Below are 114,045 nucleotides of genomic sequence, written 5' to 3' on the forward strand. Positions count from 1 at the left end.
CCGGAAAGCGGAGACGACGATAGCACAACGCGCGCGATCATCGAAGCTCGGTGCAATCGAAGGCTTTGTGACAGCCGGGTGACGTGTCGAGCGCGCGCGCCACGCCTCAACCGCGTTCGGTCTTCTTCCTGATGAGGTCTTTACCGATCGGTCGCGCCGGCTCGCTCCGCAGCACGAGCGAGGTCGTCACAGCGCCGAAGCCGGCGATACGATCCACGATCGTCTCCAGATCTTCCGGCGCCGGAACCAGCACCTTGAGCACGAAGCAATCATCGCCGGTCACGCGATGGACTTCGACGATGTGCGGAATCTCGCCGAACCGTTTGAGGCAGGTCTTGATGTGCTCATGCGAGGTGCGCAGGCGGACCAGCGCCATCAGGCCGAGCCCTAGCGCGCGCGGATTGATGCGGGCGCCGTAGCCTTCGATAATCCCGGCTTCCTCGAGTCGCTTCACGCGCTCGGAGATGGCCGGCTGAGACAGCCCGACGGAACGGCCGAGCTCGGAGAGCGGCACGCGCGCATTGGCCTGCAATGCCTCCAGGATCTTCAGATCCTTGGTGTCAATGCTTCCGAAGCGATCCAAGGCAATTCTCCATTCCACCTTGAGATCATCGGCAGATGATCTCTTTCGCCGATGACTTGCCATGTGACGCAGCACCAAGACCGGCCACACTGCACGTGCATCTCAGATATCACGGGACGATCATGCACGACATCATCACCTTGCCCGGCCTCTGCGGCTCCGCAGAAACTCATTGGCAGACACTCTGGGAGCGCAACGATACACGTTTCACGCGGTTTCAGCCTGCGAGCTGGGACCGGCCGGAGCTCGCCGATTGGGAGCAATCCCTGGAGCAGGCGGTCGGGCGCTGCGCGAAGCCGCCGGTGCTGGTCGCACACAGCCTCGCTTGCCTGCTGGTGGCGCACTGGGCCACGCGCTTCCCATCCGCGATCGCGGGCGCTTTTCTGGTCGCGGTGCCCGATCCCGATGGCGCCAATTTTCCCGCGGAAGCAGCTGCGTTCAAGCCGGTGCCGGACCGCACGCTGCGCTTCCCCTCGCTCATCATCGCCAGCACCGACGATCCCTTTGGCGGGCTCGATAAGACGCAGCAGCGGGCGCGTGCCTGGAAGTCCGGTCTGATCGTGCTGGGCGCCCTTGGCCACATCAATGCGTCGAGCGGGCTCGGCGATTGGCCGCAGGGGCGCGCGCTGCTGGACGCCTTCAGTGCCGGCCTTTCGAGATGACGCGGGTACGGACGGCCTCCGTCACCGCAGCTTGCGTATCGCCCGGCTGGCGAAGGCGGCGAGCCTGGGATAGCGACGCAGGTTCTGCGCGGCATGGTCGCGCCATGCATAGGGAGCGCCGCGCCAGGACAGCGCGATGCTGACATCGGTCAGCGCGACCTTCGCGGCGCCGAAGCGGCGCTTGTAGTCCTGGTTGCCGATGCTGAGATCGAAACGGCGCACGCCCTCTGCATGCAGCGCCGCCATGGTCCGCTCGGTGACGAGCAGCCCCGGCGAGCAGTTCGACCATGAATCGCCGGCGTGGCTGATGCGCAGGAGGAAATAGCTCGCACCAGACCTGACGCCGAACGTGGTGGCGACGACGGCCTCGTCGCAGACCAGCGCCGAGATGACGGCATAGCCTTCCGCGACACCCTGACGGGCGATCTCGCGATAGAATCGGGCATGAGCGTCGTCGTTGAGGACGAAGCGCGAGCCGAGCTTTCGCATGCGGGCCTGCTGCTGGACATCCATCACGTCCAGCAGCGCGCGCGCACGCGCGACATCCGTGGCGATCTCGAACCGCGCGCCGGCATGACGGCCGAAGACCCGCCAGCAGCGCGGCATCTGCATGCGCTTGATCGAGGCCCGGTAGGCTTCATAGTCGTCGCCCATCAGCACGAGATTGCCGTTGAGCGAGCAGGATCCGATCCGTCCGAGCGACACCAGCGGGTTCGGCTTGCCGCCGACATGGGCCGGCATCTTCTTCAGCCGTAGCAGATCGAAGCGGTCGGGCAAGGCGCGCAACGCGTCGACCAGCGCCTTGCCGATCGCATCCGTCGCCGCAGCGTCCAACGCGGCATCGAGCGCCAGGATCGGCGCGTTGTTGTCGGAGACGCCGAGGTCGGCGAATTCGACGATGCGGATGCCGCGCCTGATGTGGCTGATCATCGGCACCACCGCGATGTCCTTGCCGGTCGCGGCATCGGAGATCAATGCGATCAGCGGCGCAAAGTCGTGAAACGCCTCGTACCATGCGCCAAGCCAGTAACCGTGCTGGAATGCGGTGCGATGCCCCGCGCTCAGGCGCGATGCGGCCTGCCGCCAGTCACGCACGAAATCGACAGCGATTCCCGACGTGCTGGACACAAGATCATCTGGTTGCTCGACGCTGAGAAACGTCATCCGCGGGACATGCGATTACTGAATGTTTCCAGATAGATTATGTTTGTCGCAGACCACAAGTGACGTAACGGCTTATCGTTAAGCCAACATCACTATCGCTCCGGCTGCGACAAGCTGTCAGCGCTCCGGTTCCGTCTGCTCGACGCACTGGAACCTGGCGAGGAAATGCAGGCCAGCCACTGCAAGCGCGAACATGAACCAGATCGGATTCTGCCGTTCGAGCAGGAAGGTCTCGGTGGCCCCGTAATACAAGCCGAACAGCCATACGGTGAGGAACAGTTTTGCCAGCGCGCGGCTACGGTTGTGAGCCTGGGCCGACTGGAAATTGCCGAGCGGTGCGAGCACGAAGACGAGGATCACCAGCAACAGCCCCGGCAAGCCGATGGTGACCGCGAGGTCGAGATAGCTGTTATGGCTGTGCGCGGCCGACGTCGCCCATTCGGACCCCTGAGCGGTCTGCCGCGCGGTCACGTCGTCCCAGAACGCCGCATAGCCGTGACCGATGATCGGCTTCTCGGCGACGGCCGCGAGCGCGAATTCCCAGATGGCGGAACGGCCGGTGAAGGTGGGATCGAGGGGAAGCAGCCGCGTCAGCGCCCCGAGCGCCGGGCTCAAGACGCTGCCGACCGTCAGCAGGTTCATCACGATCAGCGGCACGAAGCAGATGAGCCGCTTCAGCCACAGGCCTGGCGTGACATAGACCAGCGAGGCGAGCGCGTAGATCGCAAGGCACAGCACCGTCGACGTCTTGCCGCCGGTGAAGATCAGGAAGATGCCGGCCAGCGCCGCGATCGCCGGTCCCATCACGAACGACCCGACGCCGCAGAGGTAGATGCCGACATAGACCAGGATGGTCATCACCGGCGAAGCGATGTTCTTGTGGCCGAAGCTGCCGCGCCAGTCGCCGGCAAGCTGCGGCTCGGTGAGATCGAGCGCGGTGTGCATCGAATATTGCGGAGCGAGGAAGACACCGAGATAGCACAGCACCAGCAGCACGAGCGCGGCGCCGCCAAGGCACAGGTTGAAAGTCCGCTGCGTCGGCGGCAGCAATGGCAACAGCATGGCGAGCGACGTCACGCTGACCGCCAGCACGAAGCGCTGGATCGAAACGCCGCGACTCTCGGAGAAGACGATGTTGATCAACAGCCAGCCGACGAGGCAAAGATGCAGCGGCGTCACCAGGCTCTTCAGCGCGGGCGCATCGGTGCCGGCGACGAACAGCATCGCGACCGCAGCCAGCAGACCCCAGGAGATATAGGTGAGCGCCATGCGCCCGCCGACGACCGTGGTCACATCCTCGTTGCGAAGGTCAGGAAACGGATCGAGCGTGATCAGCACCAGCAGCAGCGCCGCAACCGCGACGAGGCAGCGCGCCGCCCGCGCGGCATTCAGCCCCGCGAGCCCATCGTGCAGGACGCGGCCCAGCGTTCGGGTCTCCACGTCGGTCATGTCAGCGGCGCTGCGATCCATGCTTCGATCCATGGCTCAAGGCAGGTGGTGAAGCCGGGGACGCTTTGGGTCTAGCCCATCCTTGTTAAGCATCCGTCAACCAATAGGCCCGAGGCCTGGGTTGCCGCCTGCGGCCGCACGATACTGCGCGCGATCTCGTAATATTGCAGCGCGCGCTGCTCCAGCGTGAGATTGTCGAGCACGAAGCCGCGCGGATCGAACGCATCAGCGGTGCACCCGGCCCAGAAACTATCCCAGCCCGCCTCGAACCCCGCGATGTCGATGAACTTGGCGCCGCAGCGGTCATCCCAATACGGCACCGACGACACCGGCGCGAACTGGACGCGGTGCGGATAATAATCCGGGTCACGCCACGGGCCGCCGGGATCCCAGGCGAACACCGGCACGCCGCAGGACAGAGCCTGCTGATAGGCGATGCCCTGGCTCTCGTTCTGGCACAGGAAGATCATCGCGCGCGAGCGCGCCAGCGCGGCCTGATAGTCTTCTTCCTTGTAGCTGCCGTAGCGCAATTCCGTGAACGAGCGGCCCTCCTTGAGGAGGCGCGCGCGAACGGGCTCGATCAGCTCCGGCGCATAGCGCTCGCGGTCCCAATGGACCTTGTCGTAGATCAGGACGTCGACGGTCTTTTGCGACGGCGCCGACGGCGCCCAGAGATCCGTGTCGATGCCGATTGGCCAGGCCTCCGTGTCGGGCCAGTACGGCCGGTACATGTCGACGTACCAAGGGCCGGGCACCACGACCTTCTTCACCGGCAGCCGCTTGAACAGATCAGGATCGTCCAGCGGATGATTGTGGGCGGCGACACCGAGCAGGATTGGATTCTTCCACGCGAACTTGTCGAGCAGGAAGGTGCGGCCGATGATGCAGGCAAGCTCGTTGGGATGCTGCGCGATGTAGCCGTAGTCGTTGACGCGGTAGCGGATACCGAGCCGGTCGAGCCCTGCGCAGAGATTGAGGAACACGCGAAGCTGCCCGCTCATGCGCGGCTCGCCGAGCAGCATCCGGCGCGCCATGCGCCGCAGATGCCGGTCGCCGGGAAACCAGCGATCATCCTTGTCCTCGTAGAAGAGGTTGAGGACCATGGCATCTGGGTCGTGTTCGAACGTCTTTGCGGGCACTAGATCCATCCGCGGCAAACAGGTCCGCATTCTCGCATGGGACCGGCTGTCGCACTCTTCCAAATTTGCGACAGGCTTAATGCCCGCGGCTTAACGCTAATCTACGAAACCAGAAACACGCAGGCCTTCGCAGCAACGATTTGGCCGTAATGCGAGTATCATTCGCGGCAGGCCAATGTTGCGATTGATCGCAATGCCAGTCGGCAGATGCGCCCTGGTTAACAGATCCTTAAAGGCGAGCCGTGACTCTGATCACCGCCGAAGATGTTCTCGATTTACCGGCTACTTCGCGCGTCGTTCCGGCGCCGCGTCTCCCGCTGCCGGCCGGCTCAACCACATCGGTGTCCGTCGTCATTCCCGCCAAGAACGTTGCGGCCTATATCGGCGAAACCCTCGCCAGCGCACTGGCGCAGGGCGAGATCACCGAAGTGATCGTCGTCGATGACGGCTCGAGCGACACCACCACGGCCATCGTCCGCGCCATTCGTGACCCGCGGCTGCGCCTGATGACCAACGACTCCGCCGGCGTATCCGCCGCGCGCAATCTCGGCGCACGATATGCGAACGGCGAATGGCTGCTCTTCCTCGATGCCGACGACCGCCTGCGCCCCGGCGCGGTGGCGGCGCTGCTGGCGGCGGCCCGCGCTGCTCCGCGCGCGGTTCTCGTCTACGGCGACTACAACACGATCGACAGCGAGGGACGGCAGATCGGCCGGCGGGGCCTGCTGAAGGGACGCCGCAAGCCGTCAGGCGACGTGCTGGCGCGGCTCGCGGCGGGCAATTTCATCGTCAATGGCGGCATCGCGCTCGCACGATCGGAGGCCTTCCGCGCCATCGGCGGCTTCGACACGTCCCTCAGATATTGCGAGGACTGGCATTGCTGGTGCCGCCTCGCCGCTATCGGCGAGTTCGAGTTCGCACCAAAGCTTCTGCTCGACTATCGCCTGCATACCGCCAACACCATGAATGCGGCGGTGCGGACGCCGAAGGACTTCTTCCCCGCGATCGCGCGGGTGTTCGACGATGGGCTGATCCTGGCGAGACTGCCCGAGGGCACGGCGGCCGGGCTGCGCCAGGCCGCCGAGGTCCATCTCGTCACCTATTCGGCGATGCAGGCCGTCCGCTTCGGCAGATATCGCGACGCCTTGGCTTATCTCGGGATGGTCGGCCGGCGCTCGCTCAAATCGCTGCCCCGCGCCGCGGTCCGGGTCGCCCTCGCCCGTTTGGGCATCTAACCCGCGTCACGACACGATTTTCGACGCTTCGTAGGGCTTCGGTGCGAAGCCGAATGCTGCGAGCATGGCGCCAAGCGCGACCAGCGCGGGATGCATGGCGACGACGGCCTTCGATGTCGCGAGAAGACGAGCGGAACGCGCCAGCGACAGCGGCAGCCGTCCGAGCATCTGCGCGAACACTCGCGCCCGCGCGCCCGCGCTTTGTGCGGCCTTGTACTGCACGCGATAATTGATAGCGCCAATACGCAGGCCGCGCTTGGCGATCCAGCCGAGGCTGGTGCGGCTTTGCGGCACGGTCTCGGTGATGACCGCCTCAGCCGTCCAGTGGAAGATCATGCCGGCATTGCGGCACCGCACGAAGAAATCGCAATCGCCGCCGCCGAGGAAATTGAAGCGCAGGTCGAAGGCGGGACGATCGAACCGCTCGAACGCCGCGCGCGTGATCAGGCAGTTGCCACAGCCATAGATCAGCGGCACCGCGCCGCTGTAATCATAGGCGGGGCAGAAGGCGGGATGATGTGCGAGCCAGGGCTTGCTGTCGTCGTCGAAGACCGGCAGCACCGGCCCGCCGACCACGTCGGCGCCGGTCGCCTCCGCGGTGCGAACCATCAGCTCGAGCCAGTCGGGCGAAGCGATCTCGTCGTCGTCGATCATCAGGAAGCGGGTCGCGGCGGGAAACAGCGCCTGGGCCGTCTCGAAGGCGGCGTTGATCGCCTGGCAATTGCCCTGCCGCTTCTCGACCAGGCAAACGCCCTGGAGCCGGCCGTCGGCCAGATACTCCGCGGCAACCGGCGCGCTTTCGCGCCCCGCCGCGTCGTTCTCGACCATGACCACCGCGAAGGAGCGCGGCGTGCGCTGGCTCACGAGCGAGTCCAGTGTCAGCCGCAGATGGTGGGGGCGACGGAAGCAGGGAATACAGACGACGATGCCGACCGACAGGTCGATGACGCAGGAGCTCGCCGCGATCTCCCGGTTGGGATCGCGCACGGCATCCGAAATCCGGCTGGCGGAAAGGTCTGTCGGGATCAGCGTCATGGCATCCTAGATGTCCGAGATGTATTGAAAAAGCCCTGCGTCAATCGCGCAGGAATCGGCGCTGTCCTGCGACGGCACATCGCCGCGGGACAGATCGGTCCCAAAATGAACGGCGGGCCCGAGGCTCGCGACGGCGCAACGCCGCCGATTTCCCGCCCTCCATACGCTTAACTGCTTTTGCGCGTTTCTCCTGTAGGTCCCTGCATACGTGATAGTGCAATTCGCAGTCCATCACGCGCACGACAGCGCAACATGGACAATGCCGTAGTTAACGCCTGCCCGCATTAACCCGACCGTAAGCACCGCGACCGGTGAAGCGGCGCGGCACCGGATTTGCTCTTCGGGCATGCGAGATTTTTCCTGTAAATTTAAGTCGAACAAGCGCGGTCAGAAAAAATGAACAAGCCAGCCTCGATCGATTTCGCGACAGCCACGGCGATCCAAATCCCAACGGCCAGTGAACGCACCCAGGCGCTGCACGATCTGGTCCCCGGCGAAGCCCGCGACAGCCTGCTCGCCGTCCACGACTTGCTGCGCCGCGAACTACCGCAAGGCCAGCTCGCCACCTATGAGGCCGGCGGCGGCTCGTGCAGCGTTCTGCCACCGGAGCTGCTCAACCGCAGCAAGGTCACCGTCGTCGACATCGACGAGGACCAGGTCCGCAACAACACTTACGCGGACGAGGCGATCCTCGGCGACGTGCAGACTTACAGCTTTGGACGCGAAACCTTCGATCTGGTGATCTGCTACAACGTGATCGAGCATCTGCCCCAAGTCGATGCCGCGCTCCTGAATTTCCGCGACGCGCTCAAGCCCGGCGGAATGATCCTGATCGGCGCACCCAATCCGCGCTCGCTGTCGGGCGTCGTCACCAAATACTCACCGCACTGGTTTCATGTCTGGTTCTACCGGAATATCCGCGGCATCAAGGATGCCGGCCGGCCCGGCGAGCCGCCGTTCCCGACCTTCTTCCATCCGCTGGTGACGCTGCCGCGGCTCGAAGCATTCGCCGCATCCAACGGCCTCGAGATGATCTACCGCCGCGAGGTCGAGAGTCCGCGCTACCCCGAGATGCGCCGGCGCAAGCCGCTGTTCGCCGCTCTGGTCGATGCCGCCGCCGCCGTGATGAACGCCGTGCTGCCGGGCGGGATCGACGTTCGCCGCGGTGATTACCACGTCATCCTGCGGAAGCGCTGACAATCATGGCACGCGCGCGGTCCATCGCAGGACGAGCGAAGCCGTGCGGCATCGCTGCGCGCGGTAACGAACCGTTAATCCCTCGGGGACCTCAGCGTCATCGCGACGCGTCGAAGAGTGGCATGCGCTTAAACGCTTTGTTTGCCATTTCGGTGAATAGTCCCTCAATGAGTATGGTTAATTTTCCCTGTTGCGTTGATTGGGCACCTATATCCCGGGTGCGTGGCGTAAAGCGAAGAGTAACCCCTCAGCCCGCGGTCGTTGGAATGAAAGCTGGGGACTATGCTTGACTACAACCAGCCGATAGATCGGGCCGGACCGGAGGCACCGCAGCAGAGGCCTCAGACCGGTTTCAACGTGCTGGAGCTCGTCAATCTGCTCTGGCGGCGGAAGATCGCGATTGCCGCTGCCGCGCTCCTCGGTGCGACGCTTGCCGTCACCGCGGGCAAGAGCGTGACGCCCCGCTACACCGCCACCGCCCAGCTCTATGTCGACCCGCGCGAGCTTCAGCTCGTCGATCGCGAGCTCACGCCGCGCGCGCAGGACGTCTCCGGCATGGCCATGGTGGTGGAGAGCCAGGCGCGCCTGATTACCTCGAACAGCGTGCTGCTCCAGGTGATCCAGCAGGCCAATCTGGACAAGGATCCCGAATTCGGCGGCGGCGGTGACGCCAGGAGCCTGATGTCGTCGCTGCTCGGCCTGATCGGCCTTCAGCCCCGCGCGCCCTCCGCCGCGGAGACGAAGGAAGTGCAGCTCGCGGCGCTCGACGCGCTGAACAGGCACATCACGGTCCGCAAGACCGAGAAGAGCTTCATCGTCGACATCGAGGTCTGGTCGACCGATCCGGCGAAGGCGGCGATGCTCGCCAACACGCTGACAAATGCCTACCTCGCTGAATCCCGCAACTCGCAGGCTTCGGCCGCGCGACGCGCCACCAACGATCTCTCCGGCCGCCTCAAGGAGCTGCGCGAGCGGCTGCGCAGTGCCGAGACCGCGCTCGCCACCTACAAGGCCCAGAACAATTTCGTCGGCACCCAGGACGCGCTGATCAGCGACCAGCAGCTCTCCGCCAGTAACCAGCGGCTTTCCGCGGCCCGCGCGGCGACGATGGACGCACAGGCGCGGCTCGACCAGATCGAAGCGAGCCGGCGCACCGCTGCCGATGCCGGCGCGAATTCGGAAGCGCTGCAATCGCCGACCATCGCAAACCTGCGCGCGCAATATGCCGACGCCCGCAAGAAATATGCGGAGCAGGCCGGCGAGCTCGGCCCGCGGCATCCGGCGCTGCGCCAGACCGAGAAGCAGGTCGAGGATCTCAAGCGCACCATCAACGAAGAGATCGATCGCTTCGCGCAGTCGGCCAAAAACGATCTGACGCGCGCCCGCGACTTTGAAGCCTCGCTCAACCGGGCGCTCGAAGCGCAGAAGCGGCAGAGCGTCCAGCTCAGCCAGGCCGCCGTGCGCCTGCGCGAGCTCGAACGCGAGGCCGATGCCAGCCGCGACGTCTATCAGTCCTTCCTCAAGCGCTCGCGCGAGACCGAGGAGCAGGAGACCCTGAACACCTCGGCGGCCCGCGTCATCGGCGAAGCCACCGTGCCGCAGCGGCGCTCGTTCCCGCCGGCGATGAGCATGTTCGCCATGATCGGCTTCATCTTCGGCGCGCTCGCTGCCGCAAGCTGGTTCGTCGCGGCCGAGCTGCTGTCCGCCGGTGCGACCGCGCCGGCAGCGCCCACACCGGCCCGTCGTGAGCGCACGCCGGCACCGCGGCCTCCGCGCGCGCCGGAGGTGTCGCAGGCACCGGAGGTAGCCCAGCCGCAGCCGGCTCCGCGAGCTCCGGAAATTGCGCAATCTCTACCGGAGCTCGCCGCGCCATCGCTGCAGCCGGAGATGGACGAAAATACGCTGATCGGAAAGCCGCTGATCGCGCGCCTCCAGGAGGCCGACGTCATTCACACGCTCGGCGCCATCCTCGCCACCGGCGGCGGCGTCGATCTGACCCGGCTTGGCTGGCCGACGCTGCGCCCCGGCTTTCCGCTGACGACGCTGCTCAACGCCTGGCGCGACATGCGCACTGCTGTGGCCCGGCGTGCCGGCGGCAAGGCCATGCCGGTCATCGCGCTGGTCGGCGCGGGCGAGACCACCGGGCGCAGCGTGACCGCGCTGAATTTCGCACTCGCGGCCGCGCGCGACGGCGCCCGCGTGCTGATGATCGATGCCGACCATCAGGCACACTCGCTCTCCAACAAGGTGAGCCGGCCCGGCAAGAGCGAGCCGAGCCGACTCGGCTGGCTCTCGATCGGCAGCAAGGCCTCGCGCGAGATCAAGACGGTCAACGGCATCTCGGTGCTGCCCGCCGCTGACGGCGATGCCGGCAAAGCGACTGAAGCCATGCGCAAGGCCATCGAGCAGGCGCGCGCCGCCGGCGGCTACGATCTCGTGATCCTCGACGGCCCCGTGACGCCGCTTGGTGCGGCCAGCCGCAAGCTGCTCGACGACGCCAACGCGCTGGTGGCGGTGCTGCCGACCAGCCTCGACATCAACGACGGCCTGGAAGAAATCCTGAACACGCTCGGTCGCGCCGAGCGCAAGCTCGTCGGCGTCGTGCTCGACGAGCTCACCCCCGCAACTCAGGCGCGCCAGCGAGGCAGACAATATGCTTGAGCGCCGCGTCAATCTGGACGGCCGGGCCGCAACCGCCGACGTGCCGCGGATCACTATCGGCGGCCTTCGCATGGCCGCGCTCGACCTGGAAGCAACTGCCGATTTCATGATCGAGGCCACCGATCCCAGACATCGCATCGGCCGTCCGCTGCACCTGACCTCGGCCAATGGCGAGGTGTTGGCGCGCTGCTCGACCGAACCGGAGACCGAACGCCTGTTCCGCGGCGCCGACCTCATCAACGCCGATGGCCAGCCGCTGGTCGCGGCGTCAAAGCTGCAATCCTGGTTTCCGCTGCCGGAGCGCGTCGCCACCACCGATTTGTTCCACGTGGTCGCGCGCAAGGCCGAAGCCGTCGGCCGCACTTTCTACATGTTCGGTGCCAGCGAGGAAGAGAACGCCGCGGCGGTCGCGAATGTCCAGCAACTGTATCCAAACCTCAAGATCGTCGGGTACAGCCACGGCTATCTGCGCGGCGACGCCCTGCGCGCGAAAGTCGAGGAGATCAACGCGCTCGCCCCGGATTATCTCTGGGTCGCGCTCGGCGTGCCCAATGAGCAGGCATTCGTCGAGCAATACACGCCGCTGCTGACCAATGTTGGCGTTATCAAGACATCCGGCGGCTTGTTCAACTTTTTATCGGGCAGCCGGTCCCGCGCGCCGCAATGGATGCAGAAGATCGGACTCGAATGGGCCTGGCGCACATGGCTCGAGCCGCGCCGCCTGCTCTGGCGCTATTTGACCACCAACCCTCGCGCGCTCTATCTTCTCTTCAGCCGCAAACGGCCTTCCAATCGCTGAGAGAAGAGTAGAAGACGACATGACCGACCGACCGACCGTCCTCGTCACAGGGGGCGCGGGCTATATTGGCTCGCATGCCTGCCGCGCACTGTCTGCCGCCGGCTATCAGCCCGTCGTTTATGACAATCTCTCGACAGGTCATCGCAGCTTCGTCGCGGGTCCGCTGGTGACGGGCGACCTGCTCGACGGCACCGCGCTGGCGCGCGCCTTCGCCGACCACAAGGTCACGGCGGTGATGCATTTCGCGGCGGCAAGCCTCGTCGGCGAGTCCATGACCGACCCGCAGAAATACTACATCAACAACGTCCAGGGCACGCTGTCGCTGCTGCAGGCGATGCGCAACGCAGGCTGCCAGCGCATCGTGTTCTCCTCGACCGGCGCCGTCTACGGTAACGCCGATTCCAAGGAGCTGCCGGAGGACTTCCCCTGCGCACCGATCAATCCCTACGGCGCGTCGAAATGGATGATCGAGCGCATGCTCGCCGATTATCGCGCAGCCTATGGCTTCGGCGCGTTCTGCCTGCGCTATTTCAACGCCAGCGGCGCCGACCCGGCCGGCGGCATCGGCGAATTGCGTGACAACGAAACGCATCTCATTCCGCGCGCCATGATGGCGCTCCAGGGCCATGTCGACTTCGCCGTGTTCGGCGACGATTACGACACGCCGGACGGCACCGCGATCCGCGACTACATCCACGTCACCGACCTCGCTGCGGCGCATGTCGCAGCACTGAAGCTCCTGGAAACGGGACATGCCGGCGGCAGCTTCAATCTGGGCACCGGCTCCGGCTTTTCGGTCCGCGAGATCCTGAACGCCATCAGGCAGGAGACTGGGCGCGAGGTGCCGCACACCATGAAGCCGCGTCGCGCCGGCGATCCCACTTATCTGGTCGCCGATGCCTCCGCCGCGCGAAAAGTGCTGAACTTCGTGCCGCGCCATTCCGATCTCAAGACGGTGATCCGAACTGCCTGGGCCTGGCACCAGACAGCGCATCCGCTCAGGACGCGCTAGACACCCGTATTACGGCTTGCCGGTCGGGCCCCCGAGCGGCTAAAGAGATGATCACAGCCGGCGGCGGCGCATGTCCCGACCGCCGCATGTTGCTCTTATGGCCGCCAATGGAAGCGGCATGTGAGGCTCCGCCAATAGCGCGAGCCTGTTCTTCACAGCGAAGGCCACGATCGAGTCCGGGCATCGGCCTGCTTTCAGGCGCGGCCCAGGGAGCACGGAGCGAATGCATCAGGCCGCAAGCCTGCAATTCGAGCGCGTGATGGACGAGCTCGTCCTATGGCACGCCGTGCCGGAGGACGAACGCTCGCCCGCACCGGCCTGGTGGTGGGGACCGGCGATGGCGGTGGTCGACGCGCACGAGCCGATGCGACAGGTTTGGTGTTGTGAGCTGGGCCTCGGCGACGGCTCAAGCTTTGCCGAAGGTGCGCATGCCCTCCTTGAGCTGTTCGCCGAGCAAACCTCGCAGCCCTGGCCGGATGATTTTCCGCGCAAAGCGGACATCAAGCAAGACAACGTCCGCGAACTGCACCCGCAGCCGTCAGATGACAGCGCGTTTCAGCCGTAACGCCGCGGCTTCGGTCGCAGCGAGGTCAGGCTCCGGCTGGAGCGGCGGCGCGACAGGCAGCTCCATCGGCCGCAGCAGCTCGGCCATCTGCCGCGCCGGCACCGGCTTGGAGATGAGGAAGCCCTGCATCTCGTCGCAGCCATGGGCGCGCAGGAACGCTTCCTGCTCGGCGTTCTCGACGCCTTCGGCGACCACGGTCATGCCGAGCGCCTTGCCCATGCTGATGATCGCCTGCGCGATCGCCTGGTCCTCCGAATCCTGCGGCAGGTCGCGCACGAAGGAGCGGTCGATCTTGATGGTGTCGATCGGAAAATGCTTCATCAGCGACATCGACGAATAGCCGGTGCCGAAATCGTCGATGGCGAGGCGGATGCCGCGGCTCTGGATGGCGTCGAGCACCTTCAGCGCACGACCGACATTGCGCATCATCATGCTCTCGGTGACCTCGAGCTGGAGCAGTACCGGCGACATGCCGGACGCCGCCAGCGCCTCGTCGACGTCCTGCAACAGATGTTCGTCGACAAACTGCCGCGGCGACAGGTTGACCGCCATCGACACCGGCAACAGGCCACGACGCTGCCAGGCCATGGCCTGCGCGCAGGCCTCTTTCACCACCCAGCGGCCGATCGGCACGATCAGCCCGGTCTCTTCCGCAAGCGGAATGAATTGGGCCGGCGAGATGCTGCCGAGATCCGGGTGCGTCCAGCGCAGCAGCGCTTCCACGCCGGTGATCTGGCCGGTCTCCATGTCCACCTTGGGCTGGTAGTTCAGCGAGAACTGCTCGCGCTCCAACGCCCGGCGCAACGCGCTCTCGAGCGACAGCCGCTCGATCGACTGCGTCTTCACCTCCTTGGAGAAGAAGCGATAGCCGTTCTTGCCGTCCTCCTTGGCGAGATACATCGCCATGTCGGCGTTCTTGGTCAGCGTCTGAACGTCGGAGCCGTTGGCCGGATACATCGCGATGCCGATCGAGGCCGTGGTGTGGCATTCGTGGCCGGCCAGCTCCATGGGCTCGGCGAGCGCCACGAGAAGCCCGGTCGCGATGCGCTGGACATCGTCGATCTCACCGCACTGGTCGAGGATCACCACGAACTCGTCGCCGCCAAGGCGTGCGACAACGTCGGTTTCCCACAGCGCGCCGCGCAGTCGGCTCCCCACTTCGAGCAGGAGCAGATCGCCGGCCTCATGGCCGAGCGAATCGTTGATGACCTTGAAGCGGTCGAGATCGATGAACAACACCGCGAAACGATGATCGTGGCGCTGAGCTTCGTCGATCGCCTCCCGCAACAGCCCGTTGAAGGTCTCGCGATTCGGCAGGTCGGTCAGGCTGTCATGCGAGGCGAGGTATTCGATCCGCTCGTCGGCCTCGTTCTTCTCGTCGGCGCGATCGAAATTCTCCATCGCGAAGGAGACGTTGTCGGCGAGGCGCTGCAACAGCTCGACGAACTCGGCCGTGAAGGTCTCCTGCTCGGTCGACATGTAGATCATGACGCCGACGGGCTGGCCGTGCGTGATCAGCGGGAACGCCGCGCCGGAGCGCGCGCCGTCGCCTTGCAGGACGGCGTGGAAGGCGCTCACACGGCTGTCGTTGACATAGTCGTTGCTGACACAGGGCTGCCGGGTGCGGAACGCGGTGCCGCTCATGCCGCGCCCCTCGGGCCGGTCGGCGTCGATGGAGAGGCGAACGTTCCTCGTGGTTTCGGCAGACGGCCCTGCGGCCGCGACGATCGCGAGCTGGTCGCTGTCGGCTTTGGCCAGCGCAATGGTCGTCGATGTGAACTTGCCGCCGGTGGACGCGGCCTGACACACCAGCTCGAACAGCTCGGTGCGCGACTTGGCCCGCACGATCGCCTCATTGGTGGCGCTCAGCGCGGCGAACATGCGCGTCAGGCGCTCCTTCTGCGCCTCGGCCCGTGACCGCTCCTCGGCCCGGGCGAAATTGTCGAGCGCAAAGGAGACGTTCTCCGCGAGGCGCCCCAGCAACTGGATGAGGTCAGGCGTGAAGGTGCCTTCGTCCGGCGAAAGGAACAGAAGGACGCCGACGGCATCGGTGCCGTTCTTCAGCAGCGGGAAGCAGCCGCCGGATTTCGTCCCTTGATCCCGCGCGATTCGACGCCAGTGCGTCGCACGAACGTCCGTGAGGAGCTCGTTCGCGACGCAGGGTGCCTTGGTGCGAAATGCGGTGCCGGCGAGCCCCCGTCCTTCGGGCTCATCGGCGGACGTCGCGAAACGCCAGTTCTCGACGTGACTGCGACACTCGCCCTTGGTGACGACGATGTCGAGAAAGCGCGCCGTCGGATCGACCAAGGCGATGGTGGCAGATGAGAACGTTCCGCCGAGCACGGCGGCCTCGCACACGGCTTCGAACAACTCGGCGCGGGATTTCACGCGCATGATCGCTTCGTTGGTCGCGCTCAGCGCCTCCAACATGCCCCGAAGACGGTTGCGCTGCATCTCGGCCTTCGCCTTCTCGTCGGCGCGATCGAAGTTCTCGAGCGCGAAGGCGACATTGGCCTGGAGCCGTTGCAGCAGCTCGACGAATTCTGGCGTGAACGTGCCGCGTTCCGGCGAGTTGAAGAGGAAGACGCCTTCGACCCTGTCGCCATTGAACAGCGGCAGCGCCGCGGAGGAGCCGATGCCGTTGCGGCGGGCATTGGCCTGCCAGGGCTTGATCCTGTCGTCGGACAGCACGTCGTTGCTGAGGCAGGGCTGGCGCGTGCGGAAAGCGGTTCCCGTCAACCCTCGGCCTTCAGGCACCTGGTCGGACGTGGAGAATTTGAAATTTCGGACCATATCCGCGTTCGGCCCGTAGCAAGCAACGACGCGAAGCAGCTCGGCATCGTGATCGACGAGCGCGATGTTGGCCGAGGTGAACTTGGCGCCTTTCGCCGTCGCTTCGCAAACGAGGTCGAAGAGCTCGGCCCGCGAGCGTGCGCGCAGAATCGCCTCATTGGTCGCGCTCAGCGCCGCGTACATGCGCGCCAGGCGGTCTTCCTCCTCGGCGATCCGCGCCTTCTCGGCCTCACGGTCGAAATTGTCGATCGCGAAGCAGACGTTCTCGGCGATGCGCAGCATGAGCGCGACGACCCCCTCGTCCTTCGCCCAGGACTGGCTGAGGAAGGACAGGATGACGCCGATGCTCTGGCCGTTCCGGATCAGGGGAGCAGCGATGCAGGCGGCAACACCCGTGTTGAGATTGGCCTGCTCCCACGGCGTTCCCCTGGTGCGACGCGCGAGATCGCGTTCGACTTGGGGCTTCTGCGTTCGAAACACCTCGCCGGAGATGCCGCGACCATAGGGATTCTCGGGGTCGACGGAGTAGTGGGTCCGGGCCACGATCTCCAGATTCTCGCCGGTGCCGGCGACAGGCTTCAACCAATGCGAGTCCTGCTCCTTCAGCAGAACGAAGGTCGCCAGCGACTTGCCGCCGTGCACCGAGGCATCGCACACGAGCTGATACAATTCCCGCTCGGTCTTCGCACGCAGGATGGCTTCGTTGGTCGCGCTGAGCGCGCCAAACATGCGGTTGAGCCGCCGCGTCGCGAGCTCACTGGTCTGCCGCGCGGTCTCGCGCGCAAAATTGTCCAGCGCATAGGAGATGTTGGCCGACATCCGCTCGAACAGCGACACCATCTGCTCGTTCAGCGAGCCGGCTTCCCTGCGGGTCACATACAGCACGCCGACGCTCTTGCCGTTGCAGAGCAGCGGCAGCGCAGCCGCCGCGCCGATGTGGGCCTTGGCTGCGCCCTCGCGCCACGCCAGCGAGCGAGGATCATTCAGGTAATCGTTGCTGATGCTCAGCTTCTGATTGCGAAAGGCTTCGCCGCCGACACCCGCTCCCTCGGGCGTGACGGAGTCAGTCGTGATCTCGAGCGAACGCAGCCGCGCAACGTCATCGCCGCAACCGGCCGCAAAGCACAGCCGCCGGCCATCCGGCCCCACCAGGAAAACCGCAACGGCCAAAAAGTCTCCGCTCGAAAACCCGGCGTCGCAGACCTTCTGGTACAGCTCGTCCGGCGATTTCGCGTAAAGGATCGCTTCGTTGATGGCGCTCAACGCTGCAAAGGTGCGCGCGAGGGTCGTCTGCACGGTCTCAGCTCCCGGGCATTTCTGCCTAATTCTCCCGGGTGCTTTATGAACGGCGACGGCCTAAGTGGTCGTTATTGCGCGCTGCAAACCCTCGATCAAAGTGAATGAGCTGCGAACGGCCGGCGCCAAACTGTCGGGAATGCCGCCGCACGGGAGGATTCTTCGACGAAAGGCGCGCTCTCTTTACGATTTTGCAGCCCTGTATTGGTTTACGGGAGATTGATATCGCTCCCACGCTTTGAGACGATGGCTCCCAACAAGCAGCCCGTTAAGGGCACAATGCCGAGGGAACGCCATGCCCGTCGTCAAGACCGACCGCCTCACGCTCATCAGCGCCGCGCTGCTCCGTGCCGCCGGAGCTTCCGACGAAGAGGCCGATGCGGTGGCCACAGGCTGCGTCAACGCCAACCTCGCCGGTCACGACTCCCACGGTGTGATCGCGGTTCCGACCTACATCGACCGCATCAAGGCCGGCCACATCGTGCCCGGCGCCAAATGGACCATCGTCCAGGAATCGCCGACCACGACCGTGATCGACGGCCAGTGGGGGTTCGGCTTCCACGTCAACGCCAAGGCGATGGCGCTGACGATCGAGAAGGCGAAGACGGCGAACGTCGCCGCCTGCACCGTGTTCCGGCAAAGCCATGTCGGCCGCCTCGCCGCCTATCCTCTGATGGCGATGCGCGAAGGCATGATCGGGATTGCGACGGCGGATTCCGGCCGCTCGCCGAAGCACGTGGCGCCGTTCGGGGGCAAGGAGGCGCGGCTCGGCACCAACCCGATCTCGATCGCGGTGCCGTCCGATCTCGACGCGCCGTTCTATCTGGACATGGCGACCTCGGCGGTTGCGGCCGGCAAGATCCAGCTCGCGGTCGCCCGCGGCGAGGAGATTCCGACGGGCTGGATCATCGATGCCGAGGGACGGCACACCACCGACCCCACGCAATATCGCAAGGGCGGCGCGCTGCTGCCGCTCGGCGGCACCGAGGGCTACAAGGGCAGCGGCCTCGCCGCGATGGTCGAGGTGCTGTGCGGCCTGCTCACCGGCCTCGGCTTTGGCGTCGAACCGACCGGACGTCACAATGACGGATGCTTCATGGCGGTGTTCAACGTCGCAGCGTTCCGCCCGCTGAAGGATTTCAAGCGCGAGGTCGCCGAATTCGCGCGCTATCTGAAATCGACGCCACCCTCCGAAGGGAGCAAGGGCGTGTACTATCCCGGCGAGATCGAGGGGTTGCGCGAGCAGCAACGCCTGCGCGACGGCATCGAGATCGAGGATGCGACCTGGGAAAAGCTGCGCGCGCTGGCGGGCGAGTACCGGCTCGACACGGTCCTCGATCTGGCCTGACGGAATTTGGGAGAACAGCATGACGCGGCAGATGGTATTGGTCGGCTTCCTCCAGGCGCAGAACTGCACGAATTTGCCGAGCTCGTGGCGACATCCGGACTCGCGCGACGATTCGATGTCAGCGGACTATTATCAAGAGATCGCCAAGATCCTCGAAGCCGGCAAATTCCACATGGCGTTCTTCGACGATCGGCTGGCGATGCCCGACCGTTACGGCAACGATCATGCCCACACCGTCGAATACGGCATCCGCTGCGTGAAGATGGATCCGCTGATCGTGCTGACCACGATGGGCATGGTCACCGACAAGCTCGGCCTCGGCGCCACTTGCTCGACGACCTATTACGAACCGTTCGACGTTGCGCGCCGGTTCGCAACCCTCGATTTGATGTCCGGCGGGCGCGCGGGCTGGAACGTCGTCACCTCGCTCAATGACGGCGAGGCGCTCAACATGGGCCGCGATTCCCATCCCGAACATGATTCGCGCTACGACCGCGCCGACGAATTCATGGAGGTCGTGCTCGGGCATTGGGACACCTGGGAAGACGGCGCGCTCATCATGGACAAGAAGAGCGGCCGTTTTGCCGATCCGGCCAAGGTGAAGCGGCTCGATCACAAGGGCGCGGCCTTCAAGTCCCGTGGTCCCTTCACGGTACCGCGCTCGGACCAGGGCCATCCCGTCATCATCCAGGCCGGCGCATCCGGCCGCGGCCAGCGCTTTGCCGGCCATTGGGGCGAGGTGATCTTCACGGCCGCGCGCAATCTCGCTGGTGCCAAGGAAGGTTACGCCGCCGTTCGAAACGAGGCAGCCAAGGCTGGCCGCGATCCCGATCAGATGCGCCTTTGCAATTTGACGACGCCGGTCTGCGCCGCGACCAAGGCCGAGGCTGAGGACAAGATGGCGCTGATCAACAAGCTGCCGCTCGAGATCGACGCGCTGTCGCTGCTTGCCGAAGCGCTCAATTACGATTTCGCCTCCAAGGACCTCGACGAGCCGTTGACGACGGACGAACTGAAGAGCATGCAGGGCATTCTGGGCCTCCGCGACGGCGTGCTGAAGAATTCCGGCAAGAGCAATCCGAGCGCGCGCGACTTCGTCACCTTCTCCGGCCGCGGCCAGGTCCACGACGCCATGGTCGGCGGTCCCAAGGAGATCGCAGACAGGCTGGAAGAGATGTTCGTCGAGCGTGGCTGTGATGGGTTCGTCATCGCCGCGACCTATGTGCCCGGTTCCTACGCCGATTTCGTGCAACATATCGTACCGGAATTGCAGCGCCGCGGCCTGTTCCAGAAGGACTATCGCGGCAAAACGCTGCGGGAAAATCTCGGGCTGAAGCGGCCCGTGGCCGGCGCCTGGAAGGTACAGCCGCGCGATGCCGCGGAATAACTGGAGGATCCGACATGCGCTGGCTGAAATTCACTGCCTCGGACAAGACCTCCTGGGGAATTGTCGAGGGCGACCAGGTGATCGCGGTCAACGGCGATCCCTTTGGCGAATGGCAGCGCACCTCGCGCACGCATCCGCTGGCGCAGGTTCGGATCGAGCTGCCGCTGATCCCGCGCACCTTCTATTGCGTCGGCTTGAACTATCTGAAGCACCTGAAGGAAGCCGCCGACAAGCGCGGCGAGGTGCCGGCCGTCCCTGATAGACCCGAGATCGGCTACCGCGCCCAGAACGCGCTGATCGCGCATGACGAGGACGTCGTGATCCCGTCCTTTGCGACGGACAAGATCCACTATGAAGGCGAGCTCGTCGTCGTGATCGGCAAGAAGGTGAAGCATCTCACCAAGCAGAATGCGATGGATTGCGTGTTCGGCTACACCATCGGCAACGACGTCAGCGAACGCAGCTGGCAGAAGGCCGACCGCAGCCTGTGGCGCTCGAAGAACGCCGACACGTTCAAGCCGATGGGCCCTTGGATCGAAACCGAGGCCAATCTGGCGAAAATGGAAACCGTCGTCCGGGTCAACGGCAAGGAGACCAACCGCTTCTACACCAACGACATGATCTTCGGCGTGGTGCCGTTCCTGGTCGAGCTGACGAAGTATTTCACGCTGTGGCCCGGCGATGTGATCTGGATGGGCACGGACGGCGCCTCGCCTGACATCGGGCACGGCGACGTGGTGGAGATCGACATCACGGGGGTGGGGACGTTGCGGAACAGGTTTGTTCGGGAGCAGCGGTAATCCTCATCCTGAGGAGCTTGCGAAGCAAGCGTCTCGAAGGATGAAGGCCCGGCTCTCGGCCTCGCCCTTCGAGACGGCCGCTGCGCGGCCTCCTCAGGGTGAGGAGATAGAGTTGTATACGCCGCGAAATCAACAGTGCCGTAGGGTGGGCAAAGCGAAGCGTGCCCACCGCATTCGTAATGGAGGCGAGATGGTGGGCACGGCGCAAGCGCGCCTTTGCCCACCCTACGGCACCACGGCACTTCCCGCGCAATCAAAACGGCAGCGCCACACTCGTCTTGATCTCCTTCAGCACCACGTTGCTGCGGACGTAGCGGATGCCGGGAATGCGGAACATGAACTCGTCGAGGAACCTGTTGTAGGCCACCATGTCCTGCACGACGACGCGCAAATGATAGTCGGCGTCGCCCGTGGTCGCGAAACACTCCAGCACTTCGCGCCGCGTGGTCACCCGCGCGACGAACTCGTCGACGAATTTGGCATCGTGCCGCTCCAGCGAGACATGCAGGATGGCCGACATCGCAAAGCCCGCCTGCTCGCGCGCGATCAGCGCGGCATAGCCCTGGATGACGCCGGCCTCCTCCAGCGCACGCACCCGGCGCCAGCACGCCGAGGTGGACATGCCGACCTCGTCGGCGAGCTGCTGGTTGGTGGCGCGGCCGTCCGTCTGGAGATGGGCGAGAATCCGCGCGTCCTGCTCTTCAATCATGGAAGCCCCCGATTCGGTAATTTCTACCGAATTATGCCATCTTCCGCAAAATTTTACCGAATTATCGATCAAGACAGGGTGAATAGGCAAGACCTACCAGCCTGCCCGGCATACCCTCCCGTCATCAGGCAGGATGCCGCGCGAGGTCCGCCATGGACGCCGTTCCATCACTCGACAGCTACGAGCTCTCAGACCGCTACGACCGCGAAGAGGGGCGCGTCTTCCTCACGGGCACGCAGGCCATCGTCCGCATCGCGCTCGACCAGGCGCGGCGCGACCGCGCCGCCGGGCTGAACACCGCCGGCTTCATCTCCGGCTATCGTGGCTCGCCGCTCGGCGGCGTCGATCTCGAGCTCTGGCGCATCCAGGAGCGGCTCAAGCGGGATCGCATCGAATTTCTCCCTGCGGTGAACGAGGACCTCGCGGCAACCGCGGTGCTCGGCTCGCAGCAGGTCGAGACGCAGGCAGATCGCGAAGTCGATGGCGTGTTCGGGCTCTGGTACGGCAAGGGCCCGGGCGTCGATCGCTCCGGCGATGCCCTCAAGCACGGCAACGCCTATGGCTCCTCGCCACGTGGCGGCGTGCTGGTCGTTGCCGGCGACGACCATGGCTGCGTCTCCTCCTCGATGCCGCACCAGTCCGACGTCGCCTTCATGAGCTGGTTCATGCCGACGCTGCACCCCGCAAGCGTCAGCGAATATCTCGAATTCGGCGAATTTGGCTACGCGCTGAGCCGCTTCTCCGGCATGTGGGTCGGCTTCAAGGCGATCTCGGAAATCGTGGAGTCGGGCGCATCCGTCGCGCTGCGCCCGCCGCGCGCCTTCCAGACGCCTGACTTCACGCCGCCGCCGGGCGGACTGCACTATCGTTGGCCCGACCTGCCGGGCCCCCAGATCGAGGAGCGGCTGGAGGCGAAGAAGCACGCGGTTTACGCCTTTGCAAAAGCCAATCCGATCGATCGCCACATCTACGATATTCCCAATGCCACTTACGGCATTGTCACGACGGGCAAGGCGCATCTCGACCTGATGGAGGCCCTGCGGCTGATGGGCCTCGATGAAGCGGCCTGCCGCAACATCGGCATCGACGTCTACAAGGTCGGCATGGTCTGGCCGCTGGCGCTGCATGACGCGATGGACTTCGTGAAAGGCAAGCGCGAGATCCTCGTGGTCGAGGAAAAGCGCGGCATCATCGAGAGCCAGTTCAAGGAATATTTTTACGACTATCCAGGCTCAAAGCCCGAGCGCATGGTCGGCAAGCACGACGAGCGAGGGGCGCGGCTGATCTCCTGGATCGGCGAATTGTCGCCGCGTGCGCTCGCTGGCGTGCTGGCGCGCCGGCTCGATCCGATGTTCCCAGGCCTCAATCTCGCCGCACGCGCGGCCGGCTTGATGCCTGAGGCCGCGCGCACGATCAACGTCAGCGGTGCGACGCGCACGCCGTATTTCTGCTCCGGATGTCCGCACAACACGTCGACGAAGGTGCCGGAAGGCTCCAAGGCACTGGCCGGCATCGGCTGCCATTTCATGGCGAGCTGGATGGACCGCGAGACCTCCTCGCTGATCCAGATGGGCGGCGAAGGCGTCAACTGGGCGGCGTCGTCTCGCTTCACCGGCCACAAGCACGTGTTCCAGAATCTCGGCGAAGGCACCTACTACCACTCCGGCTCGATGGCGATCCGGCAGGCGATCGCCGCCAGGGCCAACATCACCTACAAGATCCTGTTCAACGATGCCGTGGCGATGACCGGCGGCCAGCCGGTCGACGGTCCCATCAGCGTGCATGCCATCGCCCACAGCGTTCGCGCCGAAGGCGTGGGGCGCATCGCGCTGGTGTCGGACGATCCCGCGCAGTTCTTGCCGGCTGACCTGCCGATCGGCGTGACCATCCATCCGCGCGAGGAGATGGACGCCGTGCAGCGCGAGCTGCGAGACATTTCCGGCGTCTCTGTCCTGATCTATCAACAGACCTGCGCCACCGAGAAGCGTCGCCGGCGCAAACGCGGACAGATGGCCGACCCAAGGCGCTTTGCCTATATCAACGATCTCGTCTGCGAAGGCTGCGGCGACTGCTCGGTCGAATCCAACTGCCTCAGTGTCGAGCCAAGGGAGACGCCGTTCGGTCGCAAGCGCCAGATCAACCTCTCGTCCTGCAACAAGGATTTTTCCTGCCTCAACGGCTTCTGCCCGAGCTTTGTCACCGTCGAAGGCGCGACGCGCCGGAAGAAGAGTGCGAGCGAAATCGACGTAGTCGGTCGCGCGGCTACGCTTCCCCTACCTGCTCCCGCCGCGCTCGACCATCCCTACGACCTGCTGGTAACAGGCGTCGGCGGCACCGGCGTGATCACGGTCGGCGCGCTGATCGGCATGGCCGCGCATCTCGAGCGGCGTGGCGTCTCCGTGCTGGATTTCACGGGCTTTGCACAGAAATTTGGTCCCGTTCTGAGCTTCATCCGCCTTGCGTCAAGTCCAGACGAGCTGCACCAGGTCCGCATCGACCAGGGCGCGGCCGACGCGCTGATCGGCTGCGACCTCGTCGTCAGTTCCTCACCTAAGGCGTCCGGCACCTATCACCGCGGCACACGCGCCGCCATCAACACTGCGGAGATGCCGACCGGCGACGTCGTCCGCTTCCGCGACGCCGATCTCGCCTCGCCTGCCCGCCTGCGCGCGATCCGACAAGTCATTGGCAACGACAATCTCGACACCATCAACGCCAACGCGCTCGCCGAGCGGCTGCTCGGCGATGCAGTCTATGCCAACATCATCATGCTCGGCTTTGCCTGGCAGCGCGGGCTTATTCCGGTCGCGCTGCCGGCGCTGCTGCGCGCGATCGAGCTCAACGGCGTCGCGGTCGAACGCAACAAGCAGGCCTTTGCCTGGGGCCGGATCGCCGCGGCCGATCCGGAATTTTTGCCGGGGAGTGACGAGGCGCCCGAAGCCGAGACGCTCGATCAGATCATCGATCGCCGCGCCGATTTCCTCGCCGCCTATCAAGACGCCGCCTATGCGATGCGCTATCGGGCGACCGTCGCGAGGGTCCGCCGGGCCGAAGCCGCTCTGAGCAGTGAGGTGCTGACCGAGGCGGTCGCGCGCGCCCTGTTCAAGCTGATGGCCTACAAGGACGAATACGAGGTGGCGCGTCTGCACATGCAGAGCGGTTTCCTCGGCGAGCTGAAGCGCGAGTTCGAGGACGGTTTTCGCGTCCAATATCACCTTGCGCCACCGTTCCTGCCGTCAAAACCTGACGCACGCGGCCGTCCGCGCAAGCGCGCTTTCGGCCAGTGGATCCAGATGCCGCTCGCGATGCTGGCGCGGTTGAAGGGATTACGCGGAACGCCGTTCGATCCGTTCGGCTACACGAATGAGCGGCGCACTGAACGGGAATTGATCGCCTGGTATGAAGGCCTGATCGAACGCATGCTCGGCCAGCTCGAGGCAGCACATCTTCCCGACCTCGTTGCCGTCGCAAAAGCGCCGATGGAGATCCGCGGCTACGGACCAGTGAAGGACACCGCGATCGCCAAGGTGAAGCCCGAGGTCGAGCGGCTGCTCACGAATTTGACGACGTCGGTAACGCAAAAGATGCACGCCCACGGTTGACGCGGCACCAGTGAGGCCTCAGCCTCCGGACTTTAGGCGGCCCCCTGTTGGCGCCCCTGCAATCGGATGACGCATCATGGATTTGGACCAGTTGACCCTGAGTCAGGCCGTCGCCGACCTGCGCGCCGGAAAAGTCACGAGCACCGCACTTACGACGGAAGCACTGAGCCGCGCCAAAGCCCATGCCGAGCTCAATGCCTTCGTCACGCTGGACGAGGCCGGCGCCCTGAAAGCCGCTGCCGCATTCGACGCGACGGGCGACAGGACAAAGCCGCTCGGCGGCGTGCCCATCGTGATCAAGGACAACATCGAGGTCGCGGGACTGCCCTGCAGCGCCGGCACACGGGCACTGAAGGACTACGTTCCGAAGGCCGATGCGCCCGTAGTCGCGAAGCTGCGGGCTGCAGGCGCCGTCATCATCGGCAAAACCAGTATGCACGAGCTCGCCTTCGGCATCTCCGGCTACAACACCGCGTTCAAGACCGGCGCGGAGTTTGGCGTGCGCAATGCCTATGACCGCACGCGGATCGCCGGCGGCTCCTCGTCCGGCACGGGCGCCGCGCTCGGCGCGCGGATCGTCGCGGGCGGGCTCGGAACCGACACCGGCGGATCGGTCCGTGTCCCCGCCGCGCTGAACGGATGCGCCGCGTTGCGCCCGACGGTCGGGCGCTATCCGCAAGCTGGCATCGCGCCGATCTCGCACACCCGCGACACCGCGGGGCCCATGGCCACGACGATGGCGGATGTCGCGCTGCTCGATCGCGTGATCGCAGGCGGCGACGCGATTGCGCCGGCTGATCTGAAGCAGGTGCGGATCGGCATCGCGAGATCGATGCTGACCAATCTCGACACCGATACGGAAGCCGCGTTCCACGCGGCGATCGCAAAAGCGAAGGCGCAGGGCGTCACGGTCGTCGAGATCGAGATGCCTGAGCTCGCCGAGCTCAACGGCCAGGTCAGCTTTCCCGTCGCGCTGTATGAGGCCTATGACGACATGGTCGCCTATCTCAAGCACACCGGGACCGGCCTCAGCATCGAGGCGCTGGCTGAGAAGATCTCCAGCGCCGACGTGAAAGGCATCTATGATAGCATGGTGATCCCGCGAAAACTGCCCGGCCCCGACAACGTGCTGTTCGATGCGAGGCCGATCTATGACGCCGCAATCAAGACCGCACGCCCCGCGCTCCAGGCGCTCTACGGCAATACGTTTGCCAGCAACAAGCTCGACGCCGTCGCCTTCCCGACCACGCCGCGCGTTGCAATTGCCTCCAATCCGGACGCCAGCAGTCTCGAGAATTTCGGCCTGAGCATCCAGAACACCGATCCCGGCAGCAATGCCGGCATTCCCGGTGTCCAGATCCCGATCGCGCTTGGCGCGACAAGCAAATTGCCGATCGGACTTGAGTTGGATGGTCCTGCGGGAAGCGATCGCCGCTTGCTCGCGATCGGCGTGGCGCTCGACAGCGTGTTCGGACGACTGCCCGCACCGCGTTGACGCTCTCGTAGGGTGGGCAAAGCGAAGCGTGCCCACCACCTATCATTGATGGGTGGTGGGCACGGCGCTTCGCGCCTTTGCCCACCCTACGGCTCTGCCGCTTGAGGCGAACATATATCTATCTCCTCACCCTGAGGAGCTTGCGAAGCAAGCGTCTCGAAGGGCGAGGCCACCAGCAGGGCCTTCATCCTTCGAGACGCGCGTTCCGCGCTCCTCAGGATGAGGAACGACGACGTCTCACGCATACGGATTGATCAGCTTCTGCTGCTCGGCGCTGTGCTGGACGAGCATGTCGATGAAGGTCCTGACCTTCGCCGACAGATGATGCCGATGCGGATAGACCGCGTTCATCGACATCTCGACCGGCCGGTACTCCGGCAGGAGGCGCACCAGCCGGCCCGCATCAAGGTCATCCCCCACCAGAAAGCCGGCCGCAAGACTGATGCCGGCGCCCTGTAGCGCCGCCTCACGGAGCGCTTCGCCGCTGTTGGTGACGAGATTGCCGGAGACGCGCACCGAGGCCGGCGTGCCCTTACGATCGAAGAAGCGCCACTCGTCGAAGGGATAATTGATGTGGCGCACGCAATTGTGGCCGGCAAGCTCTTCGAGCGTCTGCACGCGGCCATGCGCCTCGATATAGCCGTGCGAGCAGCACAGCACGTGCCGCCAGGTCGCCAGGCTCCGCACGATCAGGCTGGAGTCCGGCGGCGCGACCATGCGCAGCGCGAGATCAAAGCCCTCCTCGATCAGATCGACATTGGTCTCGCCCATGCGCAGATCGACCTTGACCTCCGGATAGGTCGCGAGGAATTCGGCCATTACGGGCGCGACGAACGGCACCATGTGGGTGGCGGTGTGAATGCGCAGCGTGCCGCGCGGCGTCGATTGCAGCGCGCCGGCGATGTCATCGGCCTGTTCGAGATCGGCGAGGATCTGCGTCGAGCGGTCGTAATAGGCCTTGCCGATTTCGGTGAGGCTCACTTTTCGCGTGGTGCGGTTCAGCAGACGGACCCCGAGCCGGTCCTCCAGCGCCTGGACGTGGTTGCTCACCATGGTCGTGGACATGTTGAGCCGGCGGGCGGCGGCTGAAAAGCCGCCATTTTCGACCACCCGGACGAAGGCGGTGAGACTGGTGAAGCGGTCCATCGGTCTGGCTCCGGATTATCCGCTATGGGTGGATAATGCTTCCATTTCTTCCGGGATTATCACAAGCGGGAAGACAGCGCATCTTGCCGGCATCAACGGCGCACCGTTCGGACCGGGGCGGTTGGGAATTCCGAGGATGCCATGTCGAACGCTTCTTATGCTACTGAAACCAATCAGAAAATCAGCTTTCGTCCATCCCGGCAGGCGATCAAGCGGGCGGCCATCGGCTTGGCACTGGCCCTCGGAATCGCCGCGGCCGGCGACTTCGGCTACAACTACCTGAGCACCGGCCGTTACCTCGAATCCACCGACGACGCCTATGTGAAGGCGGATTCCACCATCATCGCCCCCAAGGTTTCCGGCTACATCGCGAAGGTGCTGGTTGGCGACAACGAGAAGGTCCGGGCCGGCCAGCTCCTCGCCAAGATCGACGACCGCGACTTCAAAGCCGCGCTCGACCAAGCCCGCGCCGACGTCGCCGCCGGCGAAGCCTCGGTGCGCAACATCGACGCCCAGCTCGAGCTGCAGCAGCCGATCATCGAGCAGAGCATGGCCGACGTGGCCGCGGCCGACGCCAATCTGAAATTCGCGCAGGAAGAGCGAGCCCGTTACGACGACCTGATGAAGTCGGGCTCCGGCACGATCCAGCGTGCGCAACAGACCGATGCGGCACTGCGCGCCAGCAACGCCCAATTGCAGCACGCCAAGTCAGGCCTGGTGGCCGCACAGCGCAAGGTCGACGTGCTCACCACCCAGCGCGCCCAGGCCACGGCGCAACTCGAACGGGCGCGCGCGGTTGCACAGCAGGCAGAGCTGAACCTGTCCTATACCGAGATCACCGCACCGGTGGACGGCACGGTCGGCGCACGCTCATTACGCGTCGGCCAGTATGTGCAGGCTGGTACGCAATTGATGGCGGTGGTTCCGCTCGATGCGGTCTATGTCGTCGCGAACTTCAAGGAGACGCAGCTCACGCATGTGCGTGCGGGCCAGCCGGTCGAGCTGCAGGTCGACAGTTTTCGCAATCGCACGCTGCGCGGTCACGTCGACAGCCTTTCGCCGGCCAGCGGACTTGAATTCGCGCTGCTGCCACCCGATAACGCCACCGGAAATTTCACCAAGATCGTGCAACGCGTGCCGGTGAAGATCGTGCTCGACGACCACAGCCTGACCGGCCTGCTCAGGCCCGGCATGTCGGCGGTGCCGACCATCGACACCAAGGCGACGGTGCTGACCGAGCGCGAGACGGCCAAGCACCTAGCCGACAACGCCTCCCGCCCGAACGGCGGCTGAAGCCGGGAAGGCCGGCGGGATTATCAAATCCTGCCGGACGATCCTTCCCACGCTTCCTCGATTATCAAAACCAACCGCCTAATGCATCCTGTCTCCGTGACCGAGACGAGGCTTCCATGAGCACGCTCCAACCGACCGCCGACGCCGCCCGCGCTGCCAGCATTCCCGCCCCTGCTGCGCCCGCCACGCCGGCCGTTTCCGCAAAAACCTGGATCGCGGTGATCGGCGCGACCCTCGGCGCCTTCATGGCGGTGCTGAACATCCAGATCGTCAACGCTTCGCTCGCCGACATCCAGGGCGCGATCGGCGCCGGCATCGACGATGGCGGCTGGATCTCGACCTCCTATCTGATCGCCGAGATCGTGGTGATCCCGCTCTCCGGCTGGCTTGCGCAGGTGTTCTCGATCCGCATCTATCTGCTCACCAATGCGGTCCTGTTCCTGGTTCTATCCGCGGCCTGCGCGCTGGCGCAGGACCTGCCGCAAATGATCGTGCTGCGCGCGGTGCAAGGTTTCACCGGCGGCGTGCTGATCCCGATGGCCTTCACGCTCATCATCACGCTGTTGCCTCGCGCGAAGCAGCCCGTCGGCCTTGCGCTGTTCGCGCTATCGGCGACGTTCGCACCGGCGATCGGCCCGACCATCGGCGGCTATCTCACCGAGAATTTCGGCTGGCAGTACATCTTCTACGTCAACCTCGTGCCCGGCGCGATCATGGTCGGCATGCTCTGGTACGCGCTCGACGCCAAGCCCATGAAGCTTGCGCTGCTGCGCGAGGGCGACTGGGCCGGCATCATCACCATGGCGATCGGCCTGTCGGCGCTTCAGACCGTGCTGGAAGAGGGCAACAAGGACGATTGGTTCGGCTCACCCTTCATCGTCAAGCTGTCGGTCATCGCCGCCACCGCGCTGACCGCCTTCCTGATCATCGAGCTCACGGCGAAGAAGCCGCTGCTCAATCTGCGCCTGCTGGTGCGCCGCAATTTCGGCTTCGGCATGCTCGCGAACTTCCTGCTCGGTGTCGCGCTCTACGGTTCGGTGTTCATCCTGCCGCAATATCTGGCGCGCATCCAGGGCTACAATGCCGAGCAGATTGGCATGGTGCTGGCCTGGACCGGACTGCCGCAACTCGTGCTGATCCCGCTGGTGCCGCGCCTGATGCAGAAGTTCGACGCGCGGATCATCATCGGCGCCGGCTTCGTCCTGTTCGCGGCCTCGAACTTCCTGAACATTTATATGACCAACGATTACGCTGCCGACCAGCTGTTGTGGCCCAATGTCGTCCGTGCGATCGGCCAAGCGCTCGTGATGGCGCCGTTGTCGGCTGTGGCGACCGCTGGCATCGAAGCGGAGAATGCTGGCTCGGCCTCGGGCCTGTTCAACATGATGCGCAATCTCGGCGGCGCCGTCGGCATCGCGCTGCTTCAGACCTTGCTGACCAAGCGCGAGCAATATCACTCCAACGTGCTGATGCAGTCGGTCTCGGTGTTCGAGCAGGCGACGCGGACGCGGCTGGAGCAGCTCACCCAGTATTTCATCAATCACGGCGTGCTCGACCGCGCCGACGCCGCGCATCGCGCCTATGTCGCGATCGGCCACACCGTGCAGAAGCAGGCTTACATCTTCGCCTTCAGCGACACCTTCTATCTGCTCGGCATGGCACTGATCGTGGCCCTGATCGCCGTATTCTTCCTGAAGAAACCCGGCCAGACCTCGGCCGGTGGAGCTCACTGAGATCAACCCCAGCAAAGGAGAACGACCATGAAGCCCCGCATGAACTTCTACCAGGCCGCCCCCGACACGATGAAGGCGCTGATGGCGCTGGAGGAGCAGATCCAATCGACGGGACTCGAGAAATCGCTGATCGAGCTCGTCAAGATCCGGGCGTCGCAGATCAACGGCTGCGCTTTCTGCATCAACATGCACACCGAGGGCGCCCGCAAGCGCGGCGAGACCGAACAGCGCATCTATCTGCTCAACGCCTGGCGCGAATCCCCGCTTTATACCGATCGCGAGCGTGCCGCGCTGGCCTGGACGGAATCAGTGACGCTGATCTCCGAGACCCACGCGCCGGACGACGTCTACGAGCAGGTCCGCGCGCAATTCTCCGACGCGGAGACGGTGAACCTGACGATGCTGATCGGGGCGATCAATGCCTGGAACCGGATCGCGATCGCGTTCCGCGCGGTGCATCCGGTGAAGGTGAAGGCGTCGGTGGCGTAGGCCGCAACGCCGCCTCGCGCGCAAATCTCGTAGGGTGGGCAAAGGCGCACTTGCGCCGTGCCCACGTCTTCTGACGCCTCCGCTGAAGGAATGGTGGGCACGCTTCGCTTTGCCCACCCTACGATAGCTGAGCGTGTGGCTCAGACCGCCGTCGCCTTGGCGAACTCGATATAAATCTCCCGCAGCCGCGTGGCCATCGGGCCGGGCTTGCCGTCGGCGACCTTCTTGCCGTCGATCGCAACCACCGGCTGGACGAACAGCGACGCCGAGGTGGCGAAGGCTTCCTTGGCGGCGAGCGCCTCGGCGACCGTGAAGGAACGTTCCTCGACGCGGAGCTGACGCTCTTCGGCGAGCGCCACCACGGCCTTGCGGGTGCAGCCCGGCAGGATCGCGTTGGAGTTCTTGCGGGTCACGATGACGTCGTCCTTGGTCAGGATGAACGCCGAGGACGAACCGCCCTCGGTGACGTAGCCGTCTTCCAGCATCCAGGCCTCGCCGGCGCCGGCTTCGGCCGCAGCCTGCTTCGCCAGAACCTGCGCGAGCAGCGCCACGCTCTTGATGTCGCGCCGCTCCCAGCGGATGTCGGGCACGGTGATCACGTTGATGCCGGTCTTGGCCGAGGCGGCGTTGATGATGTCCTTCTCGGAGGTGAACATCACCAGGCTCGACTTGACGTCGCCCTTGGGGAAGGCGAAGTCGCGGCCCTTGTCGGCGCCACGCGTGACCTGGAGATAGACGAGGCCGTTCTCGACCTTGTTGCGCGCGATCAGCTCCTTCTGGAGCTCGGTGATGCGCTCGACCGTCTCCGGCAGCTTCAGCTTGATCTCGCCCACCGAGCGCTCCAGGCGCGTCAGATGCGAAGCGTTGTCGACCAGCTTGCCGTCGAGCACGGCCGAGACCTCGTAGATGCCGTCGGCGAACAGGAAGCCGCGATCAAGCACCGAGATCTTGGCGTCCGAGAGCGGGACGAATGAGCCGTTGACGTAGGCGATCGAGTCCAAGGCAGGTCTCCTGGCGGGAGTGGGGAATTTGCCAGTTCGTATACGGGATTTGTTTGGGCCACGAAACCCTCAACCCGTCATTCCGGGCCCGCGCCAAGAGGCGCGTCCCGGAATGACAGCAGAGGTTAGTGCGACAAAATCTTCGACAGGAACTTCTGCGCGCGGTCGCTGCGCGGCTTGCCGAAGAAGTCCTCCTTCGCCGCGTCCTCGACGATCTCGCCGCGGTCCATGAAGATGACGCGGTTGGCGACCTTGCGGGCAAAGCCCATCTCGTGGGTGACGACCATCATGGTCATGCCTTCGCGGGCGAGATCGACCATGACGTCGAGTACCTCGCTCACCATCTCGGGATCGAGCGCCGAGGTCGGCTCGTCGAACAGCATGACGATCGGGTCCATGGCAAGCGCGCGGGCGATCGCGACGCGCTGCTGCTGGCCGCCCGAGAGCTGCGCCGGAAATTTCTGCGCCTGCTCCTTCAAGCCGACGCGGTCCAGGAGCTGCATACCCTTTGCCACAGCCGTGTCGGACGACCGTCCTAGCACCTTCTGCTGCGCGAGGCAGAGGTTGTCGATGATCTTCAGATGCGGGAACAGCTCGAAATGCTGGAACACCATGCCGACGCGCGAACGCAGTTTCGGCAGATTGGTCTTGGGGTCATTGACCTTGGTGCCGTCGACGCTGATGTCGCCCTCCTGGAACGGCTCCAGCGCATTGACGCATTTGATCAGCGTCGACTTGCCCGAGCCCGAGGGGCCGCAGACCACGACGACCTCGCCCTTGGTCACGCTGGTGGTGCAGTCGGTCAGCACCTGGAAGGTCGGGGTGTACCATTTGTTGACGTGGCTGATTTCGATCATGACCGATGCGCTCTATCGAATGATGGCGATGCGCGACTGGAGGCGGCGAACGCCGAAAGACGCGATGCAGGAAATGGTGAAGTAGACGACGGCGGCAAACAGATACATCTCGACCAGACGGCCATCGCGCTGCGCGACCTTGCTGGCCGCGCCGAGGAAGTCCGGGATCGACAGCACATAGACCAGCGAGGTGTCCTGGAACAGCACGATGGTCTGCGTCAGCAACACCGGCAGCATGTTGCGGAACGCCTGCGGCAGCACGACGTAGCGCATGGTCTGCGCGTAAGTCAGGCCGAGCGCGTTGGCGGCGGCCGGCTGGCCGCGCGAGATCGACTGGATCCCGGCGCGCATGATCTCGGAGAAGTACGCCGCCTCGAACATGATGAAGGTGATGAGCGAGGATGCGAACGCGCCGACGCTGATCGGACGCGCCGCGCCGGTCACCCACTGCCCGATATAGGGCACCAGGAAATAGAACCAGAAGATCACCAGCACCAGCGGCAGCGAGCGCATGAAGTCGACATAGACACCCGCGATGCGCCCGAGTGTCTTGTAGCCGGACAGCCGCATCAGGGCGATCGCCGTGCCGAAGATCAGGCCGCCGAGGGCGGCGAGCGCCGTCAGCGTCACCGTGAAGGTCATGCCCTCGTAGAACAGATAGGGCAGCGAGCGGCGGATGACCTCGAAATCGAGATTGCTGAACATGGTGCTATTTCCCCGTGATGTAGCCGGGGATCGCGACCCAGCGCTCGAGGAAGCGCATCGCGGTCACGACAATGGCGTTGACAAGGAGATAGAGCAAGGTCGCGGCCGTGAAAGCCTCGAACACCTGGAACGAGAATTCCTGCATCGAGCGCGCCTGACCAGTCAATTCGATCAGGCCGATCGTGATGGCGACAGCGGTGTTCTTGATGGTGTTGAGGAACTCGGAGGTCAGCGGCGGCAGGATGATGCGGAACGCCATCGGCAGCAAAATGTAACGATAGGACTGCACGGTGGTGAGCCCGAGCGCGGTCGCCGCCATTTTTTGGCCGCGCGGCAGCGAGCCGATACCGGCCTGCAATTGTATCGCGACGCGGGCCGACATGAAGAAGCCGATGCCGATCGCAGCCGTCCAGAACGGCGCGTTCGGCAGCTGCTTCAGCCAGAGGCCGGCGGCCTTCGGCAGCAATTCCGGCAGCACGAAGAACCACAGGAACAGCTGCACCAGCAGCGGCATGTTGCGGAAGAACTCGACCCAGCAGAAGCCGAACCAGTAGGCGCCCTTGGACGGCAGCGTGCGCATGACGCCGACGAGCGAGCCGAAGATCAGCGCGATGATCCAGGCGAGCGCCGCCGTCTTGAGGGTCAACACCAGTCCCGACAGCAGCATATCGAGATAGGTGCCGGTCCCCATCGGGTTCGGCTCGAAGAAGATTCCCCAGTTCCAGTGGTAGTTCACGTGTCCCCCGCGCGAACGCGCCAGCTATGGATGTCCCGGCGCCTATGCAAATGTCCGGCCACTCTGGTGTCAAGAGTGGCCGGACATGATCCCGATCCGGAGACCGAGGTTATATCTTACTTGTAGTCGTCCGGGTTCGGCGAGTCCGAAGGTTTCGCGAACTCGTTCTTCAGCTCGGCCGAGATCGGGGTGTTGAGGTTGAGGCCCTTCGGCGGGATCTTGGCCGTGAACCACTTATCGTAGATTTTCAGGCCCTCGCCGGAGGTGTAGAGCGCAGCGGTTGCTGCATCGACCACCTTCTTGAACGGCGCGTCGTCCTTGCGCAGCATGATGCCGTAGGGCTCAGGCTTGGAGAACGCGTCCTTGGAGATGACATAGTCGTCCGGCGTCTTCGAGCCGGCAACGAGGCTCGCGAGCAGAACGTCGTCCATCACGAAGGCGACCGCGCGGTCGGTCTCGACCATCAGGAAGGCCTCGGCATGGTCTTTGGCCGGGATGATATTGGCGCCCAGGCTCTTCGCGACATTGGCCTCGGTGAGCTGCTTGATGTTGGTGGTGCCGGCGGTGGAGACCACCGTCTTGCCCTTGAGATCGTCGATCGACTTCAGGCCGCTCGACTTCTTGAAGACGTAGCGGCTGGCAGTCAGATAGTGCGTGTTGGTGAAGGCCACCTGCTTCTGGCGGTCGGCATTGTTGGTGGTCGAGCCGCATTCGAGGTCGATGGTGCCGTTGGCCATCAGCGGAATACGCGTCGCCGAAGTCACCGGATTGAGCTTGACCTCGAGCTTGTCGAGCTTGAGCTCCTTCTTCACGGCGTCGACGATCTTGTAGCAGATGTCCATCGCGAACCCGACGGGCTTCTGGTTGTCGTCGAGATAGGAGAACGGGATCGAGGAATCGCGGAAACCGAGCGTGATGGCGCCGGTGTCCTTGATGTTCTTCAACGTGCCGGTCAGCTCCTGGGCCCCGGCCTGGCTGACGGCGAAGGTCGCGGCGAGCGCGAGGCCGATGCTACGGAAATGTCTCACTTTTTTATTCCCCTTTCAGGATGATGCGGCCCGGATGCAAGCACAGATTGGGCCGGATTAGAATGTGACTTTCGGCTGGATTGCGGCTCAGGTTAATGGCTCAGCCGAGTGGCTTGGGCAATTCCCCGAGATCCCAGAACAGCCCGGCCATCACCGTCAAGGCCTCTTCGGTCAATGGCAGCAGGATGTGCTCATTGGGCGCATGCTGGGAGCAGCCGGGATAGGAGTGCGGGACCCAGATCGTCGGCAGGCCCAGGATCTCGGAAAACACGTCGTTGGGCAGCGAACCGCCGAAATTCGGCAAAACGGCCGGCGCCTTGCCGGTGGTCTCTTTCACCGAATCCGCCGCCCATGTGATCCAGGGGCTGTCGAAATCGGTGCGCGACGCCGCAAAGCTCTGGGCGGCCCGTACCTCGACCATCGGAAAGCCCTTTTGCACCAGATGCGCGCGGACCGCATCGATCAGGCCGTCGACCTTGGTGCCGACCACGAAACGCAGTTGCAGCACGGCATTGGCGTGGCCGGGGATGGCATTCGCGGGCTTCTCGATATTACCGGACGACATCGCCAGCACTTCGAGCGTGTTCCAGGCATAGAGCCGCTCGGCGGCCGACAGCCCTTCCTCGCCCCAGTTCTCCGCGAGCGCCGGCTCGTCCTCGGTCGGCACCACCTGTACGTCGGCGAGATAGCTGCGGATCTGGTTGGTAAGCCGCGGCGGCTTCAACGCGTCGAGCTGAAGCCGGCCATGGCCGTCGACCAGCGTCGAGATCGCGTTGACGAGAATTGTCGCGGGGTTGGCGAGCACGCCGCCCCAATTGCCGGAATGATGGCCGCCATCGCGCAGATTGACGTCGAGATGAATGCGGATGCCGCCACGGCAGCCCAGGAACAAGGTCGGCCGGTCGGCCGACAGGCGCGGTCCGTCGGAGGCCATGAACAGATCGGCCTTGAGCGCATCGCGATTGAGGTCGCAGACCTTGCCGAGATCGGGCGAGCCGATTTCCTCGCCCATTTCGACGATGAATTTTGCGTTGAAGCCGAGCTTGCCGCCGCGGGCCTCGCGCACCGCGCGGAGTGCCGCCATGTTGATGCTGTGCTGGCCCTTGTTGTCGGCGGTGCCACGGCCATAGAGCCGCGTGCCCGCAACCGTCGTGCGCCAGGGATCGCGGCCGTCGCGCCACTCCCCCTCCATGCCGTCGACGACGTCACCATGGCCGTAGATCAGCACGGTTGGCGCTGACGCGCTCTCATGATGCTCGGCGAACAGGAACGGCGCCTTGCCGCTCGGGGATTCGACGATGCGGCTGGTAAAGTCGAGCGCAGCAAAGGAGGGGATCATCTCCTGTTCCAGATAGGAACGCAGTTCGGCGCCGCGCGACGGATTCTGGCTCTCGGTCTTGAAGGCGACGCGGCGGTCGAGTTCAGCGAGGAACGCGCCGGATTTGAAATCCTCACGGGCGCGGGAGATGGCGTCGGCTCTGGTCATGATTTGCTTTTCGGACTTCGAGGCGAAGGACCCTACCCGAGACAGGGTGGCCTTCGAAAGTGGCGGGGACTTGGACAGTTCTTGTAGTTCTCTTGCGATTTCGTTCTTGCTCTCTTGAGATTGGCTTGCCAAGAGCGGGAGCGCCGCTGATTTTGGCCTTGCCAAGCGCAAGCCTTTCTATTCTTGGCCCTTGCCAAGGGCCAAGAATATGCAAGAACTTCGCCAAGTTGAGGCGCACGTTTATCATTCGAAGAGCGCTCGGTACAGGGCGCCGGGGGATCATCATGGCCAAGCAGATCAGGCTCAACGCCTTTGCGATGAATTGCGTCGCGCATCAATCACCCGGGCTGTGGACCCATCCGCGCGATCGCACCGCCGAATATAACCGCCTGCCCTACTGGATCGATCTCGCCAGGACGCTGGAACGCGGCCGTTTCGACGGGTTGTTCCTGGCCGACGTGCTCGGGGTCTATGACGTCTATGGCAACAGCCCTGACGCGGCCTTGCGCAATGCAGCGCAGACGCCGTCGAACGAGCCGCTGCTGCTGCTCTCGGCGATGGCGGCGGTGACGAAAAATCTCGGCTTCGGCGTCACCAGCAATCTGTCCTTCGAGCCGCCCTACCCGTTCGCACGGCGGATGTCGACGCTCGACCATCTCACCGAGGGACGGATCGGCTGGAATGTCGTCACCGGCTATCTCGACAGCGCCGCGCGCGGCGCCGGCAAGGACAAGCAGACCGGACACGACGATCGCTACGACATCGCCGACGAATATATGGAGGTGGTCTACAAGCTCTGGGAAGGCAGCTGGGAGGACGACGCCGTGCTGCGCGACCGGGCGCGCGGCATCTTCACCGATCCGAGCAAGGTTCATCGCATCAATCATGAGAGCGCGAATTACCGCATCAACAACACCATCCACCTGAGCGAGCCGTCGCCGCAGCGGACGCCGGTGCTGTACCAGGCCGGCACCTCGCCGCGCGGCCGGCAATTCGCGGCGAAGCATGCCGAATGCGTGTTCATGTCGGGACCGTCGGCCAAGATCATTGCGCCGCGCGTCTCCGCGATCCGCCAGGAAGCCGCCGCGCTCGGCCGCAATCCGGCGGAGATCCTGATGTTCAACATGATGACGATCATCCTCGGCAACACGGAAGCCGAAGCGGCGGCCAAGTATGCCGACTACCGGTCGCATATCAGTCCGGAAGGCGCGCTGGCCCTGATGTCGGGATGGACCGGCATCGACTTCTCCGGCTACGAGCTCGACCAGCAGGTGCGTCACGTCCAGAACGATGCCGGCCGCAGCGCACTCGACAACGTCACCCGCGGCGACCCTGACCGCGTCTGGACCGTCCGCGACGTCATCGAGCATGTCGGCATCGGCGGCGCCGGCCCGGTCGTGGTCGGCACGCCCGAGAGCGTCGCAGACAAGATCGAGGATTGGTTCGAGAAGACTGACGTCGACGGTCTCAACGTCGCCTTTGCGATCTCGCCCGGCGATTTCGAGGATATCGCCGACATGCTGGTGCCGGAGCTGACCAAACGCGGCCGCTACAAGCCGGAATACGCAAAGGGCACGCTGCGGGAGAAGCTGTTCGGCGACGGCCGTGCGAGGCTCGGTGCACCGCATCCGGCGGCGGGGTATCGGGTGGGGAAGAAGGGGTAGAAGCCGCTAGGTACGCTGTCATGCCCCGGCTTGCCGCCTTCGCCCAAAGGCTTCGGCGGCCGAGCACCCTTGTGGCCCCGGCGTAGCCTTGGCGGAGCCGGGACCGGGGCATCCAGTACGCCGCGGCCTATCGAGGAATCACAGCCGTCTCTGGAATACTGGATCGCCCGATCCGGTCGGGCGATGACAGCTGAGAACGTGGCGAGCACCGACGCGATGGCGCGCTGCCCTACACCTTTCCGTCCACCATCACCTCGATCAGCTTCGTTCCGGGGCGGTTGAACGCCGATGACAACGTCGCCTTCAACTCACGGGGATCGCTCACCTTGATCGCCTCGCAGCCGAGCGCCTTCGCAATCCCTGCGAAATCCACCGGCGGATCGACGAAATCCATGCCGACGTAATTGTCGTCGCCATGGAAGGCGAGCAGGCGCTGCTTGATGATGCGGTAGCCGCCATTGTTGGCGATGACGACGTTGAGCGGCAGCTTGTGATGTGCCGCCGTCCACAACGACTGGATCGAATACATCGCGCTGCCGTCGCCGGAGAAGCACACCACCGGGCGATCCGGATTGGCGATGCTGGCGCCGACGGAGGCCGGCAGGCCCCAGCCGATGCCGCCGGAGGCAAGCCCATGATAGCCGAAGCGGTCGCGGTGCGGACGCAGCGCCGTGATCTGGCGGCTCGAGGTGAGCCCTTCGTCGACGAGGATCGCATGATCGGGCATGGCCTCGACCATTTGCAGCACCAGGAAATCCGGATCGATCGGGCTGCGGCCGGCGCTCCTGCCGATCTGCTCGACCAGCGCGGCACGCCGCGCGGTCCAGTTCTTCGGCGCGAGCTCGGCGAGGCGCTGCTTTGCGCGGCTTGCCAGCGCAGCGCCGCCCATCTCCTTCAGCACCGGGATCAGCGCCCGCAGCGTTTCCTTCAGATCCGCCTTCAGCGCGATTTCGGCCCCGTAGTTCTTGGCGATCTCCCAATCGACGAGGCCGATCTGGACGATGCCGAGTCCGTCAGGTAGCGCGTCGACTTCGCTGTAGACGGACATGCGCAAGGGATCGCCGCCAAGCGCGATCAGCAGATCGTAAGGCGCAAGCGTGTCGCGCGCGGCCTTCTGCACGCGCGCCAGCGTGCCGACGAAGCTCGGGCTTTCCGAGAGGAAATGCGATCCGTAGGGCGTCGAGGACTGATAGGCGGCCGCGCCCAAAAGCTCGGCGAGTTCGGCGGCCTCCTTCAGTGCATCGCTCTTGACCACCTCGTCCATGGTGACGATGACGGGACGTTCGGCCTTGAGCAGCCGCGCGGCAAACGCCTTCAGCGCCTCGTCCGACGGTTTTGTGCGAGCGTCGATGCGGGTGGAGCGGCCGAGATTGATGCCGGCCTCGCTGTTGAGGATGTCGCCTGGCAGCGAGATAAACACCGGCCCCGTCGGCGGCGTCATCGCGACCTTGGCGGCGCGGCGCACGATGCGCGGCAGATCTTCCAGCCGCGTCACCTCGACCGCCCATTTCACCAGCGGCTCGGCCATACGCACCAGCGGGCCATAAAGCACCGGCTCCATCAGGCCGTGGCCCTGCTCCTGCTGGCCCGCGGTCAAAATCATCGGCGTGCCCGTGAACTGGGCGTTGTAGAGCGAACCCATCGCATTCCCGAGGCCGGGCGCGACATGGACGTTGCAGGCGACGAGCTTGCCGGAGGCGCGGCTGTAGCCATCCGCGATCGCGACCACCAGGCTCTCCTGCATTGCCATCACATAGGTGAGATCAGGATGGTCCTTCAGCGCATGCATGATCGGCAGCTCGGTGGTGCCGGGATTGCCGAACAGATGGGTGATGCCCTCGTCCTTGAGCAGCGCGAGAAAAGCGGAGCGGCCGGTAATCTTGTTCTTCATGTTTCCTCCAGGCCCCGCGGGCGCTGCCGCAAGGTGAGGCATGATGGCCGAACTTGGCCGAGGCACGCAAGGAAGCGCCGTCATGGCAGACTTGCGTCGGCGCGGGCAAGCTGGGAACATGCTCGCGCGTAAGCCTGCACGGGGAGACGCGATGGCCTATGACGAGAACACCACGGCGCGGGTGCGCAAATTGCTGGCGGGTCAGCGAGACGTCGCGGAAAAGAAGATGATGGGCGGCCTCTGCTTCATGGTGAACAACACCATGTGCTGCACCGTAAGCGGGCGCGGCGGCATGCTGATCCGCGTCGGCCCGGACGCGCATGCACGCATGCTGCAGGAGCCGCACACAAGCCCGATGGAAATGCGCGGGCGCATCATGACCGGCTTCGTGCGCGTCGCGCCGGACGGCTATCAGAGCGATGCCGAGCTGAAAAATTGGGTCAAGCGCGGGCTCGACTTCGTGGCGGCGACTACCGCGGGACGCAAAGCGGCGCCGCGGAAGGCTGTTGCGGCCAAGACCAAGGTCGCCGCCAAGGCTAAAGCACCTCCTCGCGACCGAGCTCGAAAGGGTCTTCGCCGCTAGCGCGCTTCTTCTTTTTCGAGCGCTGCCAGACCACGCCGGGAAAGCCCTTCAGCGGCACCAGCGGCTCGCCGGTATAGGCCCATTCCTGAAGCTCTTCGATCGCGATGTGATAGAGCGGCTGGCGGCCGGTACGCTCCTTGAACAGCGCGCGAGGGATGTTGACCATATGCGGCCCACGCGGACGCTCATAGGCGATCGGCGTGCCGCAATGGGCGCAGAAGCTGCGCGCAGTGCTGGTGGCCTTGTCCTCGTAGCGGGCCAGCGCGGTTTTCCCTGAGGTGATGCGAAAGCGCTTCTTCCAGCTCCCGACATAGGTCGCATAGGCCGCGCCGTGCGCGCGGCGGCTGGCGGCCGAATGATCATGCCAGGCCCAACGCGCGGGGACGTCGATCTCGAAGGTGACCTTGCCGCAGAGGCATTGGCCGGTGGCGGTTCCTGCGGCGACTGCGGCTTTGGCCATGGTCTCTCTCCGTCGTCATTGCGAGCGCAGCGAAACAATCCAGACTGCCCCTGCGGAAAGACTCTGGATTGCTTCGCTACGCTCGCAATGACGGAGTTTGTGGGCTCGTCGGAGCTACGAATATAGACCTGTAGCCCGGATGGAGCGAAGCGCAATCCGGGGAAGTCTATCGGCGAGGTGAGAAACCCGGATTTCGCTGCGCTCCATCCGGGCTACGAAGGTCTCTACGCCGTCGCGAGCTCGTCATACACCGGGTAATCCGTATACCCCTTCTCCTCGCCGCCATAGAACGTCGCACGGTTGTACGGCGTGATCGGATAGTCGTGCCGAAGGCGGCGCGGCAGATCGGGGTTGGAGATGAAGATGCGGCCGAAGGCGATGATGTCGGCATGACCGTCGGCGATCGCCGCATTCGCGGTCTCGCCGGTGAATCCGCCGGCAGTCATCAGCACACCACTGTAGAGCGGACGAAACAGCACCATCGCCGACGGCACGTTCTCCCAGTGGACGTCGGCACGGCCGGCGCCGCTGGAGCGCGGCTCGATGAAGTGAAGATAGGCAAGGCCGAGCTTGTCGATCGCCTTCACGACGTGCGTGTAAAGCGGCATCGGATCGGGCTCGCCGGAATCATTGGCGATGCCGTGGGGCGACAGCCGCACGCCGACTCGGTTCGCCCCCCAGACGTCGATCGCCGCTTGCGTGACTTCGAGCAGAAGCCGCGCGCGGTTCTCGATTCCGCCGCCATACTGATCGGTGCGCTGGTTGCTGCGCGACTGCAAAAACTGCTCGAGCAGGTAGCCGTTGGCGCCGTGGATCTCGACGCCGTCGAAGCCGGCGGCGAGCGCGTTCTTGGCGCCCTGCCGGAAGGCCTCGACGATGCCCTTGACCTCGTCGGTCTCCAGCGCGCGCGGGGTCTCGTAATCAGAAATCTTGCCGTCGGCGGTCATCGCCTTCATGCCTTCGGCCTTGATCGCAATCGCCGAAGCCGAGACCGGCGGCTCACCGCCGTGGAAGGACGAATGCGAGACGCGGCCGACATGCCAGAGCTGAAGGAAGATGATGCCGCCGTTGGCGTGCACGGCATCCGTCACCTTGCGCCAGCCGGCGATCTGCGCCTCCGAATAGATGCCGGGCGTCGCGGGGTTGCCGCGGCCATGCGAGAGCACGGGGGACGCTTCAGCGATGATCAAGCCGCCTTGCGTGGCGCGCTGACCGTAATATTCGGCGTTGAGCGGCCGCGGCGAGAAGCTCTCGCGCTCGGCGCGCATGCGCGTCAACGGCGCCAACGCGACGCGATGCGCCAGCTTGTACGGACCGACCTGCAACGGTTTGAACAACGCCTCGAATTTCATGTGGGCCTCAGACGGCTATGGAAGGATGCGGATCATATAGCGAGGGGCGGCCCCTGGAAAAGGCGCAGCCCCATTAAAAGCAGATATTCCCTCTCGCGGAACGCCGGAGAGAGCAGGCCCTACGCCGTCTTGATCCAGACGGCCTTCACGTTGAGATATTCCTCGACATGCTGCTTGCCGGACTCGCGGCCATAGCCGCTCATCTTGTAGCCGCCGAAGGGCACGGCCGGGTCCATCGCCTGGTAGCAGTTCACCCACACCGAGCCGGCGCGCAAGCTCTTCGCAACCGCATGCGCCTTGCTGACGTCGCGCGTCCACAGGCCCGAGCCGAGGCCGAACGTGGTGTTGTTGGCGCGCTTGACCAGCTCGTCCATGTCCTTGAACGCGATCGCGGAGATGACGGGACCAAAAATCTCCTCCTGCGCGATGCGCATGTTGTCCTGCACGCCCGCGAACACCGTCGGCGAGACGAAGAAGCCCTTCGACAGAGCGCCTTCGGTGACACGGCCACCGCCGGCGAGCGCACGCGCGCCTTCCTTTTGGCCGATGTCGAGATAGCCGGTGACGCGCTTGAGTTGCTCCTCGGACACGAGCGGGCCGATCTGCACATTGGGATCGAGGCCGTTGCCGACCTGCAGCTTCTTGCCGAACTCGGCGACGCGGCCGACGAACTCTTCGTAGACCGACTGCTCGACGAACAGGCGCGTGCCGGCGCTGCAGATCTGGCCGGAATTGGCGAACACCGCCATCGCGGCGCCGGGGACGGCGGCATCGAGATCGGCATCGGCGAACACGATGTCCGGCGACTTGCCGCCGAGCTCGAGCGAGACGCGCTTGAGGTTGCCGGCCGAGGCGCGGATGATCGATTGTCCCGTGACATGCGAGCCGGTGAAGGCGACCTTGTCGACATCATGATGCGAGGCAAGCGCAGCGCCCGCGGTCTCGCCATAGCCGGGCACGACGTTGATGACGCCCGGCGGCACGCCGGCCTCCATCGCGAGCTCGGCGATGCGCAGCGAGGTGAGCGGCGCCTCTTCGGCGGGCTTCAGCACCACGGTGCAGCCGGTCGCGATCGCCGGGCCGATCTTCCAGATGGTCGCGGTGAGCGGGCCGTTCCAGGGAATGATGGCGCCAACGACGCCGATCGGCTCCTTCAGCGTGTAGGAGAAGATTTCGCCGGGCAGCGAGTTCTCGATGGTCTCGCCATGGATCGCCGTGGTCTGGCCGGCGTAATAGCGCAACATGCCGACGGCGCGCAGGCGATAGGCGCGGGTGCGGCTGAGCGGCGCGCCCATGTCGAGCGTGTCGAGCTGCGACAATTCGTCGAAATTCTTCTCGACGAGGTCGGCGAGCTTGAGCAGCAGGTTCTGCCGCTCGAACGGTTTTACTTTGCTCCAGGGGCCTTCGAAGGCACGGCGAGCGGCCGCAACGGCACGGTCGATGTCTTCCTTGTCGCCCTCGGCGACCGTCGCCAGCAATTCGCCGGTGGCGGGGTTGTGGGTCTCGAAGCGCTTGCCTGAGGCAGCATCGACCCACTTCCCGTCGATCAGCATCTGCTTGTAGGACCCGTTGGCGAACGGATGGCGCGTGATCGGAATAGCCTGCGACACAGCCATGGCTGCACTCCCTGTCAAATGATTGATTGGTTCGATCTGGGCGGGATCGTTAGGTCGAGTAGAATACAGCGGTGGCGGAGAGGCGTAAAGGCGGCGTGGAACGAAGACCTCCCATGCCGACTTGTGCAGGGTCGCGCGAGTGCCATGTTATAGCTCGACCGAGCCCTTCCCCGGAGACCAACCATGCCACATTCCGCCATCGTCAAAGACAGTGTCGCCGTGATCACGGGCGGCGCATCCGGCATCGGATTGGCTGCCGCGCTGGCCTTCGCGCGCGCCGGCTTGAAGGTGTGCATCGCAGATGTGGATCAGGCGCGGCTGGCGGAAGCTGCAACAAAACTGTCATCCGTCACGCCTGCCACATATGTGATGACGTTCGCGGTCGATGTCAGCAAGGCCGAGAGCGTAACGGAACTGGAACGCGCCGTGCGCGAGCGCTTCGGCGGCACCGACATCCTCATGAACAATGCCGGCATCCAGCCCGGCAGCACGCTGTTCGCCGAGCCCGACAACTGGCAGCGGATCATCGGCGTCAACATGTGGGGCATCATCAACGGCTCGCGCATCTTCGCGCCCGGCATGATCGCGCGCGGCAGGCGCGGCCTAATCATCAACACCGGCTCGAAGCAGGGCATCACCACGCCGCCCGGCGATCCCGCCTACAACGTCTCCAAGGCCGGCGTGAAGGCGTTTACGGAAGCGCTCCAGCACGAGCTGCGCAACACGAAGGACTGCCGCATCACCGCGCATCTGCTGATCCCCGGCTTCGTCTTCACCGGCCTGACCGCAAAGGGCCGCATCGAGAAGCCGGCCGGAGCCTGGACGGCGGAGCAGACCGTGGATTTCATGCTGGCCCGGCTGGAGGCCGGCGACTTCTACATTCTGTGTCCAGACAACGACGTGCCGCGCGCGCTCGACGAGAAGCGGATGCTGTGGGCGGCAGGAGACATCGTCGAGAACCGCCCGCCGCTGTCGCGCTGGCACCCGGACTATGCCAACGCGTTCGCGAAGTTCGTGAAGGGGGAGTGACTATCAGACCCTCATGGTGAGGAGCGCGGAACGCGCGTCTCGAACCATGAAGGCCCGCTGCGACAGCTCGGCCTCTATCCTTCGAGACGCCCGCTTTCAGCGGGCTCCTCAGGATGAGGAGCTAGAGCCTCGCGGCGCGGCAATACCGCGCAAGCGCCCTACAGCGTCTCCTGCTGATGCCCGCAATTCTTGCACGCGAATTTGACCCGGCTCTGGCCCTTTTCCGCCTGCACCCGGTTCGGCGCACCGCACTTGCCGCAGACGGCCTCGATGCGGGTCGAGCCCTGCTTGACGACGATGGTCTTCTTTTCCATCGATTCGCGGATCAGGCGCTCGGCCTCCTCACGCAGGGATTGTTTCGACAAAGCTCATCTCCGCCTCTGGAAAGCGCGAGAGCCATAACGCACCTACGTTGGAATCTCAATCGGCAATGCCGGCTCAGACCTCGACAATCACATAGCTGTCTTCGACATGAACCGGAAACGTCTCGGCGACATACGGGCCCTTCTGCAACTCTTCGCCACGTTCCACCGCGACCGGATAGGACCGGATCTTGACCCGTTTCGGATCGAACCAGGACTGGCCGTTGCGCATGTCGAATTCCCAGCCGTGCCAGGGACAGCGCAGCATCTCGCCGACGCGCGAGCGCTCATAGATTCCGGGCTCGGGCGAGGTCAGCCGCGCTACGCAGGCCGCCTTCTCCAGCGGCGCGCCCTCATGAGGGCAGCGGTTCAGCAGTGCGAAGAACTCGCCGTTAACGTGGAACACGACGATGTCGCGGCCCGCGATATCGACGACCTTGTTGCCGCCGGGCGGGATCTCCGAGGTGGACGCGACGATGTGACGGGCCATATCCGTTCAGAACCTCTTTGCTCAGAACTTGTAGACCGCGCGGGCGTTGGTGCTGAAGATCTTCTTCCGCTCGGCTTCAGAGAGCGGCGTCTTGAAGGCGAAGCGCGGATCGTCGAAATCCCAGTGCGGATAGTCCGACGAAAACAGAAGACGGTCGATGCCGACCCATTCGATCAGCGAACGCAGATGCCGCGCCTCGTCGGGCTCGTCGATCGGCTGCGTCGTGAACCAGAAGTTTTCGCGCACATATTCCGACGGCTTGCGCCTGAGATGCGGCACCTCGCTGCGGAAGCGTTCGAAATGCTGGTCCATCCGCCACACCGCCGACGGGATCCAGCCGAAGCCGCCCTCGATGAAGACGATCTTCAGCTTTGGAAACCGTTCCGGCACGCCCTCGATGACGAGGCTCGCAAGCTGCGCCGCGATGGTGTGGGCGTTGGACTGGTGCTCCTCGACATAATAAGACGGCCAGCCGCCGCCGGTCGGCGCGTGTCCGCCATAGCCGCCGACATGGATGCCGAGCGGCAGATCGAGCGCCTGCGCGCGTTCGTAGATCGGCCAATAGCGGCGGCGGCCAAGCGGCTCGTTGGCGCGCGGCGAGACGTTGATCTGGATGTATTCGCCGCTTCTGGCACAGCGTTCGATCTCGGCAATGGCGAGGTCCACGCCATCCTGCCCGACCAGGATCGAGGCCTTCAGGCGGGGATCACGATGCGACCAGAACGCCAATTGCCAATCGTTGATGGCGCGCTGGATCGCCGCGCCGAATTCCAGGTTCTGCTGCGAAAAGATGAAGAGGTCGAGCACCTGCAGGATGCCGAACTCGACATCGAGCGGATCGAGATGCTGCTTCTGCATGAAGGCGAGATCCGAGCCCGGCACCCCACCCGTCGGCGGCCAGGCGTCGCGCCGTGCGATCAGCGGCGATGAGCGCGGATAGGGCGTGGTGAAGAGATAGGGCGTGCGCAGATGGCTGCCATATTCCTTCAGATGCTGCTGCCAGCGCTTTGGCAGAAACTCGTTGAGGTCGTCCGTGGAACGCAGGCTGGGATGCACATCGCAATCGACGATGCGCAGCCTTGAGGCGGCGGGCTTCTCGTCGTCGCGCAACGGGCGGTCGATGACGTCACTCATGCAAACCTCCAAACTTTTTGTTTGCGCATGATCTTATCGGAAAACCGGTACCCACTTTTCCGGATCATGCGTCAGTTGATCGACAACCGCGGAAACGTTTCCAGCGGATTGTCGACGCACATCTTCGCGATGATGCTCTTCGGCAGGTTCGGCGGGATCGGATCGTCGCCGTCGAACTGCCAGTGCGGATAGTCGGACGCGAACAAAAACATCTTTTCCGAGCCGATCTGGTCGATGATCTCCTCGACGCTTCTTGCATCAGTCGGCGCATCGAACGGCTGCATGGTGACGCGGAAATTGTCGCGGATGATCGCTGCCGGCTCGCGCTCGACCCAGGGAACCTCGACGCGCACGCCGCGCCAGGTCTTGTTGGCGCGCCACATGAAGGCCGGCAGCCAGCTCACGCCGGATTCCATCAGCACGACCTTCAGGTTCGGAAACTTGCCGAAAACGCCTTCATAAATGAGGCTCAGGATCTGCGCCTGAAACGCCTGCGCCTCGACGAAGTAATATTCGTAGCGGTGCGACGGCCAGCCGGCCGAGCTCGGCGCCTGGCGATATTGCGTGCCGGCATGGATCGCCAGCGGTAGCTGGTACTTCTCGGCGAGCCGGTAGACCGGCCAGAAATGCCGCCGGCCCAGCAGCGTCTCGCCCTGCGCCAACACCAGGATGGAGACGAAACGATTGTCGCCGGCGCGGCGCTCGATCTCCTCGATCGCGAGATCCGGGTCCTGCATCGGCACCACGATGGAGGCCCGCATGCGGGGATCGCGCGACAGCCATTCGGCGGCGATCCAGTCGTTGATCGCCTTGCAGAAGTCGGCGGCCATATAGGCGTCGAAGACGGCCTGCGCGCCATAGAGCACGTTGAGGATCGCGTGGCTGGCGCCCAATTGATCAAAGGCGCCCTTCTGCACCATGGCGAGGTCGGAGCCGGGCTTGACGCCATTGGCCGGCCGCCAGTCGGCGCGGCCGGTGAGCGGCATGCTTGGTGGATAGGAGGTGAGATCGAGCCCGTCGATGGCGCGGCTCACGACCTGCTCTTTCCAGTGATCGCTGAGATAGGGGAGCAGCGTCGTGCGCGTGCCACCAACCGCCGGGTGGATATCGCAGTCGATCCGCGTCACCGCCATGAAGCTTCCTCGCGCAATCTTATTGGCGGCGTTCTTGTGCGCCGCTTGCGCAGAGTGCCCCTGCCCGCGCTGGCGCGCAAGGTCGCCCGCCCGCGCGATCCGTCATGGCTCGGTTGCATTTCGCAGCAGCGATACGAAGCTCCGCGATCGCCGCTCGCGGCGACCGCTCGAGGATGGATGGTGTCACGGCGCGAGCGGCGGATGCTACGGCACCCACCGCTCCAGCTTCACGCTTCCACGCGCTCTCGCCTCAGGCCGCCTTGGACACTTCCATCAGCAGTCGCTCGGCCTTGGCATCCTCGATGCGATTCACCAGCCGGCTGCTCTCGTGATTGTCGCGGACCGTCTTGGTCAGGGTGATGCAGGTCTGGATCAGCATCACGATGCCCATGGTGAGATAGCCCTTCATCCAGAGATCGATCGGCAGGAAGAAAATGCCGATGGCGACGAGGAACGCGGAGGCTGCGAAGGACGCGTAAGTGAAGGTCACCCAGGCGCTGCTGTGGGGCTGGCCGTTCTGGTTCATGATGGTCTCCTGTCGGTTCGAATGATGATGGGATTTGGGGTCAGGCAGTCGGCATGCGCTTGGACTTCAACCGCGCCAGCACGTCGTCCGCGGTCGTCTTGAGCCGGGGGCCGAAGCCCTGCTCGGCGAGCCGTTCGGCGGTGGCGAGCGGGCCGGAGGCCGCATCGAGCTCGACCAGCGCGTCGTCGGCGGCCTGGGCTTCCATCTGTCGGTCGCGCAGGCGCCTCAAGGTGCTCTCCGCTTCCGGCAGCGTGGATTCGTAAGGGCGTGCCGCCTCGATGCCGCTGCGACGAAGCGAGCGCACCGCTTCCGAGGCACGGGCGACACGACGGCCGCGATCGAGCTCGGTGATGCGGGCTTGCGCGCTTGCGACATGGCGCTTCAGCCTGATGATCTCGGTCGCGAACAGTGCGCGTGCGGTCATCGCCGCATCGCGATCGGCCTCCAAGCCTGCGATGGCTTCGGCGGCATCCTTGGCGAGGTCCTCGCGGCCACCGTCGAGCGCTGCAACCGCGCGGGTCTCGAGATCGGCGATGCGGGCGACGGTCGCCTCGAGCTTGCGGCCTTCCTGCTGGTCCTGGGCGATCGCCAGCGCCAGCGTCCGCTTGCTGCGCTCGACGGCAGCGGCCGCGTCGCGCATCTGCTGGTCGAGGATCAGAAGGGCCGTACGGTCTTCCAGTTCCTCGCCCGCGGCCGCCACGCTGCCGCGGAAAAGTGTCACTACGGTCTTGAACATTTGCTGCTCCCTGTTATGAGCGTTGCTCACAGATGGTTTGTAGCAGAGACCTTGAACATCGTTCAATAAATATTTGAGCGCCGCTCAAGAATTTGATTAATAAATGACTAAAGCCTTGGAACGTCGAGAGAAATTGCGGGCCGACCTGATTCAGGCGGCCGAGCGGATGATCGCTGAGCGAGGGTTGGCGGGTCTCAAAACCCGCGATCTCGCCCGCGAGATCGGCTGCGCCAATGGCGCGGTCTACAATCTCGTCGCCGACGTGGACGAGCTGGTCCTGCGCGTCGGCTCGCGCACGCTGCTCCGGCTCGACGAGGCGCTCAGCGCGGCGGTGAGCGCGGGCAATCCGTCGCCGCAGGAGACGCTGGTCCGCATCGCGATCGCCTATTGCGATTTCGCCGCAGAAAATCTCGAGCTCTGGCGCGCAATGTTCGAGCATCGCATGGAGCCCGGCAAGGAAGTCCCCGACTGGTCCGTCGACGACCAGTTGCAGCTGTTCCGCCACATCTACGCGCCACTGGCAGCGTTGTTTCCGGACAGGGGGAGAGAGGAGCTCGGCATCACCGCACGCAGCCTGTTCTCGGCCGTGCATGGCATGGTGGCGCTGGGGCTCGAGCAGAGGCTGGTCGCCGTGCCGCTGCCGGCGCTGCGGAAGGAAATCGCGGGCCTGGTGCGGGCGATGATCGACGGCTTGATCGCGCGGGCGGCGTAGAAGCCGAGAGAGCGCAGCGAAACCGGCGGCGTCGCCTGACTAAAATTTCGCCTGTCGCATCGCTGGCAGCACGCTTAGCTTTCGCAGCGTCTCGTCCTCTCTCCGGAGTCTCCCATGCCCCTCCTCATCCGCGGCGGCACCGTCGTCAATCATGATCATTCGCGCCGTGCGGACGTGCTGATCGACGGCGAGACCATCGTCGCGATCGGAACATCGCTCGATGCACCGACGGGCGCGGAGATCCTCGATGCCGGCGGCGCCTATGTCATCCCGGGCGGGATCGATCCGCACACCCATCTCGAAATGCCGTTCATGGGCACGGTGACCGCCGACGATTTCGAATCCGGAACGAAGGCGGCGCTGACCGGCGGCACCACCATGGTGGTGGATTTCTGCCTGCCCGATCCCGGCCAGTCGATGCTCGCAGCCTATCAGGAGTGGCGGCACAAATCCGAGAAGGCGGCGACCGACTACGGCTTCCACATGGCGGTCACATCGTGGTCGAAGCAGATCTATGACGAGATGGAGACCGTGGTCAAAACCTACGGCATCAACACCTTCAAGCATTTCATGGCCTACAAGGGCGCGCTGATGGTGAACGACGACGAGCTCTACAACTCGTTCGCGCGCTGCGCCCATCTCGGCGCCATGCCTGTGGTCCATGCGGAAAACGGCGACGTCGTCGCCTTGATGCAGGAAGCGCTGATCGCGCGCGGCGTCACCGGCCCCGAAGGCCACGCCTACTCACGGCCTCCGGAGGTTGAGGGCGAAGCCACCAACCGCGCCATCATGATCGCCGACATGACGGGCACGCCGGTCTATATCGTGCACACGAGCTGCCGCGAAGCGCATGAAGCGATTGCCCGCGCACGGGCTGCTGGGAAACGCGTCTATGGCGAGCCGCTGATCCAGCATCTGTTGCTGGATGCCGGCGAGTACCAGAACAGGGACTGGGACCATTCCGCGCAGCGCGTGATGTCGCCGCCGTTCCGCGACAGATCGCATCAGGACAGTCTTTGGGCCGGCCTGCAATCAGGCTCGCTCCAGGTGGTCGCGACCGACCATTGCGCCTTCACCACCGAGCAGAAGCGGTTCGGGCTCGGCGATTTCAGGAAGATCCCGAACGGCACCGGCGGCCTCGAAGATCGGCTCGCACTGTTGTGGACCGCGGGCGTCGCCACGGGACGGCTCACTAAGGAAGAATTCGTCGCCGTGACCTCGGCGAACATCGCGCGCATCCTCAACATCTACCCGCGCAAGGGCGCCGTCGCCGTCGGTTCGGATGCCGATGTCGTGGTGTGGGACCCCAAGGCGAGCAAGACCATCAGCGCGAAGCGGCAGATGAGCCGGATCGATTACAACGTGTTCGAAGGCTTTGCCTGCACCGGCGGACCGGCCGCGACGCTGTCGCGTGGCCGCGTCGTCTGGAAGGATGGCGATCTCCGCGCCGAGGCCGGCGACGGCCACTACATCGAGCGGCCGGCGTTCTCGCCGGTGCACGTCGCCAACTCGACATGGAAACAACTGACCGCCCCGCGCGCGGTTTCGCGCGGAGCGGTCACGCCGTAGCGATCAGGCCGCCTTGCCGGCCCGCAACCGGTCGAGCACAGGCAGCAATTCGGATGGATCGGGGCGTTGCGTGTAGTCCGGGTTCACCTCCGCATAGGCGATGACGCCGTCGCGGCCGATGACGTAGCGCGCGGGCATCGGCAGCACCCAGGCCGGATTGTCGTTGAACGTCGGCAGGTCGTTCTTGAAGGACTTGTAGAGCGAGACGAGATCGGCCGGCAGCGCGAAGCGGATGCCGAAGGCGTCGGCGAGGCCGCTCGCGACGTCGCTCAGGATCGGGAACGACAGCTTGTTCTCGCGCTCCGACTTACGGCTGTTCGGCGCGGTCTGCGGCGAGATCGCAACCAGGCTCGCACCACGTGCGGCGATCTCCGGCAGCGCCTCCTGCAGCGCCTGGAGCTCGAGGTTGCAATACGGGCACCAGACGCCGCGATAGAACGACACGACCAGCGGTCCCTTCGCGAGCAGGTCGCGCGACGCGACCTGCTTGCCGTCGGGATCCCTGAGGATGAATTCCGGCGCGGCGTCGCCGGCCTTCTTGGCGCGCTGCGCCTGGCCGCTCGCGATCAGTTCGGCGGTGGCGCGTTGCATGGTGTCGAGCGCCTCCTGGTTGGGCTTGAGCGGGAAGCGGCCGGCTTCGAAGTCGGCTTTGAAGGCATCGAGTTTGTCTTGCAGGGCCATGGGTAGCTCCATCTCTTGCTGTTGGCCCGTCCTATCTGGATCATTCGAAAATGAAGGGGTATACGGTCGATACGGAGAACATTTATCTGGATTTCAAATGAGTGACCGGCTCCAGGAATTGGCCGTCTTCGTCCGCGCGGCCGAGAGCGGCAGCTTTTCGAAGGCCGCACGCGAGCTCGGCCTGTCGCAGCCCTCGGTGTCCCGCATCATCGGCGACTTGGAGACGCGGCTCGGCGTCAAGCTGCTGCTGCGGACCACGCGCAGCATCACGGTCACGGACGCCGGCGCACTGTTCCTGACGCGTGCGCGCGAAGTGCTGGCTGATATCGAGGATGCCGAGGACGCCGCGCGCGGCGTCGATTCCTTGCGTGGAACGCTGCGCATCACGATGCCGATCGTCTACGGCACGCGAAACATCATTCCGCGCCTGCCGAAATTCCTTAAGGCCCATCCCTTCTTGCGCGTCGAACTGTCCGTCGCAGACGAACGGCAAAACCTGGTTGTGGAGGGCACCGACGTCGCCATTCGCCTCGGCCCGCTCGACGATTCCGGCTTCGGCGCACGCAAGCTTGCGACCGTGTCGCGCTTTCTCGTCGCCGCGCCATCCTATCTTGCCGAGCGCGGGACCCCGAAGACGCCGGCCGATCTCGCCTCGCATGACTGCATCTTCGGTCCCGGCCTGTTCGGCCGTACCACCTGGTCGTTCACCCGCAACGGCGCAGAGACCTCGGTCGATGTCCGCGGCCGCATCACCACCGACTCCGGACCCGGCGTTTTCGCGAGTGTGCTGGCAGGCCTCGGCATCGCGATGACGTCGCCGGTGATGGCCGGCCCCGAGATCGAGGCAGGCGCGCTGGTGCCGGTGTTGAAGAGCTACAAGCTCGCGCCGGTCGAGGTGTACGCCGTGTTCCCGGCAGGTCCGCGGCCCTCGACCGAGGTGCGCGCGCTGGTCGACTTCCTGGCGGAGCAATTGAGATAGGCCCGGCTCGGATGCGACGCCTTGAAGCGCCGCTGATGGCATGCACCTTGCCTCTTTACATTGCAGATCTCCGGCAAAAGAGGCACCGATGAGCGCATCACCTTTCGACATCAACCGCCGCGATTTGGTGCTCGGCGGCCTTGGCGCGGCCGGACTGACGGCGATCACATCCTCCTTCGTCGGGGCGCAGGGGCGTAGCGAGACGCTGCTGGTGGTGCAGGAGCTTGGGCCGAACTCGCTCGACATGCAGGGCGTCGGCTCCAACCAGACCGTGAACGGCCTGTCCTGGAACTGCTACGACCGCCTGCTGACCTACGCCTCCAAGACGTTGCCCGACGGGACCGCGTCCTATGATCGCGAGAAGCTCGCGCCCGAACTCGCCGAGAGCTGGGAGGTCGCCGCCGACGGCATGTCCTGCACCTTCAAGCTTCGCAAGGACGCGAAATTCCACGACGGCACGCCTGTTACCGCCAAGGACGTCAAATGGTCGTTCGACCGCGCCGTGAAGGTCGGCGGCTTTCCGACCTTCCAGATGTCGGCGGGTTCGCTGGAGAAGCCCGAGCAGTTCGTGGTGGTCGACGACCACACCTTCCGCATCGACTATGTCCGCAAGGACAAGATGCTGCTGTTCAACGTCGCCGTCGTCGTCCCCTTCATCATCAATTCCGAACTCGCCAAGAAGAACGCGACGGCGGAGGATCCGTGGGCGCTGGCCTGGCTCAGAACCAACGAGGCCGGTGGCGGCGCCTACAGGATCGAAAGCTGGAAGCCAGGAAGCGAGACGGTGCTGGCCCGCTTCGACGACTGGAAGAGCGGACCGCTGCCGAAGATCAGGCGCGTGATCGCGCGCGACGTCCCCTCCGCCGGCACGCGCCGCGCGATGCTGGAGCGCGGCGATGCGGATATTTCAAGCGGCTTTGCGCCGCGCGATTTCGAGCAGATCATCAAGGAAGGAAAGATCAAGGTATCGGGCGTGCCGATCCCGAACGCGCTCTGGTACGTCGCGCTGAACACGGCGAAGCCGCCGTTCGACAATGTGAAGCTACGGCAGGCCATCGCCTGGGCGTTGCCCTATGAGCAGATCCAGAGCAGCGCGTTCTTCGGCCGCGCCGTTCCCATGTACGGCGGCGCCGCCGATGTCTCAAAGCCGGTCTGGCCGCAGCCGTTTCCCTACGTCACCGATCTCGACAAGGCCAAGGCGCTGATGAAGGAAGCAGGCTTTGAGTCCGGCCTGGAGACGACCCTGTCGCTCGACACAGGCACTGCGACCGTCGGCGAGCCGACGGCCATCCTGATCCAGGAAAGTCTCGCCAAGATTGGCATCAAGGCGTCGATTGAAAAAATCCCCGGCGCGAACTGGCGCACGACGCTGAACAAGAAGGAGCTGCCGCTCGCGCTCAATCGTTTCAGCGGCTGGCTCGATTATCCCGAGTACTATTTCTACTGGAATTTCCACGGCAACAATTCGATCTTCAACATCTCCTCATACCAGAACAAGGCGATGGACGCGCTGATCGACAAGGCGCGCTTCACGGCCGATGCGGCGGAATACGACCGGTGCGTGAAGGATTTCATCGCGCTCTGCATGCGCGACGTTCCCGTCGTTCCGCTCAACCAGCCGATCCACGACGTCGCCATGCAGAAGGCCATCACCGGCTACGAGTTCTGGTTTCACCGCGAACCCGACTACCGCCAGTTCGCGAAGGGCTGATGCCGCTCGACAACGCGGACGACGTCTGAAGCGGCCCGCGCCTGCTCGGTCGGAAAGCCCAGCGCCAACCGTGCCGCGCTGGTGCGCAGCATCGCGGCGTCGAGCTTGCCCTGCCGCGACCCATCCAGCGCGCAGGCGAAGACCCGATAGAATTGCGCGCCGTCATAGGCAACCAGCAGCAGATCGACGCCGGCGTTGATCGCCTCGACCACGGCTTTGCAGACGTCGTGCTGGTAGATCGCCCCCATCACGAGGTCGTCGGTCATCACCATGCCCTGGTAACCCCACTTTTCGCGGATGATCCCCTCGACGACGCGTTTCGAATGCGAGGCCGCGCGATCGGGATCGACGGTCGTGAGCGTCACATGCCCAACCATGAGCGCGCTGCGCGAATGCGACAGCACCTCGCGGAACGGCAGCCAGTCGGTGGCTTCGAGCTCTTTCACCGGCGTATCGAGATTGGCGCTGAAATGATGCGTATCGGAGCGGACGCGGCCGATGCCGGGAAAGTGCTTCAGCGTAGCGCTGACGCCTGACTCTTCCAGCCCGCGCACATAGGCGCTCGCGATCGTGCTGACGACGGCAGGGTCGGTCGCAATCGCGCGCTGACCGATCAGCGTGTGGAAGTCGAGGCGATTGCGCCGGACCGGCGGCTTGAGGTCGAGCACCGGCGCGAGGTTGAGGTTGAGGCCGAGCCCGGCGAGCTCGCGGCCGTGGATGCGGCCGAACTCTTCGGCCTTGGCCTGCTGTTCGTCGGGCGCGAGCCCGCTGAGCGTCGCCAGCGCCGGCAGCTTCGTCAGCGGCGGCGCGAGATGTCCGACGATGCCGCCCTCCTGGTCTGCCGCAACGACCAGCGGCGGCAGGCCGGCGGCGCGCCGCTTGTCCTGGAGCGCCGCGATCTCGGCCCGCAACGTCTCGACGGTCCGGCCGCGGATGTTGCGCCGGGTCACGTAGACGCCGCCGATCAAGCCCTGCTCGGCAAGGCGCGCAACCTCGGGAAAGGAGGAATAGCCCACCATGAAGTGAGGTCCGAGCTGACGCGCCTCGGTGGCGCTCGCGGCAAGCACGTCGTGCTTGCGCAGCTCGAACTTCAGATGCGCCGCCGACATCAGCACCGGCGGCAGGCACCAGAGCACCACGAGCAGCTTGCCCGCGACGGTACGCCAACGCCCTCTGCGGAGCAGGAGGATGACGATCGCGAGGCTTGCGACGACAAGCGCGAGGTTTCCCGCGCCACGCAGCGGGACCAGATAGGGATCGTTCTTGTTGGCGGCCGCGAATGCGACGAGCGGCGCGGCCAGCCAGAGCAGGACGAGACCGATACGACCGAGGAATTGCATGATGCGTCACACGCTATGAGTGGCGAATGCTTCGCACCTATCAAAGCGAATCACGCTGTGCGAGAGGCAAACGCGCGCCTGCACGAAAACTGCAGAAGACTCCTGAAACCGTGCAGACGATAGTCCCGCCTTCTGCACAAGCGCCGTTCAGACTTCGTGATGCCACCCATCACGAAAGGTCATTTGGACATGACGAGCCTGGCTTCGACGATAGCAGCGGAAATCCAGCCGATCAGGCATTCCTCGATCCCGGCCAAGGTCGGCCTCGCGCTGGTGCTGGCCGCGCTCGCCGACTGGCTGTTCTACGGCCAGCGGATCGGGCTGTCGCTGACGCTCTTTGCGATCGCGACGGCCTGCGTGTCGGTGCTCTTCAATCATGCGGCCCTGGATCTGCGGCGCACCGTGATCGGCGGGGCCATACTCGTCGCCGGCCTCGTTCCGGCCGTCGAGGAGCTCAACATGCTGTCCTTCCTGATCCTCACCATGGCGCTGACCATTGCGCTTCTGATCGCGACCAATCCTGAAACGACCGGGTTCGCTGAGCGTGCCCGCGCGCTGCGCAACTTTGTCCTGTTCGGTCCCTTCAGGTTCTTCCTCGAGGCGCTCCAGATCTTCAACATATCGGCGTTCACCCGCGGCCTCGCGCTCTGGCTGATGCCTGCCGTGCTGAGCACCGTCTTCGTCGCACTGTTCGCTGCGGCCAATCCGGTGATCGAGCAGTGGGTGTCGCTGCTCAATCCAAAGCTCATCCTCGAATATATCAGCATCCAGCGCCTGCTGTTCTGGGCCATGATGCTGGCGCTGGTTTGGCCGTTCATCCATGTGCGCTGGCGGCGCAGGACGATTGTCACCACCGCCGTTGCCGACGGCCCCGTGCCGCCCCCGCTCCCGCCCTTGGTCTCGGCCGAATTTCTGAACCCCTCCACCATTCTGCGCTCGCTGATCCTGTTCAACCTGCTGTTCGCCGCGCAGTCCATCCTCGACGGCATCTATCTCTGGGGCCATGTGGCGCTGCCCGACAATTTGAGCTATGCGGCCTACGCCCATCGCGGCGCCTATCCGCTGATAGCGACCGCGTTGCTCGCCGCCGCCTTCGTGCTGGTCGCGATGCGCCCGGGCGGCGCGGCCGAGAAATCGAAGGTGATCCGGCCGCTGGTCTATCTCTGGGTCGGGCAGAACGTTCTGCTCGTCGCCTCCTCCATCCTCCGCCTCGATCTCTATGTCGACATCTACATGCTGACCTATTGGCGCATCGCGGCCTTCATCTGGATGGGGCTGGTGGCGCTCGGGCTGGTCCTGATCGTGACGCGCATCGCGCTCAACCGGTCCAACCAATGGCTCGTCGGTGCCAATCTGATCGCGCTGACGATCGTGCTCTATAGCTGCTCGCTCGTGAACTTCGATGCGTTCATTGCCGACTACAATGTCGTCCACAGCCGGGAAGCATCGGGCAAGGGCGTGCAGATCGACATCAACTATCTCCTGACGCTCGGGCCGCAGGCGCTGCCTGCCATCGACAAGGCCATCTTGCTCCGGCCCGGCGCCCCCGAGAGCTGCCTTGTGTCGCGCCGCGACCGCCTTGTAGAACAGCAGCGCCAGGATCTGGCCTGGCGGAGCTGGGGCTTTCGGAGCTGGCGGCTCCAGCGCAGGCTGGACGCGCAGGCGAAGGATCAGCAGGCAGGCTGAGGAAGCGGAGAGGTTCTTGGCGCATCGCATTCTCATCGTCGACGACGAGGGCCACATCCGCGAGGTCATCCGCGTCGCCCTGAAGAAGGCCGGCATGGACGTGATCGAGGCGCGCGACGGCAAGGAGGCGCTCGCCCGCTTTGCCGCCGACAAGCCCGACCTGATCGTGCTCGACATCGGCATGCCCGAGTTTGACGGGCTCGATGTCTGCCGCGAGGTGCGCAAGGTGTCCGACGTGCCTATCCTGTTCCTGTCGGCGCGCGACGAGGAGATCGACCGCATCCTTGGCCTCGAGATCGGCGGCGACGATTACGTGACCAAGCCGTTCAGCCCGCGCGAGCTGGTAGCGCGGGTCAACGTCATCCTGCGCCGCCTCAGCCCGCGCAATGGCGAGGCCAAGGCCGGGCCGGGCGCGCTGTCGCAAGGCGGCCTGCTGATCGATCCCGAACAGCATGTCGCGACCTTCGCCGGCACGCCGCTAAAGCTGACCGCGATCGAGTTCGGCATCCTGCGCGCGTTCCTGACCCGGCCGACCTCGGTGTTCAACCGCGAGCAGCTGATGCGGGCGGCCTATCAGCTCAACATCCAGGTCTCCGATCGCACCATCGACAGCCACATCCGCAACATCCGCGCCAAGCTCGCGGCGTTGAATTGCGAGAACGTGATCGAGACCATCCACGGCGTCGGCTTCAAGCTCGGCCGCTGCGAGAATGAGGCATGAGCGCAGCGCCCGACAAATGGCGGCCGTCGCTCACCCTCGTGATTTTCACGGTGCTGGCGACCGTCGGCGTGCTGCCGCTGGTCGGCCTGTTCTTCTTCCGCCTCTACGACAACCAGCTGATCCGCCAGACCCAGGCCGAGCTGATCGCGCAGAGCCGCGTGCTCGCGACGATCTATGCGCAGGAGGTCACGGCGCGGCTCGACAGCGGCCTGACGCTCGGCGCCGAGGTGCCGCCCAACGTGCTGCCCGACCCCGGCGACCAGGTCACCCCGATCCGTCCCGCGCTCGACCTCACCGCCAACGATCTCTTGCGGCGGCGGCCGGATGCGCAAGCAGCGCCCCAGCCGGCGCAGCCAGCCTATGTCGAGATCGGCGCAAGACTGACGCCGATCATCCGCGAGACCCAGAAGGTGACGCTGGCGGGCTTTCGCATCCTCGATCCGCAGGGCGTGGTGATCGCCGGGCGCTACGAGGTCGGGCAGTCGCTCGCCCATATCGAGGAAGTCGCGGACGCGCTGCACGGGCAATACCGCGCCACGCTGCGCAACCGCGTCCCGGATCGGCCGCCGCCGCCAATCTATTCGTTCAGCCGCGGCCTCGGCGTGCACGTGTTCTCGGCAATGCCCGTCATCGTCAACAACCGCGTCGCCGGGGTGATCTACACCACGCGGACGCCGAGCAACATCTTTGACCATCTCTACCAGGAGCGGGCCAAGTTCGTGCTGGCGGGGCTCGCCGTGATCCTGGGCACCATCGCGATCGGCCTCGTATTCTCGCGCACCATCACGCTGCCGATGCGCGAGCTGATCGACCGCGCCGCGCGGATCGGCCGCGGCGATCGCGAGGCGTTCAGGCCGCTCCGGCATTACGGCACCCGCGAGTTCGCCCAGCTCTCGCACAGTTTTCTCGGCATGGCGGAACAGTTGGCGCGGCGCTCGGACTATATCGCGACGTTCTCGGCCCACCTCACCCACGAGCTGAAATCGCCGCTGACCTCGATCAAGGGCGCGGCCGAGCTGCTGCAGGATTCGTTTCAAGGAAAGCCGGAAGGCCTGACGCCCGCCGAACAGAAGACGTTCATCGCCAACATCCTGTCGGACACGCAGCGGCTTGAAGCGATGGCGCAGCGGCTGCGCGAGCTCGCCCGCGCCGAGAGCCTGCCGCAGAACGAACGCACCGAGCTTGCGCCCGTGATCGCCGACCTCCGGAGCCGGTTTCCGGCCGGCTCAATCGAGGCCAGCGGCCGCCTCGACCGGGCGATCGGCATGTCCGGCGAGAAGGCGCTGATCGTGCTGTCGCATCTCGCCGACAACGCGATGCGGCACAGGGCGAGGACCATCAGGCTGGAGGCGGTGGACGAGCGGACGACCTTGCTTGTGACGGTCAGCAATGACGGCGAGCCGATTTCGGCGCCGAACCGCGACAGGATCTTTGATGCGTTCTTCACCACCCGCCGCGACCAGGGCGGCACCGGGATGGGGCTGGCGATCGCGCGCGCGGTGATGGCGAGCCATGGCGGCTCGATCAGGCTCAAGCCGACCGACGAGGGCGCGGCCTTCGAGCTCCAGTTTCCGATAGCCTAGATCGCGAACACCCAGGCGGCGACGATGGTGCCGATGGTGACCAGACCGGCGATGGTCCAGCCGGCGGCATATTCCAGCTCAGGATGACCGGTCGCCCGCATGATCTCTGCCGGATCGGCGGTATGCTTCTCTGCCATGACAGCCTCGCACGTTTTTTTCCGTGTCCTATGTAAGTCGCATCAGCCGCCAATAGGTTCCATCACGGAAATGCGAGCAATGACGCAGCTTGGTCTATTCGCCGCCCCGCAAGCGGGCCCTGCCGGGCTTCGCTATACCGATGACTTCGTCGAGGCCGCCGTCGAGCAGGACTTGATCGGCCGCATCGCAGCATTGCCGCTCCAGCGCTTCCAGTTCGGCGCCTTCGAGGGCAACCGCCGGGTGGCGTCGTTCGGCTATCGCTATGACTATTCGCTGCAACGGCTGGCCGAGGCCGAGCCGATCCCGAACTGGGTCCTGCCCGTCGCGCGGCAGGTCGAGGCCTGGGCGGGCCTCGCCGACGGCAGCGTCCGGCAGGTGCTGTGCACCGAATATGACACCGGCGTCGGTATCGGCTGGCACCGCGACAAGCCGCATTTCAAGGAGATCCTCGGCCTGTCGCTGGGCTCGCCGTGCAAATTCCGCTTCCGCCGCCGCAGCGGCGACAAATGGCAGCGCCACGCGCTCGAAGCCCTGCCGCGCTCGCTCTACCTGATGGACGGCGAGGCGCGGTCGCAATGGGAGCACAGCATCCCACCGGTCGAGGCACGCCGCTATTCGATCACCTTCCGGACGATGAAGCAGGCGTGACCGGCCCCCCCAAAACTAAAACTGCGAAAACAACCCCATGCACAGTAGAACGCGCGGCTGGCATGCGGCCGCGGTCGCGCGCCCCAAATGTTTGACACGTCGGACCAAAACAGCCGCGCCGCGCAATCGTCGCGCGGTTCGCGGATTTTCCCTTCAATTGCCAGCCAGGGGCAAGATTTCGGGGGGAAGAGAAGCCGCCGCTCGACTCTCCGCAAGATTGTAAGTTAATCTCGCTTCTATCGGCCGGTCTATTTTTAACCGATGTTGCAGCATTTCAGGGCGCGGCACGGCGGCGTCCCGGCAGAAGACATTTTCAAGGGAAGCTCGCGATGCGTTCGCTGTTTGCGCGGCTGCACCGGCGTTACGGGCCCAGGATTTCGGGGGCGGAGCGCCAGCGGCGGGTCAAGGACAAGCTCGCCCTTCAACCCACCCCGCCCACAATCCGCTCACCCACCGCGCTCCGCGCGCTGGCGGTGCGACGCCCGAAAGTCGCGATCATCGGCGGCGGCTTCGCCGGCCTGATGGCGGCCTCCGAGCTCGTCGCGCATTGCGAGGTGACGCTGTTCGAGGCACGCGACCGCTTCGGCGGCCGTGTTCTCAGCAAGAAGAAGCCGAGCGGGATCGTCGAGGCCGGCGGCGAGCTGATCGGCTACAACCATCCGCTCTGGCTGAAATATGCCAAGCGGTTCGAGCTCGGCCTCTCCGTCATCACCTCGGACACCAATTTCGATGCGCTCGAGCTCGACATGCCGGTGTTTCTCGACGGCCACAAGCTCTCCGACGGCCAGATGAAGCGGGTCTATCACGAGATGGACGACGCTTTCGGCAAGCTCAGCCGGTGGGCCGGCCGGGTCAAGCCTGACAAGCCCTGGCGCGCCAAGGGTGCAAGGAAGCTCGACGCCAGGACGATTGCGGAGTGGATCGCCAGCCTCGACTGCTCGAAGCTCACCAAGCACGCCATGGAGGAGCAGTTCTCCAACGACGCCGGCCAGCCGACCACCAAGCAGAGCCTTCTCGCCAATCTGGCCGTCGTCGCGGGCGGACGGATGAAGAACCAGATCGACGCCTTCTTCACCCAGACCGAGACTTTGCGCTGCTCGGAAGGCAATCAGGAGCTCGCCAATCGTCTCGCGCATGACATCGAGGACAAGGGCGCCAGCACCCACCTGTCGACGCCGGTGCGCGCCATCCGCATCGAAAGCGAAGGCGTGACCCTAGAATTCAGCCCCTCCGGCGACGGAACGGCACGCGCGCCCTTCGCCGCCGATTATGCCGTGCTCGCGATACCCCCGAGCCTGTGGCCGGACTCACCCAACGCCAAGATCACGATCACACCCCACCTGCCGCACGACTACTACGTCACGATGGGGACGGCGGTGAAATATCTCAGCCCGCTCAAGAAGCGCTTCTGGATCGGCGAGGGCCTCGCCCCGACCGCCATCTCGAACCAGTTCGGTGTCACCTGGGAAGGGACGGACAACCAGATCGCCCCGCCGGAGCATCCGGTCGAGCTCAGCCTGTTCGCCGGCGCCGACGTCGCGGCGGAAGCTCTCAAGCACTACCGGCCCGGTGACCAGACGCAGGTCGACGCGTTCTACGCGCAACAGATCGGCAGCGTCTACAAGGGCTATGTCGCGCATCTGGCCGATCAGCCGGAGTTCATGGCCTGGCCGCGCGACGAATGGACCGCCGCCGGCTACTCCTGTCCCGCCCCCGGCGAGGTCTGCCGCGCCGGGCCGCTGCTGGCCAAGGGCTTCGAGGACCGCCTGTTCTTTGCCGGTGAGCACACCTGCTTTGCCTATTTCGGTTACATGGAAGGCGCTCTCCAGTCCGGTCAGACGGCGGCGGCCGCGATCATCAAGGCCATCGACCAGCAGCCGGAAGCGCATGGCTCTGCCCGGACTAGCAATTCTGTCATAGGCTCGGGGCGCCTTGCGGCGGCGAAGCCGTGACCGGAGAGGAAGCGACGCGAATGACATTCACGACAAGGGCTCGATCCAGGATTTGGGCTCGCATCGTCGCCGCGCTCGCTTTTGCCGGCGCCTTCAACGCCGCCGGAGCCTCGGCGGCAACGCCTGCAAAAGTCTCGGGCTCGACGGCGCTGGCGCTCGCGGGCGTGATCGCGCCGCTGTCGCCGAACCTGACCGGCGCCGAGAGGAAGGCGGTGGCGATGCTGTTCGCCGCCAATGCCGAGATTCCCTACAAGAAGCCGATCGTGGTGACCGTGGACAGAATCGTCTGCCGCACCGGCAATGTCGACATCACGCTACGCAATTGCGAGCTGACCTTCGGCAAGAAGAGCAGGACCGTGAACGGCTCGACGGCCAATGAAATTTTCGCGACCGAAGCGCTCGCCGGCATTCCGCCCGATGGTGCGGCGGGATCGAACTTCGAGAGCCTGAGCAAGCTGAGCTGCACGATCGACCCCAATGCCATCCGCCGGAAGGACGGGAGCGGGGCCGACTGCACGTTCCAGCCGGGGAATTGAACCGCGCATGGGCAAGAACATGGGCAAGAAACCGGGTGCCGTGAAATCGCCTCAAGACGAACTAACTAATAAGGCGAATTGAAAAGACGGGCCAAATGCGCGAGCCCATATCGGGCACGCAGGGCCGGCACCAACATACCAACATGAAGAATTATCTCGCTTTCTTCCTCATCCTGGGCATGACGGCAGCCTCCGCACACGGTCCGTTGCCCGCGCGGCTCACGGGGCCGTCCAATCTCGTCCGGGTGGGCCTCACCGACAACGACACGACCGCCGGTGGCACTGCGCGGCTGTGCGAGCAGATCTCCTTCTCGCGGGGGCTGCGCTACGGCGAGAGCGAGGCCAATGTGCTCGACGTCGCCACCAGCAGCGAGACCAAGGCGGATACGCCCCGGCCCGTGCTGGTGTTCGTGGGGGGCGACACCTTCACCGGCGATCGCGGCGCGCCGGACCTGTCCCGCGAGGTCCAGGACCAGGCGATGTGCTTTGCCGCGCGCAACGGCATGATCGGCGTGCGCGTCAACTATCGCTTTGCGCCTGCGGCGACCTGGCCGATGGGTGCAACCGACGTCGCGGCGGCGCTATCCTGGGTCCACGGCAATATCGACCTGTTCAATGGCGATGCCCGCGAGATCGTCGCGGTCGGCTACGGCGCCGGCGCCTTCCATGTCGCCACCTTGCTGGCGCATCCCGAGTTCCAGACCGACCGCGCCGATGTCGCCGCCGTCGTGCTGGTGTCCGGGATCTACCGCGCGGGCAAGGACGCGAGCGACAGCGAGAAGGCCTATCTCGGCACTGACCCCACCCAATATGACAAGCGGTCGGTCTTCCCCGGCATCCTCAACGTCGATGCGCCGATCGTGCTGGCCTGGGCCGCGAACGATCCCGCGAGCCTCGTGGCGCAGGGCGAGACCTTGAAGAAGACGCTGTGCGGCGCCGGCCACTGCCCGCGCAGCACGCTGCTGCGCAGCCGCGACGGCATCGCCGCCGCCTTCGGCCTCGACGGCTCCGGCGACAGCCTCGCCGAACCGACGCTGCTGCTGGTGCATCAGCTCGAGGCGCGGGAGCTGCCGTAGTGGGCGCGGGCACTCCAAGCTCCCGCAGCGTCATGGTCGGGCCCTACGAACCCGGCCGCGACAATGAGGCTAGCACCGTCACCCTGAGGTGGCCGCTTCTTCAGCGGCCCTCGAAGGGCGACGGCCCGGCCGTCTCCGCTCGGTTGTAGCGGGGGCCATTCATCCTTCGAGGCTCCGCCCGCGATGCGCTGCATCGTGGGCTTCGCACCTCAGGATGACGGAGCGACTGACCTCAACACGAACGGCGCGTCAGCACGCCTGTCGTTTGCTGAGCGCCCACGCAGCCACAGCTTTGACAAACGCTTGACGTAGATCAAGCGGACTTGGTGCGGATTGAGCCGACCTCTTGGAGGGGCCAATATCAAGGTATCGAGCATGCGCGTCATCGGCAGGATGCTGTTCGTTTCGATGATCGCTATCGCGTCGCTTGGCGCGATGTCCCAGCAACACGCCGAACAACCCGCGAGCGGCGATGAAATCCGCATCGGCAACGTGATGCCGTATTCGGGACCGCTCTCGGAGTTCGGCGCCATCGGCCAGGCGGAGGCCGCCTATTTCGACATGATCAACGCGCGCGGCGGCATCAACGGCCGCAAGATCCGCTTCATCACGCGCGACGACAATTCCGATCCGGCCACCGCGCTGGAGCTGACGCGCAATCTGGTCGAGAAGGACGACGTGCACCTGATGTTTGGCTCGTTCGGCACGCCCGGCAATATCGCCACGCGCTGGTACCTGAACGAGAAGAGAATCCCGCAGCTGTTCGTCGCATCCGGCGACGAGGAGCTGAGCCAGGCCAAGGCGTTTCCCTGGACCATGGGCTGGCAGCCCTCGTTCCGGTCGGAGGGGCGCATCTATGCCAACTATATCCAGGCCTATTACCCCAAGAAGAAGATCGTGGTGCTCTGGCAGAACGACCAGTTCGGACGCATGCTCTATAGGGGCATCCAGGAAGGTCTTGGCGACCTGAACCGCCTTGTCCTCGTCGACATCGCCTTCGACATTGCCGATGAGCATCTCGAAGGGCACGTCTCGATCCTCAAGCGCGCGGGCGCGGATATTTTCGTCTTCCTCGGCGTGCCATCGACCGCGTCCAAGGTGATCAAGCTGGCGGCGTCACTCAAATGGCGCCCGGTCATCATCGTCAACGACGCCTCCGCCTCGATCGCCAACGCGATGGCGCCCGCGGGCCTGGAGAATTCGTCCGGCGTGATCTCGGCGGCCTTCCTGAAGGATCCGAGCGACCCCGCATGGAAGAACGACCCCGCCATGAAGGACTGGTTCGCCTTCATGGACAAGTACCATCACGTCGAAAGCACCAACAACAGCGCCGCGGTCTACGGCTACGGCGCAGCCGAGGCGCTGACACAGGTGCTGAAGCAATGCGGCGACGACCTGTCGCGCGAGAACATCATGCGTCAGGCGGCTTCGCTGCGGGATCAGCAGCCCTCCGTTGCCTTGCCCAACATCAGGATGAGCACCTCGCCCAACAGCTACCTGCCGATCAAGCAGATGCGGCTTGTCCAGTTCGACGGCCGTTCCTGGCAACCTTTTGGCGACGTGATCGAGACCGCGTTCACGGAGGGGGCGGCGCGGTGAGTCTCGCGTCGACGCTGGTTGGTGCAGCGCGGCGTTCAGGCACGCACCTTCTGCTGGGCCACCCCTCTCCCCCGCCCTCCCCCGCAAGGGGGGAGGGAGCGCAGTGTGCCGCGCGGCGAAGGCTGGGCTCACAAGCTCAATGAGTTCACAGGACCAAAGCCAATTGTCGTCCCTTGACGTAGCCACACGCGCAACTGCGTTCCCTCCCCCCTTGCGGGGGAGGGTTAGGGAGAGGGGTCCACACGGGGACTCTCTCAATCAGAAACGCGGCTACGCAAGACTGCGCGCCCCCTCACGCCGGCTTCAGCGAAGCCAGCGCGTTTTCCAGCAGCGAGCGGACGCGCGCGGCATCGCCTGACTTCACCACGGCGGGGTCGAGATAGAGCTCGAGGCCGGGCGCGCGCTCGGTGATGACACCGCTCTTCTCCGCCGCCGCGTCGTTGAGTGCGTCGACCGAATAGGGAATGATTTCGCGGCTGATGCCCTTCATCGTGATCGCGGGCAATGCGTGCGCGCGGACGATGTCGCTGACCAGCGCAAAGGTCTCGTAGCTCAGCACGATGCCGCCGGGCTCGGCGATCGATTGCAGCCGCGCGGCGAGGTTCGCTTCGGCACCGATGATGGTGTAGTCCATGCGGTCGCTGCTGCCGAAATTGCCGACATTGCAATAGCCGGAATTGATACCCATGCGCGAGCGGAACGGCTGCTCGATGCCGGAGGCGCGCCACTTCGCATTGAGCTCGGCAAGACGCTGCTGCATGCGCCAGGCCATCTGGAGGCAGGCCTCAGCGTCGGCACGGTCGCCCCTGGTCTCGGGATCGCCGAAGAAGATCAGCATGGCATCGCCGATGAACTTGTCGATGGTGCCGCCATATTCATGGGCGATCGCCGACATCTCGGTGAAATATTCGTTGAGGAGCTGGGTCAACAATTCCGGCTGAAGCCGCTCGGCGGTCGCCGTGAAATTCTGGATATCGGAGAAGAAGATCGTGAGCTTCTTGCGCTCGGTGTGGATGGTGACGTCCTTCTGGCCGCTGAAGATGCTCTTGTAGACCTGCGGCGGGATGTAGCGCGAGATCTTCATCGACAACGAAGCCAGGAAGTCGTTGGCGGATTCGAGCTCCTTGTTCATGCCCTTGATGCGGCCGGCCTGGCGGCGCTGGAGCGAGAGGAACGACAGGCCGCAGCCCGCGGCGATCAGGAAATAGGCCAGCAGGAACTTGAACGAGAAGATGTTGGCGGCGATCGGCTGCGCAATGATCACCTCCTGGATGCCTCTGATGTCACCGACCTTCCAGTCCTTCTTCGGGCTCTCGGGGTGGCTGTTGTGGCAGCTGACGCAGGCCGGGCCCATCGTGACGGGCGCGACCAGGCGGACCTTGTCGGAGAACAGCGAGGTCTCGGTCTCGACGATCTTCTGCTCGGGATCCTTGCGAAGCGCGTCGAGCGCGTCCTTCTCGAACTTGTCGAGCTGGTGCGCGGCGCGGTTCTGGAACGGGAAATCCGAGACGAAGCGGTAGGCGATGTTCTCCTGCTGCGCGCCGATCACCCGTCCGAGCTCCAGCGACAGCGTTGCCGGGATCGGGATCGCACCGGGGACGGATTCGTAATTGTGCACGACCCTGGTGGTGCCACCAGGGTTGGCCAGGATGCGGCCGACCACGTTGGACGCATAGTAGCTGCGCACGCTCGTGATCACCGAGTTGAGGTCGGCGGCCTGCCGGCGCAGCGCGGTCTTGCTGAGGTCGGTCAGGTCCAGCCACACCGCGACCGGCAAAGCGAGCAGGAGCAAGGCGATCACGGCCCCCGTGAGGATACCGCTCTTGCGCTGTTCTTCGGAGATCTCTTGTTTCACCCTGTGGCTCCGTCGTGTGCGATCTTATCGCAAATCCCGGGAATTCGCGGCAAGAGCTTGCGGCGGCACAGAGCCCGCAAATGCGGGGCCGCGCAACCCCATTTCATGGTGGGTCGCAGCAAATGGCTTTTCGTTTCATGGCGAATGTTTAAGATCGGTGTTAACCTGCATTCACTCCGCCGGGAGATCCTCCATATGACCGAGACCATCCGCATCAGGCGCTTCAACGCGCGCCCCGTGATCGTGCCGATGAATTTGCCGCTCAAGACCTCGACCGGCGCGGTCGCAAAGGCGCCGCTGGTGCTGATCGACTGCGAGACCGACCAGGGCGCGGTGGGGCATGCCTATCTGTTCTCGATCACGCCTTCGGCCTTGAAGCCGCTGACGGCGATGGTCGCGGAAATGTCTGAGCTCGTCGCCGGCGACGAGCTGCTGCCGTTCGAGATCGAGCGCAAGCTGAACCAGCGCTTCACCCTGCTCGGCCTCGCCGGCCTGCAGCGGCTGGCGCAATCCGGCATCGACATGGCGGCATGGGATGCGCTGGCGCGCAGCAAAGGCTTGCCGCTGGCGCGCCTGCTCGGCGGCGCGCCGAAGCCGGTCAGGGCCTACAATTCGAAGGGACTCGGCATCATGCCGGCGGGCGCCGCGGTGGACGAAGCCCACAAGCTGCTGGCCGAAGGTTTTCACGCGGCAAAGATCCGCGTCGGCCGGCCCGATGCGCGGGAGGATCTCGCCGTGGTGCGCGCGGTGCGCAAGGCCGTCGGCGATCAGGTCACGCTGATGTGCGACTACAACCAGGCCCTGACGGTGACCGAGGCCATCCGCCGCGGCGAGATGCTCGACGACGAGGGGCTGACCTGGATCGAGGAGCCGATCCGCCACGACGATTACGCTGGTAACGCGCGCATTGCGGATGCGCTCCGCACGCCGGTCCAGATCGGCGAGAATTTTGACAGCGCCTTCTCGATGCAGGCGGCGCTGTCCGCTGAGGCCTGCGACTACGTGATGCCCGACGTGCAGCGCATCGGCGGCGTCACCGGGTGGCTCCGCGCCGCCTCGCTCGCACATGCCGCCGGCATCGAGATGTCGACGCACCTGTTCTCGGAGGTCAGCGCGCACCTGCTCTGCGTGACGCCGACCGCGCACTGGCTGGAATATGTCGACTGGGCCGACGCGGTGCTGGCGACACGGCTCGCGATCAAGGATGGCTTTGCGTTGCCGAGCGAGGAACCGGGCAACGGGATCGCGTGGGACGAGGCGGCGGTGAAGAAATATCTCGTCGGATAAGACCGCCTCTTACGACCGAACAGCGGCAATCATACTCAGCTCGACGGGAGCGCCCCGCGGCAACTCGGCGACGCCGACAGACGTGCGCGTGTGACGACCGCGATCGCCCAAGCGCTCGATCAGCCGGTCGGAGGCCCCATTCATGACTTGCGACTGCTGGGTAAATCCAGGCGCTGAAGCAATGTATCCAACGAGCTGCAGGACCTGGACGATCCTGTCCTCTCCGCCTGTTGCGTGGTTGATGGCCGAAATGCAGAGATCGGCGCAGAGAGCAGCGGCCTCCTGCGCGGCCGCGATATCGACATTTGCGCCGACCTTGCCCGCATACAGCAGGTCCTCACCGCGACGCGGCAGCTGACCACTGACATAGGCAATTCCACCATGGATGATCACCGGCAAATAGTTGCCGCCGGGCTTGTTCACGCTGTTCATCTCGAAAACCTGCCTTCTCGTCACGTCCGGCGAAGCGACACGTTTTGCCGAACGCCGCAAATTGTATCTCACCAGGCTCGTCGCCCTAATGGAGGACCAGACAATGGCAGGCGGCGAGTCACGGATCAAGGCTGCGAAGCATTTGCATGCCGAAGGCAGTGCGCATCCGGCCCGACAAGGTCTCGCCACCGCGCATTGCGTAGCGGCGGCGGGCACGATAACGATGCCCCCATGTCCACATGGCGGCCCCACCCTCACATCCGCGTCGTCGCGCTCGGCCTGCACTGGCGGGACGGGCGGCTGCTGGCGGCCGAGGTGCGTGACGATGCGGGGCGGATCAAGGGCGTGCGCCCGCTCGGCGGCGAGATCGAGTTCGGCGAGAGCTGGCGAGCGGCGCTCGTGCGGGAATTTTGCGAAGAGCTCGGCGTGGACATCACCATCACGGGCGAGCCGCTGGTGATGGAGAACATTTTTTTGCACGAGGGATCGACCGGGCATGAGGTGATGTTCATCGCCGAGGTCGCGCTTCCAGACGGCGCGTTCAGCGGCCAGGACCGCATCGACTTCCGCGAGGATAACGGGGAGCAGATCGTCGCGCGATGGTTCGACCTTGCCGATCTCGACGTGCAGGGCGGACCGAGCCTCTATCCGACAGGACTGAAGGACCTGCTGCTCCGGCGGAAGAGCCAGTCCACCTGACGGGCGCCTGCTACCACGCCTCCGCGCCGGGGATTTTCTTGCACACCGCCATGCGCTGGATCCAGATGCAACGACGGACGGACCTGTTGGAGCGGCCGACGGCGGATATCCCCTCGCCGGCCTGAAGCAGCGGCGCGATGTTCGCGCGCAGCGCCCGGCAGCGCTGGAGCTCGGCCTGCCAGTCGATCACCGCTGCATCCGCGCATGACGCCATCAGCGCCAGCACAGCCATTGCAAGACAGGTTGCCCGCATCGTTCGCATTCCTTTCACTGTGATCCCCCCGCGTCGCGCCGGTAGCGGAAGTCGCAATGGCTCGCGCGCCTTGCATGATGGTCTGCGCCCGCGTCAGCTTGACGTCGGGGCCGGCCCCTTCCGCAGTCGCAAAGTCGGAAGTGCAGACAAAGGAGAAAAGCCGAGCTCCGGCTCGCCCAGCTGTGGCGGCCCCAACAAGGCTGAGCCAACGCAGACGTGATTCAGCGGTTACCGCGGATCGCCAGATCCTGAAGAGTCGACGGCGCAGTCAGTGATATTATCCCCATCATACCAAATGCTGCGCGGGCTTCCCTAAGAACCAGCCAACGTCAAGGAGAACTCGAGTGCCGTTGTGGAAAGTCTATCACCCCGTCGGGGCCTACTCGGCTCATGACAAGAAGGAATTCGCAGAGAAGGTCACCGCAATGTATGCGAGGATTCCCATCCCGAAATTCTACGCCGTGATGATCTTCGAGGAAGTCGCCGCAGGTTCGGTCTATGTCGGCGGCGCTTCGCACGAGAAATTCGTCCGCTTCAAGATCGACCACATGGCGAGGACGATGCCCGGCCCCGTCATCAGGGAATGGTGGGTGAATGCAGTCGACAAGTTGATCGCGCCCTACGTCAAGGACCGGGGATACGACTGGGAGGTCACCATCGACGAGCTACCGGCCGACCTTTGGTCGATTCAGGGGCAAATTCCGCCGCCATTCGAATCCCACGCCGAAAAAAGATGGGTCAAGGAGAACCGGCCGAGTTCGTATGACCTCCAGGAAAAGCTGCCGGTCGGAGCCCTGTTCAAGCCGGGCGTGTCCGCCGGCTGAGGCGACGCCCGCAGGACTGTCGATCGACGCAAGACGCCGCTCCGCAGGGCGGACCGAGCCTCTATCCGACAGGACTGAAGGACCTGCTGCTCCGGCAGAAGAGCCAGTCCACCTGACGGGCGCCTGCTACCAAACCTCCGCGCCGGGGATCTTCTTTCGGACCGCCATGCGCTGGATCCAGATGCAGCGACGGACGGATCTGTTGGAGCGGCCGACGGCGGATATCCCCTCGCCGGCCTGAAGCAGCGGCGCCACGTTCTGCCGCAGCACGCGGCAGCGCTGGAGCTCGGCCTGCCAGTCGATGATCGCCGCATCGGCGCGTGATGCCATCAGCGCCAGCGCAGCCATGGCAAGGCAGCTTGCCCGCATCATTTGCATTCCCTTCACTGTGATCCCCCGGCGTCGCGCCGGTAGCGAAAATCGCAATGGCTGGCACCTTGCATGATGGTCTGCGTGCGCGTGAGCCTGACGTCGGGACCAAACCCTTCCGCGGTCGCGAAATCGGCGGTGCAGACCAGGAGGAAGCCTAGCTCCGGTTCGCCCAGTGCCTTGTAGAACTCGGCATAGGCGCACCGCGTCACGTCGAACGCGAAGGTGTCCGCCGTCTGCTCGACGATGTCATAGGCGAGCGCGTCGTCGCGGGCATAGGTCTTGAACGCCGACGAGACGGCCTTGCCGAGATCGGTCTTGTTCTCGGTCTCGTTCTTCGTTTTCCAGAACTCCTCGCCGAAGCCGCGATAGAGATCGCCGAGCGCCTTGCGCACCAGCGCGTTGGCGCGCGCCTCGCCGAGCTCGGCCTGCAATGCCTTGACCAGCGGCACCAGCACCTGCGCCTGGATTTTTGCTTGCTCGATGACGGAAACGCTCATGGGCAGCCTCGCTCGTTTCTCGTTGCTGCGACTCTTTGGCCTTGTGACCTGGACCACATTTGCGACCATCTTAAGGTTGTATGATAGTCCAGCATAACCGAAGCCGGCCAGGCGCCCGACATCCATTTCGATGATCTCATTTTCGAGCACGGAGAAGGAAGCAATGCTTCACTCAGTTCGCAGGGCTCGGCTATTTCCCGACCGCACATTTGCCCGAACCACAAGTTGAAAATCACGATCGATTCACGCAGATCCGTTCAGTATCCGGCCCGGCCAACAACGTAGGGCCGATCGATGTTCGAAGTCGGCACGCGCGCATGAGCGCGCGTGAACGATGTTGTCATGCCCGGCATCGGGCAGATCACGAGACGCGATCGGGATCACGAGGCGCAATAGCGCAGGACTCACCTGCCCGGACAGCCGGCCCGGGGAAATGCCGGCATCGACAGTTGCAGCACCGCGAGGGATCACCATGGACGAGCCCAAACCACTCACCAGTGCATTCACCAAGACCGCGAATTTCTCCATCCACGAGGTCGACGAGGTGTTCAGGGACGCCGCGCAGCCCGCCGCGGGGGCCGCCGCGCGAGCTGCGCGTCCGCCGGTCACCTTGCCGCCCATCCTCGGTCCGCTGTCGGCCTTCACGGGCACCTTCACAGGACAGGGATTCAATACGATCTTCCGGCCCGACAGCAAGATCACGCCGACGCCGATGCCGGGGCCGATCAGCACCACCGACCCCGACGACAACGTGCTGGAGCTGAATCTCACCGACGAGACGATGTCGTTCTCGAACAATCTTGGCTCGATCCCCAATCGCGGCTCGCTGCAGCAGGCGGATGCATTCCTCAACGGCGTGCCGTACCTCCAGACCATCAACGACATCACCACGGGAACGCCCGTGGGCATTCACTTCGAACCCGGCATCTGGCTGGCGGTGCCGGCCACCACCATTCCGCACGAGCCGTTCACCGTTGCGCGCATGGCGTCGATCCCGCACGGCACGACGATCGTCGCGCAAGGCACCGCGCTGCCTCCGGTCGCCGGCAAACCGACCATCGCAGCGATCGACATCACCCCGTTCATCGGCGGCAATCCGGGCAACAAGATCACCTTCCAAAATCAGACCGCGGCCAACAAGACGACCCGCAGGCTACCTCAGGATCTGACCGCACTGATGGCCTCCGGCAAGCTCACCCAGGCCATGATCACCGACCCGAACACGGTGCTGCGCAATCAGATCGCGCATCAGACCATCACGCAGACCATCGTCATCGAGACCTCGACGAAGCCCGGCACGCCGCTGTCCGGCGGCCCCTTGCCGGCCATCCCCTCGCCCGGCCCGCATCCGCAGGCGCCGAGCTTTGCCGGCGGCGCCGCGAACATCGCGTTCCTTCAGGGCTTGCCCGTTCCGACGCCGGGCGGCAATGGCTCGAACGCCAACGCCTTCCAGATGGACGCGGTGTTCTGGATCGAGACGGTGGTTTACGACATCGACGTGCCGGCCCTGCCGCCCGGAACGCCGCCGGTGATCCTGCAACCGCGCCAGAGGAGCAACGTGCCGCTGGTTCCGAGCTTCGTCGCCGCGATCCCGTTCGTGCCCAACAAGGGCTTCAAGGGCGGCCACGTCAGGGTGGCGACGACGCAGATCCAGTATTCACAGAAGGTCATGTTGGATTTCGCCGGGCTGACCTGGCCGCACGTCTCGGTCGCATCGCTGGTGCCGGCAGCACCCGTGCCGATCCCGGATCATCTGTTGCCGCTGACGTGAGGCGAATGGCGGTGTGACGACGATGCGCCACGTCCGCGGCATCGGACGTGGCGTGAACCAACGCATCCGTGATGCAACGGTGACCGCCGCTCGCGCGATCCTGAAAAGCCGGCGCCACGATCAATGGTATGATCATTGTCATCCAAAAGAGAGATGATCATGCCCCCTTCCAAGATGTCTCGAGACTCGATCAGGCTACGACCGTTTGCACGGCGCGGTCATGTTGCGGCAATTGCCGCAGCGCTGTTTCTCGCGGCGACCGCCTGGTCAGCCGGGCCGGCGCTGGCCGCGGCAGATGATGCGCAGGCACGGGCCATCTTCGAAAAATTCATTGCCGCGCAGAATGCGCACAACGCGGACGATGTGAGGGCCATGCTGTGGAATTCGCCCGGCGTGCTGTTGTTTGCGAGAGGCATCGAGACCAGAGGACGAGATGCGGTCGCGGACCGCTTCAAGGGCTACTACGAGGGCACCTGGCACCTCGAACCCGATATGTCGAAATTCCACGTCGCCGTGATCTCGAACGAGGTCATGCAGGTCCTCGTTCCCATCGTCTTCACGCGTGGCCTTCCCGGCAAGCCACCCCAACAGAATACGTTTCTGATCAGCCAGACCTACGTGCGGGATGCGAACGGCTGGTCCGTCGCCTCCGTCCTGCCGGTCGCGAACACGGAACTGAAATAGCTGCGATCGAGTATTGTCGGGGCGTGGCTCGCTGCAGAACCGGGGCAAATCCCGGATTGCGCTTCGCTCCATCCGGGCTACACGCACGCTTCGCAATCGCGGATTGTTTGGGCTTGCCTGGCCGAAGCTCGCGGCGGGCAACCCGCCTGCGCCCTTTGGGCTTCGGCGTGGCATCCTTCTCTCGCTATCGCGAGCGAAGGATGGTGGGCGCGACAGGGATCGAACCTGTGACCCCTACCATGTCAAGGTAGTGCTCTCCCGCTGAGCTACGCGCCCTAGATGTCTCTAGATCGGGTCGGGTCCCTATAACGGCTCAGGGGAGCCGGTGCAAGGACCGAAGGGGGCCGATTTAGGCCGCCAGCATCTTGTTCACTTCGCTGACCAATTCGCGCAGATGCACGGGCTTGGACAGCACCTTGGCGTTCTTGGGGGCGTCCGAATCCGAGTTCAGGGCAACCGCGGCGAAGCCGGTGATGAACATGATCTTGATGTCGGGGTCGAGTTCCGAGGCCCGGCGGGCGAGCTCGATGCCGTCCATCTCCGGCATCACGATGTCGGTCAGCAGCATCTCGAACGGCTCTTCCCGGAGCCGCTGATAGGCGGCCATGCCGTTGTCATGGGACGAGACCTGAAAACCAGCGTTTTCCAGCGCCTTGACCAGGAAACGGCGCATGTCGTTGTCGTCTTCGGCGAGCAGGATTTTGGGCATGGCAGGAAACGTCAAATCCCCAGAGGATATCAGCAGCGGTTACTAAGCCCGACAGAGGGTAAATTTGGGGTGAAAATCTTTACCCTGGGCTGGCTGCGCTGCCGGTCCCTTGTGAACCCGAATGCGGCACGAATCAATCGAGCCGCGCCGGCGCATCCCCGCTTCCCTGCCCACACGGTTAAGACATGTTCCAGCGCCGATCACATCTTTTCGCTTGGCAGAATGGTTGCGATTCCAGACAATGACGACACATAAGAGCCGCTCCACCGGCCGAATCAATTCGATCCGAGACCCGGATCCCGCGGCGCGAAGGGACGAAGCCTGAGAAGATGACCCGGTTTGACGGCGACGTGTCGCCCGCCTTCGAGATCGTGGAGCCCGCGCAATGGCGCGCGCCTGTCATCTTCAACTCGCCCCATTCCGGCTCGACCTATCCGGACGAATTCCTCAGCGCCTCCAGGATCGACCTGACGACGCTGCGGCGGTCCGAAGATTCCTTCATGGACGAGCTGATCGGCCATTTGAGCGAGCGCGGCTTTCCGACCGTGCGGGTCAACTTTCCCCGCTCCTATGTCGACGTCAATCGCGAGCCCTATGAGCTCGATCCCCGCATGTTCACCGGACGGCTGCCGAGCTTTGCCAATACCCGCTCGATGCGGGTTGCCGGCGGGTTAGGCACCATCCCGCGCGTGGTCGGCGACGGCCAGGAGATCTATCGCGAACGCATCCTGGTCGACGATGCGCTGGCGCGGATCGAGACGCTCTACAAGCCCTATCATCGCGCGCTGCGCCGGCTGATCAACAAGGTGCACCAGATGTTCGGCACCGTGGTGCTGGTCGATTGCCACTCGATGCCCTCGGTCGGCGTCAGCAGGGACGAGCCGCGGCGGCCCGACATCGTGATCGGCGATCGCTACGGCACGAGCTGCACGCCGCTGCTTCCGGACAGGGTCGAGGAGACCATGGGCGGGCTCGGTTATTCGATCGGCCGCAACAAGCCCTATGCCGGCGGCTTCATCACCGAGCATTACGGCAACCCCGCAAGCGGGCTGCACGCGGTGCAGCTCGAGCTCAACCGCGCGATCTACATGGACGAGCGGCGGCGCGAGCGCAGTCCGCGCTTTGCGCAAGTGGCAAGCGACTTCGGCGTGCTCGCCGACGTGCTGGCGACGACGATCCCGTTCGGCGATCTCGGCCCGTTCCAAGCCGCGGCTGAATAGACGCGAGCCGTCGCCGCGCGATCGCGTCGCCGATCAAACATCAGATCAAGCTGCCAGCGTATCGTGCGCCGAATCTTCGCTTCGCGTTTTCGCGCGCTCGAAGTGAAGATCGAGGCTCAAAGAAAAAAGGGCCGCTTCTGATGAAGAAGCGGCCCAAGTCTAGGGAGGAAACGCCCAAGGAGGGCAGCGGTAACGCAGAGCGCTACCGCACCGCAACAATATGCGGCCGCGACGCACAAAGTGCAAGGGCTTTTGAGCCGTTTCCCATGCAATATGCACATGGCTCAATTGCTTATAGCGAAACCCAGATTCAGTTTCTTTGATAAGGAAATTCAATGGGTTGATAACCGTTTGCATACGAACGAGGCATACTCGGAACTAAGTTTTCAACTCTATGATCGATATTTGGCCAGCATATGACTGGGATGGGGCATCCGGTTGCGGCATCCAAAATACCAGGGAGCAAACCAACTCAGCGCTGCACGCGAGAAGCGAATTGAGCTAGGCAGGAGCGAGCTTCACCCGACTTTCGTTTTGAGGATGCGCCGTGACGGTGATCGACTTCTCAGCCTTCATCGGACGGCTCGCCACCGCCTCCGGCGAAACCATCCTGCCGTTCTTCCGCACCTCGCTGTCGATCGACGACAAGAGCAAGACCAAGGATTTCGACCCCGTGACGGAGGCCGACCGCGCCGCAGAGGCGGTAATGCGCCGGCTGATCAAGGCGAGCTTCCCCCAGCACGGCATCGTCGGCGAGGAATTCGGCAATGAGCGCGAGGACGCCGATTATGTCTGGGTGCTCGACCCCATCGACGGCACGAAATCCTTTATCGGCGGCTTTCCGATCTGGGGCACGCTGATCGCGCTGCTGCACAAGGGCGCGCCGGTGTACGGCATGATGCACCAGCCCTTCATCGGCGAGCGCTTCTCCGGCGACAACGGCTCGGCCACGTATAAAGGCCCGTCCGGCGAGCGCCGGCTCCAGGTCCGCCGCTGCGCCTCGCTGTCGGAAGCGACGAGCTACACCACCAGCCCGCTGCTGATGAACGAACGCGACCGCGCCATTTTCAGCCGCATCGAACAGGGCGCGCGGCTGTCGCGCTATGGCGGCGACTGCTACTCCTATTGCATGCTGGCGGCCGGTCACGTCGATCTCGTGGTCGAGACCGAGCTGAAGCCTTACGACATTGCAGCCCTGATCCCGATCGTGACCGGCGCCGGCGGCGTCGTCACCACCTGGGAAGGCAAGCCGGCCCAGGGCGGCGGCCGCATCATCGCGGCCGGCGACGCCAGAGTTCACGAAGAAGCACTGAAACTGCTCAACGGATAAGCGCCCCAAGGAGCGTGCATGAAAAGAGCCTGCATGAACAACTGGCCTAAGCTCCTCCTCGCATTCCTGCTCCTGTTTCCCGCCCTCGCCTCCGCGCAGAATTTCCCCGCAAAACCGATCAAGTTGATCGTGCCGTTCCCGGCCGGCGGGCCCAACGACATCATTGCCCGCGTGATCGGCCAGCGCATGTCGGAGCTGTCAGGGCAGCCGGTGCTGATCGACAATCGCGGCGGCCAGGGCGGCGTGCTCGGCACCGACGCGGTCTCCAAGGCCGCGCCCGACGGCTACACCATCGCCATCTCCTCAGCCGGCGCGCTCGCGATCAGCCCGAGCATGGAGCGGGTCGCCTACGACACAGCGAGCGACCTCACGCCGGTGACGCTGGTTGCGACCGTGCCGGAAATGCTGGTGGTTGCCACCAACGTGCCCGCAAAGGACATCGGCGAGCTGATCGCGCTCGCCAAGGCGCAGCCCGGAAAGCTCAATTTCGCCTCCTCCGGCCCCGGCAGCCTGCCGCACCTCGCCGGCGAACTGTTCAAGCTGACGGCCAAGATCGACATCGTCCACGTGCCCTATCGCGGCGCGGCGCCCGCGGTGAACGATCTCCTGGGCCAGCAGGTGCAGATGACGTTCCTGGATCTCCCCGTGCTGCTGCCGCAGGTCAAGGCGGGCGCGTTGAAGCCCATCGCGGTCGGCTCGGCCGAGCGCTCCACGACCGCGCCCGACGTGCCGACCACCGCGGAAGCGGGCTTTGCCGATCTTCGCATCGAGAACTGGTACGGCATGGTGGCGCCGAAGGGCACGCCGAAAGAGATCGTCACCGCGCTGCATGGCCTGGCGACGAAGGCCATGGCGGATCCGGCCGTAAAGGAAAAGCTCGCCGCCCAAGGCGCGACGCTGATCGGCGACGAGCCGGAGCATTTTCGCAGCTTCATCGCGGACGAGACGAAGAAGTGGGCGAAGGTGATCAAGGACGCCGGCGTCGAGACGGCGAAGTAGCGCGCGGTAGGCGAACGGCCTCACAACGCGACAGGTGCGTTCCCTCCCCCCTTGCGGGGGAGGGTTAGGGAGAGGGGTCCACACGGGGACTCCATCGATCTCTCTTCTTCGCGACAGCGATACCTTTTCCTGGGCCACCCCTCTCCCCCGCCCTCCCCCGCAAGGGGGGAGGGAGCGCAGTTGTGCGCACAGCCGCAGCGTAGGCTCACATCAAAAAAGCCGCCCTCACACCGCCGCCGCCCGCAAATGCTCCACCAGCATCTTGGCCGGCCTTGGCAGCGCCTTGAAGCTGCGTGCGCAGATCACGAGCTTGCGGTTGGCGAAGGCATCGCGCAGGCGGACCATGGCCAGCGGCATCAGCTTGGCGCAGCGGCGGGCGGCGGATATCGGCACCAGGGCGATGCCGACGTCAGCGGCGACCATCTGACAGATCGCGTCGAAATCGCGCAGACGCGCACGGTAATGCGGACGCATGCCGAGCCGGGCGGCGTGCTTCGAAATGTGCATCTGGAGCGCAGTGGCGCTGGTGAGCCCGACAAAGTCACAAGCGCCTGTCTCCTGAAAATCGATCTGGCGACGGCCCGCGAACGGGCCGCGCCGCGACGTCACCAATGTCAGGTGGTCCTCGCTGAAGACAAAGCGCTCGATATGGTCGGGCAGCGCGTGCTCGGCGGCGAAGCCGAGATCGGCGGCACCGGCGGTGATCGCTGCCGCGATATCGGTGCTCTCGCGCTCCTCGATGTCGATGGCGACGTCGCGATGCTCGCGCAGGAAGCCCGCCAGCGCCTTCGGCAAATGTTCCGACAGCCCCGAGGTGTTGACGAGAAAATGCACGCTCGCGCGCACGCCGCTGGCAAAGCCGGCGAGATCGCCGCGCATGGCGTCGACCTGGTGCATCACGACCCGTGCATGATCGAGCAGGCTCTCGCCCGCCGCAGTCAGCTCGACACCGCGCCGCCCGCGCTTGAGCAGCGCGACGCCGAGCGCGTCCTCGAGCCCTTTTATGCGCGCGCTGGCAGAGGCCAAGGCGAGATTCGATCGCTCGGCGCCGCGCGTGATGCTGCGCTGGTCGGCTACCGCGATGAAGAGCTGGAGGTCGACGAGGTCGAAGCGCATGGTCGGATTCTCCTCAGCCTCCGCCAGGAACGAAGGCTGTCTCCGTAACCTTCAGATTGTGCCCGCGCGCGGCTTCGGTCAATGTGCAAGATATGATTGACCCGCTCCTCATCCTCATCGCCGCCGTCTTCCTGATCGCCGGATTCGTCAAGGGCGTGGTCGGGCTCGGCCTGCCGACCGTGTCCATGGGCCTGCTCGCGGTGAACATGGCGCCGAGCCGCGCGATCGCCATCGTGATCGTGCCCGCCATCGTCACCAATATCTGGCAGACCTTCGCCGGCCCCTATCTGCGCGACATCCTGAGGCGGCTGTGGCCGCTGATGATCGGCACCGTGATCGGATGCTGGCTCAATGCCGGCGCGCTGACCGGCCCGCATGCCCGTTACGGCACGATCGTGCTCGGAATCCTGCTCGTGATCTACGCGATCATCGGGCTCAGCAAATTCAAGTTCCACGTCGCGCCGCAGAACGAGAAATGGGTCGGCGGCGTGGTCGGCGTGATCACCGGCGTGATCTCGGCCTCGACCGGCGTGCAGGTGATCCCCTCGATGCCGTTCATGCAGGCGATCGGCATGGAGAAGGACGAGCTGGTGCAGGCGCTCGGCGTGTTCTTCACGACGGCGACGCTGGCGCTCGCCTTCAATCTCACCGCCGGCGGATTGCTGACGCCGGCGAACGCCGTGCCGGGCGCCGTGGGCATGGCCATGGCCTTTGCCGGCATGTTCGTCGGCCAGTCGGTGCGGGCGCGGATGCCGGCGGAAGCGTTTCGCCGCTGGTTCCTGATCGCGATGATCCTGCTCGGCGTTTATCTCGCCGGCAGCGCGCTGCTGAAGGAGTTCGCCTGAGGCCTACGATTTGGGTTCGTATCCCGGTACCCATTTTTCGTGCTGGGGCAGATCGTCCTGGATCGTCCACCACGGTGCGCGCGACGAGGTGAAGACGTGGAGGCGGGGCCTCACATCGGGATCGTCATCGAGCAGGCCGGCGGGAATGCTGACGGTCGGCAGATAACTCGCCTTGCCCGGCGTCAGGCAGCCGCAGGTCTTGCAGCGATGGCGGAAGCTCCCCGGTGCGGATTCGTAAGCCACCGTCATGTCCTCGCCGGCAACAAAGCGAAACTTGTCGGCATCGACATGGGCGTAGGTGGCGAAGGCGGCACCGGTCAGCTTGCGGCAATTGGCGCAATGGCAATGCGTCAGCGCACGCACATGATCGATCTCGAAACGCACGACGCCGCATAGGCAGCTTCCACGAACCATCGAAACCTCCCCGCGCGGCCTCTATCGGGCCGACTGCATGCCGGACCAGTCATTCGTTCGAATGAGTTATCGCGTCTCCAGCATGGCGACGCGGATGCCGAGATAGATGAAGAGGCCGCCGAGCGCGCGGTTGACCCAGGCGATCGCGCCCTCAGACTTGCGCAGCCGGTGGGCCGCCCTTGCCGCGAACGCCGCCAGCACCAGGCACCACAACGTTCCCGTAAAGATGAAGATCAGGCCGAGCGTCAGGAAGGCGAGCGGCTTGTGCGGGGAATCGGCTGCGACGAATTGCGGCAGGAAGGCCAGGAAGAACAGCGCGACCTTGGGATTGAGAGCGTTGGTGAAGACGCCCTGGAGGAAGACCCGCCGCAGCGGGCTCTGCTCCGGCTCGTCGATGGCTGCGGCCAGCGCCGGGCGCGACCACAGCATCTGAAGTCCCGTCACGACGAGATAGGCCGCGCCGACCAGCTTCAGGATCGAGAAGGCGGTCGATGAGGCCATCAGCAGGGCCGAAAGGCCGATTGCCGCGCCCGCAACGTGGAAAAAGCAGCCGAAACTGATGCCGAGCGCGGCCGCGGCGCCGCCCCGCCAGCCCATCTGCATGCTGCGGCCGATCACGTAGACCGAGTCCGGGCCGGGCGTGATGTTGAGCAATATGCCCGACAGGATGAAGAGCCAGATCTCGTGAATGCCCAGCATGTGAGGTGCCCCCGTCAGCCTTGAAAGGCGGGCTTATTCGGTTCGGCCGCCGCCGTCCACCGCCAGGATTGCGGAGAATTTACCTCAAATTTGCAATGCGGATCATGCTTTCGCTCGGCCTTATCTGCTCTATAAAGGCAGTGTTCTTGGAAATGCGGGATTCGAGGCGACTGCCACGCGGGGGCCGGTCATCGATCCCTTGGAGCTCCGGACTATGGAAAGACGTCTGGCCGCCATCGTCTGCGCCGATGTCGCCGGCTATTCGCGCATGATGGGCAGCGACGAGGCCGGCACCCATGCCGCCTTTAAGGCCCATCGCAGCGCGATCCATCCCATCATCCTCAACCATGGCGGCCGCGTCGTCAAAAACACCGGCGACGGCTTCCTGCTGGAGTTCCCGAGCATCGTCGGCGCTGTCGAGGCCGCGATCGCGATGCAGACGTTGATGGCGGAGCGCAACCACCACCTGCCTGCCGAGCGCGCCATGCAGTTTCGCCTCGGCATCCACATGGGCGACGTCATCGCCGACGAGGACGAGGTATTCGGTGACGACGTCAACATTGCCGTCCGCCTCGAAGCGGTGGCGAGCCCCGGCGGCTTCGCCATCTCGGCCAAGGCCTACCGGGAGGCGAGCAAGCACCTGACCGCGCTGCTGGTCGATGCCGGCAACCATCGCTTCAAGAACATCAAGGACCCGATCGGGGTCTGGACCTGGATGCCCGAGGGTGCGCCGGCGCTTGCGCCCGAGCTCCGGGAGGCGTCGGTGCTGTCGCAGCAGTACCGCACAGCGATCGTCGGTGTGCTGCCCTTCGCCAATCTCAGCGACGCCCAGGACGAATATTTCTCCGACGGCCTCACCGAGGATCTGATCCACGCGCTGTCGCTGCAATCCTTCTATCGCGTGCTGAGCCGCAACTCGACCTTCGCGTTCAAGGGCAAGAACACCAGCACCCGCCTGATCGCGCGCGAGATCGATGCCACCTATCTGATCCAGGGCTCGGTGCGGCGCGCCGGAGCCAAGATCCGCGTCACCGCCGAGCTGGTCGCGCCGGAGACCGGCGAGCAGCTCTGGACCGGCCGCTACGACCGCGACATCGGCGAACTGTTCGCGATGCAGGACGAGATCACCACCAATCTGTCCGCCGCCATCGCCACCGAGATCGTCCGGGCGGAGGCCTCGGCGCCGGCGCGGCTCTCCACCGACGTGACCGCCTGGGACCGCTTCCTCAAGGGGCTGTCGCACTACTACCGGCAGACCAAGGAGGACCTGGCCACCGCCGTCGGCCTGTTCCGCGAAGCCATCAGCCTCGATCCCAAACTGTCGATCGCGCACGCCTATCTCGCCACGATCCAGATCCAGAGCATCCAGTTCGGGTGGGTCAAGGGCACCCGCGAGATGTGGGCCGAGGCGATGGCCCTCGCCGAGACCAGCGTCCGGCTCGACCCGCGCTCCTCCTTCGCCTTCTCGATCCTGTCCTGGGCGCATGCCATGGAGGCGCATTACGAGGCCGCGATGGACGCCGCCAAGCGCGCGGTCGCGCTCAACCCCTACGACAACGGCGCACGCGGCGTGCTCGGCATCTGCCATTTCGTCATCGGCGAGCACCGCGAGGCGATCGAGCTGTTCTCGATGGCCGCGCAGCGCGACAATAGCGACCCGCGCTACCAATGGGCCGCGCTGAACGCCTTCAGCCATTATCTGCTGGGGCAATACGACGCGACCCTGTCCTGGGCGCGCGAGCAGCTCTACATCAACCCGAACCACATGCAGGCGCTGGCGATCCGTGCCGCGGCGCTGGCACAGTTGGGTCGGGACGATGAGGCGGGCGAGGCCGTCGGCGTGCTGATGCGCAACTACCCGACGCTGAATGTCGATCGTCACTTGCGCAATTTCCACTGGAAGCGGCCCGAGGACCTTGCCCATTACCGCGAGGGGCTTCTGAACGCGGGCGTGCCGCTCAGCAAGCTGACCCTGGTGCAAAGCGACGTCAAACGCGCGGCCGAGTCCTGACAGGCGGGCCTTCACGGTCCCGATCCAGTCCCTTCGCAAACCGCGGACCGGCCTTTATTGACAGGACCGTGAATTCAGCCACACTTTTTTACACGCTGAAGTAGTATAAGCTGCTGTCGGTTTGTTAGGACTTTCCGCGCTCTATCGGCGCGTCTTCATTTCACGATTCGCTGTTTTCAGGATTTTGGGCCATGAACGACCCCGCCTCGAAGCCTCCCTTCGATCCCTCGATCCAGGTCTCGCCAGACAATCCCTGCCCCTTCCTGCGCGGCCTCGTCTGCGAAGGCTTCGTCGACGGCGGGACCGTCCCGATCGGCAAGCTATCGCAGACGATCGCGAATGCGAGCGGCGACAAGGGCCTGATGAAGACGGTGGCCCGCGTCGAGACCCGCGGCATCGCGCTGATCGCCAACGGCTTCGGTCACATCCTGAAGAGCATCTTTTCGGGCGCACAGCTCGATGCGCTGCGCGGCGGCCCCCTGGACAAGCGCGGCGCCGGTTCGCGCATCCTCGGCGTCGACGGCAAGGTCAACGAGGATCAGATCGCCCGCCTGGCCAGCTTCGGCAGGGACTATACCGATCCGAACGGCGGCGGCACCGAGCCCGGCATCAACGCGTCGGAAATACAGACCTACATGCGCGACAACCTCAAGCGCGCCGGGAGCGCTGCGCGCTGGTATTACCGGATCTTGATGCAGTTCGAATGGCCCATCCTGCTGAAGATCATGGGCAAGGGCGAAGGCGAGAACCGCTACCTCGGCATCGCCGACGTGCGTACGCTGTTCAACGAGCGCAAATTCCCGGAGAGGATCACGCAGCGGGTCGTCAGCCAGCCGGTCAAACCGCCCTCACTGATATTGCGCGTTGCCGGCGGACTCGTCGCTGCGCTGCTCGTCTTTGGCGTCGTGGCGCTGCGCTTTCCCGATCAATTCCAGCCGATGCTGCCCGGCATCCTCGGTGACCTCGTGGCGCCGCCATTGCCGAAGCTTGTCGAACCCCGGGCCGCGTACTGGCTCGAGCAAAACTGGGCGCTGGAGGACCGGCACTGGTTTCATCACGCCAGCCAGGGCACCGCGACCTTCCCGGTGCCCTATAGCTGGTTCATGGCGCTCGAGCAGCCGCGGCTTCATTTCTTCGCAAAGCCCGGGATGCTGCATGACAGCGACCATCTCCAGCGCTTCGGCTTCATCCCGAGCCCGCAGACAATCAACACCGACGACGCCACGCTGCGCCGGTTCGGCTACGCCAATGTCTACGACAAGACCAAGCCGGTGCCGGCGCGGCTTTGGGATCCGCCGGTTAACTGGGGCGCCCAGGCTGAAAACGTCGACGGCCTGCCCGTCGGCTTTGCGCGCATGACCGGCGTACCCGATCCTGCGACCGGCCAGGTCGGCGACGACCGGATCGGCCTGACCTGCGCCGCCTGCCACACCGGCCAGATTCACTACAAAGGCATCGACATCCGTTTCGACGGCGGCCCGGCGATGACCGACCTGAGGAAGCTCGAGGTCACGACGGGTCTGTCGATCGCCTACACGCTCCTCGTGCCGGGTCGCTTTATCCGCTTCGCCGACCGTGTGCTCGGCCCCTCCGCCAGCGGTGCGGATCGCGATGCGCTGAAGCAGAAGCTGCGCACGATCAGCACGTTCCTGATCGACTGGGAGAAGACCTACGCGAAAACCATCGACGGCAAGACGAGGTTCAACGAGAAGACGAAGCGGGAAGAGAAGCAGCAGGACACCGAGGAAGGATACGGCCGTCTCGACGCGCTCAACCGCATCGGCAATCAGGTCTTCGCCCAGGACATGACGCTCAGCGGCCTCAGCGGCTTCGAAAAGAATCTGCACGCCAAGGACGCGCCGGTCAGCTTCCCGCCGATCTGGACCGTGCCCTGGCTCAAATTCGCGCAATATGACGCGTCCATCGAACAACCGCTGATCCGCAACGCCGGCGAAGCGCTGGGCGTGACGGCGCTGCTCAATCTGTCCGACAATACCCCCAAGGACACGCTGTTCCGCTCGTCGATGGATATCAAGAATCTGAACTGGATCGAGGATCTGCTGAAGGGGGCGGCGCCCTATCCGAAAAAGCAGCTCTCCGGACTGACATCGCCGAAATGGCCGTCGGACATCTTCGGCGACAATGCCTGGAAGATCGATGGTGAACGCGTCAAGAACGGCCGCAAGCTCTACGCGCAGATCTGCGTCGAATGCCATCTCGGGCCGGTCAACGATCCCGTGTTCGACACCGAGTTTCCGGACCAGAGCATCTGGTCCTCGTCGCGCTGGGAGACCATCGGCAAAGACAAATTCCTGAACGAGGTCCAGAAAAGCGTCAAAGGCATGGGGACCGATCCCGCTCAGGCGAGCGTGCTGCAGACGCGGACGGTTCAGGTCCCGGGCTTTCTCGAGCTCGATCCCACGCAGAAGCTCAATGCCTGGTGGAGCTGCAATCTGCCGGCTATCTCCTCGACCGACATGCCGTACTCGGTCGGGCTGATGGTGCTCGTCGACATCGTCAGCCGCAAAGCGATGGACGATGCGAAGATCGACCCGAAGGTTCAGCAGGCCTGGTGGGGTGAGCGCAAAAACTGCCCGAATCCCGGTCCGCAGCCGCCCGAGGCGAAGGAGCCGCGGCCCTGGTATCGCGCGCGCCCGCTCAACGGCGTCTGGGCCACCGCGCCTTACCTGCACAACGGATCGGTGCCCTCGCTCTACTGGATGCTGAGCCCCGCGGCCGAGCGCCCCAAATCGTTCTGCATGGGTGGTGGTCGCGACTACGATCCGAAGCAGGTCGGCTTCGCGGTCGTCGACGGCGAGAGCTGCAAGACCGGGCAGTCGCGCTTCTCGACGCGAGCGTCTGATGGCACCGAGACCTTCGGCAACAGCAATGCCGGCCACTCGTTCGATGGCACGCCGGGCCCCGGCAAGGACGGCACCATCGGCCGCGTGCTCAAGGAGCAAGAGCGCTACGACCTGATCGAGTATCTGAAGACGCTGTGAGCTGGTCTTCTTACCTCGCCCCGCCGCTGCTTCCTCACTTGAACAGCGGCGTGCCCGGCACGAAGGCGTCGAAGGCGGCCCAGAACTGGGAGCGGTAGCGGTCCTGCTCCTGGAGGATCTCGTGCTTGGCGCCGGCGATCACGAGATGGGAGCCGGCGCGCAGGTGGTAGGCGAACTCCTCGATCGCCGCGGTCGAGACCACGGTGTCGCTGGAGGCCGCCAGCATCAGGATCGGCTGGCGGATCTGGGAAGGGTAGTTCTTGCCCTTGAAGGTGTTCATGGCGTGGAAGGCGGTATCGGCCCAGGCGACCGTCGGTGACGCGAGCCCGAGCGTCGGATCCTCCTCCAGGATCGCGGCATTGCGCGCATAGCGCACGGGATCGCTGGTCAGCGGATTGTTGATGAAGGGATTGAGCCCGGTGATGTGGTCGCTGCCGCCCGGGACATAGCGACCGCCCATCCCCATCAGGCGCATCGTCTTCAGCAGCGCCCGCGCCGGAAACGAGGTGGCGCGGCCGGGCAGGTCGATCATCGGCGCCGACAGCACCATGCGGTCGAACCAGCGCTTGCCCGCGTGCGCCACCCGCAGCATCACCGTGCCGCCCATGGAATGGGCGAGCGCGAAGAAGGGCGGCGGGCAATCCGGCAGCACCACCTGCTGCACGAAGGTCTCGACGTCGATCTCGAAATCGGAGAAGTCGCGCACATAGCCCTTGCGCGGATCGCGCAGGCGGCGCGAGGAGTGGCCCTGCCCGCGCCAGTCGATCATCGCCACCGCGAAACCGCGGTCGCGCAGGTCGCGCACGGTCTCGAAATATTTCTCGATCTGCTCGCTGCGTCCGGTGAAGACGCAGACCGTGCCCTTGCGGTTCGCCGGCGGCGCCCAGCGCGCAAAGCGCAGCTCGGCGCCATCGGGTGTCTTGATGGTGCCGCTGACGACGTCTTCGGGAACGGGATTGGACGGAATCGAGATCAGCGTCATTGGGCGAGAAATGCTGCAAATCAAGGGGCTGGAGCGCCGAAAAGGCGCAACTTGCCGCCCTCTTGAACGCCGTTCCCCTGAACCCATATCACCATGGTGCAGGCCGCTACCAGTGTTTCGGAACCGGAACATTAGGCTGCACACAGACTAAAGCCCGGCCCGATTGGCGGGCGGGTTACCAACAGTCGCTCAATGGAGGACTAGACCATGCGTACCTACGACCTGACTCCGTTTTACCGTTCCACCGTCGGCTTCGACCGCCTCTTCAGCCTGCTCGACCAGGCCGGTTCGGACGGCAGCCCCGGTTATCCCCCCTACAACATCGAGCGTACCGGCGAGAACACCTACCGCATCACGGTTGCGGTGTCCGGCTTCGCCAAGGACGAGCTCTCCCTCGTCGCGAAGGAAAACACGCTGACGATCAAGGGCGAGAAAGTCGCCAACGAGAACTCGAAGTCCGAAGTGCTCTACCGCGGCATCGCCGCGCGTGCCTTCGAGCGCGCCTTCCAGCTTGCCGACTTCGTGCAGGTGAAGGACGCCTCGCTCGAGAACGGGCTGCTTCACGTCGACCTCGTGCGCGAGATTCCCGAAGCCAAGAAGCCGCGCCAGATCGCCATCAACGCGGGCGCGCCGAAGGCGCAGGTGATCGAGAGCTCGGTCGCCGCCTAAGCACGCCGACAGCCGCCAAGTTGCGAAAACGCCCCGGTGCCCCGGGGCGTTTTTTTGTTTTGCATTGCATCACAGAACGGTGAGGACATGTAACGCCGCGACCACACGCTCCGTCCTTTGGGCATCGCAGCAAAAACAATACGGAGCACGATCATGTCACTTTGGCGCAGCCTTTTCGTCGCCGCGAGCTTGCTGGCGGCCCCCATCAGCCTGGCTCACGCGCAGACGCCGCAGACGGTGAAAGCCAAGAACGTCGTTCTGGTGCACGGCGCCTGGGCCGACGGATCGAGCTGGTCGGAGGTGATCCCGATCCTCCAGGCCGCGGGCCTGCACGTCACCGCCGTGCAAAATCCGCTGTCGTCGCTTGCGGACTCCGTCGAGGCGACCAAGCGCGCGCTGGCCGAACAGGATGGCCCGACCGTGCTGGTCGCGCATTCCTGGGGCGGCACCGTGATCAGCCAGGTCGGCAACGACCCGAAGGTCACCGGCCTCGTCTACGTCGCCGCACGCGCGCCCGATGCGAACGAAGACTTCGTCGCGCTGTCGAAGCAGTTTCCGGCAGGCCCGGCCCGCGCCGGCATCGTCGAACGCGACGGCTACACAAAGCTCTCGGAAGACGCCTTCCTGAAGTATTTTGCCAATGGCGTGAAGCCGGAGCAGGCCAGGGAGCTCTACGCCGTGCAATGGCCGACGGCCGCCTCGATCTTCGCCGGCCGCACCACGGAAGCTGCATGGCACACGAAGCCAAGCTGGTACGCGGTGTCGAAGAACGACGGCACCATCAATCCCGATTTCGAACGCTTCCTCGCCAAGCGCATGAACGCAACCACGATCGAGCTCGATGCCGGCCACCTCTCGCTGGTGTCGCATCCGAAGGACGTGGCGAATCTGATCCTGGAAGCGGCGGGGTATCCGCGCAGCTGAGCGCGCGATCGCCGCAATGAAAAAGCGCCCGAGCTCTTCGGGCGCTTTTGTTTTGCTCAGGTCTCCGTCCAGCGCGTGGCGCGCAGTCGCGTCAAGCGAGCGCGCTAGTCCAGCCCCTGCGCCGCCGGCATCTCCTGCGTCGGCATGATCGTCGGAGCCGGCTTGGCCTGACCGACGGTTGGCGCGGCGGTTTGCGGTGCGGCTTCGGCGGGCTTTGCTTGCACGGCGGCGGTCTGCTGGGTGAGCTGTGCCTGCGGCGCTTGTGCCTGCTGCGGAGCTGCCGCGGCCGGCTTGGCGGCGGCGACAGGCGCCTCGCCGCGGCGCGGTGCGGCCTTCGGCAGCGGCACGGTGCGGCTGGCGACATGCGGGATGGAGGCCGGCGGACGCGGCGGGCCGCTGCGGACCATGGTCGGCGGCGGCAGCGCGCTTTGTGGACGGTAAGGTGCAACCGTCGGCACCTCATCGCTGGGCGCCATGCCGAAGGCGTCGGCGGCCGGCATGAAGCGCAGAATTCGCCCGTCGCGGGCATCGATCGCCAGCCGGCCGTCGTCGCCGCGGCGGTCGATCACCGCGATGGTGTAGACGCCGCCGCGCAGGCGCGGGATGCCGAGCGGCGAGAAGCCGTTGTCGCGCAGCACAGCGTAGACCTCGGTCGACGGCAGCAGCGCCGGCGCCGGACCGCGCTCCTCGTAGCCATAGCCGTAACCGTAACGGGGCGGCGGCGGCGCGGCTTCCGGCGGCCCATAGGGTCCGTCGAAATCCGAGACCGCGATATAGGCGCCCCGCGCAGCGCCGTTGGCCGGAACTTGTGCCTCGGCGGCCGTCGCCACCAGCGCCAGCGTGGCAGCGGCCACACATCCTGTGAAAAACTTCATGGTCGACACGCTCCTGTCAGGCCCCCGAATACCTCGCGCTCTTTCGCTTCTTGCGGCGTGGCGCGCCTTTCGAAGGGCTGATCCGAAGCTTCATTCGGGATTTCGGCGTCTACAGGGCCGGATCAGGGCGCGTTTGCTTCAAAACCGGGGCCGCGTGCCATGCGGAAAGCGCTGATTGACACTCTGGGAATCGGGACTTCCGCGCGCTTGTGTGATAGACAAAAATTTGGCAAGGTGATGGTTAGGACAGGAAGACTGTCTCAATTTTGCTTGCAGTTCCGGCATACGGATTGCAACGAAAGTCGGTGCTTTCGAGCGCCAGGAAGGCAACAGGCAAAGCCGTTCTCGGGGACGAAGAACGCCTTGGCCTGAATTTAAGAAAATGCGGCTCGCAGCGGACGAGCGGTGACCCAGAGGCGGGTGCCGCGGAACGCCCAAGGTGCGCCGAAGATAGCGGTGAGGCAGCTTGCCGCATGGAGAGGATTGGAACAATGACCGGGTCGCAATTCGAGCGCGCAAACATCGTGGCAGAAGAACTGTCGGCGACGGTCGCCTCGAAAACGACTGATCCGATTCAGGAACACAATTCGCGCCCGCCGGCTGTAGGTCTGTACGATCCGAGCCTGGAGAAGGATTCCTGCGGCGTCGGCTTCATCGCCAACATCAAGGGCAAGAAGTCCCACGAGATCGTCGCGGACGCGCTCAGCATCCTCTGCAACCTCGAGCATCGCGGCGCCGTCGGCGCCGACCCGCGCGCCGGTGACGGCGCCGGCATCCTGGTGCAGATCCCGCACGCCTTCTTCAGCCGCAAGGCCGGGGAGCTCGGCTTCACGTTGCCGGCTCCGGGCGAATACGCCATCGGCGCGCTGTTCATGCCGCGCGACACCGCCTGGCGCAACGTCATCAAGAGCATCATCGCCGACCAGATCAAGGAAGAGGGCCTGACCCTGCTCGGCTGGCGCGACGTGCCGACCGACAATTCCTCGCTCGGCGTCACCGTGAAGCCGACCGAGCCCGCCTGCATGCAGGTGTTCATCGGCCGCAACGGCACCGCCAAGACCGAGGACGATTTCGAGCGCCGGCTCTACATCCTGCGCAAGTCGATCTCGCAGGCGATCTACCAGCGCCGCGACCGCGGCCTTGCGGGCTATTACCCCTGCTCGATGTCGTGCCGCACCGTGATCTACAAGGGCATGTTCCTCGCCGACCAGCTCGGCAAGTACTATCCCGATCTGCACGAGGCGGACTTCGAGAGCGCGCTCGCGCTGGTGCATCAGCGCTTCTCGACCAACACCTTCCCGGCCTGGTCGCTGGCGCATCCCTACCGCATGATCGCGCATAACGGCGAGATCAACACGCTGCGCGGCAACACCAACTGGATGGCGGCGCGCCAGGCTTCCGTGAGCTCCGAGCTCTACGGCAAGGACATCAACCGGCTCTGGCCGATCTCCTACGAAGGCCAGTCGGACACCGCCTGCTTCGACAACGCGCTCGAATTCCTGGTGCAGGGCGGCTACTCGCTGCCTCACGCCGTCATGATGATGATTCCGGAGGCGTGGGCCGGCAATCCTCTGATGGATGAGAAGCGCCGCGCCTTCTACGAATATCATGCCGCGCTGATGGAGCCGTGGGACGGCCCCGCCGCGATCGCCTTCACCGACGGCCGCCAGATCGGCGCCACGCTCGACCGCAACGGATTGCGGCCGGCGCGCTATCTCGTGACCAAGGACGACCGCATCGTGATGGCGTCCGAGATGGGCGTGCTGACGATCCCCGAGGACCAGATCATCACCAAGTGGCGGCTGCAGCCCGGCAAGATGCTGCTGGTCGACCTCGAGCAGGGCCGCCTGATTCCGGACGACGAGATCAAGGCCGAACTCGCCCGGAGCCATCCCTACAAGGAGTGGCTGGAGCGGACCCAGATCGTGCTGGAAGAGCTGCCGAAGGTGCCGACCACCGGCGTGCGCTCCAACCTGTCGCTGCTCGATCGCCAGCAGGCGTTCGGCTACAGCCAGGAAGACATCTCCATCCTGATGACGCCGATGGCCTCCACCGGCGAGGAAGCCGCGGGCTCGATGGGCAACGACACGCCGATCTCGGCGCTGTCGGACAAGGCCAAGCCGCTGTTCACCTACTTCAAGCAGAACTTCGCGCAGGTCACCAACCCGCCGATCGACCCGATCCGCGAGGAGCTGGTGATGAGCCTCGTCTCCATCATCGGACCGCGGCCGAACCTGTTCGACCTGCAAGGCCTCGCCACCACCAAGCGTCTCGAAGCGCGCCAGCCGATCCTGACCGATGCGGATCTCGAGAAGATCCGCTCGATCTCCGACGTCGCCGAGTCGCATTTCAAGTCGCGCACGCTCGACACCACCTTCCACGCCGGTCTCGGTGCTGCCGGCATGGACCAGGTGCTCGACGAGCTTTGCGCGCGTGCGGAAGCCGCCGTCCGCGAGGGCGTCAACATCATCATCCTGTCCGACCGCATGGTCGGCAGCGACCGGGTGCCGATCCCGGCACTGCTGGCCTGCGCCGCCGTGCATCATCATCTGATCCGCGTCGGACTGCGCACCTCGGTCGGCCTCGTCGTCGAATCCGGCGAGCCGCGCGAAGTGCATCACTTCGCCTGCCTGGCCGGCTACGGCGCCGAAGCGATCAATCCCTATCTGGCGTTCGAAACCATCATCGCGATGAAGGACCGCCTGCCCGGCTCGCTCGACGACTACGAGATCGTCAAGCGCTACATCAAGTCGATCGGCAAGGGCCTGCTCAAGGTGATGTCCAAGATGGGCATCTCGACCTACCAATCCTATTGCGGCGCGCAGATCTTCGACGCCGTCGGCCTCAAGGCGGACTTCGTCGGCAAGTTCTTCGCCGGCACCCACACCCGTGTCGAGGGCGTCGGCCTTGCCGAGATCGCGGAAGAAGCGGTGCGCCGTCATGCCGACGCGTTCGGCGAGGCGCAGGTCTACAAGACCGCGCTCGACGTCGGCGGCGAATATGCCTATCGCAGCCGCGGCGAGGACCATGCCTGGACCGCGGAGTCGGTCGGGCTGCTCCAGCACGCCGCCCGCGGCAATTCGCTGGAACGCTACCGCGCCTTCGCCAGGATCCTGAACGAGCAGTCGGAGCGGCTGTTGACGCTGCGCGGCCTGTTCCGGATCAAGAACGCGGACGAGGAGAAGCGCAAGCCGATCCCGATCGACCAGGTCGAGCCGGCCAAGGACATCGTCAAGCGCTTCGCCACCGGTGCGATGAGCTTCGGCTCGATCTCGCGCGAGGCGCACACCACGCTCGCGATCGCCATGAACCGGATCGGCGGCAAGTCGAACACCGGCGAAGGCGGCGAGGAAGCCGACCGCTTCAAGCCGATGCCGAACGGCGATTCCATGCGTTCGGCGATCAAGCAGGTCGCCTCGGGCCGCTTCGGCGTCACCACGGAGTATCTCGTCAACTCCGACATGATGCAGATCAAGATGGCGCAGGGTGCCAAGCCCGGCGAAGGCGGCCAGCTGCCCGGCCACAAGGTCGACGCGACCATCGCCAAGGTCCGTCACTCGACGCCGGGCGTCGGCCTGATCTCGCCGCCGCCGCATCACGACATCTACTCGATCGAGGATCTGGCGCAGCTCATCTACGACCTCAAGAACGTCAACCCGACGGGCGACGTCTCGGTCAAACTGGTCTCCGAGATCGGCGTCGGCACGGTCGCCGCCGGCGTTGCCAAGGCGCGCGCCGACCATGTCACCATCGCGGGCTTCGAGGGCGGCACCGGCGCTTCGCCGCTGACCTCGATCAAGCATGCCGGCTCGCCCTGGGAGATCGGCCTTGCCGAGACCCACCAGACCTTGGTGCGCGAGCGGCTGCGCAGCCGCATCGTGGTCCAGGTCGACGGCGGGTTCCGCACCGGCCGTGACGTCGTGATCGGCGCGCTCCTCGGCGCCGACGAGTTCGGCTTCGCCACCGCGCCGCTGATCGCGGCCGGCTGCATCATGATGCGCAAGTGCCACCTCAACACCTGCCCGGTCGGCGTCGCGACCCAGGACCCCGTCCTGCGCAAGCGCTTCACCGGCCAGCCCGAGCACGTGATCAACTACTTCTTCTTCGTCGCCGAGGAAGTCCGCGAGATCATGGCATCGCTCGGCTTCCGCACCTTCAACGAGATGATCGGCCAGGTTCAGCTGCTCGACCAGACCAGGCTGGTCGCGCACTGGAAGGCCAAGGGCCTCGATTTCTCGAAGCTCTTCGTCAAGCAGAAGGAAGAGAAGGGCCAGAAGATCTATCATTCCGAGCGCCAGAACCATCATCTGGAGGCGGTGCTCGACCGCACGCTGATCGAGAAGGCGACGCCTGCGCTCGACCGCGGCGCGCCGGTGAAGATCGAGGCCAGGATCAACAGCACCAACCGCTCGGCGGGTGCGATGCTGTCGGGCGCGGTCGCCAAGATCTACGGTCATGCCGGCCTGCCGCACGACACGATCCATGTCGGGCTCAAGGGCACCGCCGGCCAGGCATTCGGCGCGTGGCTGGCGCAAGGCGTCACCTTCGAGCTCGAAGGCGAAGCCAACGACTATGTCGGCAAGGGCCTCTCGGGTGGCAAGATCATCGTCAAGCCCCCCGCCAACAGCGGCATCGTGCCGGAAGAGAGCATCATCGTCGGCAACACGGTGATGTATGGCGCCATCCAGGGCGAGTGCTACTTCCGCGGCGTCGCCGGCGAGCGTTTCGCCGTGCGCAACTCGGGTGCGGTGGCGGTCGTCGAAGGCGCCGGCGATCATTGCTGTGAATACATGACCGGCGGCATCGTGGTCGTGCTCGGCAAGACCGGGCGCAACTTCGCGGCCGGCATGTCCGGCGGCATCGCCTATGTGCTCGACGAGACCGGCGACTTCGACAAGCTTTGCAACATGTCGATGGTCGAGCTCGAGCCGGTGCTGTCGGAAGAGCTGATCAACGCCGGCACCTATAACCACTCGGGTGACCTCGAGGCGCACGGCCGGGTCGACGTGTTCAAGAACCTGCTCGACTCCGACGTCGAGCGCCTGCACGTCCTGATCTCGCGCCATGCCAAAGCGACCGGCTCCAAGCGCGCCGCCGACATCCTTGCCAACTGGAAGGACTGGCTGCCCAAATTCCGCAAGGTGATGCCGGTCGAATACCGGCGCGCGCTGCGCGAAATGGCCGCCAACGCGGACGCCGAGCCGAAAATCGCGATCGGCGCGTAGAGCGATAAGCCCTCATGGTGAGGAGCGCGATAGCTGCGTCTCGAACCATGAGGTCACCAGCGGGGCCTTTCATCCTTCGCGACGCGGCGCCAGTGCGCCGCTCCTCAGGATGAGGGTCTGGCTAGAGAGAAGACGAATTTAAGCGGCAGGGACTTCGGGTTTAATGGGCAAGATCACGGGTTTTCTCGAAATCGAACGGCATGACCGCAAGTACACCCCGGTCGCCGAGCGCGTGAAGCATTACAACGAGTTCGTCGTTCCCTTGACCGAGAAGGAAACGCGCGATCAGGCCGCGCGCTGCATGAATTGCGGCATCCCCTATTGCCACGGCACGGGCTCGGTGGCGCCCGGCACGCCCGGCTGCCCGGTCAACAACCAGATCCCCGACTTCAACGACCTCGTCTATCAGGGCAATTGGGAAGAGGCCTCGCGCAACCTGCACTCGACCAACAATTTCCCGGAGTTCACGGGGCGCATCTGCCCGGCGCCGTGCGAAGCGTCCTGCACGCTCAACATCGACGACAACCCCGTCACCATCAAGACCATCGAATGCGCGATCGTCGACCGCGCCTGGGACAATGGCTGGCTGAAGCCGGAAGTGGCGACCGTCAAGACCGGCAAGAAGGTCGCGGTGATCGGCTCGGGTCCGGCCGGGATGGCCTGCGCGCAGCAGCTCGCGCGCGCCGGCCACGACGTGCATCTGTTCGAGAAGTTCGCCAAGGCCGGCGGCCTGCTGCGCTACGGCATCCCCGACTTCAAGATGGAGAAGGGCGTCATCGACCGCCGCGTCAAGCAGATGGAAGGCGAAGGCGTCACCTTCCACTACAACAGCCATGTCGGCGCTGACGGCAATGTCGACCCGCGCGAGATGCTCAACGATTACGATGCCGTCGCGCTGACCGGCGGCGCAGAAGCCCCGCGCGACCTGCCGATCCCCGGCCGCGACCTCCAAGGCATCCACTACGCCATGGACTTCCTGCCGCAGCAGAACCGCCGCGTCTCCGAGGAGCCGCTCGGCGGCGTCCAGGAGATCCTGGCCGGCGGCAAGCATGTCGTCGTCATCGGCGGCGGCGACACCGGCTCGGACTGCATCGGCACCTCGCTGCGCCAGGGTGCGCTCTCGGTCACCCAGCTCGAGATCATGCCCGCCCCGCCCGAGCGCGAGAACAAGGGCCTGACCTGGCCGAACTGGCCGCTCAAGATGCGCACCTCCTCCAGCCAGGCCGAAGGCGCGGTCCGCGAATACGCCGTGCTGACGCAGAAGTTTTCCGGCGAGAACGGCCAAGTCAAGAAGCTGCACTGCGTGCGCGTCGACGACAAGTTCAAGCCGATTGCCGGCACCGAGTTCGAGCTCGATGCCGAGCTCATCCTGCTCGCGATGGGTTTCGTGCATCCCGTGCACGAGGGCCTGCTCAAGCTGCTCTCGGTCGATCTCGACCCGCGCGGCAACGTCAAGGCCAACACGCTCGACTACCAGACCTCGCGCCCGAACGTGTTCACCGCCGGCGACATGCGCCGCGGCCAGTCGCTGGTGGTGTGGGCGATCCGCGAGGGCCGGCTGTGTGCGCGGTCGATCGACACGTTCCTGATGGGGAAGACAGATCTGCCGCGGTAACCGCGGCTGGTTCTGCTGCCAGATTAGCAAACGGTGTCATCGCCCGGCTTGACCGGGCGATCCAGCATTCCAAAGACAGTTGTAATCGAAACGATAGGCCGCGGCGTACTGGATGCCCCGGTCAAGCCGGGGCATGACAGCGGAGTAGGTGGCGAGAGCGGAGCCGAACTAGGCCGCATACGCTCAAACGCGACGCACCGCCGCCCTCAATTCTGCAACCTCACCCCCACCAACATCACCGTCCCCTGCGAGCTCGACCCCGGCTGGTTCGAGTTCAGGATGTCGTGGCGCAGCGTGCCCTTGATCCAGATGTTGCGGTTGAGCTTGTAGATCAGATTGCCTTCGAGTGAGTAGGTTTTGTCGTTGCGATTCTGGTTTTGGTAGTCGTAGGTGCCGTAGGTGAACTTGCCGACCGCGGTGAGCCAGCGGCGGAAGTCGTGATCGACCTCGATCCCGTAGGTGCGCACCAGCACGCCGGAGGAGCCGGGGACCGTGGACTCCGCGATCTGCGTGTCGGTGGCGAATTTCACCGTGGTCAGGCCGCTCGCGTTCCAGATCAGCGAGCCCGCGGTGAGGAAGCCCGCGAGCTGGCTGAGGCGCGGGTCGACATAGTTACGCGCGGTATAGCCGACCGAGATCTCACCGATCAGGATGCGCGAGAACTCGAAGCTCGAGCCGACCTTGGCGTAGCCACCCGATGAATCGCGGAAATAGCCGTTGCGGTCGGCGGGCTGGTCGTGCACGCGACTGTCGCCTTCGATCTCGACGAACGGCTTCAGCCCCGGCTTGAGGTCGTAGGAGAAACGACCGATGCCGCCATACTGGTTGAAGTCGCGGTCGTCGTTGCTGAAGGTCGAGCCGTCGGTCAGCTTGGAATCGGTGTAGGCGGTGCGATCGACGGTGGCGCCGGCAGCCACCTGGAAGCGATTGAAAGTCTGGTCGAAGCCGAGCGTGGTGCCGTAAGCGGCGTAGATCGGATATTTCTGCAGGCCCGCCTGCACGTTCGGGCTGCCGGGATTGTCGGTCGCGACCCGCAGCCGGAACTGCGAGGTGAGCTTGAGGTCGCGACTGACGTCAAAACGACCGTCGACATGACCGGTGAAGTCGGGGCGATCGATCTCGACCGGCGACGGCGAGGCGAAGCCGTCGATCGTCGCCGGCATGTTGTTGGTGTAGCCGGAGAACGAGCCGCGCAGATCGGCGACCAGCGCGTGGCGCTCCCAGTCGGACATCACGAGAAGATCGGGCGCGACGACATAGGCCGGCGAGCCGACCGGCTTGTTCAGGCGCGCCGGATTGGTGTCGTAGCCGGCCGAGAGCTCGAGCCCGCCCTTGATCAGGAAGCTGCCGGCATAGTCGCCGACCGCTCCGAACGCATCGTCGTCGGCCTTGAGGCGGCGGCGCAGCGGCTGGCCGGGCACGGTGCCCGCCATCGCCCGCGGCACCGGCGCCTTGTTTGCGGTTTCCGACGGCGGCGGCGCGATGCGCGGCGGCCCTAGCGTCCGGTCCGGCGTTGCCGGCGGCACCGGCGAGCCGGGTCCGACCGGGCGCTTCGGCCTCGGCTGCCCGGGATAGAGCTTTGGCTGCTGCCGCTTGCGGTTGAGCGAGTCGTAGCCGGAGCCGCTGGCGCCGTTGGCGGCCGGCAGGCCGTACGTCGGCACCTGGCCGACGCGCGAGGTCGCCGGCGCCTGCTGGCGCTTGCGCGGATCGGCATTGGGATCGGGCAGCGCCGGGAGCGCATCCAACGGCGCCTGCGGCACGCCCGCCGTGCGGCGCGTCGGCAGCGTGTCGGGCGCGGCAAAGCCGCCGCGGTTGGGATTGAACAGGTCGGGCGTGAGGCTCTGGGCGGCCGCCGGCGCGCTTCCGAGGGCGGTCAGCGCAAGGCACGGCAAAGCCGCGCGCAGGAAATGCCCGCGTTTGCTCCGGCTCGTGCCTGGAGGCGCCCCCACGATGTAAGAACTCCAACGAAATCAAAGACTTTCACGACGACCTCCGCCAGCGAGCGGGAACCATCGTTAATGGAGTTAAAACAATTATGGTTAATGACCCGTTTCGGGCCCTGGCGCTCTCGTCGCCTCGCCGGTCTCGGCATGCTAAGCAGGGCCAACGGGCGCGCGCCCCTCCTCCCTGGACCTGAACATGTCGAGCTCGAAACCGCTGATGACCCCATCATCCGGCCCTACTCCCGACAGCGTCGAATCCGCGCTCCGCACGCTGGAGACGGAGAGCGGCGGCATCAACGCGCTCGCCGCCGCCCTGCGCGGTCCGCTGGGCGCGACCTTCGCCAAGGCGGTCGACCTGATCCGCAACGCCAAGGGCCGCGTCATCGTCACCGGCCTCGGCAAGTCCGGCCACATGGCGCGCAAGATCGCGGCGACGCTGGCCTCGACCGGCACGCCGGCCTTCTTCGTCCACACCGCCGAAGCCGCCCATGGCGACCTCGGCATGATCACCGCCGACGACGTCATCATGGCGCTGTCCTGGTCCGGCGAGCAGCCGGAGATGAAGACGCTGGTGAACTATTCGGCGCGCTTCGCGATCCCGATGATCGCGGTGACGTCGAACGCGGCGTCCTCGCTGGGTCAGGCCGCCGACATCGTGATCGAGCTGCCGAAGGCGCGCGAGGCCTGCCCGCACAATCTGGCGCCGACCACCTCGACGATGATGCAGGTCGCGATCGGCGATGCGATCGCGATCGCGCTGCTCGAAGGCCGCGGCTTCACCGCGCTGGAGTTCGCGCATTTCCACCCCGGCGGCAAGCTCGGCGCGATGCTGAAATTCGTCCGCGACTACATGCGCACGGGCGCGGAGATCCCGCTCAAGCCGCTCGGCACCAAGATGTCGGACGCGGTGATGGAGATGTCCGCCAAGGGCCTGGGGTGCGTCTGCATCGTCGACGATGCCGGCGGGATCGCGGGCATCATCACCGACGGCGATCTGCGCCGCCACATGCGGCCGGATCTGCTGACGGCGTCCGTCGACGACATCATGACCAGGCAGCCGAAGACCGTGCCGCCCTCTATGCTCGCCACCGAGATGATCGAGGTGCTGAACACAAGCAAGATCACGACGCTGGTCGTGACCGAAGCGGACAAGGTGGTGGGCATCGTGCACCTGCACGATCTGCTGCGGGCGGGCGTGGCGTAAGCACGCTGTCTTGACCCTCACCCTGAGGAGCGCGCCAACGGCGAGCGTCTCGAAGGGCGAGGCCACCGGCCGGGCCTTCATTTTTCGAGACGCGCGTTCCGCGCTCCTCAGGATGAGGAGCCAAGAGCGGCACTGCTACGCTCGCAATGACGGCGGTTAGACCACCGGAAACCGCGCAGCCTTCTCCTCCAGCGGCAGCTTCAGCCCGTTCGCCAGGTACGACACTGTGCGGTAGAAGCCGCACAGCAGCATGATCTCCAGGATCTGGGCCTCGTCGTAATGCGCCGACAGCGCGGCGAATTTGGCGTCATCCAACGTCGCGCGGTGATGCAGCGCATCGACCGCCGCGATCAGCGCCTGCTCCGCCGGCGACCAGCACGGTGACGTCGCATCGCCCCGCGCGGTCGCATGCACCTCATCTTCGGTGAGCTTCGCCGGCCCGGCGAAGATCGCGACATGCACGCCCCATTCATACTCGCATCCGGTCAGCGCGCAGGTGCGGTCGATCACGATCTCGCGCTGGCGCAATGACAGCGGACCGGGATCGAGCAGGCCGCCGGCGCGGAACTTGTCCCAGGCGCGCGTATGGCCCGCCATCACCCGGAACAGCGCCAGCGGCGGGGCGCCGCGCATGATGCGGTCGAACTGCGCCTGGATCTCCGGGGGATAAGGCGGGACGAGCGGGGCGATACGCGGCGCGGCCTGGGACATCAGCTGTCTCCGTTGCTACAATTATCGTAGCAACACGCTACATTATTTGTAGCACCGCGCAAGAGGGCCGGGATGGCGAAACAGGCAGCATCAGGGAGCCGGACCGTGCGCGGCTCACGCACCGGCCGGCCGATCATGGCGCTGCTCGACCTGCTCGGCCGACGCTGGAGCCTGCGGATCCTGTGGGAATTGCGCGACCAAGCCCTCACCTCCCGCGCGTTGCGCACCGCCTGCGACGAGGCCTCGCCGACGGTGCTGCAAGCGCGGCTGACGGAGCTGCGCGATGCGGGATTCGTGGAGCTGGGCGACGGTGGAGGTTACGGGCTGACAGCGCTTGGGCGCGAGCTGTGCGAGACGTTCATGCCGCTGCACCGGTTTGCGGAGAGGTGGAAGAGGTAGAATCTGGACACAGCCGCGCACTCCAATCTTCCTTCTCCCCCTGTGGGAGAAGGTGGCGCGAAGCGCCGGATGAGGGGTTGCTTCCGCGAATTCAGAAGCAAGAGATTCACTCGCGGAGAGATACCCCTCACCCGTCTCGCCGCTCTGCGGCGAGCCACCCTCCCCCACAAGGGGGGAGGGAAACAAACTACGCCGCGGCCACCGTCAGATTTGCACCGTCAACCTGCACCACCTTCACCCGCGTCCCGGCCGGCGTATCGGGGCCGGCCACGCGCCACACCGTGTCGCCGAGGCGCACGGTGCCGTTGCCGTCGATGATCGGCTTCTCCAGCGTGAACTCGCGGCCGAGCAATGCCTCGCTTCGCTTGTTCAGGAAGGGGCTCGTGCTTGCGTCCAGCTTCGGCCGCGCGAGCCGGCGCCACACCGGCACGGCGGCGGCTGCGAAGATTGCGAACATCACCAGCTGGATCTGCCACGACACGGCGACAGCAAAGGAGATCAGGCCGACCAGCAGCGCGGCGAGCCCGAGCCAGAACAGGAATACGCCCGGCGCCAGCACCTCCAGCGCCATCAGGATGAAACCGAAGATCAGCCAATTCCAGGTGCCGAGCGATACGAACATGTCGGTCATAACACGACCTCTTTATGCTGGCGTATGCCCTGATCGGAAAACCGGTCCCCACTTTTCCGGGGCATGCGCTTTAAATTGCCGCATGCACTTTTCGAAAATGCATGCGCTTTGATTACCCCTGTCGCGGCGGCACCGCCGGCGGCGTGGGGCCGGTCGTCGGCACCGAGCCGCCGCGGCGGGCGGCAGCGGCCGCGGACGCCGCGCTTTCGCCGAACGTTGCCTTGGCGATCTCGCCGATGCCGGCGAGCGAGCCCAGCATACTCATCGCTTCGACCGGAAGCATGATGACCTTCTGGTTCGGCGAGTCGGCCAGTTGCCCGAACGCTTTGATATACTTGTCGGCGATGAAATAGTTCAGCGCGGCGACATCACCCTTGGAAATCGCTTCGCTGACCATCTGCGTCGCCTTGGCCTCGGCCTCCGCGGAACGTTCGCGAGCCTCGGCGTCGCGGAACGCAGCTTCCTTGCGGCCCTCGGCCTGGAGGATCTGGCCCTGCTTGGCGCCCTCGGCGCGCAGGATCTCGGACTGGCGCTGGCCTTCGGCGGCCAGAATGTCGGCGCGCTTGACGCGCTCGGCCTTCATCTGCCGGCCCATGGCTTCGACGAGGTCGGCGGGCGGCACGATGTCCTTGATCTCGATGCGGTTGACCTTGAGGCCCCAGGGCGAGACCGCGGCGTCGACGACGCGAAGCAGGCGCTCGTTGATCTCGTCGCGATGCGACAGCACCTGGTCGAGATCCATCGCGCCCATCACCGAGCGGATGTTGGTCATGGTCAGGACGGTGATGGCCTGGGTCAGGTTGGAGACCTCGTAGCTCGCCTTGGCGGCATCGAACACCTGGTAGAAGGCGACGCCGTCCACCGTCACGGTGGCGTTGTCCTTGGTGATGACCTCCTGCTCGGGAATGTCGATCACCTGCTCCATCATGTTGATCTTGCGTCCGACGCGATCGAAATAGGGCACGATCAGGTTGAGCCCGGGGCTCAGCGTCTGGGTGTATTTGCCGAACCGCTCGATGGTCCAGTCATAGCCCTGCGGCACCGTCTTGACGCCGGCGACCAGCGTGACGATGACGAGCAACACCAGAACAATCGCGAAAACATCGAAACCGCTCATATTTCCTCCAAGGCGGGAAAGCCCTTTCCCGCGCTGTCATTGGTCGGGAACGTGACCTTACCGGTTCAGCGGTCACCATTTACGTCGGCGCGGGGCGACATTTCCACAAGAAGTACGGAGGCGGAACGATCGCCGATAAGTATTGTGAGAAAACCCTTGAAAGGGCACGGAGGCAACCTAGCAACGGCCGGTGTCCTAGTTGGACCATGTAAAATTCACCGGCTTCAGCGCGGCGAGCTCGGGCCGCTCCTTGCGCAGCTTCGCCAGTTGGACGGCCGTCGGCCTTGTCTCGAAGCTGCGTTGCTGCCCCGGAAAGACGGTCGCAACGTAATACAGTCCGGGGGCGTGAAGATCGATCTTGGGCGTATGCACCGGCACGAATCCCATCGACGCGCCATTCGGGAGATAGGTGCCTGGGCGCCCCGTCGTCGTATAGTTTTGCAGCTCAAGCCCAGTCGTTCCGACCGCGACCGGAATCGCAACAAAGCCGTCCGGAGCAAGGCTGATCCCTCGCGCATTGATCGCGGGAAAACCGTTGTGAACGAACTGAAGATAGTTGATCGTCTCGCTGCCGCCGTTTGCGACCAGGACAATGGCCGTATCGCTCTTGACGGCACCGCCGGCCCGCACCGCTTCCGGATACATGGTCGACGCAACGTCCCCGGTCGTGTTGCAGCCAGCGAGTCCGCAGGCCACGACAGCTACAAGCAACAATCCCCGCATGTAATCGCGCCCGCCCCGTTCGAGCCGCATCGCTCGCGGCAACATCCCCACCGTCATTCTGCCCCAGGAATTCCGGAATCACCAGTTGAAGGTAGCGTCGGCGCCCCTATTCAACCACGGTGTTGGCGAGCGCAAGCAGCGAGGGCGACATGGTCAGCCCCAGTGCCCTCGCCGTCTTCAGGTTGATCGCCAGCTCGAACTTGGTGGGGTTCTGGACCGGCAGGTCGGCTGCCTGCGCGCCCTTCAGGATGCGATCGATGTAGTTGGCGGCGCGGCGAAGCTGCTCGGCGCTGTCGGTGCTGTAGGACATCAGCCCGCCCTCATCGACGAAGGTGCGGCTCCAGAACACCGCCGGCACGCGGGCTTCACCGATTGCAGCCAGGAGCTGGGCGCGATTGGCCATGGTGAAGAAGTCAGGCAGCACCAGCAGGCCGCCGTCCTTCCGCGAAGCCAGCGCGGTGATCGAGCCAGCGTCGTGAACCGGCGCGGCCTCGACCGACACGTGAAGCGTCCGTGCGGCATCCTCGATCGTGCGCAGCATCAGGGGCGCGAACGGCGCGGTGGCAGGATTGTAGACGACGAAGACGCGGGACACTTTGGGCGTGACCTGCGTGAGCATCTCCAGCCATTTGCCGGCGAGCGGGCCGTCGTAATCGGTGAAGCCGGTGATGTTGCCGCCGGGATGGGCGAGGTTTTTGACAAACCCCTGGCTGACGGGATCGGTGACGACGGCGAACACGATCGGAATCGCCGTGGTGCGCTGGCGCAGCTCCTCGACCGAGGGCGTGCCGACCGCGAGCAGGATGTCCGGCTTGAGCGTCACGAGTTCGTCGGCGAGGCGCGCGATGCGTGCCCGGTCGCCGGCGCCGCTGCGCCAATCGATCCTGAGGTTGTCGTGCTCCTTCCAGCCATGGGCGGCGAGCGTCTCGACCAGGATCGTGCTGCGGGCCTGCCCGATCGCGTCATCCGCGGCCGTGACCGAGAGCACGCCGAGCCGCCGCGTGGCGTTCGGCTGCTGCGCCAGCACCGAGGCCGGCAGCGCGGCGATCGTCCCAAGAAGCACCAAAGTCTCGCGGCGGTTCATGGGACACGCCATCAGATCCAGCCCTGAAGCTCGCGCAACACCAGGGTGCGGATCACGTCCATGCCGGGATCGCTGTCGTTGAGGCAAGGGATCGCGGAAAACTGCTCGCCGCCATTGTGCTTGAAGATCTCGGCATTCTCCTGCGCGATCTCCTCCAGCGTCTCCAGGCAGTCGGCGGAAAAGCCGGGCGTCACCACCGCGATGCGGCGCACGCCTTCCTTGGCCAGGCGCTCCATGGTCTTGTCGGTGTAGGGCTGGAGCCACTCGTCATTGCCGAAGCGCGACTGGAAGGTCAGCAGCAGTTTCGTCTCGTCCATGCCGAGCCGGCGGCGCAGCGCATCCGTCGTGGCGATGCAGTGGGACTGATAGGGATCGCCCTTGTCGACATAGGATTTCGGCATGCCGTGGAAGGACGCCACGATCAGCTCCGGCGTGAACGGCAGCGTCGCCAGATGCGTCTCGATCGAGATCGCGAGCGCCTCGATATAGGCCTCGTCCTCGTAATAAGGCGGCGTCACCCGCAGCGTCGGCTGGTTACGCAAGCGGGCGAGCACGCGGAACACTTCGTCGCAGACCGTCGCCGAGGTCGAGGCGGAATATTGCGGATAGAGCGGCACGGCGAGGATGCGGTCGCACCCCTTCGCGATCAGCGCATCGATGCCGGACTTGATCGAGGGATTGCCGTAGCGCATCGCCCAGTCCACGACGACGTGGTCGCTGTCAGACAGTGCGGCCGCAATCTTGTCGCTCTGCGAGCGCGTGATGGTCTTCAGCGGCGACTCGTTCCGCTCATTGTTCCAGATCTTCTGATAGTCCAGCGCCTTGGTGCGGGGACGGCTGCGCAAGATGATGCCGTTGAGCACGAACTGCCAGACCAGCCCCTGGTCCTCGATGACGCGGGCATCCGAGAGGAACTCCTTGAGATAGACCCGCACGCCGGGCGCATCGGCCGTATCGGGCGTGCCGAGATTGACCAGGAGCACGCCGACGCGCCGCAGGCTGGACCGGACGGCGGGCTTTTGCGCTGCGATGGGGGCAATTGTCGTCATGATCAGTTGCGTCGCGCGTTGCTCCGAACTTGTCAAGATGAGGTCGATTTCGCTAGGGTCGCGCCCAAGCGGGGAGGGGCTGATGACACTCGCGGAATTCTGCGTATTGGGAGCGCTGCTGCTTTATCTGGCGACGATCGTCTCGATCAAATGGACGCGGTTTCGCATCTTCGACAATTCCCGGCCGCGCGACCCCGCCTTCTTCGAGGATGCGCTGGCGCAGCGCGCGCTTGGTGCCCACCAGAACGGCATCGAGACCTTTCCGTTCTTCGCCTTCGCGGTGCTGCTTGCCGAATTCCGGGATTCGCCGCAGCGGCTGATCGACGAGCTCGCCGTGCTGTTCCTGATCGTGCGGATCGCCTACGTGCTGACCTATCTCGGCAACCGCCCGACGCTGCGCTCCATCCTCTGGAGCATCGGTTTTGCGATCAATCTCGGGATCTTCTTCATGCCGGCGCTGAAGCGGTTCTTGCCGGTTTGAGGCGGCCTCACTCCGACAGTTGACGCTCCCGCGTCGCGATCAGCGCGCGCATCGATGCCGGGATCGTGACCGGACGATGGGTTTCCTGGTTGGTGTAGACCCACACGATCTCGCCGGTCACCAGCGCATCCGTGCCATCCTTCAGGAAGATGGCGAGCTCGAAGACGAGGCTCGAATTGCCGATCCGCGCGACGCGCGCGCCGACGTCGAGCTCCCAGTCGAAGCGGACAGGTGCCTTGTATTCGATCAGCGATTTGACGACGTGGAAATCGATGCCGCTCGCCTGCGCGTCCGCATATTGGTCAAAGCCCAGCGCGCGGAAATATTCGGTGATGGTGGTGTCGAAATAGGTGAGATAATGCGCGTTGAAGACGACGCCCTGCCCGTCGATCTCGGAATAACGCACCCGAAACGGATGAAAGAACCAGAAATTTTCGCGCGACATTGAATCCCCCGACCGTTCTTGTTGATTGATCGATTGAATAGCCGACCGGAGAGAGTTCGGAAAGCCGCCGCTCTCGTGTCCCGGACGCGGAGCAGCGCCCTTGCGCTGCTCCGCAGAGCCGGGACCCAGAAGGCTACACGTTAATTTACGGAGAGATGGGCCCCGGCTCAGCAGCGCACCGTCGAAGGGACGCTGCGCTGCGTCCGGGGCAGGAGAGCTGGGCCTAGAAACACGTCGTCCGTTCGGCGGCGATGTAGCCGAACAGCAGGCCCGCGCCGAACAGCAGCACGAGGCCGGCGGCGCCGAATTCGATGCCGCGCATGAACAGCGCACCGCCGCCGTCGCGCCCGGCGCTGAGGCGGGCGGCGATGTCCTTGGCGGAGACGGCGACGACGGCGATGGCCGCGACCGTAATGGCGGTGCCGAGCCCCATCAGCAAGGTCGCGGCGATGCCGGCCCAGAACAGGCCCTGCGCAAGCGCGAACACCAGCACCAGGATCGCGCCCGAGCAGGGCCGGATGCCGACGGTCAGGATCGCAGCGAACCCGCGCCTCCAGCCGCCGGGACCGGCAAGCTCGCTCGGCGTGGGACCGTGGGAATGGCCGCAATGCTCGTCATGGACGTGGTCGTGCCCGTGGTGGTGATGGGCGTGGGCGTGGGCGTGACCATGGTCGTGATGATGGTGATCATGACCGTGATCGTGGTCATGATGATCATGGACATCATGGTGATGGCCGTGATCATGATGGTCATGCGGCACGCCGGCGATCGCCGGCACCGGCTGGACCGCCTGCAGCGCGCGGATGAACGTGCGGCCCTTGACCCAGACCAGCCGCAGGCCGAACAGCGCGATCAGGCCGTAGCTCGCGATCTCGATTGCGCCTTCCGCCTTGCACATGGTCTTGGCGGTCGCGTTCAGCACCCAGGCCGAGATGCCGACGATCAGGATCGCCACCAGCGACTGCATCAGCGCCGAGGCAAACGACAGCGCGATGCCGCGCCGCGCGGTCTCGCGGTTGGCGACGAGATAGGAGGCGATCACCGCCTTGCCGTGGCCGGGGCCGGCGGCGTGGAAGATGCCATAGGCAAAGGAGATGAAGAGCAGCGTCCACACCGCCGAGCCGTCGGACTTGGCGGCGCGGATGGTCGCCGACATCTGGCGATAGAATTCCGACTGCTTTGCCAACAGCCAGCCGATGACGCCGCTGGCCTCCGGCTCGGCCGCCTGCGCCGCGCGCGGTGCGCCGAACGGATTTTGCGCGAGGAGATCGTGAAGCGCGGCGTCCGCCACGCTCACAACAAGGAGCACGGCCGCACAGGCCAGAAGCCCGCGCACAAGCGGGGAACGAAGACGACCGATCAAGGGCAATCCACCGTGATCTTGTTGGCGAACATCATGCCGAAATTCGAGTTCTCACCGTTCAGGAAGGTCTGCTCGTTGAGCTTCTGCGCGGTGGCGGAGCCGTCGCTGGGCCGATCGAGCTTCATCTGGCAGCCGGCGGGCGCGCCGACCAGCTTGACCGGATTGTCCTTGGCCATCTGGAAGTCGATGAAATAGGAGCGGTCGAACACTTCGAGCACCAGCTGCTTGGGCTTGACCGGGTTCTTCAGCGGCAGCGTGAAGTGCAGGGTCAGCACGGTATCCTTGTAGTCGAGGAAGTAGTCGACCGGCTCGTTAAAACGCTCCTTCTTGCCGTCGCCTCGCGCGAAGGTGAAGTAGGCGTATTCCTTCAGCGACTCGACATTGGTCTGCGCCAGCGGCCCCAGCTCCTCGCGCGTATAGGCGCCCTTGGTCTTGCTCTCGAGCCCCTGCAGGGCATAGGCCGAGAACATGTCATCAAAGGTCCAGGCGTGGCGGACGCCGGTGATCGAGCCGTCGGCGGCGTAGAGCAGCTCGCTGGTCGCGGTGATCCAGACATGCGGATGCGCTCTCGCCGCGCCCGCTGCGAACGTCATCGCAGCGGCGAGCAACAGGCCGAACAGGGCACGCATGCCCATCAGGCCGCCTTCGCGCCATCGAGCAGGCCGCGCCGGCGCAGCAGCGCGTCGGGCTCCGGCGGACGGCCGCGGAAGGCCTCATAGGCGGCCTCGGGATCGACCGATCCGCCCGAGGAGTAGATGTCGTCGTGCAGGCGTTTTGCCACCGCAGGATCGAAGATGTCGCCGGCTTCCTCGAAGGCGCCGAAGGCGTCGGCGTCCATCACCTCCGACCACATGTAGCTGTAGTAACCGGAGGCATAATGGTCGCCGGAGAAGATGTGGCCGAACTGTGTGGGCCGGTGGCGCAGCGAGATCTCCTCGGGCATGCCGATCTTCTCAAGCTCCTTCTTCTCGAAGGCGCGAACATCCTGCGCGGCGGAAGCCGGCTGGGTGTGGAATTCGAGATCGACCAGCGCCGAGGAGACGAACTCGACCGTGGCAAAGCCCTGGTTGAACTTTCGTGCGGCGAGGAAGCGCTGGAGCAGGTCGTCCGGCAGCGGCTCGCCGGTCTGGTAGTGGCGGGCGAACTGCTGCAGCACCTCGGGCCGCTCCTGCCAGTGCTCGTAGAGCTGGGAGGGCAGCTCGACGAAGTCGGTGAACACGGCGGTGCCCGACAGTGACGGATAGGTCACATTGGAGAGCATGCCGTGCAGGCCGTGGCCGAACTCATGGAACAGGGTCCGGGCATCGTCGGGCGACAGCAGCGAGGGCTCGCCGTTCGCGCCCTTGGCGAAGTTGCAGACATTGATGACGAGCGGCGCGATCTCGCCGTCGAGCTTCTGCTGGTCGCGCAGCGAGGTCATCCAGGCGCCGGAGCGCTTCGACGGCCGGGCATAGTAGTCGCCGTAGAACAGCGCCTTGTGCTTGCCGTCCGGCCCCTTTACCTCCCAGACCCTTACATCCGGGTGCCAGGCCGGCACGTCCTTGCGCTCCTCGAAGGTGATGCCGAACAGGCGGGTGGCGCAGTCGAAGGCGGCGGCGATCATGTGATCGAGCGTAAGATACGGCTTGATCGCGGCGTCGTCGAAATTGGCGCGCTGGAGGCGGAGTTTTTCGGCATAGAAGCGCCAGTCCCAGGGCGCGAGCTTGAAATTGCCGCCCTCTTCCGTGATCAGCGCCTGCATCTCGTCGCGGTCGGAGAGCGCACGCGCACGCGCCGGCTTCCAGACCCGCTCCAGCAGGCCGCGCACCGCATCCGGCGTCTTGGCCATGGAATCCTCGAGCCGGTAGGCGGCGAAGGTCGGATAGCCCAGAAGCTTGGCGCTCTCCTCGCGCAGTTGCAGGATCTCGACGATGGTGCCGTTGTTGTCGTTGGCATTGCCGTTGTCGCCGCGCGCCGTGAAGGCCTTGTAGACCTTCTCGCGCAGGTCGCGGCGGGCCGAGCTCTTCAGGAACGGCTCGGTCGAGGAGCGCGACAGCGTGACGATGGCCTTGCCGTCCATGCCGCGCTCTTCCGCCGCAGCCTTGGCGGCTGCGACGAAGCTCTCCGGCAGGCCCTCGCGGTCGGCCTCCCCCAACTCCATGAACCACTCCTGCTCGTCGCCAAGCAGGTGGTGGCTAAAGCCGGTGCCGAGTTGGGCGAGCTTCTCGTTGATCTCCGCCATCCGCGCCTTGGCCTCTTCGGAGAGGCCGGCGCCGGAACGGTGGAAGCGGGTGTAGGTGCGCTCCAGCAGGCGGAGCTGCTCGGGCGAAAGACCAAGACCGGCGCGGTTCTCGTGCAGATGGGCGATGCGACCAAACAGCACGGCGTTCATCATGATCGGATTCCAGTGCCGCGCCATCCGCAAGGAGACCTCCTTGTCGATCTCCAGGATGGCCGGGTTGGAATGCGCCGAGACGAGGTCGTAGAAGACCGCCGCGACCTTGGTGAGGAGCTTGCCGGAGCGCTCCAGCGCCGTGATGGTGTTGGCGAAGTCGGCGGCCGCCGGATCGTTGGTGATCGCCGCGATCTCGGCGGAGTGATCGGCGAAGGCCTGCTCGAAGGCCGGCAGAAAGTGCTCGGGCTTGACCTCGTCGAAGGGCGGGGTCGCAAACGGCGTCACCCAGGCCTTCAGCAGCGGGTTGGTCTCGGGGTCCGTGGTTTGGCGGGGGTCTGACATCGCAAGTCCCGGTTTTTGTGGCTCGATTGTTGGGGTCAGCTATAGCACGCGATGGGGCTTTTTTGGGCCATTTGCCCTTGCTCCCGGCCGCCTTTTCGGGGAGATTGCGGCCCTCGAAGCTACGGACCCCAAAGCTCATGAACGCGCCTGCCTCATCTTCCCGTCAGATCGTCTGGCCAAGCGTCATCACTGTCGTCAGCGCGGCCATCCTGATCGGCGCCGAGGTGTTCGGCGCCGCGTTCGCCGGCGGCTGGGCGCTCGCGATCCTGTTCGGGCTCGGTGATCAGGGCACGCACATCCTGCAGGCTGTGCTGTTCGCGCTCGGCGTGCTCGTGATGACCGCGTTCATCCGCGCGGCTCAGCGCGTCGAGCCGTTCACGAAGCGCCGCTGACGCTTCCTCGCGCGCGCAAGACGCGCGCACGGCTGAGAAAACTTAACGCGCGTTCATCTTCCGCGTCGCTCGCGCAACACTGCGCAAGCAGATGTTAGGCAATTCTGTCCTCAGCCTAAAAAAATTCTTGCGAAGCTGAGTCAAAACGCTTATGTGCGCTCTTGCCCAATTTCGCACGTGCCTGTGGTCGTGTGTCAGTCGGTAGGTATCCGGACAAGAGGCCGGACAGCCGCCAAGGGGTGAAGAAGCCGAGGGGCTCTTCGGAAGTGCGGAAGTCGCGAGACCGAAAGGTCGGACGAGGAAGCAAACCCGGAGCGTCCAGCATCTCTCTCAAAGAGATGCCATGTCGAAGGTGACTTCACTTTTTGCAACCGTGACTGGCAGCCGGAGGCGAACCGGCGCACCCCGCTCTCAACGGGGGACGCGACTTAAAGCAACGACGGATCGGGCTTTTTTGGTCTCTACCGGCAGTCCAACGCCGGCGCGGGCTACTGAAAAGGCTTGTCCTTCATTGCCAGGTGTGCGGGCGGGAACAATCCCAACCAATCCACGGCAGCACAGTCTGGTTTGAGTCTTTGGCTCGTCGCGCCTCCATCGCGCGATCTGGCCGGAGCGCTCTTATCCGACGTCATTTTTTGAACGGATCCCCGTCGCTGGGCCGTTTGGGAGAGTGCTATGACCGAACGTATTCAGGAATTCCTGCGCACCCGCCGCAGCGAGGGCCGGGACACCGAGCCTTGCCTCGTCGTCGACCTCGAGGTCGTGCGCGACAATTACCAGACCTTTGCCAAGGCGCTGCCCGACAGCCGCGTGTTCTATGCCGTCAAGGCGAACCCGGCGCCGGAAGTGCTCTCGCTGCTGGCGTCCATGGGCTCCTGCTTCGACACCGCGACGGTCGCCGAGATCGAAATGGCGCTGGCCGCGGGTGCGACGCCCGACCGCATCTCCTTCGGCAACACGATCAAGAAGGAGCGCGACATCGCGCGCGCCTTCGCGCTCGGCATCCGGCTGTTCGCGGTCGACTGCGTTCCTGAGGTCGAGAAGGTCGCCCGTGCCGCTCCCGGCGCGAAGGTGTTCTGCCGCATCCTCTATGACTGCGCCGGCGCCGAATGGCCGCTGTCGCGCAAGTTCGGCTGCGACCCGGAAATGGCTGTCGACGTGCTCGA

At 64.9% G+C, this 114,045-nt stretch carries 99 protein-coding genes and 1 tRNA gene (1 of these 100 running past the window's edge); 50 read left to right on the forward strand and 50 right to left on the reverse strand.

Features of this window, described 5'->3' with window-relative positions; translation table 11 throughout:
• Positions 1-106 precede the first annotated feature (106 nt).
• Positions 107-583: an Lrp/AsnC family transcriptional regulator gene (locus tag ABIB99_RS16000; protein ID WP_354176532.1), complete on the reverse strand. Its 477-nt coding sequence runs from the start codon at positions 581-583 to the stop codon at positions 107-109.
• Between the two features lie 122 nt (positions 584-705).
• Between ABIB99_RS16000 and ABIB99_RS16005 the strand changes: the two genes are divergently transcribed.
• Positions 706-1,245 carry an RBBP9/YdeN family alpha/beta hydrolase gene (locus tag ABIB99_RS16005; RefSeq protein ID WP_354176534.1) on the forward strand — a complete coding sequence of 180 codons (540 nt, stop codon included), beginning with the start codon at positions 706-708 and terminating at the stop codon, positions 1,243-1,245.
• Positions 1,246-1,266: 21 nt separating this feature from the next.
• Here the strand turns inward: ABIB99_RS16005 and ABIB99_RS16010 are convergent, their stop codons facing one another.
• The 3 genes from ABIB99_RS16010 to ABIB99_RS16020 form a co-directional block, all read right to left on the reverse strand.
• Positions 1,267-2,409, reverse strand: coding sequence for a GNAT family N-acetyltransferase (locus ABIB99_RS16010; protein WP_354176535.1), 1,143 nt, complete (start codon positions 2,407-2,409; stop codon positions 1,267-1,269).
• Between the two features lie 117 nt (positions 2,410-2,526).
• Positions 2,527-3,879: an O-antigen ligase family protein gene (locus tag ABIB99_RS16015; protein ID WP_354176536.1), complete on the reverse strand. Its 1,353-nt coding sequence runs from the start codon at positions 3,877-3,879 to the stop codon at positions 2,527-2,529.
• Positions 3,880-3,929: 50 nt separating this feature from the next.
• The gene (locus ABIB99_RS16020) at positions 3,930-4,997 is read right to left on the reverse strand and encodes a glycosyltransferase (protein ID WP_354176537.1); all 1,068 of its coding nucleotides are present in this window, start codon (positions 4,995-4,997) and stop codon (positions 3,930-3,932) included.
• Between the two features lie 248 nt (positions 4,998-5,245).
• On the opposite strand from ABIB99_RS16020, the gene ABIB99_RS16025 reads away from it, so the two are divergent.
• Positions 5,246-6,232 carry a glycosyltransferase gene (locus ABIB99_RS16025; RefSeq protein WP_354176686.1) on the forward strand — a complete coding sequence of 329 codons (987 nt, stop codon included), beginning with the start codon at positions 5,246-5,248 and terminating at the stop codon, positions 6,230-6,232.
• A gap of 6 nt (positions 6,233-6,238) precedes the next feature.
• Here the strand turns inward: ABIB99_RS16025 and ABIB99_RS16030 are convergent, their stop codons facing one another.
• A complete protein-coding gene (locus ABIB99_RS16030) occupies positions 6,239-7,267 on the reverse strand; it encodes a glycosyltransferase family 2 protein (RefSeq protein WP_354176539.1) in 1,029 nt (342 codons plus the stop codon).
• Positions 7,268-7,663: 396 nt separating this feature from the next.
• On the opposite strand from ABIB99_RS16030, the gene ABIB99_RS16035 reads away from it, so the two are divergent.
• The 5 genes from ABIB99_RS16035 to ABIB99_RS16055 all read left to right on the forward strand — a co-directional run bounded on the left by ABIB99_RS16035 (position 7,664) and on the right by ABIB99_RS16055 (position 13,501).
• A complete protein-coding gene (locus tag ABIB99_RS16035; protein WP_354176540.1) occupies positions 7,664-8,464 on the forward strand; it encodes a class I SAM-dependent methyltransferase in 801 nt (266 codons plus the stop codon).
• 282 nt (positions 8,465-8,746) lie between these two features.
• A complete protein-coding gene (locus tag ABIB99_RS16040) occupies positions 8,747-11,125 on the forward strand; it encodes an exopolysaccharide transport family protein (RefSeq protein ID WP_354176542.1) in 2,379 nt (792 codons plus the stop codon).
• Complete coding sequence (locus ABIB99_RS16045) at positions 11,118-11,924, forward strand: WecB/TagA/CpsF family glycosyltransferase (protein WP_354176543.1); 807 nt, start codon at positions 11,118-11,120, stop codon at positions 11,922-11,924. Before ABIB99_RS16040 ends, ABIB99_RS16045 begins: the two co-directional genes overlap by 8 nt.
• Positions 11,925-11,943: 19 nt before the next feature.
• The gene (galE, locus tag ABIB99_RS16050; RefSeq protein WP_354176545.1) at positions 11,944-12,936 is read left to right on the forward strand and encodes a UDP-glucose 4-epimerase GalE; all 993 of its coding nucleotides are present in this window, start codon (positions 11,944-11,946) and stop codon (positions 12,934-12,936) included.
• A gap of 223 nt (positions 12,937-13,159) precedes the next feature.
• Entirely contained in the window at positions 13,160-13,501 is a 342-nt protein-coding gene (locus ABIB99_RS16055; protein WP_063985656.1) for a hypothetical protein, read from the forward strand.
• Here ABIB99_RS16055 and ABIB99_RS16060 read toward each other — a convergent pair.
• Positions 13,475-17,590 (reverse strand): bifunctional diguanylate cyclase/phosphodiesterase, encoded by a 4,116-nt coding sequence (locus ABIB99_RS16060; protein WP_354176546.1) that lies wholly within the window; start codon positions 17,588-17,590, stop codon positions 13,475-13,477. The two genes, ABIB99_RS16055 and ABIB99_RS16060, sit on opposite strands and share 27 nt — an antisense overlap.
• Before the next feature lie 295 nt (positions 17,591-17,885).
• On the opposite strand from ABIB99_RS16060, the gene ABIB99_RS16065 reads away from it, so the two are divergent.
• Genes ABIB99_RS16065 through ABIB99_RS16075 form a run of 3 tightly spaced genes read left to right on the forward strand, consistent with a single transcriptional unit; the run spans position 17,886 to position 21,125 of the window.
• Positions 17,886-18,938: an Ldh family oxidoreductase gene (locus ABIB99_RS16065; RefSeq protein WP_085403403.1), complete on the forward strand. Its 1,053-nt coding sequence runs from the start codon at positions 17,886-17,888 to the stop codon at positions 18,936-18,938.
• A gap of 19 nt (positions 18,939-18,957) precedes the next feature.
• Positions 18,958-20,325: an LLM class flavin-dependent oxidoreductase gene (locus ABIB99_RS16070; RefSeq protein ID WP_354176547.1), complete on the forward strand. Its 1,368-nt coding sequence runs from the start codon at positions 18,958-18,960 to the stop codon at positions 20,323-20,325.
• A gap of 14 nt (positions 20,326-20,339) precedes the next feature.
• A complete protein-coding gene (locus ABIB99_RS16075; protein ID WP_354176549.1) occupies positions 20,340-21,125 on the forward strand; it encodes a fumarylacetoacetate hydrolase family protein in 786 nt (261 codons plus the stop codon).
• A 253-nt stretch (positions 21,126-21,378) separates the two neighbouring features.
• Here ABIB99_RS16075 and ABIB99_RS16080 read toward each other — a convergent pair whose 3' ends face one another.
• Positions 21,379-21,834 carry an Lrp/AsnC family transcriptional regulator gene (locus tag ABIB99_RS16080; protein ID WP_247315615.1) on the reverse strand — a complete coding sequence of 152 codons (456 nt, stop codon included), beginning with the start codon at positions 21,832-21,834 and terminating at the stop codon, positions 21,379-21,381.
• A gap of 152 nt (positions 21,835-21,986) precedes the next feature.
• Here ABIB99_RS16080 and ABIB99_RS16085 point away from each other — a divergent pair, with 152 nt between their 5' ends.
• Both ABIB99_RS16085 and iaaH read left to right on the forward strand, forming a co-directional pair.
• Positions 21,987-25,436 (forward strand): indolepyruvate ferredoxin oxidoreductase family protein, encoded by a 3,450-nt coding sequence (locus ABIB99_RS16085; RefSeq protein WP_354176550.1) that lies wholly within the window; start codon positions 21,987-21,989, stop codon positions 25,434-25,436.
• Between the two features lie 76 nt (positions 25,437-25,512).
• Entirely contained in the window at positions 25,513-26,931 is a 1,419-nt protein-coding gene (gene iaaH / locus ABIB99_RS16090; protein WP_354176552.1) for an indoleacetamide hydrolase, read from the forward strand.
• A gap of 237 nt (positions 26,932-27,168) precedes the next feature.
• On the opposite strand, the gene ABIB99_RS16095 is transcribed toward iaaH, so the two are convergent.
• On the reverse strand, positions 27,169-28,077 hold the full coding sequence (locus ABIB99_RS16095; protein WP_071909470.1) for a LysR family transcriptional regulator: 909 nt from the start codon (positions 28,075-28,077) through the stop codon (positions 27,169-27,171).
• Positions 28,078-28,218: 141 nt separating this feature from the next.
• Here ABIB99_RS16095 and ABIB99_RS16100 point away from each other — a divergent pair, with 141 nt between their 5' ends.
• From ABIB99_RS16100 to ABIB99_RS16110, 3 genes are all read left to right on the forward strand, one after another.
• Positions 28,219-29,370, forward strand: a complete 1,152-nt coding sequence (locus tag ABIB99_RS16100; RefSeq protein ID WP_354176554.1) for an HlyD family secretion protein — start codon at positions 28,219-28,221, stop codon at positions 29,368-29,370.
• A 116-nt stretch (positions 29,371-29,486) separates the two neighbouring features.
• A complete protein-coding gene (locus ABIB99_RS16105; RefSeq protein ID WP_354176556.1) occupies positions 29,487-31,103 on the forward strand; it encodes an MDR family MFS transporter in 1,617 nt (538 codons plus the stop codon).
• Positions 31,104-31,130: 27 nt separating this feature from the next.
• On the forward strand, positions 31,131-31,592 hold the full coding sequence (locus ABIB99_RS16110) for a carboxymuconolactone decarboxylase family protein (protein ID WP_354176557.1): 462 nt from the start codon (positions 31,131-31,133) through the stop codon (positions 31,590-31,592).
• Positions 31,593-31,732: 140 nt separating this feature from the next.
• Here ABIB99_RS16110 and ABIB99_RS16115 read toward each other — a convergent pair whose 3' ends face one another.
• The 6 genes from ABIB99_RS16115 to ABIB99_RS16140 form a co-directional block, all read right to left on the reverse strand.
• Positions 31,733-32,593, reverse strand: coding sequence for a D-amino-acid transaminase (locus ABIB99_RS16115; protein WP_063985665.1), 861 nt, complete (start codon positions 32,591-32,593; stop codon positions 31,733-31,735).
• 125 nt (positions 32,594-32,718) lie between these two features.
• Positions 32,719-33,450: an amino acid ABC transporter ATP-binding protein gene (locus tag ABIB99_RS16120; protein ID WP_014491857.1), complete on the reverse strand. Its 732-nt coding sequence runs from the start codon at positions 33,448-33,450 to the stop codon at positions 32,719-32,721.
• A 12-nt stretch (positions 33,451-33,462) separates the two neighbouring features.
• On the reverse strand, positions 33,463-34,155 hold the full coding sequence (locus ABIB99_RS16125; protein ID WP_071909465.1) for an amino acid ABC transporter permease: 693 nt from the start codon (positions 34,153-34,155) through the stop codon (positions 33,463-33,465).
• Between the two features lie 4 nt (positions 34,156-34,159).
• A complete protein-coding gene (locus ABIB99_RS16130; protein WP_071909464.1) occupies positions 34,160-34,891 on the reverse strand; it encodes an amino acid ABC transporter permease in 732 nt (243 codons plus the stop codon).
• A 116-nt stretch (positions 34,892-35,007) separates the two neighbouring features.
• Complete coding sequence (locus ABIB99_RS16135; protein ID WP_063985668.1) at positions 35,008-35,919, reverse strand: amino acid ABC transporter substrate-binding protein; 912 nt, start codon at positions 35,917-35,919, stop codon at positions 35,008-35,010.
• Positions 35,920-36,019: 100 nt separating this feature from the next.
• Positions 36,020-37,405, reverse strand: a complete 1,386-nt coding sequence (locus ABIB99_RS16140) for a M20 family metallopeptidase (RefSeq protein ID WP_063985669.1) — start codon at positions 37,403-37,405, stop codon at positions 36,020-36,022.
• Positions 37,406-37,689: 284 nt separating this feature from the next.
• Here ABIB99_RS16140 and ABIB99_RS16145 point away from each other — a divergent pair, with 284 nt between their 5' ends.
• Positions 37,690-39,069, forward strand: a complete 1,380-nt coding sequence (locus tag ABIB99_RS16145) for an LLM class flavin-dependent oxidoreductase (protein ID WP_166344830.1) — start codon at positions 37,690-37,692, stop codon at positions 39,067-39,069.
• A 229-nt stretch (positions 39,070-39,298) separates the two neighbouring features.
• On the opposite strand, the gene ABIB99_RS16150 is transcribed toward ABIB99_RS16145, so the two are convergent.
• A complete protein-coding gene (locus ABIB99_RS16150; RefSeq protein WP_354176561.1) occupies positions 39,299-40,960 on the reverse strand; it encodes a thiamine pyrophosphate-binding protein in 1,662 nt (553 codons plus the stop codon).
• Positions 40,961-41,111: 151 nt separating this feature from the next.
• Here ABIB99_RS16150 and ABIB99_RS16155 point away from each other — a divergent pair, with 151 nt between their 5' ends.
• Positions 41,112-41,543, forward strand: coding sequence for a TfoX/Sxy family protein (locus ABIB99_RS16155; protein ID WP_354176562.1), 432 nt, complete (start codon positions 41,112-41,114; stop codon positions 41,541-41,543).
• On the opposite strand, the gene ABIB99_RS16160 is transcribed toward ABIB99_RS16155, so the two are convergent.
• From ABIB99_RS16160 to ABIB99_RS16170, 3 genes are all read right to left on the reverse strand, one after another.
• Positions 41,497-42,003, reverse strand: coding sequence for a GFA family protein (locus ABIB99_RS16160; RefSeq protein ID WP_354176563.1), 507 nt, complete (start codon positions 42,001-42,003; stop codon positions 41,497-41,499). The two genes, ABIB99_RS16155 and ABIB99_RS16160, sit on opposite strands and share 47 nt — an antisense overlap.
• 224 nt (positions 42,004-42,227) lie before the next feature.
• Positions 42,228-43,355 carry an alkene reductase gene (locus ABIB99_RS16165; RefSeq protein ID WP_354176565.1) on the reverse strand — a complete coding sequence of 376 codons (1,128 nt, stop codon included), beginning with the start codon at positions 43,353-43,355 and terminating at the stop codon, positions 42,228-42,230.
• Positions 43,356-43,474: 119 nt separating this feature from the next.
• Positions 43,475-44,971 carry an aldehyde dehydrogenase family protein gene (locus tag ABIB99_RS16170; RefSeq protein ID WP_247315642.1) on the reverse strand — a complete coding sequence of 499 codons (1,497 nt, stop codon included), beginning with the start codon at positions 44,969-44,971 and terminating at the stop codon, positions 43,475-43,477.
• Between the two features lie 183 nt (positions 44,972-45,154).
• On the opposite strand from ABIB99_RS16170, the gene ABIB99_RS16175 reads away from it, so the two are divergent.
• A complete protein-coding gene (locus tag ABIB99_RS16175) occupies positions 45,155-46,000 on the forward strand; it encodes an SDR family NAD(P)-dependent oxidoreductase (RefSeq protein WP_354176567.1) in 846 nt (281 codons plus the stop codon).
• 158 nt (positions 46,001-46,158) lie between these two features.
• Here the strand turns inward: ABIB99_RS16175 and ABIB99_RS16180 are convergent, their stop codons facing one another.
• The 6 genes from ABIB99_RS16180 to ABIB99_RS16205 all read right to left on the reverse strand — a co-directional run bounded on the left by ABIB99_RS16180 (position 46,159) and on the right by ABIB99_RS16205 (position 50,381).
• The gene (locus ABIB99_RS16180; protein ID WP_014491844.1) at positions 46,159-46,365 is read right to left on the reverse strand and encodes a hypothetical protein; all 207 of its coding nucleotides are present in this window, start codon (positions 46,363-46,365) and stop codon (positions 46,159-46,161) included.
• A gap of 73 nt (positions 46,366-46,438) precedes the next feature.
• The gene (locus ABIB99_RS16185) at positions 46,439-46,852 is read right to left on the reverse strand and encodes a Rieske (2Fe-2S) protein (RefSeq protein ID WP_354176568.1); all 414 of its coding nucleotides are present in this window, start codon (positions 46,850-46,852) and stop codon (positions 46,439-46,441) included.
• Between the two features lie 21 nt (positions 46,853-46,873).
• Complete coding sequence (locus ABIB99_RS16190; protein WP_354176570.1) at positions 46,874-47,986, reverse strand: amidohydrolase family protein; 1,113 nt, start codon at positions 47,984-47,986, stop codon at positions 46,874-46,876.
• A gap of 71 nt (positions 47,987-48,057) precedes the next feature.
• Positions 48,058-49,119: an amidohydrolase family protein gene (locus ABIB99_RS16195; RefSeq protein WP_354176572.1), complete on the reverse strand. Its 1,062-nt coding sequence runs from the start codon at positions 49,117-49,119 to the stop codon at positions 48,058-48,060.
• Between the two features lie 250 nt (positions 49,120-49,369).
• The gene (locus ABIB99_RS16200) at positions 49,370-49,645 is read right to left on the reverse strand and encodes a YiaA/YiaB family inner membrane protein (protein ID WP_014491840.1); all 276 of its coding nucleotides are present in this window, start codon (positions 49,643-49,645) and stop codon (positions 49,370-49,372) included.
• Positions 49,646-49,685: 40 nt separating this feature from the next.
• On the reverse strand, positions 49,686-50,381 hold the full coding sequence (locus tag ABIB99_RS16205; RefSeq protein ID WP_071909451.1) for a PspA/IM30 family protein: 696 nt from the start codon (positions 50,379-50,381) through the stop codon (positions 49,686-49,688).
• A 103-nt stretch (positions 50,382-50,484) separates the two neighbouring features.
• Here ABIB99_RS16205 and ABIB99_RS16210 point away from each other — a divergent pair, with 103 nt between their 5' ends.
• Together ABIB99_RS16210 and hydA are read left to right on the forward strand one after the other, a co-directional pair.
• Complete coding sequence (locus ABIB99_RS16210; RefSeq protein ID WP_354176574.1) at positions 50,485-51,093, forward strand: TetR/AcrR family transcriptional regulator; 609 nt, start codon at positions 50,485-50,487, stop codon at positions 51,091-51,093.
• A 114-nt stretch (positions 51,094-51,207) separates the two neighbouring features.
• On the forward strand, positions 51,208-52,662 hold the full coding sequence (hydA, locus tag ABIB99_RS16215; RefSeq protein WP_354176575.1) for a dihydropyrimidinase: 1,455 nt from the start codon (positions 51,208-51,210) through the stop codon (positions 52,660-52,662).
• A 3-nt stretch (positions 52,663-52,665) separates the two neighbouring features.
• Here the strand turns inward: hydA and ABIB99_RS16220 are convergent, their stop codons facing one another.
• The gene (locus ABIB99_RS16220) at positions 52,666-53,343 is read right to left on the reverse strand and encodes a peroxiredoxin-like family protein (protein ID WP_354176576.1); all 678 of its coding nucleotides are present in this window, start codon (positions 53,341-53,343) and stop codon (positions 52,666-52,668) included.
• 97 nt (positions 53,344-53,440) lie between these two features.
• Here ABIB99_RS16220 and ABIB99_RS16225 point away from each other — a divergent pair, with 97 nt between their 5' ends.
• Positions 53,441-54,322 (forward strand): LysR family transcriptional regulator, encoded by an 882-nt coding sequence (locus ABIB99_RS16225; protein ID WP_354176577.1) that lies wholly within the window; start codon positions 53,441-53,443, stop codon positions 54,320-54,322.
• 88 nt (positions 54,323-54,410) lie between these two features.
• Positions 54,411-56,033 carry an ABC transporter substrate-binding protein gene (locus ABIB99_RS16230; RefSeq protein ID WP_354176579.1) on the forward strand — a complete coding sequence of 541 codons (1,623 nt, stop codon included), beginning with the start codon at positions 54,411-54,413 and terminating at the stop codon, positions 56,031-56,033.
• Here ABIB99_RS16230 and ABIB99_RS16235 read toward each other — a convergent pair.
• Positions 56,009-57,373: a glycoside hydrolase family 3 N-terminal domain-containing protein gene (locus tag ABIB99_RS16235; protein WP_354176580.1), complete on the reverse strand. Its 1,365-nt coding sequence runs from the start codon at positions 57,371-57,373 to the stop codon at positions 56,009-56,011. The two genes, ABIB99_RS16230 and ABIB99_RS16235, sit on opposite strands and share 25 nt — an antisense overlap.
• A gap of 189 nt (positions 57,374-57,562) precedes the next feature.
• Between ABIB99_RS16235 and ABIB99_RS16240 the strand changes: the two genes are divergently transcribed.
• Genes ABIB99_RS16240 through ABIB99_RS16250 form a run of 3 tightly spaced genes read left to right on the forward strand, consistent with a single transcriptional unit; the run spans position 57,563 to position 61,363 of the window.
• Positions 57,563-59,059 (forward strand): DUF4153 domain-containing protein, encoded by a 1,497-nt coding sequence (locus ABIB99_RS16240; protein ID WP_354176582.1) that lies wholly within the window; start codon positions 57,563-57,565, stop codon positions 59,057-59,059.
• A 16-nt stretch (positions 59,060-59,075) separates the two neighbouring features.
• Positions 59,076-59,780, forward strand: coding sequence for a response regulator (locus ABIB99_RS16245; RefSeq protein ID WP_354176583.1), 705 nt, complete (start codon positions 59,076-59,078; stop codon positions 59,778-59,780).
• Entirely contained in the window at positions 59,777-61,363 is a 1,587-nt protein-coding gene (locus ABIB99_RS16250) for an ATP-binding protein (RefSeq protein WP_354176584.1), read from the forward strand. Before ABIB99_RS16245 ends, ABIB99_RS16250 begins: the two co-directional genes overlap by 4 nt.
• Here ABIB99_RS16250 and ABIB99_RS16255 read toward each other — a convergent pair.
• On the reverse strand, positions 61,360-61,500 hold the full coding sequence (locus ABIB99_RS16255; protein ID WP_007597071.1) for a hypothetical protein: 141 nt from the start codon (positions 61,498-61,500) through the stop codon (positions 61,360-61,362). The genes ABIB99_RS16250 and ABIB99_RS16255 overlap by 4 nt on opposite strands.
• Positions 61,501-61,579: 79 nt before the next feature.
• Between ABIB99_RS16255 and ABIB99_RS16260 the strand changes: the two genes are divergently transcribed.
• From ABIB99_RS16260 to ABIB99_RS16280, 5 genes are all read left to right on the forward strand, one after another.
• Positions 61,580-62,149: an alpha-ketoglutarate-dependent dioxygenase AlkB gene (locus tag ABIB99_RS16260; RefSeq protein ID WP_354176585.1), complete on the forward strand. Its 570-nt coding sequence runs from the start codon at positions 61,580-61,582 to the stop codon at positions 62,147-62,149.
• A gap of 329 nt (positions 62,150-62,478) precedes the next feature.
• A complete protein-coding gene (locus ABIB99_RS16265; protein ID WP_354176587.1) occupies positions 62,479-64,101 on the forward strand; it encodes a flavin monoamine oxidase family protein in 1,623 nt (540 codons plus the stop codon).
• 20 nt (positions 64,102-64,121) lie between these two features.
• Entirely contained in the window at positions 64,122-64,637 is a 516-nt protein-coding gene (locus tag ABIB99_RS16270) for a hypothetical protein (RefSeq protein ID WP_354176589.1), read from the forward strand.
• A 143-nt stretch (positions 64,638-64,780) separates the two neighbouring features.
• On the forward strand, positions 64,781-65,713 hold the full coding sequence (locus ABIB99_RS16275) for an alpha/beta hydrolase (protein WP_166353597.1): 933 nt from the start codon (positions 64,781-64,783) through the stop codon (positions 65,711-65,713).
• Between the two features lie 375 nt (positions 65,714-66,088).
• Entirely contained in the window at positions 66,089-67,312 is a 1,224-nt protein-coding gene (locus ABIB99_RS16280; protein WP_166083309.1) for an ABC transporter substrate-binding protein, read from the forward strand.
• A 292-nt stretch (positions 67,313-67,604) separates the two neighbouring features.
• On the opposite strand, the gene ABIB99_RS16285 is transcribed toward ABIB99_RS16280, so the two are convergent.
• The gene (locus ABIB99_RS16285; protein ID WP_354176591.1) at positions 67,605-69,167 is read right to left on the reverse strand and encodes an adenylate/guanylate cyclase domain-containing protein; all 1,563 of its coding nucleotides are present in this window, start codon (positions 69,165-69,167) and stop codon (positions 67,605-67,607) included.
• Between the two features lie 195 nt (positions 69,168-69,362).
• On the opposite strand from ABIB99_RS16285, the gene ABIB99_RS16290 reads away from it, so the two are divergent.
• Positions 69,363-70,454: an enolase C-terminal domain-like protein gene (locus ABIB99_RS16290; RefSeq protein ID WP_354176593.1), complete on the forward strand. Its 1,092-nt coding sequence runs from the start codon at positions 69,363-69,365 to the stop codon at positions 70,452-70,454.
• A gap of 9 nt (positions 70,455-70,463) precedes the next feature.
• Here ABIB99_RS16290 and ABIB99_RS16295 read toward each other — a convergent pair whose 3' ends face one another.
• Positions 70,464-70,886, reverse strand: a complete 423-nt coding sequence (locus ABIB99_RS16295; RefSeq protein ID WP_063985690.1) for a RidA family protein — start codon at positions 70,884-70,886, stop codon at positions 70,464-70,466.
• A 231-nt stretch (positions 70,887-71,117) separates the two neighbouring features.
• Here ABIB99_RS16295 and ABIB99_RS16300 point away from each other — a divergent pair, with 231 nt between their 5' ends.
• Positions 71,118-71,585, forward strand: a complete 468-nt coding sequence (locus tag ABIB99_RS16300) for an NUDIX hydrolase (protein WP_354176594.1) — start codon at positions 71,118-71,120, stop codon at positions 71,583-71,585.
• Between the two features lie 10 nt (positions 71,586-71,595).
• Here ABIB99_RS16300 and ABIB99_RS16305 read toward each other — a convergent pair whose 3' ends face one another.
• Positions 71,596-71,838: a hypothetical protein gene (locus tag ABIB99_RS16305; protein WP_354176595.1), complete on the reverse strand. Its 243-nt coding sequence runs from the start codon at positions 71,836-71,838 to the stop codon at positions 71,596-71,598.
• A 344-nt stretch (positions 71,839-72,182) separates the two neighbouring features.
• Here ABIB99_RS16305 and ABIB99_RS16310 point away from each other — a divergent pair, with 344 nt between their 5' ends.
• Positions 72,183-72,662 (forward strand): tautomerase family protein, encoded by a 480-nt coding sequence (locus ABIB99_RS16310; RefSeq protein ID WP_354176597.1) that lies wholly within the window; start codon positions 72,183-72,185, stop codon positions 72,660-72,662.
• Between the two features lie 126 nt (positions 72,663-72,788).
• Here ABIB99_RS16310 and ABIB99_RS16315 read toward each other — a convergent pair whose 3' ends face one another.
• On the reverse strand, positions 72,789-73,034 hold the full coding sequence (locus ABIB99_RS16315; protein WP_208089262.1) for a hypothetical protein: 246 nt from the start codon (positions 73,032-73,034) through the stop codon (positions 72,789-72,791).
• 11 nt (positions 73,035-73,045) lie between these two features.
• Positions 73,046-73,531, reverse strand: coding sequence for an L-2-amino-thiazoline-4-carboxylic acid hydrolase (locus ABIB99_RS16320; RefSeq protein ID WP_063986719.1), 486 nt, complete (start codon positions 73,529-73,531; stop codon positions 73,046-73,048).
• A 472-nt stretch (positions 73,532-74,003) separates the two neighbouring features.
• On the opposite strand from ABIB99_RS16320, the gene ABIB99_RS16325 reads away from it, so the two are divergent.
• Both ABIB99_RS16325 and ABIB99_RS16330 read left to right on the forward strand, forming a co-directional pair.
• Positions 74,004-75,302, forward strand: a complete 1,299-nt coding sequence (locus tag ABIB99_RS16325; RefSeq protein ID WP_354176599.1) for a heme-binding protein — start codon at positions 74,004-74,006, stop codon at positions 75,300-75,302.
• A gap of 159 nt (positions 75,303-75,461) precedes the next feature.
• Positions 75,462-75,986 carry a Cif family virulence factor gene (locus ABIB99_RS16330; protein ID WP_354176601.1) on the forward strand — a complete coding sequence of 175 codons (525 nt, stop codon included), beginning with the start codon at positions 75,462-75,464 and terminating at the stop codon, positions 75,984-75,986.
• A gap of 201 nt (positions 75,987-76,187) precedes the next feature.
• Here ABIB99_RS16330 and ABIB99_RS16335 read toward each other — a convergent pair.
• Both ABIB99_RS16335 and cpdR read right to left on the reverse strand, forming a co-directional pair.
• A tRNA-Val gene (locus ABIB99_RS16335) sits at positions 76,188-76,262 on the reverse strand.
• Positions 76,263-76,335: 73 nt separating this feature from the next.
• Entirely contained in the window at positions 76,336-76,695 is a 360-nt protein-coding gene (gene cpdR / locus ABIB99_RS16340) for a cell cycle two-component system response regulator CpdR (protein WP_007597092.1), read from the reverse strand.
• Positions 76,696-77,024: 329 nt separating this feature from the next.
• Between cpdR and ABIB99_RS16345 the strand changes: the two genes are divergently transcribed.
• The 3 genes from ABIB99_RS16345 to ABIB99_RS16355 all read left to right on the forward strand — a co-directional run bounded on the left by ABIB99_RS16345 (position 77,025) and on the right by ABIB99_RS16355 (position 80,244).
• Complete coding sequence (locus tag ABIB99_RS16345) at positions 77,025-77,915, forward strand: N-formylglutamate amidohydrolase (RefSeq protein ID WP_014491809.1); 891 nt, start codon at positions 77,025-77,027, stop codon at positions 77,913-77,915.
• Positions 77,916-78,462: 547 nt separating this feature from the next.
• On the forward strand, positions 78,463-79,245 hold the full coding sequence (hisN, locus tag ABIB99_RS16350; protein ID WP_014491808.1) for a histidinol-phosphatase: 783 nt from the start codon (positions 78,463-78,465) through the stop codon (positions 79,243-79,245).
• Between the two features lie 33 nt (positions 79,246-79,278).
• Complete coding sequence (locus tag ABIB99_RS16355; protein ID WP_354176603.1) at positions 79,279-80,244, forward strand: Bug family tripartite tricarboxylate transporter substrate binding protein; 966 nt, start codon at positions 79,279-79,281, stop codon at positions 80,242-80,244.
• Between the two features lie 225 nt (positions 80,245-80,469).
• Here the strand turns inward: ABIB99_RS16355 and ABIB99_RS16360 are convergent, their stop codons facing one another.
• Positions 80,470-81,360, reverse strand: coding sequence for a LysR substrate-binding domain-containing protein (locus ABIB99_RS16360; RefSeq protein WP_354176604.1), 891 nt, complete (start codon positions 81,358-81,360; stop codon positions 80,470-80,472).
• A gap of 92 nt (positions 81,361-81,452) precedes the next feature.
• Between ABIB99_RS16360 and ABIB99_RS16365 the strand changes: the two genes are divergently transcribed.
• Positions 81,453-82,205, forward strand: coding sequence for a sulfite exporter TauE/SafE family protein (locus ABIB99_RS16365; protein WP_028148087.1), 753 nt, complete (start codon positions 81,453-81,455; stop codon positions 82,203-82,205).
• Between the two features lie 3 nt (positions 82,206-82,208).
• Here ABIB99_RS16365 and ABIB99_RS16370 read toward each other — a convergent pair whose 3' ends face one another.
• Positions 82,209-82,619, reverse strand: coding sequence for a GFA family protein (locus ABIB99_RS16370; protein WP_354176605.1), 411 nt, complete (start codon positions 82,617-82,619; stop codon positions 82,209-82,211).
• A 66-nt stretch (positions 82,620-82,685) separates the two neighbouring features.
• Positions 82,686-83,318 (reverse strand): LysE family translocator, encoded by a 633-nt coding sequence (locus ABIB99_RS16375; RefSeq protein ID WP_354113979.1) that lies wholly within the window; start codon positions 83,316-83,318, stop codon positions 82,686-82,688.
• A gap of 214 nt (positions 83,319-83,532) precedes the next feature.
• On the opposite strand from ABIB99_RS16375, the gene ABIB99_RS16380 reads away from it, so the two are divergent.
• Positions 83,533-85,329 (forward strand): adenylate/guanylate cyclase domain-containing protein, encoded by a 1,797-nt coding sequence (locus ABIB99_RS16380; RefSeq protein WP_354113980.1) that lies wholly within the window; start codon positions 83,533-83,535, stop codon positions 85,327-85,329.
• Positions 85,330-85,520: 191 nt separating this feature from the next.
• Positions 85,521-88,331, forward strand: a complete 2,811-nt coding sequence (locus tag ABIB99_RS16385; protein WP_354176608.1) for a di-heme-cytochrome C peroxidase — start codon at positions 85,521-85,523, stop codon at positions 88,329-88,331.
• Between the two features lie 34 nt (positions 88,332-88,365).
• Here the strand turns inward: ABIB99_RS16385 and ABIB99_RS16390 are convergent, their stop codons facing one another.
• Positions 88,366-89,313 carry an alpha/beta fold hydrolase gene (locus ABIB99_RS16390; RefSeq protein WP_028148092.1) on the reverse strand — a complete coding sequence of 316 codons (948 nt, stop codon included), beginning with the start codon at positions 89,311-89,313 and terminating at the stop codon, positions 88,366-88,368.
• Positions 89,314-89,520: 207 nt separating this feature from the next.
• Between ABIB99_RS16390 and ABIB99_RS16395 the strand changes: the two genes are divergently transcribed.
• Positions 89,521-89,982, forward strand: coding sequence for an Hsp20 family protein (locus ABIB99_RS16395; protein WP_063985698.1), 462 nt, complete (start codon positions 89,521-89,523; stop codon positions 89,980-89,982).
• Positions 89,983-90,135: 153 nt separating this feature from the next.
• A complete protein-coding gene (locus ABIB99_RS16400) occupies positions 90,136-90,906 on the forward strand; it encodes an alpha/beta fold hydrolase (RefSeq protein ID WP_063985699.1) in 771 nt (256 codons plus the stop codon).
• A gap of 104 nt (positions 90,907-91,010) precedes the next feature.
• On the opposite strand, the gene ABIB99_RS16405 is transcribed toward ABIB99_RS16400, so the two are convergent.
• Positions 91,011-91,781: a hypothetical protein gene (locus tag ABIB99_RS16405; protein ID WP_354176611.1), complete on the reverse strand. Its 771-nt coding sequence runs from the start codon at positions 91,779-91,781 to the stop codon at positions 91,011-91,013.
• Positions 91,782-92,272: 491 nt separating this feature from the next.
• Between ABIB99_RS16405 and gltB the strand changes: the two genes are divergently transcribed.
• Positions 92,273-97,006: a glutamate synthase large subunit gene (gltB, locus tag ABIB99_RS16410; RefSeq protein ID WP_063985700.1), complete on the forward strand. Its 4,734-nt coding sequence runs from the start codon at positions 92,273-92,275 to the stop codon at positions 97,004-97,006.
• 163 nt (positions 97,007-97,169) lie between these two features.
• Positions 97,170-98,621 (forward strand): glutamate synthase subunit beta, encoded by a 1,452-nt coding sequence (locus ABIB99_RS16415; RefSeq protein WP_247315754.1) that lies wholly within the window; start codon positions 97,170-97,172, stop codon positions 98,619-98,621.
• Between the two features lie 206 nt (positions 98,622-98,827).
• On the opposite strand, the gene ABIB99_RS16420 is transcribed toward ABIB99_RS16415, so the two are convergent.
• Entirely contained in the window at positions 98,828-100,570 is a 1,743-nt protein-coding gene (locus ABIB99_RS16420; RefSeq protein WP_231143655.1) for an outer membrane beta-barrel protein, read from the reverse strand.
• Positions 100,571-100,760: 190 nt separating this feature from the next.
• Here ABIB99_RS16420 and ABIB99_RS16425 point away from each other — a divergent pair, with 190 nt between their 5' ends.
• On the forward strand, positions 100,761-101,768 hold the full coding sequence (locus tag ABIB99_RS16425; protein ID WP_063985702.1) for a KpsF/GutQ family sugar-phosphate isomerase: 1,008 nt from the start codon (positions 100,761-100,763) through the stop codon (positions 101,766-101,768).
• A gap of 156 nt (positions 101,769-101,924) precedes the next feature.
• Here ABIB99_RS16425 and ABIB99_RS16430 read toward each other — a convergent pair whose 3' ends face one another.
• A complete protein-coding gene (locus tag ABIB99_RS16430; protein WP_354176613.1) occupies positions 101,925-102,479 on the reverse strand; it encodes a carboxymuconolactone decarboxylase family protein in 555 nt (184 codons plus the stop codon).
• Between the two features lie 72 nt (positions 102,480-102,551).
• Here ABIB99_RS16430 and ABIB99_RS16435 point away from each other — a divergent pair, with 72 nt between their 5' ends.
• A complete protein-coding gene (locus ABIB99_RS16435) occupies positions 102,552-102,878 on the forward strand; it encodes a winged helix-turn-helix transcriptional regulator (RefSeq protein WP_063985704.1) in 327 nt (108 codons plus the stop codon).
• A 187-nt stretch (positions 102,879-103,065) separates the two neighbouring features.
• On the opposite strand, the gene ABIB99_RS16440 is transcribed toward ABIB99_RS16435, so the two are convergent.
• The 5 genes from ABIB99_RS16440 to hemH all read right to left on the reverse strand — a co-directional run bounded on the left by ABIB99_RS16440 (position 103,066) and on the right by hemH (position 107,482).
• A complete protein-coding gene (locus ABIB99_RS16440) occupies positions 103,066-103,509 on the reverse strand; it encodes an NfeD family protein (protein ID WP_028148102.1) in 444 nt (147 codons plus the stop codon).
• 112 nt (positions 103,510-103,621) lie between these two features.
• The gene (locus tag ABIB99_RS16445) at positions 103,622-104,626 is read right to left on the reverse strand and encodes an SPFH domain-containing protein (RefSeq protein WP_071909416.1); all 1,005 of its coding nucleotides are present in this window, start codon (positions 104,624-104,626) and stop codon (positions 103,622-103,624) included.
• A gap of 195 nt (positions 104,627-104,821) precedes the next feature.
• On the reverse strand, positions 104,822-105,379 hold the full coding sequence (locus ABIB99_RS16450) for a hypothetical protein (RefSeq protein ID WP_354176615.1): 558 nt from the start codon (positions 105,377-105,379) through the stop codon (positions 104,822-104,824).
• Between the two features lie 76 nt (positions 105,380-105,455).
• Entirely contained in the window at positions 105,456-106,433 is a 978-nt protein-coding gene (locus tag ABIB99_RS16455) for an ABC transporter substrate-binding protein (protein WP_354176616.1), read from the reverse strand.
• Between the two features lie 11 nt (positions 106,434-106,444).
• Positions 106,445-107,482 (reverse strand): ferrochelatase, encoded by a 1,038-nt coding sequence (gene hemH, locus ABIB99_RS16460; protein ID WP_354176617.1) that lies wholly within the window; start codon positions 107,480-107,482, stop codon positions 106,445-106,447.
• 82 nt (positions 107,483-107,564) lie between these two features.
• Between hemH and ABIB99_RS16465 the strand changes: the two genes are divergently transcribed.
• Positions 107,565-107,963, forward strand: coding sequence for an MAPEG family protein (locus ABIB99_RS16465; RefSeq protein WP_063985710.1), 399 nt, complete (start codon positions 107,565-107,567; stop codon positions 107,961-107,963).
• Positions 107,964-107,970: 7 nt separating this feature from the next.
• Here the strand turns inward: ABIB99_RS16465 and ABIB99_RS16470 are convergent, their stop codons facing one another.
• From ABIB99_RS16470 to ABIB99_RS16485, 4 genes are all read right to left on the reverse strand, one after another.
• Positions 107,971-108,408 carry an acyl-CoA thioesterase gene (locus ABIB99_RS16470; protein ID WP_354176619.1) on the reverse strand — a complete coding sequence of 146 codons (438 nt, stop codon included), beginning with the start codon at positions 108,406-108,408 and terminating at the stop codon, positions 107,971-107,973.
• A gap of 223 nt (positions 108,409-108,631) precedes the next feature.
• The gene (locus ABIB99_RS16475) at positions 108,632-109,777 is read right to left on the reverse strand and encodes a nickel/cobalt transporter (RefSeq protein WP_354176621.1); all 1,146 of its coding nucleotides are present in this window, start codon (positions 109,775-109,777) and stop codon (positions 108,632-108,634) included.
• Positions 109,768-110,406: a DUF1007 family protein gene (locus ABIB99_RS16480; RefSeq protein WP_354120758.1), complete on the reverse strand. Its 639-nt coding sequence runs from the start codon at positions 110,404-110,406 to the stop codon at positions 109,768-109,770. The genes ABIB99_RS16475 and ABIB99_RS16480 overlap by 10 nt, the downstream gene beginning before the upstream one ends.
• Positions 110,406-112,487, reverse strand: coding sequence for a M3 family metallopeptidase (locus tag ABIB99_RS16485; protein WP_354176623.1), 2,082 nt, complete (start codon positions 112,485-112,487; stop codon positions 110,406-110,408). The genes ABIB99_RS16480 and ABIB99_RS16485 overlap by 1 nt, the downstream gene beginning before the upstream one ends.
• Before the next feature lie 137 nt (positions 112,488-112,624).
• On the opposite strand from ABIB99_RS16485, the gene ABIB99_RS16490 reads away from it, so the two are divergent.
• Positions 112,625-112,879, forward strand: coding sequence for a hypothetical protein (locus ABIB99_RS16490; protein WP_041954176.1), 255 nt, complete (start codon positions 112,625-112,627; stop codon positions 112,877-112,879).
• Positions 112,880-113,554: 675 nt separating this feature from the next.
• A protein-coding gene (locus ABIB99_RS16495; protein ID WP_354176625.1) for a type III PLP-dependent enzyme crosses the window boundary here: on the forward strand, positions 113,555-114,045 show its 5' portion. Its footprint extends 652 nt past the window's final position; 491 of the gene's 1,143 nt are visible here — the first part of the coding sequence; the start codon lies at positions 113,555-113,557; its stop codon lies beyond the right edge, outside the window.

The organism is Bradyrhizobium sp. LA6.1, assembly GCF_040547805.1.
In the GTDB taxonomy this organism is placed as follows: domain Bacteria; phylum Pseudomonadota; class Alphaproteobacteria; order Rhizobiales; family Xanthobacteraceae; genus Bradyrhizobium; species Bradyrhizobium barranii.

Excerpts from the sequence above, each read along its gene's own strand:
- ABIB99_RS16005 (WP_354176534.1), top strand. The coding sequence starts at position 706 with ATGCACGACATCATCACCTTGCCCGGCCTCTGCGGCTCCGCAGAAACT.
- ABIB99_RS16010 (WP_354176535.1), bottom strand. The coding sequence starts at position 2,409 with ATGACGTTTCTCAGCGTCGAGCAACCAGATGATCTTGTGTCCAGCACG.
- ABIB99_RS16015 (WP_354176536.1), bottom strand. The coding sequence starts at position 3,879 with ATGGATCGCAGCGCCGCTGACATGACCGACGTGGAGACCCGAACGCTG.
- ABIB99_RS16030 (WP_354176539.1), bottom strand. The coding sequence starts at position 7,267 with ATGACGCTGATCCCGACAGACCTTTCCGCCAGCCGGATTTCGGATGCC.
- ABIB99_RS16035 (WP_354176540.1), top strand. The coding sequence starts at position 7,664 with ATGAACAAGCCAGCCTCGATCGATTTCGCGACAGCCACGGCGATCCAA.
- ABIB99_RS16040 (WP_354176542.1), top strand. The coding sequence starts at position 8,747 with ATGCTTGACTACAACCAGCCGATAGATCGGGCCGGACCGGAGGCACCG.
- ABIB99_RS16045 (WP_354176543.1), top strand. The coding sequence starts at position 11,118 with ATGCTTGAGCGCCGCGTCAATCTGGACGGCCGGGCCGCAACCGCCGAC.
- galE (WP_354176545.1), top strand. The coding sequence starts at position 11,944 with ATGACCGACCGACCGACCGTCCTCGTCACAGGGGGCGCGGGCTATATT.
- ABIB99_RS16055 (WP_063985656.1), top strand. The coding sequence starts at position 13,160 with ATGCATCAGGCCGCAAGCCTGCAATTCGAGCGCGTGATGGACGAGCTC.
- ABIB99_RS16065 (WP_085403403.1), top strand. The coding sequence starts at position 17,886 with ATGCCCGTCGTCAAGACCGACCGCCTCACGCTCATCAGCGCCGCGCTG.
- ABIB99_RS16070 (WP_354176547.1), top strand. The coding sequence starts at position 18,958 with ATGACGCGGCAGATGGTATTGGTCGGCTTCCTCCAGGCGCAGAACTGC.
- ABIB99_RS16075 (WP_354176549.1), top strand. The coding sequence starts at position 20,340 with ATGCGCTGGCTGAAATTCACTGCCTCGGACAAGACCTCCTGGGGAATT.
- ABIB99_RS16080 (WP_247315615.1), bottom strand. The coding sequence starts at position 21,834 with ATGATTGAAGAGCAGGACGCGCGGATTCTCGCCCATCTCCAGACGGAC.
- ABIB99_RS16085 (WP_354176550.1), top strand. The coding sequence starts at position 21,987 with ATGGACGCCGTTCCATCACTCGACAGCTACGAGCTCTCAGACCGCTAC.
- iaaH (WP_354176552.1), top strand. The coding sequence starts at position 25,513 with ATGGATTTGGACCAGTTGACCCTGAGTCAGGCCGTCGCCGACCTGCGC.
- ABIB99_RS16095 (WP_071909470.1), bottom strand. The coding sequence starts at position 28,077 with ATGGACCGCTTCACCAGTCTCACCGCCTTCGTCCGGGTGGTCGAAAAT.
- ABIB99_RS16100 (WP_354176554.1), top strand. The coding sequence starts at position 28,219 with ATGTCGAACGCTTCTTATGCTACTGAAACCAATCAGAAAATCAGCTTT.
- ABIB99_RS16105 (WP_354176556.1), top strand. The coding sequence starts at position 29,487 with ATGAGCACGCTCCAACCGACCGCCGACGCCGCCCGCGCTGCCAGCATT.
- ABIB99_RS16110 (WP_354176557.1), top strand. The coding sequence starts at position 31,131 with ATGAAGCCCCGCATGAACTTCTACCAGGCCGCCCCCGACACGATGAAG.
- ABIB99_RS16120 (WP_014491857.1), bottom strand. The coding sequence starts at position 33,450 with ATGATCGAAATCAGCCACGTCAACAAATGGTACACCCCGACCTTCCAG.
- ABIB99_RS16125 (WP_071909465.1), bottom strand. The coding sequence starts at position 34,155 with ATGTTCAGCAATCTCGATTTCGAGGTCATCCGCCGCTCGCTGCCCTAT.
- ABIB99_RS16140 (WP_063985669.1), bottom strand. The coding sequence starts at position 37,405 with ATGACCAGAGCCGACGCCATCTCCCGCGCCCGTGAGGATTTCAAATCC.
- ABIB99_RS16145 (WP_166344830.1), top strand. The coding sequence starts at position 37,690 with ATGGCCAAGCAGATCAGGCTCAACGCCTTTGCGATGAATTGCGTCGCG.
- ABIB99_RS16150 (WP_354176561.1), bottom strand. The coding sequence starts at position 40,960 with ATGAAGAACAAGATTACCGGCCGCTCCGCTTTTCTCGCGCTGCTCAAG.
- ABIB99_RS16155 (WP_354176562.1), top strand. The coding sequence starts at position 41,112 with ATGGCCTATGACGAGAACACCACGGCGCGGGTGCGCAAATTGCTGGCG.
- ABIB99_RS16160 (WP_354176563.1), bottom strand. The coding sequence starts at position 42,003 with ATGGCCAAAGCCGCAGTCGCCGCAGGAACCGCCACCGGCCAATGCCTC.
- ABIB99_RS16165 (WP_354176565.1), bottom strand. The coding sequence starts at position 43,355 with ATGAAATTCGAGGCGTTGTTCAAACCGTTGCAGGTCGGTCCGTACAAG.
- ABIB99_RS16170 (WP_247315642.1), bottom strand. The coding sequence starts at position 44,971 with ATGGCTGTGTCGCAGGCTATTCCGATCACGCGCCATCCGTTCGCCAAC.
- ABIB99_RS16175 (WP_354176567.1), top strand. The coding sequence starts at position 45,155 with ATGCCACATTCCGCCATCGTCAAAGACAGTGTCGCCGTGATCACGGGC.
- ABIB99_RS16185 (WP_354176568.1), bottom strand. The coding sequence starts at position 46,852 with ATGGCCCGTCACATCGTCGCGTCCACCTCGGAGATCCCGCCCGGCGGC.
- ABIB99_RS16190 (WP_354176570.1), bottom strand. The coding sequence starts at position 47,986 with ATGAGTGACGTCATCGACCGCCCGTTGCGCGACGACGAGAAGCCCGCC.
- ABIB99_RS16195 (WP_354176572.1), bottom strand. The coding sequence starts at position 49,119 with ATGGCGGTGACGCGGATCGACTGCGATATCCACCCGGCGGTTGGTGGC.
- ABIB99_RS16200 (WP_014491840.1), bottom strand. The coding sequence starts at position 49,645 with ATGAACCAGAACGGCCAGCCCCACAGCAGCGCCTGGGTGACCTTCACT.
- ABIB99_RS16205 (WP_071909451.1), bottom strand. The coding sequence starts at position 50,381 with ATGTTCAAGACCGTAGTGACACTTTTCCGCGGCAGCGTGGCGGCCGCG.
- ABIB99_RS16210 (WP_354176574.1), top strand. The coding sequence starts at position 50,485 with ATGACTAAAGCCTTGGAACGTCGAGAGAAATTGCGGGCCGACCTGATT.
- hydA (WP_354176575.1), top strand. The coding sequence starts at position 51,208 with ATGCCCCTCCTCATCCGCGGCGGCACCGTCGTCAATCATGATCATTCG.
- ABIB99_RS16220 (WP_354176576.1), bottom strand. The coding sequence starts at position 53,343 with ATGGCCCTGCAAGACAAACTCGATGCCTTCAAAGCCGACTTCGAAGCC.
- ABIB99_RS16225 (WP_354176577.1), top strand. The coding sequence starts at position 53,441 with ATGAGTGACCGGCTCCAGGAATTGGCCGTCTTCGTCCGCGCGGCCGAG.
- ABIB99_RS16230 (WP_354176579.1), top strand. The coding sequence starts at position 54,411 with ATGAGCGCATCACCTTTCGACATCAACCGCCGCGATTTGGTGCTCGGC.
- ABIB99_RS16235 (WP_354176580.1), bottom strand. The coding sequence starts at position 57,373 with ATGCAATTCCTCGGTCGTATCGGTCTCGTCCTGCTCTGGCTGGCCGCG.
- ABIB99_RS16240 (WP_354176582.1), top strand. The coding sequence starts at position 57,563 with ATGACGAGCCTGGCTTCGACGATAGCAGCGGAAATCCAGCCGATCAGG.
- ABIB99_RS16250 (WP_354176584.1), top strand. The coding sequence starts at position 59,777 with ATGAGCGCAGCGCCCGACAAATGGCGGCCGTCGCTCACCCTCGTGATT.
- ABIB99_RS16255 (WP_007597071.1), bottom strand. The coding sequence starts at position 61,500 with ATGGCAGAGAAGCATACCGCCGATCCGGCAGAGATCATGCGGGCGACC.
- ABIB99_RS16260 (WP_354176585.1), top strand. The coding sequence starts at position 61,580 with ATGACGCAGCTTGGTCTATTCGCCGCCCCGCAAGCGGGCCCTGCCGGG.
- ABIB99_RS16265 (WP_354176587.1), top strand. The coding sequence starts at position 62,479 with ATGCGTTCGCTGTTTGCGCGGCTGCACCGGCGTTACGGGCCCAGGATT.
- ABIB99_RS16270 (WP_354176589.1), top strand. The coding sequence starts at position 64,122 with ATGACATTCACGACAAGGGCTCGATCCAGGATTTGGGCTCGCATCGTC.
- ABIB99_RS16275 (WP_166353597.1), top strand. The coding sequence starts at position 64,781 with ATGAAGAATTATCTCGCTTTCTTCCTCATCCTGGGCATGACGGCAGCC.
- ABIB99_RS16280 (WP_166083309.1), top strand. The coding sequence starts at position 66,089 with ATGCGCGTCATCGGCAGGATGCTGTTCGTTTCGATGATCGCTATCGCG.
- ABIB99_RS16290 (WP_354176593.1), top strand. The coding sequence starts at position 69,363 with ATGACCGAGACCATCCGCATCAGGCGCTTCAACGCGCGCCCCGTGATC.
- ABIB99_RS16295 (WP_063985690.1), bottom strand. The coding sequence starts at position 70,886 with ATGAACAGCGTGAACAAGCCCGGCGGCAACTATTTGCCGGTGATCATC.
- ABIB99_RS16300 (WP_354176594.1), top strand. The coding sequence starts at position 71,118 with ATGTCCACATGGCGGCCCCACCCTCACATCCGCGTCGTCGCGCTCGGC.
- ABIB99_RS16305 (WP_354176595.1), bottom strand. The coding sequence starts at position 71,838 with ATGCGGGCAACCTGTCTTGCAATGGCTGTGCTGGCGCTGATGGCGTCA.
- ABIB99_RS16315 (WP_208089262.1), bottom strand. The coding sequence starts at position 73,034 with ATGATGCGGGCAAGCTGCCTTGCCATGGCTGCGCTGGCGCTGATGGCA.
- ABIB99_RS16320 (WP_063986719.1), bottom strand. The coding sequence starts at position 73,531 with ATGAGCGTTTCCGTCATCGAGCAAGCAAAAATCCAGGCGCAGGTGCTG.
- ABIB99_RS16325 (WP_354176599.1), top strand. The coding sequence starts at position 74,004 with ATGGACGAGCCCAAACCACTCACCAGTGCATTCACCAAGACCGCGAAT.
- ABIB99_RS16330 (WP_354176601.1), top strand. The coding sequence starts at position 75,462 with ATGCCCCCTTCCAAGATGTCTCGAGACTCGATCAGGCTACGACCGTTT.
- cpdR (WP_007597092.1), bottom strand. The coding sequence starts at position 76,695 with ATGCCCAAAATCCTGCTCGCCGAAGACGACAACGACATGCGCCGTTTC.
- ABIB99_RS16345 (WP_014491809.1), top strand. The coding sequence starts at position 77,025 with ATGACCCGGTTTGACGGCGACGTGTCGCCCGCCTTCGAGATCGTGGAG.
- ABIB99_RS16355 (WP_354176603.1), top strand. The coding sequence starts at position 79,279 with ATGAACAACTGGCCTAAGCTCCTCCTCGCATTCCTGCTCCTGTTTCCC.
- ABIB99_RS16360 (WP_354176604.1), bottom strand. The coding sequence starts at position 81,360 with ATGCGCTTCGACCTCGTCGACCTCCAGCTCTTCATCGCGGTAGCCGAC.
- ABIB99_RS16365 (WP_028148087.1), top strand. The coding sequence starts at position 81,453 with ATGATTGACCCGCTCCTCATCCTCATCGCCGCCGTCTTCCTGATCGCC.
- ABIB99_RS16370 (WP_354176605.1), bottom strand. The coding sequence starts at position 82,619 with ATGGTTCGTGGAAGCTGCCTATGCGGCGTCGTGCGTTTCGAGATCGAT.
- ABIB99_RS16375 (WP_354113979.1), bottom strand. The coding sequence starts at position 83,318 with ATGCTGGGCATTCACGAGATCTGGCTCTTCATCCTGTCGGGCATATTG.
- ABIB99_RS16380 (WP_354113980.1), top strand. The coding sequence starts at position 83,533 with ATGGAAAGACGTCTGGCCGCCATCGTCTGCGCCGATGTCGCCGGCTAT.
- ABIB99_RS16385 (WP_354176608.1), top strand. The coding sequence starts at position 85,521 with ATGAACGACCCCGCCTCGAAGCCTCCCTTCGATCCCTCGATCCAGGTC.
- ABIB99_RS16390 (WP_028148092.1), bottom strand. The coding sequence starts at position 89,313 with ATGACGCTGATCTCGATTCCGTCCAATCCCGTTCCCGAAGACGTCGTC.
- ABIB99_RS16395 (WP_063985698.1), top strand. The coding sequence starts at position 89,521 with ATGCGTACCTACGACCTGACTCCGTTTTACCGTTCCACCGTCGGCTTC.
- ABIB99_RS16400 (WP_063985699.1), top strand. The coding sequence starts at position 90,136 with ATGTCACTTTGGCGCAGCCTTTTCGTCGCCGCGAGCTTGCTGGCGGCC.
- ABIB99_RS16405 (WP_354176611.1), bottom strand. The coding sequence starts at position 91,781 with ATGAAGTTTTTCACAGGATGTGTGGCCGCTGCCACGCTGGCGCTGGTG.
- gltB (WP_063985700.1), top strand. The coding sequence starts at position 92,273 with ATGACCGGGTCGCAATTCGAGCGCGCAAACATCGTGGCAGAAGAACTG.
- ABIB99_RS16415 (WP_247315754.1), top strand. The coding sequence starts at position 97,170 with ATGGGCAAGATCACGGGTTTTCTCGAAATCGAACGGCATGACCGCAAG.
- ABIB99_RS16425 (WP_063985702.1), top strand. The coding sequence starts at position 100,761 with ATGTCGAGCTCGAAACCGCTGATGACCCCATCATCCGGCCCTACTCCC.
- ABIB99_RS16430 (WP_354176613.1), bottom strand. The coding sequence starts at position 102,479 with ATGTCCCAGGCCGCGCCGCGTATCGCCCCGCTCGTCCCGCCTTATCCC.
- ABIB99_RS16435 (WP_063985704.1), top strand. The coding sequence starts at position 102,552 with ATGGCGAAACAGGCAGCATCAGGGAGCCGGACCGTGCGCGGCTCACGC.
- ABIB99_RS16440 (WP_028148102.1), bottom strand. The coding sequence starts at position 103,509 with ATGACCGACATGTTCGTATCGCTCGGCACCTGGAATTGGCTGATCTTC.
- ABIB99_RS16445 (WP_071909416.1), bottom strand. The coding sequence starts at position 104,626 with ATGAGCGGTTTCGATGTTTTCGCGATTGTTCTGGTGTTGCTCGTCATC.
- ABIB99_RS16450 (WP_354176615.1), bottom strand. The coding sequence starts at position 105,379 with ATGCGGCTCGAACGGGGCGGGCGCGATTACATGCGGGGATTGTTGCTT.
- ABIB99_RS16455 (WP_354176616.1), bottom strand. The coding sequence starts at position 106,433 with ATGAACCGCCGCGAGACTTTGGTGCTTCTTGGGACGATCGCCGCGCTG.
- hemH (WP_354176617.1), bottom strand. The coding sequence starts at position 107,482 with ATGACGACAATTGCCCCCATCGCAGCGCAAAAGCCCGCCGTCCGGTCC.
- ABIB99_RS16465 (WP_063985710.1), top strand. The coding sequence starts at position 107,565 with ATGACACTCGCGGAATTCTGCGTATTGGGAGCGCTGCTGCTTTATCTG.
- ABIB99_RS16470 (WP_354176619.1), bottom strand. The coding sequence starts at position 108,408 with ATGTCGCGCGAAAATTTCTGGTTCTTTCATCCGTTTCGGGTGCGTTAT.
- ABIB99_RS16480 (WP_354120758.1), bottom strand. The coding sequence starts at position 110,406 with ATGGGCATGCGTGCCCTGTTCGGCCTGTTGCTCGCCGCTGCGATGACG.
- ABIB99_RS16485 (WP_354176623.1), bottom strand. The coding sequence starts at position 112,487 with ATGTCAGACCCCCGCCAAACCACGGACCCCGAGACCAACCCGCTGCTG.
- ABIB99_RS16490 (WP_041954176.1), top strand. The coding sequence starts at position 112,625 with ATGAACGCGCCTGCCTCATCTTCCCGTCAGATCGTCTGGCCAAGCGTC.